104 protein-coding genes and 1 rRNA gene (1 of these 105 only partly in view) are annotated in these 114,447 nt (G+C 72.2%); 63 read left to right on the forward strand and 42 right to left on the reverse strand.

Annotation, left to right across the window (positions count from 1 at the left end):
- The 11 genes from rrf to OO60_RS27880 form a co-directional block, all read left to right on the forward strand.
- A 5S ribosomal RNA gene (gene rrf, locus OO60_RS45085) occupies positions 1-95 on the forward strand; the annotation flags it as partial.
- A gap of 95 nt (positions 96-190) precedes the next feature.
- Positions 191-2,191 (forward strand): hypothetical protein, encoded by a 2,001-nt coding sequence (locus OO60_RS46955; protein ID WP_003079768.1) that lies wholly within the window; start codon positions 191-193, stop codon positions 2,189-2,191.
- Positions 2,184-3,149 (forward strand): HAD-IIA family hydrolase, encoded by a 966-nt coding sequence (locus OO60_RS27840; RefSeq protein ID WP_003079771.1) that lies wholly within the window; start codon positions 2,184-2,186, stop codon positions 3,147-3,149. Before OO60_RS46955 ends, OO60_RS27840 begins: the two co-directional genes overlap by 8 nt.
- 17 nt (positions 3,150-3,166) lie before the next feature.
- Complete coding sequence (locus OO60_RS27845) at positions 3,167-3,364, forward strand: hypothetical protein (RefSeq protein ID WP_003079777.1); 198 nt, start codon at positions 3,167-3,169, stop codon at positions 3,362-3,364.
- A gap of 5 nt (positions 3,365-3,369) precedes the next feature.
- Positions 3,370-4,197, forward strand: a complete 828-nt coding sequence (locus tag OO60_RS27850; protein WP_003079780.1) for a TlyA family RNA methyltransferase — start codon at positions 3,370-3,372, stop codon at positions 4,195-4,197.
- Positions 4,194-5,120 carry an NAD kinase gene (locus OO60_RS27855; RefSeq protein WP_003079784.1) on the forward strand — a complete coding sequence of 309 codons (927 nt, stop codon included), beginning with the start codon at positions 4,194-4,196 and terminating at the stop codon, positions 5,118-5,120. The genes OO60_RS27850 and OO60_RS27855 overlap by 4 nt, the downstream gene beginning before the upstream one ends.
- 90 nt (positions 5,121-5,210) lie before the next feature.
- Entirely contained in the window at positions 5,211-6,992 is a 1,782-nt protein-coding gene (gene recN / locus OO60_RS27860; protein ID WP_003079787.1) for a DNA repair protein RecN, read from the forward strand.
- 68 nt (positions 6,993-7,060) lie between these two features.
- On the forward strand, positions 7,061-8,047 hold the full coding sequence (locus OO60_RS27865) for a zinc-binding alcohol dehydrogenase family protein (protein ID WP_003079788.1): 987 nt from the start codon (positions 7,061-7,063) through the stop codon (positions 8,045-8,047).
- Entirely contained in the window at positions 8,044-9,219 is a 1,176-nt protein-coding gene (locus OO60_RS27870) for a DUF1266 domain-containing protein (protein ID WP_003079792.1), read from the forward strand. The genes OO60_RS27865 and OO60_RS27870 overlap by 4 nt, the downstream gene beginning before the upstream one ends.
- Positions 9,220-9,317: 98 nt before the next feature.
- Complete coding sequence (gene steA / locus OO60_RS27875) at positions 9,318-10,502, forward strand: putative cytokinetic ring protein SteA (protein WP_003079794.1); 1,185 nt, start codon at positions 9,318-9,320, stop codon at positions 10,500-10,502.
- The gene (locus OO60_RS27880; protein ID WP_033262439.1) at positions 10,499-11,449 is read left to right on the forward strand and encodes a copper transporter; all 951 of its coding nucleotides are present in this window, start codon (positions 10,499-10,501) and stop codon (positions 11,447-11,449) included. Before steA ends, OO60_RS27880 begins: the two co-directional genes overlap by 4 nt.
- A gap of 52 nt (positions 11,450-11,501) precedes the next feature.
- Here OO60_RS27880 and OO60_RS27885 read toward each other — a convergent pair whose 3' ends face one another.
- From OO60_RS27885 to OO60_RS27900, 4 genes are all read right to left on the reverse strand, one after another.
- Positions 11,502-13,202, reverse strand: a complete 1,701-nt coding sequence (locus OO60_RS27885) for a glycosyl hydrolase family 18 protein (RefSeq protein ID WP_033262440.1) — start codon at positions 13,200-13,202, stop codon at positions 11,502-11,504.
- 192 nt (positions 13,203-13,394) lie between these two features.
- The gene (locus OO60_RS27890) at positions 13,395-14,660 is read right to left on the reverse strand and encodes an alginate lyase family protein (RefSeq protein ID WP_004561896.1); all 1,266 of its coding nucleotides are present in this window, start codon (positions 14,658-14,660) and stop codon (positions 13,395-13,397) included.
- A 90-nt stretch (positions 14,661-14,750) separates the two neighbouring features.
- Positions 14,751-15,458 (reverse strand): aspartate/glutamate racemase family protein, encoded by a 708-nt coding sequence (locus OO60_RS27895; RefSeq protein ID WP_004561897.1) that lies wholly within the window; start codon positions 15,456-15,458, stop codon positions 14,751-14,753.
- Positions 15,455-16,876, reverse strand: a complete 1,422-nt coding sequence (locus OO60_RS27900) for an NCS1 family nucleobase:cation symporter-1 (protein ID WP_004561898.1) — start codon at positions 16,874-16,876, stop codon at positions 15,455-15,457. Before OO60_RS27900 ends, OO60_RS27895 begins: the two co-directional genes overlap by 4 nt.
- A gap of 148 nt (positions 16,877-17,024) precedes the next feature.
- Between OO60_RS27900 and OO60_RS27905 the strand changes: the two genes are divergently transcribed.
- From OO60_RS27905 to OO60_RS27925, 5 genes are all read left to right on the forward strand, one after another.
- Entirely contained in the window at positions 17,025-17,693 is a 669-nt protein-coding gene (locus OO60_RS27905) for a GntR family transcriptional regulator (RefSeq protein WP_004561899.1), read from the forward strand.
- A gap of 162 nt (positions 17,694-17,855) precedes the next feature.
- Positions 17,856-19,046, forward strand: a complete 1,191-nt coding sequence (locus OO60_RS27910; protein ID WP_004561900.1) for a S53 family peptidase — start codon at positions 17,856-17,858, stop codon at positions 19,044-19,046.
- A 234-nt stretch (positions 19,047-19,280) separates the two neighbouring features.
- Positions 19,281-20,441, forward strand: coding sequence for an acyltransferase (locus OO60_RS27915; protein ID WP_004561901.1), 1,161 nt, complete (start codon positions 19,281-19,283; stop codon positions 20,439-20,441).
- 90 nt (positions 20,442-20,531) lie between these two features.
- A complete protein-coding gene (locus tag OO60_RS27920; protein ID WP_063749423.1) occupies positions 20,532-22,232 on the forward strand; it encodes a CTP synthase in 1,701 nt (566 codons plus the stop codon).
- Positions 22,229-22,858: an NUDIX domain-containing protein gene (locus tag OO60_RS27925; protein WP_004561903.1), complete on the forward strand. Its 630-nt coding sequence runs from the start codon at positions 22,229-22,231 to the stop codon at positions 22,856-22,858. Before OO60_RS27920 ends, OO60_RS27925 begins: the two co-directional genes overlap by 4 nt.
- Positions 22,859-22,915: 57 nt before the next feature.
- Here OO60_RS27925 and OO60_RS27930 read toward each other — a convergent pair whose 3' ends face one another.
- The gene (locus tag OO60_RS27930) at positions 22,916-23,419 is read right to left on the reverse strand and encodes a DUF1707 domain-containing protein (protein ID WP_004561904.1); all 504 of its coding nucleotides are present in this window, start codon (positions 23,417-23,419) and stop codon (positions 22,916-22,918) included.
- Between the two features lie 92 nt (positions 23,420-23,511).
- Between OO60_RS27930 and xerD the strand changes: the two genes are divergently transcribed.
- The 6 genes from xerD to OO60_RS27960 all read left to right on the forward strand — a co-directional run bounded on the left by xerD (position 23,512) and on the right by OO60_RS27960 (position 28,423).
- A complete protein-coding gene (gene xerD, locus OO60_RS27935) occupies positions 23,512-24,414 on the forward strand; it encodes a site-specific tyrosine recombinase XerD (protein WP_033262504.1) in 903 nt (300 codons plus the stop codon).
- 147 nt (positions 24,415-24,561) lie between these two features.
- Positions 24,562-25,533, forward strand: a complete 972-nt coding sequence (locus tag OO60_RS27940) for a ParA family protein (RefSeq protein ID WP_004558658.1) — start codon at positions 24,562-24,564, stop codon at positions 25,531-25,533.
- The gene (locus OO60_RS27945; protein WP_004558657.1) at positions 25,530-25,940 is read left to right on the forward strand and encodes a hypothetical protein; all 411 of its coding nucleotides are present in this window, start codon (positions 25,530-25,532) and stop codon (positions 25,938-25,940) included. Before OO60_RS27940 ends, OO60_RS27945 begins: the two co-directional genes overlap by 4 nt.
- A complete protein-coding gene (locus tag OO60_RS27950; protein ID WP_004558656.1) occupies positions 25,940-26,836 on the forward strand; it encodes a segregation and condensation protein A in 897 nt (298 codons plus the stop codon). Before OO60_RS27945 ends, OO60_RS27950 begins: the two co-directional genes overlap by 1 nt.
- Positions 26,833-27,684, forward strand: coding sequence for an SMC-Scp complex subunit ScpB (scpB, locus tag OO60_RS27955; protein ID WP_004558655.1), 852 nt, complete (start codon positions 26,833-26,835; stop codon positions 27,682-27,684). Before OO60_RS27950 ends, scpB begins: the two co-directional genes overlap by 4 nt.
- Positions 27,671-28,423 (forward strand): pseudouridine synthase, encoded by a 753-nt coding sequence (locus tag OO60_RS27960; RefSeq protein ID WP_004558654.1) that lies wholly within the window; start codon positions 27,671-27,673, stop codon positions 28,421-28,423. The genes scpB and OO60_RS27960 overlap by 14 nt, the downstream gene beginning before the upstream one ends.
- Here the strand turns inward: OO60_RS27960 and OO60_RS27965 are convergent.
- Complete coding sequence (locus tag OO60_RS27965; protein WP_004558653.1) at positions 28,402-29,217, reverse strand: SAM-dependent methyltransferase; 816 nt, start codon at positions 29,215-29,217, stop codon at positions 28,402-28,404. The two genes, OO60_RS27960 and OO60_RS27965, sit on opposite strands and share 22 nt — an antisense overlap.
- Before the next feature lie 67 nt (positions 29,218-29,284).
- On the opposite strand from OO60_RS27965, the gene OO60_RS27970 reads away from it, so the two are divergent.
- Positions 29,285-31,126 carry a Xaa-Pro dipeptidyl-peptidase gene (locus tag OO60_RS27970; RefSeq protein ID WP_240490817.1) on the forward strand — a complete coding sequence of 614 codons (1,842 nt, stop codon included), beginning with the start codon at positions 29,285-29,287 and terminating at the stop codon, positions 31,124-31,126.
- On the opposite strand, the gene OO60_RS27975 is transcribed toward OO60_RS27970, so the two are convergent.
- From OO60_RS27975 to OO60_RS27985, 3 genes are read right to left on the reverse strand one after another with little or no spacing between them, the layout of a single operon-like run.
- Positions 31,123-32,316 (reverse strand): cation:proton antiporter, encoded by a 1,194-nt coding sequence (locus tag OO60_RS27975; protein WP_004558651.1) that lies wholly within the window; start codon positions 32,314-32,316, stop codon positions 31,123-31,125. The genes OO60_RS27970 and OO60_RS27975 overlap by 4 nt on opposite strands.
- A gap of 7 nt (positions 32,317-32,323) precedes the next feature.
- On the reverse strand, positions 32,324-32,806 hold the full coding sequence (locus tag OO60_RS27980; protein WP_004558650.1) for a cation:proton antiporter regulatory subunit: 483 nt from the start codon (positions 32,804-32,806) through the stop codon (positions 32,324-32,326).
- Between the two features lie 36 nt (positions 32,807-32,842).
- Positions 32,843-33,211, reverse strand: coding sequence for a DUF4267 domain-containing protein (locus tag OO60_RS27985; RefSeq protein WP_004558649.1), 369 nt, complete (start codon positions 33,209-33,211; stop codon positions 32,843-32,845).
- A 91-nt stretch (positions 33,212-33,302) separates the two neighbouring features.
- On the opposite strand from OO60_RS27985, the gene OO60_RS27990 reads away from it, so the two are divergent.
- From OO60_RS27990 to OO60_RS28030, 9 genes are all read left to right on the forward strand, one after another.
- Positions 33,303-33,869, forward strand: a complete 567-nt coding sequence (locus OO60_RS27990; RefSeq protein WP_033262442.1) for a TetR/AcrR family transcriptional regulator — start codon at positions 33,303-33,305, stop codon at positions 33,867-33,869.
- Between the two features lie 90 nt (positions 33,870-33,959).
- Positions 33,960-34,664: a (d)CMP kinase gene (gene cmk / locus OO60_RS27995; protein WP_004558647.1), complete on the forward strand. Its 705-nt coding sequence runs from the start codon at positions 33,960-33,962 to the stop codon at positions 34,662-34,664.
- A complete protein-coding gene (locus OO60_RS28000; protein WP_004558646.1) occupies positions 34,661-35,320 on the forward strand; it encodes a lysophospholipid acyltransferase family protein in 660 nt (219 codons plus the stop codon). The genes cmk and OO60_RS28000 overlap by 4 nt, the downstream gene beginning before the upstream one ends.
- Positions 35,321-35,336: 16 nt before the next feature.
- Complete coding sequence (gene der / locus OO60_RS28005; RefSeq protein ID WP_004558645.1) at positions 35,337-36,797, forward strand: ribosome biogenesis GTPase Der; 1,461 nt, start codon at positions 35,337-35,339, stop codon at positions 36,795-36,797.
- A 255-nt stretch (positions 36,798-37,052) separates the two neighbouring features.
- Positions 37,053-40,937, forward strand: a complete 3,885-nt coding sequence (locus OO60_RS28010; RefSeq protein ID WP_004558644.1) for a Pls/PosA family non-ribosomal peptide synthetase — start codon at positions 37,053-37,055, stop codon at positions 40,935-40,937.
- 80 nt (positions 40,938-41,017) lie between these two features.
- Positions 41,018-42,433 carry a M1 family metallopeptidase gene (locus tag OO60_RS28015; protein ID WP_004558643.1) on the forward strand — a complete coding sequence of 472 codons (1,416 nt, stop codon included), beginning with the start codon at positions 41,018-41,020 and terminating at the stop codon, positions 42,431-42,433.
- A 212-nt stretch (positions 42,434-42,645) separates the two neighbouring features.
- Entirely contained in the window at positions 42,646-44,937 is a 2,292-nt protein-coding gene (locus OO60_RS28020) for a glycosyl hydrolase family 95 catalytic domain-containing protein (RefSeq protein ID WP_033262443.1), read from the forward strand.
- Positions 44,938-44,962: 25 nt separating this feature from the next.
- Positions 44,963-47,236 carry a glycosyl hydrolase family 95 catalytic domain-containing protein gene (locus tag OO60_RS28025; protein WP_033262444.1) on the forward strand — a complete coding sequence of 758 codons (2,274 nt, stop codon included), beginning with the start codon at positions 44,963-44,965 and terminating at the stop codon, positions 47,234-47,236.
- Positions 47,237-47,315: 79 nt separating this feature from the next.
- A complete protein-coding gene (locus OO60_RS28030; protein WP_004559983.1) occupies positions 47,316-48,200 on the forward strand; it encodes a peptidylprolyl isomerase in 885 nt (294 codons plus the stop codon).
- A gap of 106 nt (positions 48,201-48,306) precedes the next feature.
- On the opposite strand, the gene OO60_RS28035 is transcribed toward OO60_RS28030, so the two are convergent.
- From OO60_RS28035 to OO60_RS28055, 5 genes are all read right to left on the reverse strand, one after another.
- The gene (locus tag OO60_RS28035; protein ID WP_004559985.1) at positions 48,307-50,049 is read right to left on the reverse strand and encodes an FAD-dependent oxidoreductase; all 1,743 of its coding nucleotides are present in this window, start codon (positions 50,047-50,049) and stop codon (positions 48,307-48,309) included.
- On the reverse strand, positions 50,046-51,788 hold the full coding sequence (locus OO60_RS28040; RefSeq protein WP_033262445.1) for a maleylacetate reductase and hydroxyquinol 1,2-dioxygenase domain-containing protein: 1,743 nt from the start codon (positions 51,786-51,788) through the stop codon (positions 50,046-50,048). Before OO60_RS28040 ends, OO60_RS28035 begins: the two co-directional genes overlap by 4 nt.
- A 75-nt stretch (positions 51,789-51,863) precedes the next feature.
- Entirely contained in the window at positions 51,864-52,733 is an 870-nt protein-coding gene (locus OO60_RS28045) for a helix-turn-helix domain-containing protein (protein WP_003063558.1), read from the reverse strand.
- A gap of 146 nt (positions 52,734-52,879) precedes the next feature.
- Positions 52,880-53,746, reverse strand: coding sequence for a PDR/VanB family oxidoreductase (locus OO60_RS28050; RefSeq protein WP_003063556.1), 867 nt, complete (start codon positions 53,744-53,746; stop codon positions 52,880-52,882).
- A 1-nt stretch (position 53,747) separates the two neighbouring features.
- Positions 53,748-54,368 carry an MSMEG_1061 family FMN-dependent PPOX-type flavoprotein gene (locus OO60_RS28055; protein WP_003063554.1) on the reverse strand — a complete coding sequence of 207 codons (621 nt, stop codon included), beginning with the start codon at positions 54,366-54,368 and terminating at the stop codon, positions 53,748-53,750.
- A 56-nt stretch (positions 54,369-54,424) separates the two neighbouring features.
- Here OO60_RS28055 and OO60_RS28060 point away from each other — a divergent pair, with 56 nt between their 5' ends.
- On the forward strand, positions 54,425-55,042 hold the full coding sequence (locus OO60_RS28060; protein ID WP_003063551.1) for a TetR/AcrR family transcriptional regulator: 618 nt from the start codon (positions 54,425-54,427) through the stop codon (positions 55,040-55,042).
- Positions 55,043-55,051: 9 nt separating this feature from the next.
- Here OO60_RS28060 and OO60_RS28065 read toward each other — a convergent pair whose 3' ends face one another.
- Positions 55,052-55,795 (reverse strand): hypothetical protein, encoded by a 744-nt coding sequence (locus tag OO60_RS28065; protein ID WP_003063548.1) that lies wholly within the window; start codon positions 55,793-55,795, stop codon positions 55,052-55,054.
- Positions 55,796-55,806: 11 nt separating this feature from the next.
- On the reverse strand, positions 55,807-56,385 hold the full coding sequence (locus tag OO60_RS28070) for a LuxR C-terminal-related transcriptional regulator (protein ID WP_033262446.1): 579 nt from the start codon (positions 56,383-56,385) through the stop codon (positions 55,807-55,809).
- 22 nt (positions 56,386-56,407) lie between these two features.
- Here OO60_RS28070 and OO60_RS28075 point away from each other — a divergent pair, with 22 nt between their 5' ends.
- Entirely contained in the window at positions 56,408-57,397 is a 990-nt protein-coding gene (locus OO60_RS28075) for a histidine kinase (RefSeq protein ID WP_033262447.1), read from the forward strand.
- Here the strand turns inward: OO60_RS28075 and OO60_RS28080 are convergent.
- From OO60_RS28080 to OO60_RS28090, 3 genes are all read right to left on the reverse strand, one after another.
- Positions 57,339-58,070 carry a polysaccharide deacetylase family protein gene (locus OO60_RS28080; protein ID WP_033262448.1) on the reverse strand — a complete coding sequence of 244 codons (732 nt, stop codon included), beginning with the start codon at positions 58,068-58,070 and terminating at the stop codon, positions 57,339-57,341. The genes OO60_RS28075 and OO60_RS28080 overlap by 59 nt on opposite strands.
- Positions 58,071-58,147: 77 nt before the next feature.
- On the reverse strand, positions 58,148-58,954 hold the full coding sequence (locus OO60_RS28085; RefSeq protein ID WP_003063540.1) for an NAD-dependent epimerase/dehydratase family protein: 807 nt from the start codon (positions 58,952-58,954) through the stop codon (positions 58,148-58,150).
- Between the two features lie 40 nt (positions 58,955-58,994).
- Positions 58,995-59,807 (reverse strand): IclR family transcriptional regulator, encoded by an 813-nt coding sequence (locus OO60_RS28090; RefSeq protein ID WP_003063538.1) that lies wholly within the window; start codon positions 59,805-59,807, stop codon positions 58,995-58,997.
- Positions 59,808-59,960: 153 nt separating this feature from the next.
- On the opposite strand from OO60_RS28090, the gene OO60_RS28095 reads away from it, so the two are divergent.
- The 7 genes from OO60_RS28095 (at position 59,961) to OO60_RS28125 (ending at position 70,663) form a co-directional block, all read left to right on the forward strand.
- Entirely contained in the window at positions 59,961-61,466 is a 1,506-nt protein-coding gene (locus OO60_RS28095) for a sodium:solute symporter family protein (protein ID WP_033262449.1), read from the forward strand.
- A 50-nt stretch (positions 61,467-61,516) separates the two neighbouring features.
- A complete protein-coding gene (locus OO60_RS28100) occupies positions 61,517-62,452 on the forward strand; it encodes a 5-dehydro-4-deoxyglucarate dehydratase (RefSeq protein WP_033262450.1) in 936 nt (311 codons plus the stop codon).
- Entirely contained in the window at positions 62,452-63,708 is a 1,257-nt protein-coding gene (locus tag OO60_RS28105) for a glucarate dehydratase family protein (RefSeq protein ID WP_003102022.1), read from the forward strand. The genes OO60_RS28100 and OO60_RS28105 overlap by 1 nt, the downstream gene beginning before the upstream one ends.
- 4 nt (positions 63,709-63,712) lie before the next feature.
- On the forward strand, positions 63,713-64,840 hold the full coding sequence (locus OO60_RS28110) for an alpha-amylase family protein (protein ID WP_033262451.1): 1,128 nt from the start codon (positions 63,713-63,715) through the stop codon (positions 64,838-64,840).
- A gap of 15 nt (positions 64,841-64,855) precedes the next feature.
- On the forward strand, positions 64,856-66,310 hold the full coding sequence (locus OO60_RS28115) for an aldehyde dehydrogenase (NADP(+)) (protein ID WP_033262452.1): 1,455 nt from the start codon (positions 64,856-64,858) through the stop codon (positions 66,308-66,310).
- Between the two features lie 442 nt (positions 66,311-66,752).
- Complete coding sequence (locus OO60_RS28120) at positions 66,753-69,122, forward strand: polysaccharide lyase 8 family protein (protein ID WP_003073776.1); 2,370 nt, start codon at positions 66,753-66,755, stop codon at positions 69,120-69,122.
- Positions 69,123-69,193: 71 nt separating this feature from the next.
- Positions 69,194-70,663, forward strand: coding sequence for a flavin-containing monooxygenase (locus tag OO60_RS28125; RefSeq protein WP_003073773.1), 1,470 nt, complete (start codon positions 69,194-69,196; stop codon positions 70,661-70,663).
- A 15-nt stretch (positions 70,664-70,678) separates the two neighbouring features.
- On the opposite strand, the gene OO60_RS28130 is transcribed toward OO60_RS28125, so the two are convergent.
- The gene (locus tag OO60_RS28130; protein WP_003073766.1) at positions 70,679-71,308 is read right to left on the reverse strand and encodes a winged helix-turn-helix transcriptional regulator; all 630 of its coding nucleotides are present in this window, start codon (positions 71,306-71,308) and stop codon (positions 70,679-70,681) included.
- A gap of 87 nt (positions 71,309-71,395) precedes the next feature.
- Here OO60_RS28130 and OO60_RS28135 point away from each other — a divergent pair, with 87 nt between their 5' ends.
- Positions 71,396-71,764, forward strand: a complete 369-nt coding sequence (locus tag OO60_RS28135) for a VOC family protein (protein WP_003073763.1) — start codon at positions 71,396-71,398, stop codon at positions 71,762-71,764.
- Between the two features lie 334 nt (positions 71,765-72,098).
- Here the strand turns inward: OO60_RS28135 and OO60_RS28140 are convergent, their stop codons facing one another.
- From OO60_RS28140 to OO60_RS28165, 6 genes are all read right to left on the reverse strand, one after another.
- Complete coding sequence (locus tag OO60_RS28140) at positions 72,099-72,263, reverse strand: 50S ribosomal protein L36 (RefSeq protein ID WP_420835552.1); 165 nt, start codon at positions 72,261-72,263, stop codon at positions 72,099-72,101.
- Between the two features lie 31 nt (positions 72,264-72,294).
- Complete coding sequence (locus tag OO60_RS28145; RefSeq protein WP_003073758.1) at positions 72,295-73,464, reverse strand: VWA domain-containing protein; 1,170 nt, start codon at positions 73,462-73,464, stop codon at positions 72,295-72,297.
- A complete protein-coding gene (locus OO60_RS28150) occupies positions 73,461-75,641 on the reverse strand; it encodes a DUF5682 family protein (RefSeq protein ID WP_003073755.1) in 2,181 nt (726 codons plus the stop codon). The genes OO60_RS28145 and OO60_RS28150 overlap by 4 nt, the downstream gene beginning before the upstream one ends.
- Positions 75,638-76,723, reverse strand: a complete 1,086-nt coding sequence (locus OO60_RS28155) for an ATP-binding protein (protein ID WP_003073753.1) — start codon at positions 76,721-76,723, stop codon at positions 75,638-75,640. The genes OO60_RS28150 and OO60_RS28155 overlap by 4 nt, the downstream gene beginning before the upstream one ends.
- Positions 76,720-78,105, reverse strand: coding sequence for a DUF5691 domain-containing protein (locus OO60_RS28160; protein ID WP_003073750.1), 1,386 nt, complete (start codon positions 78,103-78,105; stop codon positions 76,720-76,722). Before OO60_RS28160 ends, OO60_RS28155 begins: the two co-directional genes overlap by 4 nt.
- 70 nt (positions 78,106-78,175) lie before the next feature.
- The gene (locus OO60_RS28165) at positions 78,176-79,495 is read right to left on the reverse strand and encodes an SWIM zinc finger family protein (RefSeq protein ID WP_244885589.1); all 1,320 of its coding nucleotides are present in this window, start codon (positions 79,493-79,495) and stop codon (positions 78,176-78,178) included.
- A 205-nt stretch (positions 79,496-79,700) separates the two neighbouring features.
- Here OO60_RS28165 and OO60_RS44675 point away from each other — a divergent pair, with 205 nt between their 5' ends.
- Together OO60_RS44675 and OO60_RS28175 are read left to right on the forward strand one after the other, a co-directional pair.
- Positions 79,701-80,117: a helix-turn-helix transcriptional regulator gene (locus tag OO60_RS44675; protein WP_244885590.1), complete on the forward strand. Its 417-nt coding sequence runs from the start codon at positions 79,701-79,703 to the stop codon at positions 80,115-80,117.
- Positions 80,117-80,716, forward strand: a complete 600-nt coding sequence (locus tag OO60_RS28175; RefSeq protein WP_003073744.1) for a GyrI-like domain-containing protein — start codon at positions 80,117-80,119, stop codon at positions 80,714-80,716. Before OO60_RS44675 ends, OO60_RS28175 begins: the two co-directional genes overlap by 1 nt.
- On the opposite strand, the gene OO60_RS28180 is transcribed toward OO60_RS28175, so the two are convergent.
- The 3 genes from OO60_RS28180 to OO60_RS28190 form a co-directional block, all read right to left on the reverse strand.
- Entirely contained in the window at positions 80,701-80,964 is a 264-nt protein-coding gene (locus OO60_RS28180; protein WP_003073740.1) for a ParB N-terminal domain-containing protein, read from the reverse strand. The two genes, OO60_RS28175 and OO60_RS28180, sit on opposite strands and share 16 nt — an antisense overlap.
- Positions 80,964-83,027: an AMP-binding protein gene (locus OO60_RS28185; protein ID WP_033262454.1), complete on the reverse strand. Its 2,064-nt coding sequence runs from the start codon at positions 83,025-83,027 to the stop codon at positions 80,964-80,966. Before OO60_RS28185 ends, OO60_RS28180 begins: the two co-directional genes overlap by 1 nt.
- 166 nt (positions 83,028-83,193) lie before the next feature.
- A complete protein-coding gene (locus OO60_RS28190) occupies positions 83,194-84,132 on the reverse strand; it encodes a helix-turn-helix transcriptional regulator (RefSeq protein ID WP_003073725.1) in 939 nt (312 codons plus the stop codon).
- Positions 84,133-84,219: 87 nt separating this feature from the next.
- Here OO60_RS28190 and OO60_RS28195 point away from each other — a divergent pair, with 87 nt between their 5' ends.
- The 7 genes from OO60_RS28195 to OO60_RS28225 all read left to right on the forward strand — a co-directional run bounded on the left by OO60_RS28195 (position 84,220) and on the right by OO60_RS28225 (position 91,566).
- Positions 84,220-84,612 carry a VOC family protein gene (locus OO60_RS28195; RefSeq protein WP_033262455.1) on the forward strand — a complete coding sequence of 131 codons (393 nt, stop codon included), beginning with the start codon at positions 84,220-84,222 and terminating at the stop codon, positions 84,610-84,612.
- 105 nt (positions 84,613-84,717) lie between these two features.
- A complete protein-coding gene (locus OO60_RS28200; protein ID WP_003073721.1) occupies positions 84,718-85,467 on the forward strand; it encodes a 3-hydroxybutyrate dehydrogenase in 750 nt (249 codons plus the stop codon).
- Positions 85,468-85,502: 35 nt separating this feature from the next.
- Positions 85,503-86,828 (forward strand): MFS transporter, encoded by a 1,326-nt coding sequence (locus OO60_RS28205; RefSeq protein WP_003073719.1) that lies wholly within the window; start codon positions 85,503-85,505, stop codon positions 86,826-86,828.
- Position 86,829: 1 nt separating this feature from the next.
- Positions 86,830-88,683 (forward strand): helix-turn-helix domain-containing protein, encoded by a 1,854-nt coding sequence (locus OO60_RS28210; RefSeq protein ID WP_033262456.1) that lies wholly within the window; start codon positions 86,830-86,832, stop codon positions 88,681-88,683.
- Between the two features lie 145 nt (positions 88,684-88,828).
- Complete coding sequence (locus tag OO60_RS28215) at positions 88,829-89,152, forward strand: hypothetical protein (RefSeq protein ID WP_003055267.1); 324 nt, start codon at positions 88,829-88,831, stop codon at positions 89,150-89,152.
- Between the two features lie 39 nt (positions 89,153-89,191).
- Complete coding sequence (locus OO60_RS28220) at positions 89,192-89,374, forward strand: hypothetical protein (protein ID WP_003055270.1); 183 nt, start codon at positions 89,192-89,194, stop codon at positions 89,372-89,374.
- Positions 89,371-91,566: a TOMM precursor leader peptide-binding protein gene (locus OO60_RS28225; RefSeq protein ID WP_003055273.1), complete on the forward strand. Its 2,196-nt coding sequence runs from the start codon at positions 89,371-89,373 to the stop codon at positions 91,564-91,566. The genes OO60_RS28220 and OO60_RS28225 overlap by 4 nt, the downstream gene beginning before the upstream one ends.
- 18 nt (positions 91,567-91,584) lie before the next feature.
- Here OO60_RS28225 and OO60_RS28230 read toward each other — a convergent pair whose 3' ends face one another.
- Entirely contained in the window at positions 91,585-91,878 is a 294-nt protein-coding gene (locus tag OO60_RS28230) for a hypothetical protein (protein ID WP_003055276.1), read from the reverse strand.
- A 130-nt stretch (positions 91,879-92,008) separates the two neighbouring features.
- On the reverse strand, positions 92,009-93,205 hold the full coding sequence (locus OO60_RS28235) for an extracellular catalytic domain type 1 short-chain-length polyhydroxyalkanoate depolymerase (protein ID WP_033262457.1): 1,197 nt from the start codon (positions 93,203-93,205) through the stop codon (positions 92,009-92,011).
- 191 nt (positions 93,206-93,396) lie between these two features.
- Here OO60_RS28235 and OO60_RS28240 point away from each other — a divergent pair, with 191 nt between their 5' ends.
- Together OO60_RS28240 and OO60_RS28245 are read left to right on the forward strand one after the other, a co-directional pair.
- A complete protein-coding gene (locus OO60_RS28240; RefSeq protein WP_003055284.1) occupies positions 93,397-94,725 on the forward strand; it encodes a 3-hydroxybutyrate oligomer hydrolase family protein in 1,329 nt (442 codons plus the stop codon).
- Positions 94,726-95,066: 341 nt separating this feature from the next.
- The gene (locus OO60_RS28245) at positions 95,067-95,474 is read left to right on the forward strand and encodes a hypothetical protein (RefSeq protein WP_003055286.1); all 408 of its coding nucleotides are present in this window, start codon (positions 95,067-95,069) and stop codon (positions 95,472-95,474) included.
- Positions 95,475-95,476: 2 nt separating this feature from the next.
- On the opposite strand, the gene OO60_RS28250 is transcribed toward OO60_RS28245, so the two are convergent.
- Genes OO60_RS28250 through OO60_RS28260 form a run of 3 tightly spaced genes read right to left on the reverse strand, consistent with a single transcriptional unit; the run spans position 95,477 to position 98,587 of the window.
- Positions 95,477-96,457, reverse strand: coding sequence for a TolB-like translocation protein (locus OO60_RS28250; protein WP_003055288.1), 981 nt, complete (start codon positions 96,455-96,457; stop codon positions 95,477-95,479).
- Positions 96,454-97,707 (reverse strand): MFS transporter, encoded by a 1,254-nt coding sequence (locus OO60_RS28255; protein WP_425304655.1) that lies wholly within the window; start codon positions 97,705-97,707, stop codon positions 96,454-96,456. Before OO60_RS28255 ends, OO60_RS28250 begins: the two co-directional genes overlap by 4 nt.
- A gap of 4 nt (positions 97,708-97,711) precedes the next feature.
- Positions 97,712-98,587 (reverse strand): alkaline phosphatase family protein, encoded by an 876-nt coding sequence (locus OO60_RS28260; RefSeq protein WP_003055294.1) that lies wholly within the window; start codon positions 98,585-98,587, stop codon positions 97,712-97,714.
- A gap of 235 nt (positions 98,588-98,822) precedes the next feature.
- Between OO60_RS28260 and OO60_RS28265 the strand changes: the two genes are divergently transcribed.
- From OO60_RS28265 to OO60_RS28295, 7 genes are all read left to right on the forward strand, one after another.
- Positions 98,823-99,074: a hypothetical protein gene (locus OO60_RS28265; RefSeq protein WP_003055297.1), complete on the forward strand. Its 252-nt coding sequence runs from the start codon at positions 98,823-98,825 to the stop codon at positions 99,072-99,074.
- Positions 99,071-100,027, forward strand: a complete 957-nt coding sequence (locus OO60_RS28270; protein WP_003055301.1) for an FAD:protein FMN transferase — start codon at positions 99,071-99,073, stop codon at positions 100,025-100,027. The genes OO60_RS28265 and OO60_RS28270 overlap by 4 nt, the downstream gene beginning before the upstream one ends.
- A complete protein-coding gene (locus OO60_RS28275) occupies positions 100,024-100,575 on the forward strand; it encodes a ferric reductase-like transmembrane domain-containing protein (RefSeq protein ID WP_033262459.1) in 552 nt (183 codons plus the stop codon). Before OO60_RS28270 ends, OO60_RS28275 begins: the two co-directional genes overlap by 4 nt.
- On the forward strand, positions 100,572-101,702 hold the full coding sequence (locus OO60_RS28280; protein ID WP_033262460.1) for an NADH-ubiquinone oxidoreductase-F iron-sulfur binding region domain-containing protein: 1,131 nt from the start codon (positions 100,572-100,574) through the stop codon (positions 101,700-101,702). Before OO60_RS28275 ends, OO60_RS28280 begins: the two co-directional genes overlap by 4 nt.
- Positions 101,699-101,893, forward strand: a complete 195-nt coding sequence (locus OO60_RS28285; protein ID WP_033262461.1) for a ferredoxin — start codon at positions 101,699-101,701, stop codon at positions 101,891-101,893. Before OO60_RS28280 ends, OO60_RS28285 begins: the two co-directional genes overlap by 4 nt.
- Positions 101,894-101,997: 104 nt before the next feature.
- On the forward strand, positions 101,998-102,753 hold the full coding sequence (locus OO60_RS28290) for an SIR2 family NAD-dependent protein deacylase (RefSeq protein WP_033262462.1): 756 nt from the start codon (positions 101,998-102,000) through the stop codon (positions 102,751-102,753).
- Positions 102,750-103,235, forward strand: a complete 486-nt coding sequence (locus OO60_RS28295) for a GNAT family N-acetyltransferase (protein ID WP_209441408.1) — start codon at positions 102,750-102,752, stop codon at positions 103,233-103,235. The genes OO60_RS28290 and OO60_RS28295 overlap by 4 nt, the downstream gene beginning before the upstream one ends.
- Positions 103,236-103,243: 8 nt before the next feature.
- Here OO60_RS28295 and OO60_RS28300 read toward each other — a convergent pair whose 3' ends face one another.
- The 3 genes from OO60_RS28300 to OO60_RS28310 form a co-directional block, all read right to left on the reverse strand.
- A complete protein-coding gene (locus tag OO60_RS28300) occupies positions 103,244-103,528 on the reverse strand; it encodes a hypothetical protein (protein ID WP_033262463.1) in 285 nt (94 codons plus the stop codon).
- 211 nt (positions 103,529-103,739) lie between these two features.
- Positions 103,740-105,473: a serine/threonine-protein kinase gene (locus OO60_RS28305; RefSeq protein ID WP_244885592.1), complete on the reverse strand. Its 1,734-nt coding sequence runs from the start codon at positions 105,471-105,473 to the stop codon at positions 103,740-103,742.
- Positions 105,474-105,510: 37 nt separating this feature from the next.
- Positions 105,511-106,476 (reverse strand): SDR family NAD(P)-dependent oxidoreductase, encoded by a 966-nt coding sequence (locus tag OO60_RS28310; RefSeq protein WP_004558987.1) that lies wholly within the window; start codon positions 106,474-106,476, stop codon positions 105,511-105,513.
- A 104-nt stretch (positions 106,477-106,580) separates the two neighbouring features.
- On the opposite strand from OO60_RS28310, the gene OO60_RS28315 reads away from it, so the two are divergent.
- The 3 genes from OO60_RS28315 to OO60_RS44680 are packed head-to-tail and all read left to right on the forward strand — an operon-like array spanning position 106,581 to position 109,127.
- Entirely contained in the window at positions 106,581-107,129 is a 549-nt protein-coding gene (locus OO60_RS28315; RefSeq protein WP_004558988.1) for a DUF6069 family protein, read from the forward strand.
- A gap of 2 nt (positions 107,130-107,131) precedes the next feature.
- Complete coding sequence (locus OO60_RS28320) at positions 107,132-107,548, forward strand: nitroreductase/quinone reductase family protein (RefSeq protein WP_004558989.1); 417 nt, start codon at positions 107,132-107,134, stop codon at positions 107,546-107,548.
- 40 nt (positions 107,549-107,588) lie between these two features.
- Positions 107,589-109,127: a hypothetical protein gene (locus OO60_RS44680; RefSeq protein WP_051767797.1), complete on the forward strand. Its 1,539-nt coding sequence runs from the start codon at positions 107,589-107,591 to the stop codon at positions 109,125-109,127.
- 22 nt (positions 109,128-109,149) lie between these two features.
- Here the strand turns inward: OO60_RS44680 and OO60_RS28330 are convergent, their stop codons facing one another.
- The 5 genes from OO60_RS28330 to msrA form a co-directional block, all read right to left on the reverse strand.
- On the reverse strand, positions 109,150-109,953 hold the full coding sequence (locus OO60_RS28330) for an ABC transporter permease (RefSeq protein ID WP_004558991.1): 804 nt from the start codon (positions 109,951-109,953) through the stop codon (positions 109,150-109,152).
- On the reverse strand, positions 109,950-110,918 hold the full coding sequence (locus tag OO60_RS28335) for a daunorubicin resistance protein DrrA family ABC transporter ATP-binding protein (protein WP_004558992.1): 969 nt from the start codon (positions 110,916-110,918) through the stop codon (positions 109,950-109,952). The genes OO60_RS28330 and OO60_RS28335 overlap by 4 nt, the downstream gene beginning before the upstream one ends.
- Positions 110,919-110,982: 64 nt before the next feature.
- Positions 110,983-111,498, reverse strand: coding sequence for an OsmC family protein (locus OO60_RS28340; protein WP_004558993.1), 516 nt, complete (start codon positions 111,496-111,498; stop codon positions 110,983-110,985).
- Positions 111,499-111,573: 75 nt separating this feature from the next.
- Positions 111,574-113,850, reverse strand: coding sequence for a M4 family metallopeptidase (locus OO60_RS28345; RefSeq protein ID WP_033262464.1), 2,277 nt, complete (start codon positions 113,848-113,850; stop codon positions 111,574-111,576).
- Positions 113,851-114,166: 316 nt separating this feature from the next.
- A protein-coding gene (gene msrA, locus OO60_RS28350; RefSeq protein WP_004558995.1) for a peptide-methionine (S)-S-oxide reductase MsrA crosses the window boundary here: on the reverse strand, positions 114,167-114,447 show its 3' portion. Its footprint extends 235 nt past the window's final position; only the last 281 of its 516 coding nucleotides appear in the window; its start codon lies beyond the right edge, outside the window; its stop codon occupies positions 114,167-114,169.

Raw genomic sequence — 114,447 nt, forward strand, 5'->3', positions numbered from 1 at the left:
AAACGCCCGGTCCCATTCCGAACCCGGAAGCTAAGCCTGACAGCGCCGATGGTACTGCAACCGAAGGGTTGTGGGAGAGTAGGACACCGCCGAACTTACCTTCCGTACGGCCCGTTAGGATAGCCAGTTGGCTGCCCTAGCGGGCCGTACGCGTATGTCCAGGACAAGATTTTTCACGGCAGGAGGCCAGGTGTCCGAGTTCGGTCGACGAGACTCAGCGGATGATGGGTCCGGCCGGTCGGCACGCCGGGACGAAGGCTCCCGGGGCCGGTCGGACGGACCTCGGCGGAACCAGGGCGGCGCGCGGCAGGACCGCGGCGACCGCGACGGCGGTTACCAGGGACGCCCGCGCCGTGACGACCGCGGCGTCCGCGGCGGCGGCAAGCCCTTCCGCGGCGGCGACGGTCCTCGCGACCGCGACCAGCGCGGAGGATCCGCAGGTCAGGGTCGTAACTTCGGCGACCGCGACGACCGGCGGGGTGGCTACGGCAGCCGCGACACGAGCGGCCGGCCGGGCGGTGGCCGCTACTCCGACGGCCCGAGCCGCTCCGGCGGTGGGCGGTACGAGGACCGGGGTGCCGGCCGTTCGGGCAGCCGCTACGAGGACCGGGGCAACAGCCGCGCCGGAACGCGCGACGACAAGCCGGGCCGCAGCTTCGACGACCGGGGCGGCCGTCCTCAGGGCAAGTCCTCCTACGGCGACCGCAAGCCCCGCTGGGACAATCGCCGCGACGACGACCGCAGCAGCCGCCCGGGCGGCTTCCGGTCCGACGACCGTGGCCGCGGCGGCAGCGACGACCGTGGTTCCCGCACCGGTGGCTTCCGGTCGGACGACCGGGGTCGCCGCGACGACTTGCGCGGCGAGCGCAGCGGCGGCTACCAGCGCCGCGACGACGACCGTGGCCCTCGCACCGGCGGGTTCCGCTCCGATGACCGTGGCCGCGGCGGCAGCGACTCCCGCGGCGGCTACCAGCGGCGCGATGACCGCGGTGGCCGGACCGGCGGGTTCCGTTCGGACGACCGGAGCCGGGGCGGCAGCGACTCCCGCGGCGGCTACCAGCGGCGCGATGACGACCGCGGTCCCCGGACAGGTGGTTTCCGCTCGGACGACCGGGACCGCCGCGACGACTCGCGTGGCGGCTACCAGCGGCGTGACGACGATCGAGGTACCCGGACGGGTGGTTTCCGTTCCGGCGACCGGGACCGCCGCGACGACTCCCGTGGCGAGCGCGGCGGTTACCAGCGCCGCGACGACGACCGTGGCCCCCGCCGCGACGACTCGCGTGGCGAGCGCAGCGGCAGCTACCAGCGGCGCGACGACGACCGTGGTCCCCGGACCGGCGGTTCCCGTCCCGACGACCGCGCTCGCCGCGACGACTCTCGCGGCGAGCGCACCGGTGCCGGCAAGCGCTACGACCGCGACAGCAGCCCCCGGCGTGACCCGCGGCCCAAGGTCGGCGGCCCGCTCGACGACGAGGCCCTCGCCAAGGAACTCCTCGAAGCCCCCGAGCTCCCCGAAGACATCGAGTTCTCCGACCTCGACGAGGACGCCCGCCGCGAGCTGCGGACCCTGCCCAAGGGGCTGGCCGAGACCGTCGGGAAGCACCTCGTCGCCGCCGGTGGCCTGATCGACAGCGATCCCGAAGCCGCGCTCGAGCACGCCAAGTACGCCAAGGCCAAGGCCTCGCGCGTCCCCATCGTGCGGGAAGCGCTCGGGCTCGTCGCCTACCACGCCGGCAACTGGTCCGAGGCCCTCTCCGAACTGCGGGCCGTCCGGCGGATGACGCGCAGTGACGAGCACATCGCCATCATCGCCGACGCCGAACGGGCGCTCGGGCGGCCCGAGCGGGCCCTCGACCTCGCGAAAGAGACCGACACCGCGAAGCTGAACAAGGCCACGCAGGTCGAGCTCGCCATCGTCGCGGCCGGGGCGCGCCGCGACCTCGGGCAGCTCGACGCCGCCGTCGTCTCGCTGCAGGGCGACGACCTCAAGCCCGAGAAGCGCGACCCGTGGAGCGCTCGCCTCTTCTACGCCTACGCCGACAACCTCGCCGCCGCCGGGCGCAAGGACGAGGCCGTCCGGTGGTTCCTCAACGCCGCCGAGGCCGACGCCGAGGACGAGACCGACGCCGCCGAGCGGGCCGCCGATCTCTCGAACGAAGACAAGGACACCGAAGCGACCGATGAGTGACGCCCTCCTCGCGGCCTACGACGCGGTCCTCTTCGACCTCGACGGGACCGTCTACCACGGCACCCGGGTCATCCCGGGTGCCCCGGAGACGGTCCGGGCCGCGCGGGAGCACGGCACCCCCGTCCGGTTCGTCACCAACAACGCCTCCAAGGCCCCGGACGAGGTCGTCGCCCACCTCACCGGCCTCGGCATGCCCGCCGCGGCCGGCGAGGTGCACACCAGCGCCCAGGCCGGCGTGCAACTGCTGAAGGAACGCCTGGACCCCGGCGCCGAGGTCCTCGTCGTCGGCACCGAGTCGCTCGCCGACGAGGTGACGCAGGCCGGGCTCAATCCGGTCCGGGAGAACGCGCCGAGCGTCCAGGCCGTCGTGCAGGGGCACTCGCCCGACAACAACTGGGCCGCGCTGGCCGAAGCCTGCCTCGCCATCCGGGCCGGCGCGCTGTGGGTGGCCTGCAACGTCGACGCGACCCTGCCGAGCGAGCGCGGCCTGCTGCCCGGCAACGGCTCGATGGTCGCCGCGCTGCGCACCGCCACCGACGTCGAACCCCTGGTCGCCGGGAAGCCGCAGCCGCTGCTGTTCGAGACCGCCGCTCGCTCGGCGGGCGCGGACCGGCCGCTGGTCGTCGGCGACCGGCTCGACACCGACATCGCCGGCGCGGTCGCCGCCGGCCTCGACTCGCTGGTCGTCCTCTCCGGTGTCGCGACGCCGGAACAGCTGATCGGGGCCGTCCCGGCCGAGCGCGCCACCTACCTCGCCGAGGACCTGACCGCGCTCACCCAGGCGGCCGAAGACCTCAAGATCGGCCCGCGGCCGGGCTGGACCGTCACCGCGGAAAACGGCGTCCTGACCGCGGAAGGCGACGGCGACGAGCTGGACCTCCTGCGCGCGCTCTGCCACACGGCCTGGGAGACCGGCGTCACCGAACTCGGCGAGCGCGCCAAGGCGAAACTGTCCTGACTGATACCGTTTGCACTGTGCAGGACCACCCCTTCCCCGTCCCGGGCCCGCCGCCCGGTTCGTTCTCGCAGCAGACCGACCCGCGCGCCGGCATCGACGAGGCCGTCGCCGGGCTGGACGACCTGGACGCGCTGCCGCTCGCGGAGCACGTCGAGCGCTTCGACGCCGTGCACACCGAGCTGACGGTCGCCCTGTCCAGCATCGACAAGGTCTGATCGGCGTGCCCAAGCGGGCCCGCCTCGACGCGGAACTGGTTCGGCGCGGCCTCGCCCGGTCGCGTGAACAGGCGTCGGCCCTGATCACCGGCGGCAAGGTCACCGTGCGCGGCATGGTCGCGTCCAAGCCCGCCACCGGCGTGGAATCCGACGCGCCCATCGTCGTCAAGGACGAAGACGACCCCGGGTGGGCCTCCCGCGGCGCGCACAAGCTGCTCGGCGCCCTCGAAGCGTTCACGGAGCTGACTGTCGAAGGCAAACGCTGCCTCGACGCCGGCGCGTCCACCGGCGGCTTCACCGACGTCCTCCTGCGCAACGGCGCCGCGACCGTGATCGCCGCCGACGTGGGCCGTGGCCTGCTCGACTGGCGGATCCGCACCGACGAACGCGTGGTGGTCATGGATCGCACCAACGTCCGCACCCTCACCCCCGAGGACCTCGGCGGCCAGGTCGACCTGGTCGTCGGGGACCTGAGCTTCATCTCGCTCAAGCTCGTGCTGCCCGCGCTCGCCGCGTGCGCGCGCGAAGGCGCCGATCTGGTGCCGATGGTGAAACCGCAGTTCGAGGTGGGCAAGGACCGCCTCGGCAGCGGCGGGGTCGTCCGCGACCCGGGCCTGCGTGCCGAGTCCGTCCTCACCGTCATCGACGAGGCCGCGAAGCTCGGGCTGGCGTTGCGCGGGGTGACCGCCAGCCCGCTGCCCGGGCCGTCCGGGAACGTCGAGTACTTCGTGTGGCTCACCAAAGATCACGTGGCCGAGTCCACTGTGGACGCGGTAGACAGGTCTGAGGCCGAGCGGCTCGTCCGGACCGCCGTCGAGGAAGGGCCCGCATGACCACCGAACGTGAAGTGCTCCTCATGGTGCACCCCGATCGCGAAGCGACGGGCGAAGCCGCGCGCGAGGTCTCCGCGCGCTTCGCCAAGGCCGGCATCCGGATCCGGGTGACCGACCACGACGTCTGCGCGCTGATCAACCCCGAAGAGCACGGGGTCGGCGCGACCTGCACCGTCGTGGACCCGGACGACAACCCCGCCGACGGCGTCGAGCTGGTGTTCGTCCTCGGCGGCGACGGCACGCTGCTGCGCGCGGCCGAGCTGGCCCGTCCCGCCAGTGTGCCGGTGCTCGGCGTCAACCTCGGGCGCGTCGGCTTCCTCGCCGAAGCCGATTCCGACGCGCTGGCCGACACCGTCCAGCGCGTGGTCGACGGCGACTACCAGGTCGAAGAGCGGATGACCATCGACGTCACGGTCACGCACGACGGCGAGGAGGTCGCCCGCACCTGGGCACTCAACGAGGCCAGCGTGGAGAAGAGCACCCGCGAGCGGGTCCTGGACGCGCTGATCGAGGTCGACGGCCGCCCGGTGTCCGCCTTCGGCTGCGACGGTGTGCTCTGCGCCACACCGACCGGCTCGACCGCGTACGCCTTCTCGGCGGGCGGCCCGATCATCTGGCCGGACGTCCAGGCGCTGCTGGTGGTGCCGAGCAACGCCCACGCGATGTTCGCGCGGCCCCTGGTCGTCTCCCGCGACTCGGTGATCACCGTCGGGATCGACCCGGACGGCTCGTCGGCCGTCCTGACCTGCGACGGGACCCGCCCGATCGACCTGCCGCCGGGTGCGCGGGTGCGCGTGACCTGCGGCAAGACGCCGGTGCGGCTGGTGCGCTTGTGGGACGGCCCGTTCACCGACCGCCTGGTCCAGAAGTTTTCGCTGCCGGTGAAGAGCTGGCGGGAGCGGCACGCGCGCCCCTGCGAGTAACCGCCGCTTAACGCTTTATTCGAACATATTGGCGACGCGCCGGGTGCCCGCGCGCGCAGAGTGTCGGTGGGGGCCGCTACCGTAGGCGGCGTGCTGGCCGAGATGCGCATCCAGGGCCTCGGAGTCATCGAGGACGCCCTGCTGGAACTGCACGCGGGCTTCACCGTCGTGACCGGTGAGACGGGTGCGGGCAAGACCATGGTCGTCACCGGGCTGCACCTGCTGTCCGGTGGCCGCGCCGAGGTGTCCAAGGTCCGGACCGGGATGCTGAAGGCGTTCGTCGAGGGGCGGTTCACCTACTCGGGCGTCGAAGGCGCCGAGCGGATCGTCGCCGATTCGGGCGCGGACGTGGACGAGGACGGCAGCGTGATCGCGCTGCGCGCGGTCGCCGTCGACGGGCGGTCCCGCGCCCACCTCGGCGGCCGGTCCGTGCCGGTCGGCGTGCTCGCGGAGCTGTCCGAGCAGCTGATCGCGGTGCACGGGCAGAACGACCAGCTGCGGCTGCTGCGCCCGGCCGAGCAGCGCGCGGTCATCGACCGGTTCGCCGGTGACGCGGTCGCGAAGCCGCTGCGGGCGTACCAGGAGGTCCGGACCGAGTGGCTGGCGGTGATCGCCGAGCTGACCGAGCGGTCGACGCGCTCGCGGGAGATGGCCCAGCAGGCCGACCTGCTCAAGCACGGGCTGACCGAGATCGACGCGGTCGCGCCGGAGCCGGGCGAGGACGTCGAGCTCACCGAGCAGATCAAACGGCTCGCGGCGGTCGACGAGCTGCGTGCGGCCGCGACGGAGGCGCACGTCGCCGTGTCGGGCTCGCCGGACGGCGACCCGGACGCGCCGGGGGCGATGGGCCTGGTGTCCGAGGCGCTGCGGCGGCTTTCGACGTCCGAGGACAACGTGCTGCGGGAGCTGGCGCCGCGGCTGGAGGAGGCGTCGGTGCTGCTCGCCGACGTCGGGGCCGAGCTGGGCACCTACGTCGAGACGCTGGACGCGGACCCGGCGCTGCTGGAGAAGGTGCTGGCGCGCCAGTCCGACCTCAAGCGGCTGACCCGCAAGTACGCCGCGGACGTCGACGGCGTGCTGGCCTGGGCCGACGACGCCCGGCGCCGGCTGGAAACCATGGACACGTCGGAAGAAGCGCTGGCCGAGCTCGCGCTGCGGCGCGACCAGCTGGCGATCCAGCTCTCGGCGCACGCGGCCGAGGTTTCGGCGGCACGCGAGAAGGCTGCGGCCGAGCTCGCCGCGGAGATCACCCGCGAGCTGTCCGGGCTGGCGATGGGCCAGGCGGCGATCGACGTGACGGTCGAACAGCGCCCCGCCGAGCACGGTGACACGCACGCGCTGACGATCGACGGCCGCGCGGTGCACGCGGGCGCGGACGGCGTCGACGACGTCGAGCTGCTGCTGCGCGCGCACGACGGCGCGCCGCCGCTGCCGGTGCACAAGGCCGCCTCGGGCGGTGAGCTGTCGCGGGTGATGCTGGCGATCGAGGTCGTCCTGGCGCACGCGGACACGGTCCAGACGCTGGTGTTCGACGAGGTCGACGCGGGCGTCGGCGGCCGCGCGGCGGTCGAGATCGGCCGCCGGCTGGCCCGGCTGGCCCGCACCCACCAGGTCCTCGTGGTGACGCACCTGCCGCAGGTCGCGGCGTTCGCGGACCAGCACCTGGTGGTGGACAAGGGGCACAGCGGCGGCGTCACGCGCAGCGGCGTGAAGAACCTGAGCTCGACCGAGCGCGTCAGCGAGCTGGCCCGGATGCTCGCGGGCATGGACAACGAGACGGGCCGCGCCCACGCCGAGGAACTGCTGGCGACGGCGGAGAAGGACAAGCTCGAGTTCGAGCCGAAGAAGAAGCGCGCGGCGAAGAAGAAGTAGCCGCCCGGGGAAATACTCTCCGCCTCCGGACAGTTGTCGTGACGACGGCAGGCGAAGAAAGGACCCCGATGCGCGCGGTGGTGCTCCGAGAACCCGGTCCCGTCGAGAACCTCGAGCTCACCGAGCTCCCGCGGCCGGAGGTGAAACCCGGCTGGGTCCGGATCGCCGTCAAGGCGTTCGGCCTCAACCGCTCGGAGCTGCACACCCGGCTCGGCCTGGCCGACGGCGTCACCTTCCCGCGGGTGCCGGGGATCGAGGCCGTCGGGATCGTCGACGCCGGCGGTGCCTTCGAGCCCGGGCAGCAGGTCGCCACGATGATGGGCGGGATGGGCCGCACCTTCGACGGCGGCTACGCCGAATACACGCTGGTCCCGGAGCGCCAGGTCATCCCGTTCCGCAGCGACCTGCCCTGGGAGGTGCTCGGCCAGGTCCCCGAGACGCTGCAGACCGCGTACGGCTCGCTCACCACCGGCCTCGACCTCCGGAAGGGCCAGACGCTGCTGATCCGCGGCGGCACGTCCGCGCTCGGGTTCGCCACCGCCACCCTGGCGAAGGACCTCGGCGCCACGGTCTTCGCGACCACGCGGCAGCCCGAGCGGCTCGAAATCCTGCGCGCACACGGTGTCGAGCACCCGATACTCGACGACGGGGATGTTGCCGGTCAGGTCCGGAAGATCGCGCCCGAGGGCGTCGACGCCGCGCTCGAACTCGTCGGGACGCCAACCCTGCCGGACACCCTGAACGCCACCCGCGTGCACGGCACCGTCTGCTTCGCCGGCATGTTGTCCAACCAGTGGACGATCTCGAACTTCTATCCGATCGGCTACCTTCCCGCCGGGGTGCGGTTGACCGCTTATGGTGGTGAGGCGGACGACCTGCCCGCCTCCGTCCTCCAGCGCCACCTCGACCGGATCGCCGACGGCACCGCGAGCCTCGGCCCCGCCAAGGTGTACGCGATGGACGAGATCCGGCAGGCGCACGACGACCTGGAGCACAACCGGACGGCGGGCAAGCTCGTCGTGCTGACCGGCCGAGCGGAGGGAGCCGCCCCGTGATCCTGCCGCCGCCCGCCGACGTCGAAGCCCAGCTCGCCGCCGCGCGGCGGGACGGTGACCTCGATCGCTACCTCGGCCTGCTCGCCGGCGAGGAGCTGTTCGTGCCGATCCGGCGGGTGGACGCCCGGAGCATCCTCGACGAGCGGGCGGAGACCTTCCCCAACGTCTACTTCGAGACCGGCGGCGACGAGTTCCTGCAGGTCTTCACCCGCGGTGCGCTGCCCGACCTCGGCCAGGACGTCGTGGCGATGAGCGGCTCGCTCGACTGGGCGGTCGACGGCGTCGGGCGGCACGAGCGGGTCGTGTTCAACCGCGGCACGCGCGGCGAGTGGCGGTTGCCGGGCGCGACCCTGCAGCCGTGGCTCGACGCGCACCTCGACGACGTCACACCGCTGGAGGAGCAGGTCGAGCGGCTGATCACCGCGCCGTACGGGCACCTCGAAGGGCCCATCGCGCACGCGCTCGCCTGCGGCGCGCACCTCGCGGTGCTCGAAGCGGCGCCGTGGAACGTCCTCGACGCGCGCTACTACGACTACGTGGCCGAGGTGCGGGGCCTGCGGGACTGGTGGGGCGTGCCCGACCCGCCGGGCTGGCGCACCACCATGACCGGCCTGATCGGCGACGGCTACGCGCTGACCCCCGGCAACCTGGTCCTCATGCTGCGGCTGCGGTTCGCCGCCGAGTACGGGCTGCCCGGCGCCGAGTTCGATCCGCTGACCTGGGCGCAGCTGGTGGACCGGTGGTGCACGGAGCACGACGCCGCCGACCAGGCCGACGAACTGCGCGACACCGTCCGCCGGGTGTCCCGGTACGAGCGCCGGCTGCGGGCCGACGGCCTGGTCGACGCGGACGGGTGCGTCACGACGGCGTTGTCCTGGGACGTCGGCCGCGCGGTCACCATCGCCCGCGGCGGGCTGGCGGCCGGCTACTGCGACGCGCTGACCGCCGAGCTGATGGTGCTGGAGGCCGGTTCCCTCGCCCGTCGCTACCACCAGTCATGGGCCGACCTCTCGGCGGGGTACGTCATGGGCCGGGTGCTGCACGCCGGCGAGGACGGCTTCGGCGAGTGGTACCCGGCCGCCGTGCGGGTCCACCACCAGCTCCTTCAGGATCCGGCGAGCCCCTGGCTGAACCTCGATTTCGGCTCGCTGTCGGAGGAGTCGGAGGCCTGACCCGCACGGGGGATGGCGACCGGGCTCACCACAACGAGTCACAGCGGCTACGGCGTGGCGTACAACGTCCCACGAGCAAATTTGTCACCATCGGCCACATGAAGCTCACCGGGTTGCTCACGCGGAACCAAGAACCGCTTCCGGGGATCACCGGGGTGGCCCGGGTCGACCGCCGCACCCGGGAGCTGCTGCGCCGGATCAGCCCCGGCGACATCGTCGTGCTCGACCAGCTGGACCTCGACCGCGCGACGGCCGACGCCCTCGTCGACGCCGAGGTCGCGGGCGTGGTCAACGCGTCGCCGTCGATCTCCGGCCGGTTCCCGAACATGGGCCCGGAGATCCTGGTCGCGGCCGGCATCCCGCTCGTCGACTCGGTCGGCGGCGAGCTGCTGCGCTCGATCAAGGACGGCACGAAGCTGCGGCTGCACGACGGCGTCGTGTACGTCGGCGAGCGGCAGATCGCCTCCGGCATCGAGCAGACCACCGAGAGCGTCGCCGACCAGATGATCGAGGCCAAGGCCGGGATGTCGACCCAGCTGGAAGCGTTCTCGGCGAACACCATCGAGTTCCTGCGCCGCGAGCGCACGCTGATCCTCGACGGCGTCGGCGTGCCGGAGCTGAAAGTCGCCATCCGCGACCGGCACGTGCTGGTCGTCGCGGGCGGCAACGGGCACGCCGAGGACCTCAAAAAGCTCAAGAAGTACGTCGCCGAGCACCGGCCGGTGCTCATCGGGGTCGACGCGGGCGCCGACACCCTGCGCGTGCAGGGCTACCGGCCGGACGTCGTCGTCGGCGACCCCACCGGCATCGGCACCGCGACGCTGCGCGGCGGCGGCGAGGTCGTGGTGCCCGCCCAGCCCGACGGGCACGCGCCCGGCGTCGAGCGGATCCAGGACCTCGGCATCGGCGCGGTGACGTTCCCCGCGTCGGGCAACGCCGAAGACCTCGCGCTGCTGCTGGCCGACGCGCACGGCGCGAGCCTGGTCGTCACCGTCGGCTTCCAGGCCACCTTGCGCGAGTTCCTCGACCACGGCCGGTCCGGCTCGAACCCGTCGACGTTCCTGACGCGGCTCAAGCTCGGCACGAAACTCGTCGACGGCAAGGCCGTGGCGACGCTGCACCGCAACCGGGTGTCGATCGCCGCGGTCGTCCTGCTCGTCCTCGCCGCGGTCGTGGTGGTCGCCGCGGCGCTGCTGGTGTCCGACGTGGGCTCGGTCTACCTCGACTGGCTCAAGCACACCTGGAATACCTTCTTCGCCTGGGCCAAGGGATTGTTCACGTGATTTCGCTGCGCTACCACGTCGTTTCCATCGCCGCCTGCTTCCTCGCGCTGGCCGTCGGGGTCGTGCTCGGCTCGACGGCGCTCAACGGGACGCTGCTGTCCGGGCTGGCGGGGGAGAAGAAGGACCTCGGCACGCAGGTCGCCGACCTCGAGGCGCAGCGCAACGGGCTCACCGCCCGGCTGGCCGACGCGGACGCCTTCGCCGGCTCGATGGGCCCGAAGGTCGTCGCCGGCGCGCTCGACAAGCGGTCGGTCGTGCTGGTCACCACCGAGGACGCGCGCCCGGCCGACCGGGACGTGCTCAAGCAGCTGATCGGCCAGGCCGGGGCCGCGGTGACCGGCGAGGTGCAGCTGACGGCGGCCTTCGCCGACCCGGAGAAGGCCGACCAGCTCCGCGACGTCGTCACGCGGCTGCAGCCGGCCGGCTCGAAGTTCCCGACGGCGGGGGACTCCGGCACGCTCGCCGGCGCGCTGCTCGGTTCGGTGCTGCTGCTGGACAAGACCACGGCGAAACCGCAGTCGTCGCCGGAGGAGCTGGCGGCCGCGCTCGGCGGGCTCGCCGACGGCGGCTTCGCCAAGGCGGGCCAGGACGTCAAGCCCGCGCAGCTGGCGATCGTGCTCACCGGCGCCCAGGCGACCGGCGACGGCGCGGGCGACCGCGCGGCGACGATCGCCCGGTTCGCCACCCAGCTCGACCGCAGCGGCGCCGGGGCGGTGCTCGCCGGTGACGCCGGCTCGGCCGACGGCACCGGCGCGCTGGGCGTGGTCCGCGCGGACACCTCGGCGACGTCCATCCTGTCCACTGTGGACAACGCGGACACGTCAGCGGGTCGGGTGAGCGCGATCCTCGCGCTGAAGGAACAGCTCGACGGGGGCGCCGGGCGCTACGGCATCGCCGGCAACGCCCAGGCCCCCGCCCCCGGTGTCGGAGCCCCCACCGGCAACTGACGTCGTGAGTGAGAAACCGTGTTAGAACACTGTTTCTCACTCACGACCTCTTTCAGCCGGCCAGCCAGAGTGCGGGGACGTTCGGCGGTTCCCAGCCCACCAGCGAGGTGTGGGCCTGGCGGCACGTGTACGTGACGCCGTTGTAGGTCACCTTCGCCCCCACCGCGTACGCCGTGTTCGGTGCCCACGCGGGGATCGACGGCGGGGTGGTGGTGGTCGTCGGCGGAGTGGTCGGGGTCGTCGGAGTTGTGGTCGGGGTGGTCGGCGTGGTGGGGGTCGTCGGGGTCGTCGGGGGTGTCGTGGTCGGCGGTGCCGAGCAGTTCGGCGTCGAGGCGGCCAGGCCGTCGACCACCGCGTGGAACAACGTCGAACCCGGGTCGAGGTCGTAGAGCGAGAACATCATCGCGCCGCCGAGGCCCGTGCAGTGGATGTAGTCGGTGCGGGCCTTGACGGACTGCTTCGACGAGCCGCCGTAGAAGTTCGTCCCGTCGTAGAACCAGGCCGACTGCGTGACCGGGTCCCAGTACGTGTCCGCCGGGTTGTCGACGACGCCGGACAGTTCCTTGTACATCGCGACGCCGGGGACGTTGCCGCTCAGGGCGTGGCCCGGCGACGGACCCGAAGCCGACTGGTACAGGCCGTGGTTCGAGCCGGCCGGCACGCCGGTCCAGCCGCGGTAGTAGAACGGGATGCCGAGCGTCAGCTTGCTCGCCGGGAAGCCGCCCGCGATGCCGTAGGCGCTGTTGCCGTGCAGGTAGTCCTTGATCACCGAGTCGGTCGTGTACTTCTCGGTGCCCGGCGGGATCGTGCCGGACGGGTCGTTCGGCGACGAGTACAGCGGGTCCTGGAAGTTCGTCGGCCCGGTGGCGTCCCACGCGCCGTGCATGTCGTAGGTCATCGCGTTGCCGAAGTCCAGGTACTGCCCGATCTTGTCGGTCTGGATCTTCGCGATCTTGTCCTGCCCGCCGGGCAACGCCGCCGAGAGCGCGTAGTGCTTGCCGCCCAGCGCGTCCAGCTCACTGCGGAACTCCGCCATCAGCGCGGTGTAGTTCGCGGTGTCGGCGGCGCTGTAGTGGTTGCCGACGTGCCCGGTCGGCGAACCCGGGTACTCCCAGTCGATGTCGATGCCGTCGAAGATGCCCGCCGCGGTGCCCGGACCGCCGTAACCGCCGGCGGCCGGGATGTTGCCCTTGATGAACATGTCGATGCAGGAGCTGACGAACTTCTTGCGGGAGGCGTCGGACGCGGCGGCGTCGGAGAAGTACTTCGAGTACGTCCAGCCGCCGATCGACAGCAGCACCTTGAGGTTCGGGTGCTTGGCCTTGAGTTCCTGCAGCTGGTGGAAGTTGCCGACGATCGGCTGGTTCCACGTGTCGGCGGTGCCGTCCACGCTGATGTCCGAGCCGAACGTCTTCTGGTAGTCGGCGAACTGGTCCTCGCCGCCGTCGCCGGCGTTCGGATCGCTTTCCCCGCCCGGGTCCGGCGTCGTCGCCTTCGTGGCTTCGAAGCAGGTGAGGTTCGCGGGATCGATGTTCTCGAAGTCGTAGAGCAGGTAGTCGAGGTTACCCGCGATGGCGTCCACGTTCTTCAGGTAGTAAGCGTTCTGGTAGATGCTCCACTGGTCGTAGTAGGCGATCCGGACCCCGCCGGAGGTCGCGGCGGCCGCACCCGGGGCCGCCGGGCCGGCGACCGTCAGTGCGCCGATCACGACGGCGGCGGCCGCGGCGGCGACCAGGGCCAATCTTCGCTGCATGGCGTCTCCTCGCGCAGGCGGACGGCCCTCTCCCGGCCGCGACGGCGCGGGAGAGGGCGTACGCGACGGTTCTTCACGAAGCGGGTCCGGCCCCGGTCATGAATGTGCGCGCGGAGACGACGGGGTGTCAATACTTTGGACTAGACCAATCTGGGACGGCGTGCGCTATGGGGTCCGATGTCGGGATTCTCCCTACTTCAGTGGCGGGTCGAGGGGGAAGCACGACACGCGCACCGGCCACGTGTCGCCGCCGGCCGGCAGCGGCATCTTCTTCAGCGCCGCCGCCGCGTCGGAGTCGTGCGCTTCTTCGGCCGCGGCGTGGAAGATGTCCGCCGCGATCGACTGGTCGAACACGCCGATCTGCTGGTGCGGCCAGCCCGCGGCGCCCTGCAGCGCGCCCGGGATCAGCTGGTCGACGACCTTCCGCAGCGTTACGCCGTTCGGTGCCTGGTACTTCCAGACGTCGACACCGAGGTTCTTGCCGACCTCCGCGAGCCGGCCCCACGCGGTGAGGTTGAAGTTGACGTAGTGCCACGACATCGTGCGCGACAGCTCGAGCGGCTGGCTGCCGTCGGCGGCGAACTGCACCGGGAACCGCTTCTGCTCGGTGTCCAGCACGATCTGCCTGGCTTCGGCCCGCTTGCCGAGGTACGCCGAGATCGTCGCGTTCTGCATGTCGAGGAACGTGCCGTGGTTGTTGGTGGCGGCCAGTTCCAGCTTGGCCTGCGGGCTGGTCTGCATCCAGGTCAGGTACTGCGTGAGCCACGCCTTGATGCCGGACCGGTCCTTGCCGGTCCAGCCCGGCGCGCCGCCGTCGAGCAGCGCGAACGCGTCCATCAGCTGGCTGAACGACTGGGTGGAGTCGATGATCCCGGTGCCGCTGATCGTGGTCTTGCACGGGATGAGCTGCGAGTACGTCATGTTCGGGTTCATCTTGGTGGCCGGGTCGAGGAACCAGGTCCGGATGTCCAGTGCCGCCCGCTTCGCGTACTTCGCGTCGCCGGTGTAGTACCAGGCCAGCGAGAGGTAGTACATCGCGTCCCACGCCCACATGCGGTAGGTGTGGTCGGTGATCGCGTCGGCTTCGGGGTTGCGCTGGCCGTCCTTGCTGACGTACGGGCAGCCCTGCGGGTTCTCCGGCGTCTTCGGCTGGCTGGCCCACCAGTACGGCGCCTGGCTCATGTAGTCGTGCTTGTCGCCGCTCGGCGGGGCGGACGGCTTGTCCATGACCGACCACGGCCCGGCCGTCAGTGCGGTGTTCGCCTTGTCCAGCACGGCTTTCAGCGCGTCCCGCTGGGCCTTGGTCGCGTGGCCGCTGCGGATCGCCTGCTTGATGCTCGCCAGCTTGGCGCCGTCGGTGACGACGGTGTGCGGTGGGGACGCGGCCACCGCCGTCCCGCTCACCGGGACCAGGAGCATGCTGACGGAAACCGCCAGCGCGCCGAGAGCTCTGCGCACGTCGACCGCCTTCCGGGGACGGCAAAATCCCCACGTCGTCACCGGGCGGCGGTACGGCTGCAGGGATTCTGACGTCCGCGGGAGGCAGTGTCAATGAGGCCAGGTCCGGCGCTTGTCCAGCGGCCGCGCGTACGAACCCGCACGGCTCGTCGTCAACCCCAGTGCCACCAGGGATTCCGCCAGCCGGACCGCGGCGGCGACGCCGTCGATGACGGGAATGTCCAGCATCGTCGCGATCTTCCGGTCCAGGCCCGTCATTCCGGCGCAGCCGAGCACGAGCACCTCGGCCCCGGCGTCCCGGGCGCGGCGGCCCGCGGTGAGCAACGCCGACTCCGTCCGGCGTTCGTCGGTCAGCTCCAGCACGCCGAGCCCGGCCCCGGTGACCGTGACGCAGTTCTGCGCGACCCCGGCGGCGTGCAGGCTGTCCTCGATCAGCCCGCACGTCCGGTCCAAAGTGGTCACCACGCCGTAGCGGCGGCCGAGCAGGCAGGCCAGGTGCGCGGCGGCTTCGGTGATGTCGACGACCGGGACGTCCAGCAGCTCGCGCGCGCCCTCGCGGCCGTGCTCGCCGAACCCGGCGAGCACGACGGCGTCGAACGGTTCGTCCAGACCCCGCAGCAGGTCCAGCACGGCCGCCGCGGACAGGAAGCTGTCCAGCCAGCCCTCGGCCGACTCCGGTCCCCAGCGCGGGGTCCTGGCGAGGATCACGGTGCCGGGGCTCGCGGCCGCGCGGGCCCCGGCTTCGATCTCCTTCGTCATCGCCTCGGTGGTGTTGCAGTTGGTGACGACGATCCTCATCGGTGCTTCCTGGAGACCGCGTAGTACAGCAAGGCCGACGACGCCGTGCCGATGAACCACGAGTACGGCGCGGCCGGCGCGAAGTACGGCACCAACGCGATCACCGCGGCGAGTGCGGCGGTCGGGAAGAACGTCACCAGCGCCCGCGGGTTCACGCGCGGGTAGCTCCCGCCGTCGACGAACAACTGGGCGACGTCGACCTTGCCGCGCCGGATCAGGTAGTAGTCGACGATCATGATCCCGAACAGCGGGCCGAGGAACGCGCCGAGCCCGCCGAGGAAGTAGTTGACCACCGCCGGCGAGGAGTACAGCTTCCACGGCAGCACGCACAGCGCGGCGACCGCGCTGATCATCCCGCCGATGGTGAAGGTGATCCGCTTCGGCCAGATGTTGGCCAGGTCGTAGGCGGGGGAGACGAAGTTGGCGACGATGTTGACGCCCATGGTCGCGATGGCGAACGTCAGCGCGCCGAGGATGAGCACCGGCGTGTTGTGCACCTTGGCCAGCAGTTCGGCCGGGTCGGTGATGGCCTCGCCGAAGACCTGCATGCTGCCCGCCGTGACGATCACCGACAGCAGCGCGAACGCCGTCGAGTTGATCGGCAGGCCCCAGAAGTTGCCGCGCTTTACCGTCTTCTGGTCCGGGGCGAACCGGGAGAAGTCGCAGAAGTTGAGCATGAGCGTGCCGTAGGTGGCCAGGATCAGCCCGGCCGCGCCGAACCACTGCCGGATCTGCTCCCCGGTGGACAGCTGCTTCGGGCTGCTGGTGAAGGAGATGTTCCAGTGCCCGGCGGCGAGGATCCAGACGGCGAGGGCGATCATCACGACCCAGATCGCCGGGCCGCACCAGTCCTGGAACTTGCGCACCGACTCCATGCCGCGGGTCAGGATCAGCGCCTGGACCGCCCACAGCGCGACGAAGCAGATCCAGCCGAGCGCGTGCAGCCCGAGGAAACCGTGTTCGGTCAACGGTTTCAGGCCCGGGTCGATGGCCAGCACGAGCAGCGTGATGGCCACGCTCGCGAGGTAGGTCTGGATGCCGTACCAGAAGATCGCGATGACCGCCCGGATCAGCGCGGGCAGGTTGGCGCCGAACGTGCCGAAGCTGATCCGCGCCACGACCGGGAACGGGACGCCGGTGCGCTGGCCGATCCGGCCCATCAGGTTCATGCCGGCGTAGATGACGATGAACCCGAACAGCAGCGCGGTGAACACCTGCCAGGCCGACAGGCCGAGCACGAAGAGCCCGGCCGCGAAGGTGTAGTTGCCGAGGTTGTGCACGTCGGACATCCACAGCGCGAAGATGTCGTAGACCTTCCACCGGCGGTCCTTCGCCGGGGCGAGGTCCTTGTTCCAGAGCCGGGGATCGGGGGGAGTGGTGGTCTCTTGCGACGGTTCGGTGAGCGGGGCTGCGGTCATGCGGGCCTCCGGTCGACGTGCAGGGACGGCGATTTGGGATACCAAACTTTGGAATCCCAAATATCACCCCGGTGTCCACGCGAGTCAACCCTCCGGCCGATAAACTCGTGTTACGGCCGGTTACGGCGATGTTGAGGGAGGGAGCGCGGTGAACGAGCGGCAACCCCTCGCGGCCACCCGGCAGCGGGTCCGCGAGGAGCTGCGCGAACGGATCCTGACCGGCCGGCTCCGCCCGGGCGACCGGCTGGTCGAACGCGAGCTGGCCGAAGCCCTCGGGGTGTCCCGGGTGCCGGTGCGCGAAGCCATCCGCAGCCTGGAAGCCGAGGGGTTCCTCGTCGTCCAGTCGCCGCGCCGGGTCGTCGTCCGGCAGCTGGCGCGGGTCGACGTCGAGGAGCTGTTCGACGTCCGGGAGGCCCTCGAGGGGCTGGCCGCCGGGCTGGCGGCGGCTCGCGCGGGCGCGGCGGAACTCAAGCGGCTCGAGCGCGCCCTCGCCGATGCCGCCCGGGCCACGGCCCGGGGTGACGCCGCCCGGATCACCGTGCTCAACTCGCGCTTCCACGACGAGATCGTCGCCATTGCGGGCAACGCGCTGCTCTCCACCATGCTCCAGCCCCTGGAGGGCCGCCTCCGCTGGCTCACGAGCCAGAACGAGCACTGGGCCGAGCTGCTCGACGAGCACCGGCGGCTCTACGACGCCATCGCGTCGGGGGACGCGGAGCGGGCGAAGGCGTCCGCGGTCGAACACGTGCGCGTGAACCGTGAGGTCACGCTGCGTTCGCTCTTCGGTGAAGAACCCGGTGAGCGGCCCGCGGGCTGAGCACCGCCCGATTTGACGAGCAATGCCCCAGGCCGCCCGGTTTTTCAGCCATTGGCACCAGCGGTGACGCGACTTTGGTCTGTGTCACAGGGCCGAACGGCGGCTTACGGTTTTCGCTCACCGGTCTCGCCGACCGTGTCCCCGCCGTCCGGGAGGTTCACCGTGCGTAGTGCGACTGTCTTAGCCGCCGCCTTCACCCTCGCGCTCACCGTCACCGGCGCCGCCGAGGCGGCGCCCGCCGGCCACGGCCACGTCCAGCGCGTCTGCTCAGCCGCGCCGGCCGGGTTCGCGGCCTGCAACGCCTGGATCGACACCGACACCACCGCCGCATTGGCGGCCGCCCCGTCCGGGCTCGGCCCGGCCGACCTGCTCTCGGCGTACAACCTCGGCTCGCTCGCGGGCAGCGCCGGCGCCGGCCGCACGATCGCCATCGTGGACGCCTACGACGCCCCGACCGCCTTCGCCGACGTCAACGTCTACCGCGCCCAGTACGGCATCCCGGCCCTGGCGTCCTGCACGCCGTCGTCGATCAACGCGAGCACCACGCCGTGCTTCGCCAAGGCCGACCAGAGCGGCGGGACGAGCTACCCGCGCAAGGACGGCGGCTGGGCCCAGGAGATCTCCCTCGACCTCGACATGGCATCGGCGATCTGCCCGAAGTGCAACGTCCTGCTGGTCGAGGGCACCTCGTCGAGTTTCGCCAACCTCGGCACGGCCGTGAACACCGCCGTGCGGCTGGGCGCCGAAGTGGTCAGCAACAGCTACGGCGGCAGCGAGTTCTCCGGCGAGGCGAGCTCCGAGGGGCAGTACTTCAACCACCCCGGCGTCGCGATCACGGTCAGCTCCGGCGACTCCGGGTACGGCGTCGAGTTCCCGGCCGCGTCCCGGTACGTCACCGCGGTCGGCGGCACCAGCCTGAAGAAGGCCTCGAACGCCCGCGGCTGGAGCGAGACGGCGTGGAGCGGCGCGGGCAGCGGCTGCTCGGCGTACATCACCAAGCCGTCGTGGCAGGCCGACAGCGGCTGCGGCAAGCGGACGGTGGCCGACGTGAGCGCCGTCGCCGACCCGGCCACTGGCGTCGCCGTCTACGACAGCACGGCCTACCAGGGCCGGTCCGGCTGGCTGGTCTTCGGCGGCACGAGCGTCGCGGCCCCGGTCGTCGGCGGCGTCTACGCGCTCGGCGGTGTCAGCGGCGTCACGGGGGCCAACACTGTGTACTCGCACACAGCTTCGCTCTACGACGTGAGCGGCGGCAGCAACGGCTCGTGCGGCGGCAGCTACCTGTGCACCGCGGTCACCGGCTACGACGGCCCGACCGGCTTGGGTACTCCGAACGGGGCCGCTGCCTTCTGATTTCCGTTACCAGGGGCCACCATCCGGGCGTCACGACGCCCGAGTGGTGGCCCCTCACGCTGAGCATTAACATGATCACCGTAGTCGTGCATCCCCAGCGAGAGTGGCATATCCGACAGGCCCCAGTAGCCCGGCCAACAGGCGCCTCCCAGTGGCTTCATGGGAAATTCACAGAATGGGTGGCAAGTCTGAGAACGTGAACCACGCCGACGACGGTGCCGGATCGGCGGCACGATGACGACTGCCCAGGCCACGCTCGAAGCCCCCGCCCGCAGCACGAGACCGGGCGGCAAAGCGCCGTACCTGCACCAGATCGACCTGTTCCGGTTGGTCACGTTCGCCTGCGTCATCCTCATCCACGTGGTGGGCGCGACGAACTTCGCGCAGGACGTCGGCGCCAACGCCGTGGAGACGCCGCTGCACTTCACCCGGGAGGCGTTCTTCGCGCTCACCGGGTTCGTGCTGGTGTTCCAGAACCGCCGCCGCGAGTTCACCGCGGGCGACTTCTGGCGCCGCCGGCTCCCGCTGGTCGCGACGCCCTACCTGGCCTGGACGATGTTCTTCTGGGCGTATTCGCTGGTGACCGGGGAACAGCAGCCGGGCTCGCTCGAGGCGTCGATGCGCTTGCTGCTGAAGGACCTCGTCACCGGCGGCGCCTGGTACCACCTGTACTTCCTGCTCGTGACCATGCAGGTCTACCTGCTCTTCCCGCTGCTGATGAAGCTGCTGCGGGCGACCGCGGGCAAGCACGGGTGGCTGCTGCTCGGCAGCGGGCTGATCCAAGTCGGCGTGACGCTGTTCATGACGTACCAGCCGCTGGGCGTCAGCTACGAAACCATCACCCACCTGTACGCCACGATCGTGCCGTACCAGTTCTACACACTGTTCGGTGCCGTGGTGGCCATGCACTTCGAGACCGTGCACGCCTGGGCGGGACGGCACCGGCTGCTGCTCGGCGGCGCCCTCGTCGCGGTGCTGGCCGGCACCGAGTGGTACTACCTCCGCACCGTCCACAGTGGAACGTTCCCGCAGGTGGCCAGCGACCCGTTCCAGCCGTACCTGATCCCGTGGTTCCTCACCGTGATCGCCGCGATCTACGCGTTCAGCACGTGGTGGGCGGCGCGCCGGCGCGAAGGCAGCCGCGGGGCCCGCCTGGTGTCGTGGGCGGCGAACCGGTCGTTCAGCGTCTTCCTCGTCCACCCGCTGGCGCTGGCGCTGCTCGGCCCGGCGATCCCGCACGTCGCGGACCGGTTCGGGGCGCCGTGGCTGAGCGTGATCATCTACGTGGCGACGATCGTCCTGACCGTCCTCATCGTGGAGGTCCTGCGGCGGCTGCCCGGCAGCCGGGCGCTCACCGGCCGGCCGCGGCTGGCACCGGCGAAGGCTGCGGCTTGACGTCACCCGGGTGGGTGGCTCAGGTCATATCCGGCGTCCCGGGCATGTCACAGCGCGCGGATCCGCAGCCGTGGGATATGCTGGCGGCCCGTGGGACTTCAGTCACGGGCAACCAAGTACGTCTTTGTCACCGGAGGCGTCGCCTCCTCTCTGGGTAAGGGACTCACGGCTTCCAGCCTGGGTCAGCTCCTTACCGCGCGCGGGCTTCGCGTCACGATGCAGAAGCTCGACCCCTACCTCAACGTCGACCCCGGGACGATGAACCCGTTCCAGCACGGTGAGGTGTTCGTCACCGACGACGGCGCCGAGACCGACCTCGACATCGGCCACTACGAGCGCTTCCTCGACCGCGACCTCGACGGCAAGGCCAACGTCACCACCGGCCAGGTCTACTCCGAGGTGATCGCCAAGGAGCGCCGCGGCGAGTACCTCGGCGACACCGTGCAGGTCATCCCGCACATCACCGACGAGATCAAGGCCCGGATCACCGCGGCCGCCGAACCCGACGAGCACGGCCAGTCGCCGGACGTCGTGATCACCGAGGTCGGCGGCACGGTCGGCGACATCGAGTCGCTGCCGTTCCTGGAGGCATGCCGCCAGGTCCGCCACGACGTCGGCCGCGACCACTGCTTCTTCCTGCACGTCTCGCTGGTGCCGTACCTGGCGCCGTCGGGCGAGCTGAAGACCAAGCCGACCCAGCACTCGGTCGCCGCGCTGCGCAACATCGGTATCCAGCCCGACGCGCTGGTCTGCCGGGCCGACCGGGAGATCCCGGAGGACCTCAAGCGCAAGATCGGCCTGATGTGCGACGTGGACACCGAGGCCGTCATCGCCTGCCCGGACGCGCGGTCCATCTACGACATCCCGAAGGTGCTGCACGGCGAGGCGCTCGACGCCTACGTCGTCCGCCGCCTCGGGCTGCCGTTCCGCGACGTCGACTGGACGGTGTGGGGCGACCTGCTCGACCGGGTGCACAACCCGAGCGAGGTCGTGCGGATCGCCGTCGTCGGCAAGTACATCGACCTGCCGGACGCCTACCTCTCGGTCACCGAAGCGCTGCGTGCGGGCGGGTTCGCCCACCGCGCCAAGGTCGAGATCGTCTGGGTCGCCTCCGACGACGCGCAGACCGCGTCCGGCGCGGCCTCCGTGCTGTCCGATGTGGACGGTGTGCTGATCCCGGGCGGGTTCGGCATCCGCGGCATCGAGGGCAAGGTCGGCGCGATCGAGTACGCCCGCACCCGCGGCGTCCCGCTGCTCGGCCTGTGCCTCGGCCTGCAGTGCATGGTCATCGAGGCCGCCCGGCACCTGGCCGGCATCGAGGACGCGGGCTCGTCGGAGTTCGACGAGAACACCAAGCACCCGGTGATCTCGACCATGGCCGACCAGCGTGACGTCGTCGCGGGGGAGCGGGACATGGGCGGCACCATGCGGCTCGGCGCGTACCCGGCGAAGCTCAAGCCGGGTTCGCAGGTCGCGAAGGCGTACGGCACCACCGAGGTGTCCGAGCGCCACCGCCACCGCTACGAGGTGAACAACGCCTACCGCAAGCAGCTCACCGACGCCGGCCTGGTCTTCTCCGGCACCTCGCCGGACGACCACCTGGTCGAGTTCGTCGAGCTGCCGGCCGACAAGCACCCGTTCTTCGTCGGCACCCAGGCGCACCCCGAGCTGAAGAGCCGCCCGACCCGGCCGCACCCGCTGTTCAGCGCGTTCGTCAAGGCCGTCGTGGACCGCAAGGTCGCCGAGCGGCTGCCGGTCGAGCTGCCCGAGGCGCCGGTGGCCGCCCGATGACGGCGCCGGGCGAGCACGAGTTCAGCGTCGCGTCCAGCCGGGACGTCCACATCGGACGCGTCGTCGGCCTGCGCATCGACGAGGTCGTGATGCCGGGCGGCGACACGGCGACCCGCGAGGTGATCGAGCACCTGGGCGCCGTGGCGATCGTCGCGCTGGACGAGGACCAGCAGGTCACGCTCATCCACCAGTACCGGCACCCGATCGGGCACCGGCTGTGGGAGCTGCCCGCCGGCCTGATCGACCACCTCGGCGAGGACCCGGTCGGGACGGCCGCGCGCGAGCTGGTCGAGGAGGTCGGCCTGGCCGCGTCGGACTGGGTGACCCTGGTCGACGTCGCGGCGTCGCCCGGGTTCACCGACGAGGTCGTGCGGGTCTTCCTGGCCCGTGGCCTGTCCGATGTGGACCGCGAGGTGCTCGGCGAGGAGGAGGCGGACCTGGTCATCCGCAAGTTCCCGCTCGCCGAGGCGGTCCGGATGGCCCTGGCGGGCGAGCTGGTCAACGGCGCCACGGTGTCCGGGGTGCTGGCCGCGCACGCGGTCCTCACCGGTGCCGCGCCGGCGCGGCCGGCGGACGCCCCGTGGGACGACCGCCCGACCGCGTTCGCCAAGCGCAAGCAGTCCTGACGTCGCGAATGACTCATTCGGGACCTCCCGCGTCCCGAATGAGTCATTCGCGGCACGTCAGGGGCGCAGCGGGCGGCCTTCGGCGTCGGTGCCGCCGTTGACCAGCAGCATGATGCCGTCGATGATCGGCCAGAACACGCCGACGCCGGTGCAGAAGGTGGCGAAGAGCTGGGCGATGCCCAGGCCGGTCTGGCCGGTGTAGAACCGGCCGACGCCGAAGGGCAGCACGATCTGCAGCACCCCGGCCACCGTCTTCGACCGGTGCGAGTACACCACGGGCGGCGGCCCGTATGGCATCGCCAGTGGCATCGAGGGCGGCGCGTACACCTGCTGCGGCGGCATCGGCATGGGGCCCGGCGGCGGCCCGAAGAAACCCGGGTGCGGGTGCGGCAGGTCGCGGAACAGCGGCCGCAGCTCGCCCAGCGTCGTCGCCGCGTAGGCGTCGGTCACCCGCGTTTCGTACTCGACCGGCGTGATGCGGCCCATGCCGAAGTGGTCGGCGAGCAGCCTCGCCGCCTCTTCGCGCTCGGCCGTGCCGATGCGGAGCTCCTCGGACCCCATGGATCCACGGTAACCGAACGGGGTTTCTGCCGGGTCACGAGCGCCGGGCGGCCTAAGGTGACGGCGTGGCAGCCCCGGGCAGCACGGACGGCGTGATCGCCGCGTACCTCGACCACCTGGTCGTCGAACGCGGGACCGCGCGCAACACCCTGGACAGCTACGCCCGTGACCTGCGCCGGTACGCCGCGCACCTGGACGGTCTCGGCGTCGCGAAGATCGCCGACGTCACCTCCGCGCACGTCACCGCCTTCGGTGCCGCCCTCCGCGAGGGCGACGCCGAGCACAAGCCGCTGGCCGCGTCTTCGGCCGCCCGTGCCCTGGTCGCCGTGCGGGGCCTGCACAAGTTCGCGCACGCCGAGGGCCTCACCGAGCACAACCCGGCCCGCGAGGTCCGGCCGCCGACACCGGCGAAGCGGCTGCCCAAGGCCCTGCCGGTCGACGACGTGCTGCGGCTGCTGGAGACCCCCTCCCCGGATGGCGAGCGCGCGCTGCGCGACCGGGCGCTGCTGGAGGTCCTCTACTCCACCGGGGCCCGGATCTCCGAGGCGGTCGGCCTGGACGTCGACGACGTCGACGACACCGAACGGACCGTGCTGCTGGACGGCAAGGGCGGCAAGCAGCGGCTGGTGCCGATCGGCCGTCCCGCGCTCGCCGCGCTGCACGCCTACACCGTCCGCGCCCGCCCGGCGCTCGCCGCGCACGGCCGCGGCACGGCGGCGCTGTTCCTCAACGCCCGCGGCAGCCGGCTGTCGCGGCAGAGCGCGTGGCAGGTCCTCAAGGACACCGCCGGCCGCGCGGGCATCACCGCCGCCGTGTCGCCGCACACGCTCCGCCACTCCTTCGCCACGCACCTGCTCGAAGGCGGCGCGGACGTCCGCGTCGTCCAGGAACTGCTCGGCCACGCGTCGGTGACGACGACCCAGGTGTACACGCTGGTCACGGTCAACACCCTGCGCGAGGTGTACGCCACGGCGCACCCGCGGGCACTGGGCTAGACGGCCCTATAAAGCGCCAAGGGCCTTCCCAGCCTGCACCGACGGTCGAGTGACATTGCCCCGTCGAGTCCGGCGCGTTGCTTTGCCGGGGCTCCGACTCCGCGCATAGGCTGCGGCGGACGCTGACGAACAAGGAGCTTTCGCGCCATGTCGACACCGAACCAGCCGGCCGTCCCGGCCGAGTCCGCCGGGTCGGCGGCGGCGAACCTCAGCCAGGTCACCATCGCGACGCCGATCGACCACGACGGCGACGACTCAGCCGAGCGCAACGGCAAGAAGGTCAAGCTCGAGGGCATCGGGCCGACCGGCCGCCCGATCCGCGAGCACCCCGATCCGGCGCCGCTGGACAAGCACGGCCCGGCCAAGATCATGGCGATGTGCAACCAGAAGGGCGGCGTCGGCAAGACGACGTCGACCATCAACCTGGGTGCCGCCCTCGCCGAGTACGGGCGGCGGGTGCTGCTCGTCGACTTCGACCCGCAGGGCGCGCTCGCCGTCGGCCTCGGCATCCAGCCGCACGAGCTGGACCAGACGGTCTACAACGCCATCATGGAGCGGTCGGTCAGCGCCACCGACGTGCTCATGAAAACCCGCGTCGACGGCGTTGACCTGCTGCCGAGCAACATCGACCTGTCCGCGGCGGAGGTCCAGCTCGTCGCTGAGGTAGGGCGCGAGCACACGTTGTTACGGGTCCTTCGTCCGGTCATGAACGACTACGACTATGTTCTTGTCGACTGCCAGCCCTCGCTCGGCCTGCTCACGGTGAACGCGCTGACCGCCGCGGACGGCGTGATCATCCCGCTGGAGTGCGAGTTCTTCAGTCTGCGAGGCGTCGCCCTCCTGATCGACACCATCGAGAAGGTGCAGGAACGCCTCAACCCCAAACTGGACATAGTCGGGATTCTCGCCACCATGTACGACCCGAGAACCCTGCATTCGAAGGAGGTCATGGCTCGCGTGGTGGAGGCATTCGGCGAGACCGTGTTCGACACGGTCATCAACCGCACCGTGCGGTTCCCCGAGACGACGGTCGCGGGTGAGCCGATCACGACCTGGGCGCCCAAGTCGGCCGGCGCGGCGGCGTACCGCCAGCTGGCCCGCGAGGTGATCGCTCGGTGAGCAGGCGCGCCTCCCTGCCCGGAGCGTCGGAACTCTTCAGGATCACCTCCAGTCCCGCCCTCGATCTCCCTCCCCAGGCACCCCCCGAGCCCGCCGAGGACCCGCAGCCGAAGCCTTCGGGCAACGGCCGGGCCGAGCAGCTCGCCCGCAGCGCGGCCCCGCACGGCTCGGGCCGGACCAAGCACGACGCGAAGATCACCGTGTACGTCTCCGGCGACGAGCTGGTGGCCATGGAGCAGGCCCGGCTGACGCTGCGCGCGAAGCACGACCTGGTCGTCGACCGCGGCCGGCTGGTCCGCGAGGCGGTGGCGGTGCTGCTGGCCGACTTCGACCAGAACGGCGACGAATCGGTGCTGGTCCAGCGGCTGCGGGTGGTCGGATCAGACGGCGGCGAAACCGAGGGCTGATGGACGAGCCGGAACCGGCTCCGGAGGTCCCCGAAGAGCACCAGACCGTGCACGGCGGGATGATCCCCGAAGGCGTCAACACCGAAGAACTGAGCACGTCGAAGTTCAAGGTGCGGCTGGCCAACTTCGAAGGCCCGTTCGACCTGCTGCTGCAGCTGATCTCGCAGCACCAGCTCGACGTCACCGAAGTGGCGTTGCACCGGGTCACCGACGACTTCATCGCCTACACCCGCGCACTGGGCACGGACTGGAACCTCGACGAGACGACGGAGTTCCTGGTCATCGCGGCCACGCTGCTGGACCTCAAGGCGGCGCGGCTGCTGCCGTCGGCCGAGGTGGAGAGCGAAGACGACCTCGCGCTGCTCGAAGCGCGCGACCTGCTGTTCGCGCGGATCCTGCAGTACCGGGCGTACAAGCAGGTGGCGGCGCTGTTCGGCGAGCTGGAACAGAACGCGCTGCGGCGCTACCCGCGGTCGGTGGCGCTGGAGGAGCGGTTCGTCGGGCTGCTGCCCGAGGTGATGCTGGGCGTGACACCGCAGAAGTTCGCCGACATCGCGGTGGCGGTGTTCCGGCCGAAGCCGCCGCCGACGGTGTCGATCGCCCACATCCACATGGGCCGCATCTCGGTCCGTGAGCACGCGGCGATCCTGCGGGTGATGCTGGCCGAGCGCGGCCAGGCGACGTTCGGCGAGCTCGTCGACGACTGCGACCACACGGTGGAGATCGTGGCGCGCTTCCTGGCGCTGCTGGAGCTCTACCGCGAGGCGACGGTCCAGTTCGAGCAGACCGAGGCACTGGCCGAGCTGCACGTCCGCTGGACGGGCGGCTCGAAGGAAGAAGCCTCCGCGGCGGCCGAGCTGGACCGCGCGTTCGGAGACGAAGAGGAGTACGGGTGAGCCCGGAGAACAACGAGCAGGCCGAGGTGGCAGCCCCGGAGCCACCGGCTCACGAAGAACCGGAACAGGCCGCGGCCGAGCTGGCGCTCGACGAAGCACTGTCGGGCGAGCCCGTGACCGAGGAGGGCGACCCGGTCGAACCGATCGCCGAGCCGGCTCCCGCCGAACCTGAGCCCGAGCCGGCTCCTGCCGAGCCCGAGCCCGAGCCCGAGCCGCCTGCCGCCGAACCCGGGCCGGAGCTCGACCCCGCCGATCCGGCCTCCGACCTCGTCGCCGCCGGGGACGCCGACTCCCTGCCGGACGTCACCTCCGACGAGGCCCTCGAAGCCGCCCTCGAGGCGCTCCTCCTCGTCGTCGACTCGCCCGCCAGTGAGGAACTCCTCGCCGACACCCTCGGCCAGCCCAAGTCCCGGATCGTCGTCGCGCTGCGCACCATGGCGCAGAAGTTCACCGACCGGACGTCCGGGATCGACCTGCGGCGCGTCGGCGAAGGGTGGCGGTTCTACACTAGGGACGTCCATGCCCCGTTCGTGGAGAAGCTCCTGCTGGACGGCCAGCGGTCGAAGCTGACCCGGGCCGCGCTGGAGAGCCTCGCCGTGATCGCGTACCGGCAGCCGGTGACCCGCGCGCGGGTTGCCGCGGTGCGGGGCGTGAACGTGGACGGCGTGATCCGGACGCTGCTCGCGCGCGGCCTCATCGAAGAGATGGGGACCGATCCCGAGACGACCGGCACGCTGTACGTGACGACCGAGCTGTTCCTGGAGCGACTGGGGCTGTCGTCACTGAACGACCTGCCCCCGATCGCTCCGCTGCTACCCGAAGTGGACACCATCGATGACATCCAGTGAACACCCCGACGGCGTCCGGCTGCAGAAGGTGCTGTCGCAGGCCGGGGTCGCCTCCCGGCGAGCGGCGGAGGACCTGATCGTCGCCGGCCGGGTCGAGGTGGACGGCGAGGTCGTCACCGAGCTCGGCCGCCGCGTCGACCCCGACGCGGCGATCATCCACGTCGACGGCACCCGCGTGAACCTGCGCGACGACCTCATCTACCTCGCCCTGAACAAGCCCAAGGGCGTGCACTCGACGATGTCGGACGACCGCGGCCGCCCCTGCGTCGGCGACTACCTGCGCGGCCGCTACGAGGAGACGCCCGGGGTCGTGCACGTCGGCCGGCTCGACGAGAACACCGAGGGCCTGCTGCTGCTCACCAACGACGGCGACCTCGGGCACCGGCTGATGCACCCGTCGTACCGGGTGCTCAAGACCTACCTCGCCGAGGTCGACGGCCTGGTGCCGCGCGGGCTCGGCAAGGAGCTGCGCAAGGGCTGGGAGCTGCCGGACGGGATCGTCAAGGTCGACCAGTTCCGGGTCAAGGACATGCACTCCGGCAAGTCGCTGGTCGAGCTGGTGATCCACGAGGGCAAAAAGCACATCGTGCGCCGCCTGCTCAAGGACACCGGCCACCCGGTGCTGAAGCTGGTCCGCACCGCGGTCGGCGACGTCCAGCTCGGCAACCAGCGCGTCGGCTCGATCCGGCGGCTGACGAAGAACGAGGTCGGGGCGCTCTACCGCAACGTCGAGCTCTGACACCGCGCGGTCACGAACCCGTCGACCGTCTCCTCGCCCGGGCGGCCGTATTCCGCGGCCAGTTCGGCGCGGGAGACGACGGTGGGTTCCCAGCCGTGGCCGCGCAGCCAGTCCGGCGCCGCGTCGCCGAGGCCGCCCAGCCACAGGCGGGTGACGCGCTCCGCGCCCGGCGTCGCGTTCGCCCTGGCGAACAGGCTGTCGCGGGTTTCGGTCTTCCGGTGCTCGAACGACACCCGGCTGCCGGGCGCGGAGAGCTCGCTCACGGCCGAAAGCAGCTTCTCGGCGTCTTCGCGGGACAGGTAGACCAGCAGGCCCTCGGCCAGCCAAGCGGTGGGCACGCCGGGGTCGAACCCGGCGGCTCGCAGGGCCGCGGCCCAGTCGTCGCGCAGGTCGGCCGGGACCACGACGCGCTCGCACGCCGGCGTGGCGTCCCGGCCGGCCAGCACCGCCTCCTTGAAGGCGAAAACCTCGGGCAGGTCCAGCTCGAACAACCGCGTCCCCAGTGGCCAGGCGAGCCGGAAGGCCCGCGCGTCGAGGCCCGCGGCGAGCACGACGACCTGGGGACACCCGGCGGCCAGCAGGTAGTCGTCGTAGAACCGGGTGCGGATCGCCACCTGCTGGGCGAAGAGCGCGCCGAGCCCTTCGCCGGCGGCCGGCAGCGCCGAGCGGCCCGCCTCGGCGAACGCGGCCGCGTACGGGTCGTCGAACAGGCGGTCCGGGCGGGAACTCTCGTAGGCGCGCAGGGCGGCGACACCGACGGCGGTGCGGCTCACCGCGGGCAGGGACTCGGTCATGATCCCCAACGTACGCCCGACTTTCCGCCGTAGTGGCGTGATCCCCCGGCTCGCTAGCGTGACGGGCATGCGACTCGGAGTGGTGAGCGGGATCCTCGCGGTGCTCCTGTCCGGCACGGTGGCTCCGGCCGCCGCGGCGCCCGCGGGGAGCGAACCGGTTTACGACTACGCGAAGGCGGTCCGCGAAACCGTCTGGGTCGACATCGGCCGCGACGGCGACGGTGACGGCCGCTCCGACCGCGTCGCCGCCGACATCGTGCGGCCGGGCGAGGTGACCTCGGGCGTCCCGGTGATCATGGACGCCAGCCCGTATTACTCGTGCTGCGGGCGCGGCAACGAGAGCGAGCTGAAAACCTACGACAGCGCCGGGAAACCGGTGAAGTTCCCGCTGTTCTACGACAACTACTTCGTGCCGCGCGGCTACGCCGTGGTGCAGGTCGACCTGGCCGGGACGAACCGCTCGGCCGGCTGCGCGGACGTCGGCGGCCCGTCGGACGTCGACTCGGCGCGCAAGGTCGTCGACTGGCTGAACGGCCGCGCGACCGGCTACAGCGCGAAGACCGGCGGCAGCGCGGTGACCGCGGGCTGGAGCAGCGGCAACGTCGGGATGATCGGCAAGTCCTACGACGGCACGATCGCCAACGGCGTCGCGGCGACCGGCGTCGCCGGGCTCAAGACCATCGTGCCGATCTCGGCGATCAGCTCCTGGTACGACTACTACCGCTCCGACGGCGCGACCTTCGGCTTCAACCCGGACGGGCTGGCGCGCACGGTCGAAGCGCGCAACGGCGGGCAGAACTGCTCGGCGCAGAACCAGGCGCTGGCTGCCGGCGCCACGGCGAACGGCGACTACGGGCCGCTGTGGGCGGCGCGGGACTACGCCGCGAACGCGCGGAACGTGCGCGCCAGCGTGCTGCTGTCCCACGGCGTCAACGACCTCAACGTCAAGACCATCCACTTCGGACAGTGGTGGGACGCGCTGACCGTCGAGAAGAAGATCTGGCTGTCGCAGACCGGGCACGTCGACCCGTTCGACTACCGGCGCGCGGACTGGGTGGACCTGCTGCACCGGTGGTTCGACCACTACCTGCTCGGCGTCGACAACGGCGTCCAGAACGGCCCGCAGGCGAGCGTCGAGCGGCAGCCGGACCAGTGGGCCGACCAGGCCCGCTACCCGGCGGTGAACGCGGTCGCGACGACGTTGCGGCCGGGGGCGGGCGGCACGCTGGGCACGGCGGCGTCGTCCGGGACGGCGTCGTTCACCGACAACCCGAACGTCGGCGAGGACACCTGGGTGACCAGCCCGGGCAGCGCCGCGCTGACGTACTCGACCGGGACGCTCACGTCCGACCTGCAGGTCTCGGGAACTTCGTCGGTCACCGTGACGGCGACGCCGGGCACGTCGTCGGCCCGGGTGTCGGCGCTGCTGGTGGACCTGGGCGCGGCGACGATCCGCAACTTCGGCGGCAGCGGCGAGGGGATCAAGACGGGAACGGCGGAGAACTGCTGGGGCTCGTCGACGTCCGGTGACGACGCCTGCTACCGGATCACGTCCGCGGACGTGAAGAAGGTCAGCTACACGATCCTCAGCCGCGGCTGGGCCGACCTGGCGAACTACGCTTCCCTGTCCCAGGAACGGCCGTTGACACCGGGCACGGCGTACACGATGACGTTCCGGCTGGCGTCGACGGACCACATCGTGCCCCGCGGCCACGCGCTGGCGCTGATCATCGGCGGCACGGACGGCAGCTTCATCCGCGGGCCCGCCCAGCCGGGCCGGGTGACGCTGGACCTGGCCCGGACGTCGGTTTCGGTCCCGCTGCTGGGCATCCCGCCCGCGGCGACGACCCACCCGGCCCGCGACACGGCCGCGTTCGTGCCGTCGGCGGGCCGGGCCGACCTGCGCTAGTTCGCCTCGGCCGGTGCGGTCTTCGTCGCCGACTTCCGTTGCAGGACGCGGACGATCGGCTCGACGACCCGGGCCGCCGTCGGGCCGAGGATCGCCATCAGCAGCACGTACGCCGTCGCCAGTGCCGCCAGCTCGCCGGTGACCGCGCCCGCCGTCACCGCCAGGCCCGCGATGACGATCGAGAACTCGCCTCTCGCGACCAGGGCCGCGCCGGCCCGGGCCCGGCCCAGCTTGCCGATGCCCTGGCGGCGGGCCGCCCACCAGCCGGTGGCGACCTTCGTCAGCGTCGTGACGACCGCCAGCACCACGGCCCAGCCGAGCACCGGCGGGATCGACGCCGGGTTCGTGTTGAGGCCGAAGACCACGAAGAACACCGCCGCGAACAGGTCGCGCAGCGGCTCGAGCAGGTGCGTCGCGTTCTCCGCCGTCGAGCCGGAGATCGCGATGCCGAGCAGGAACGCCCCGACCGCGGCCGAAACCTGCATCGCCGACGCCAGCCCGGCCACCAGCAGCGCCGCGCCGAGCACCTTGAGCAGGAACACCTCGCGGTCCGGGCTGTCGACCGCCGCGGAGACGTACCGGCCGAACTTCAGCGCGACCACCAGCACCACGGTGATCACCAGCAGCGAGATGCCGACCGCCTCCAGGCCGCCGAGCAGTGACACCCCGCCCAGCACCGCGGTGAGGATCGGCAGGTAGAGGGCCATCGCGAGGTCCTCGAACACGAGGATCGACAGCACCACCGGCGTCTCGCGGTTGCCGAGCCGGCCCAGGTCGCCGAGGACCTTGGCGACGATGCCGGACGACGAGATGTAGGTGACGCCCGCCATCACCATCGCGCCGATCGGGCCCCAGCCCAGCAGCAGCGCGACGGCGGCGCCCGGGGCGGCGTTGAGGACGATGTCGAGCAGGCCGGCCGTCCAGGACCGGCGCAGGCCCGTGAACAGCTCGGCCGCGGAGTACTCCAAGCCCAGCAGCAACAGCAGCAGCACGACGCCGATTTCGCCGGCCAGGTGGGTGAAGCCGCCGATGTCGCCCAGCGGGATCAGCCCGCCCTGGCCGAAGCAGAGGCCGCCGAGCAGGTAGAGCGGGATGGGGGAGAGGCCGATCTTGCCGGCCAGGCGCCCGAGCGCGCCCAGCCCGAAGAAGACCGCCCCCAGTTCGATCAGGGACAGCGCGGTGTGGTCCATCGTGGGATCAGCCGTACTTCAAGATCTTGAGGGCGGCATCCAGTCCCTCGCTCGTGCCGACGGTGACCAGCAGGTCGCCGCCCGTGAGCGCGAAGTCGGGTGTCGGCGACGGGTGCACCTGGCCGGCCCGCGCCACCGCGACCACCGAGACGCCGGTGCGCGTCCGCATCGCCGTGTCGCCGAGCGTCCGGCCGTCGAACGGGCTGGACGGCTTGATCGGCAGCTGCTTGGTGCTGATGCCGGGCAGGTCCTGGTGCTCCTCGGTGAGCTGCGCGACCAGCTGCGGCGCGCCGAGGAGGTTGGCCAGCGTGCCCGCCTCGTCCGCGGTCAGCGGGATCGAGGCGGCGCAGGCGTCCGGGTCGTCGGACTTGGACACGATGAGCTCGGTGTGGCCGTCCCGCTGCGACACGACGCCGATGCGGCGGCCGGTACGGGTGCTGAAGTCCTTGCGGACCCCGATGCCGGGAAGAGGAGTTACTTCGACGTTCACCCAACCACCGTAACCCAGGTGTCCGATTCGCGACGTTCAGCCGAGCAGGAGCAGCAGTGCGGCGACGACCATCACGAGCGCGGTCAGGCCGTGGACGCCGAAGGCGATGGCCTTCTTCCCGCGGTGGCGCAGGATGAGCAGCATGTCGAAGACGGGCCAGATCGCCGCGGTGAGCATGACCCAGCCCAGTGCGTGCGCGTCGCCGTAGACCATCAGGGCCAGCGGGATCAGGCCGGCGCCGACGTCGCGGCCGCCCTTGACGTTGAGGAAGGTCTCCGCGTGCTCGGGGACCTCGCCGAAGCCGAAGCCCGCGGCGATCTTGTTCGGTGCGAACAGGTAGTTGAGGCCGATGTAGATGATGCCGAGCGCGACGACGGCGGTCAGGACGTAGCCGGTGACGAGCATGGTGTTCCCTCCAGTTTTCTAGCATCGCTGGGATTGCTAGCAACGATAATCTAGCGGCGCTAGTTTGTCTAGCAGTGCTAGCATGTGACGTATGACCCAGCGACAACGGCGTGTGCGCGACCGGACCGAGCGAGCGCAGCGGATCGTCACCGCGGCGCGGGAGCTCGCCGAGGCGGAAGGCTGGGACGCGGTCACCACCAGGAAGCTCGCCGCGCTGATCGAATACAGCCAGCCGGTGCTCTACAGCCACTTCCCGGGCGGCAAGGAGGCGATCATGGCCGCGGCCGCGCTGGAGGGCTTCGCCGAGCTGGCCACCGCGCTCGCCGGAGCGCGCGGCGGCGGCCTCGCCGGGATCGCGGGGGCCTACGTCGAGTTCGCCGAGGCGAAGCCGGCGCTCTACGACGCGATGTTCACGCTCGCGTCCGAACTGCGGTTCGCCGAGGACGACACCCCGGAGGTGATGAAGGCGAACTTCGCGGAGCTGCTCGCGGTCATCGAGCCGGTCGCGGGGCGGCAGGACCCCGGCCCGCTGACCGAGGTGTTCTGGAGCACGCTGCACGGCCTGGTGACCCTCGATCGCGGCCGCCGGCTCTCGCCGGCCCACCGTGAGGAGCGGCTCGCGCTCGTGGTGGCGCGCTTCGGCGCGCGGGGCGACTGATCTCCTCCGCACCCCGACCGGCAGAATGGGGGAGAAGCCGAACGGGACGAGAACGCGAGGAGAGTGCCGGTGACGGGAGCCCTACGAGGTGTGGTCGCGCTGGACGGCCCGTCGGGGACCGGGAAGACCACCGTCGCCCGCAAGCTCGCTCAGCGCCTCGGCGCCGGCTACCTCGACACCGGTGCGATGTACCGGATGGTCACCCTCGCCGTGCTGCGCGCCGGCGTCGACCCGGCGGACCCGGCCGCGGTGGCCGAGGTCGCCGACCGCGCCGAGTTCGGCATCGGCACCAGCCCCGACCGGCCGGAGATCCGCCTGGCGGGCGAAGACGTCGCCGCCGACATCCGCGGGCCGGAGGTCACCAAGGCCGTTTCGCCGGTGTCGGCCGTGCCGCACGTGCGTGAGCTGCTGGTCGCCCGGCAGCGGCGGATCATCGAGGACGTCGTCGCGCACCGCGGCGGGATCGTCGTCGAGGGCCGGGACATCGGCACGGTCGTCGCGCCGGACTCGCCGCTCAAGGTCTTCCTGACCGCCTCCGCCGACGTCCGCGCGTCGCGCCGCAGCACCCAGGACACCGCGGCCGGGCGCCAGTCTTCGGTCGCCGACGCGCTGGCTTCGGTCGAGCGCCGCGACCACCTCGACTCGACCCGCGCCGCTTCGCCGCTGCGCGCGGCCGACGACGCCGTGCACGTCGACACCTCCGAGCTGTCGATCGACCAGGTGATCGTCGCGCTGAGCGAGCTGGCCAGCCACCGGGGCATCCTCGAAGGCTGCAACGCCGAGGTCGCTCGATGAGCGGTGACGGACTCCCCGAGGGATCCGTCGGCAGGCTCCACGACGCCGGGCGGATCTTCGCCCGGTACTATCTGCGCTCGGCCTTCCGCATCCGGGTGCACGGCCGCGAGCGCGTCCCCGCCACCGGGCCGCTGCTCGTGATCGCCAACCACAGCTCCATGATCGAGCCGCAGCTGATCTTCGGAATGCTTCCGCGGCGTTCGGCGTTCCTGGTCAAGGCCGAGATGTTCGGCGGGATCGCCGGCAGGTTCTTGCTGGCGATCGGGCAGATCCCGCTCAAGCGCGGCGAGATCGACCGCAAGCCGCTGCTGACCGCGGTCGGCGTCCTCAAGGACGGCGGGGTCGTCGGGATCTTCCCCGAGGGCACCCGCGGTGCCGGGGACGTCGGCGCGGCCGAACGCGGTGCGGCCTGGCTGGTCCGGGCCTCCGGCGCGACCGTGCTCCCGGTCGCGACGCGGGGCACGCTCAAGCCCGCCGACGGCAAGCGGCGGTTCCGGCCACGGGTGGACATCCTGGTGGGCGAGCCGTTCTCGCCGAAGGTCGGCCCCGGGAAGACCGGGCTCGACCAGGGCACCGAAGAGCTGCGCGGTGAGCTCGCGGCGCTCGTGAAGACTTTGGACGACTGGCGTGCCGAACACGGATTCGGCGCGGTATAAGGGAAATCGGGTTCCGATGGAAGAGTACGAAAGCGTCGGCGAAGTCGACGGCACCTGGTCCGACGAGACCGAATTCGCCGCGCTCGACGCGCAGATCGAGGCGGCGGAAGCGGCCGAGGAGGCCGCCCTCGCGCAGCCGGTGCTCGCCGTCGTCGGCCGGCCCAACGTGGGCAAGTCGACGCTGGTCAACCGCATCCTCGGCCGGCGCGAAGCCGTCGTGCAGGACGTCCCGGGCGTGACCCGCGACCGCGTCGCCTACGACGCCTACTGGGGCGGGCGCAAGTTCACCCTGGTCGACACGGGCGGCTGGGAGCCGGACGCGACCGGGCTGCAGGCCTCCGTCGCCGCCCAGGCCGAGCTGGCCATGCAGACCGCGGACGCGGTGCTGCTGGTCATCGACGCCACGGTCGGCGCGACGGCGACCGACGAAGCCGTCTCCAAGGTGCTGCGCCGCTCGAAGAAGCCGGTGCTGCTGGCCGCGAACAAGGTCGACGACGACCGGCTGCTCGCCGACACCGCGTCGCTCTGGTCGCTCGGCCTCGGCGAGCCGCACCCGGTGAGCGCGCTGCACGGCCGCAGCTCCGGCGACCTGCTCGACGCCATCCTCAAGGCCCTGCCCGAGTCGCCGCGCGAAGGCGGTGCCGTGACGTCGGGCCCGCGGCGCGTCGCGCTGGTCGGCAAGCCGAACGTCGGCAAGTCGAGCCTGCTCAACAAGCTGTCGGGCGAGCAGCGCTCGGTCGTCGACTCGGTCGCGGGCACCACCGTCGACCCGGTCGACTCGCTGGTCGAGCTGGACGGCGAGACCTGGCGGTTCGTGGACACCGCGGGCCTGCGCAAGCGCGTCAACTTCGCCGCCGGCGCCGAGTACTACGCCTCGCTGCGCACCAAGACCGCGATCGACGCGGCCGAGGTCGCGATCGTGCTGCTGGACGCGGCCGAGCCGCTGTCGGAGCAGGACCTGCGGGTGCTGACCATGGTCGTCGAGGCCGGCCGCGCGTGCGTGCTGGCGTTCAACAAGTGGGACCTGGTCGACGAGGACCGGCGGCACGCGATGGTCCGCGAGCTGGACCGCGGCCTGGTCCGCGTGCCCTGGGCGGAGAAGGTCAACATCTCGGCGCTGACCGGCCGTTCGGTGCGCAAGCTGGCGCCGGCGCTGCGGACCGCGCTGAAGTCGTGGGACCAGCGGGTGCCGACCGGCCAGCTCAACGCGTGGCTGTCCGACCTGATCGCGGCCACCCCGCCGCCGGTCCGCTCGGGCAAGCAGCCGAAGGTCCTGTTCGCGACCCAGGCCGGCATCCGCCCGCCGACGCTGGTGCTGTTCACCACGGGCTTCCTCGAGGCGGGCTACCGCCGGTTCATCGAACGCAAGTTCCGTGAGCAGTTCGGCTTCACCGGCAGCCCCGTCCGGGTGAATGTGCGCGTCCGGGAGAAGAAAGCGAAGCCGAAGGTCGGCGGAAAAGCCGCCCGCACCCGGTGATTTCCTGACGCCCTGATCAGCGTGACGCAAAAATTGCGACCGGGATCACGCTGGTCAGGGCGGTGATCGTGAGGTCCGACACTCCGCTGTGACCGTGGAGATACCTTTCGTTCATCTTGCGTTACAGTGGATGGTCGTTGCGGGCGCCTCAATCCGGAGAGCGAGCCCGATTGAGGCTCCCGAAAGGTGAGTGGTGGGCTTGCGCGCCCATGGTTTGTCCCTGCACGTCTTCGTTCCGGTCGAGGTGAACGCCCGATGACCGTCACGATCGAACCCACCGGCTCCGCCGCCGAGATGACTCTCGCCCCGGTCGCCGACCGCGCGCTCTTCTGGTCCGGCCTCGGCGCCGCCGAGCGCACCCTCCTCGACGTCCTCACCGCCACCGCCGAGCGGCACCCGAACGCCGCCGCGATCGACGACGGCACCACCACCCTGACCTACCGGCGGCTGCTCGACGAGATCGACGCCTACGGGCGCCGGCTCAAGAGCTACGGCGTCGGCCTCGGCGACCGCGTCGGCATCCGGATCTCCTCCGGCACCGCCGAGCTGTACATCGCCATCCTCGCCACCCTGTCCGTCGGCGCCGCCTACGTGCCGGTCGACGCGGACGACCCGGACGAGCGCGCCGAGCTGGTCTTCGAAGAGGCTCAGGTCGCCGCGGTCGCCACCGACGGCAAGATCGAGGTCCACAGCACCCCGGGCGGCCGTGACGGCGTCCCCGGCCCGGCCGACGACGCGTGGATCATCTTCACCTCCGGCTCCACCGGCAAGCCCAAGGGCGTCGCGGTCACCCACGCGAGTGCCGCCGCCTTCGTCGACGCCGAAGCCGAGCTCTTCCTCGCCGACGAGCCGATCGGCCCCGGCGACCGCGTCCTGGCCGGCCTGAGCGTCGCCTTCGACGCCTCCTGCGAAGAGATGTGGCTGGCCTGGCGCCACGGCGCCTGCCTGGTCCCGGCGCCCCGCGCGCTGGTCCGCACCGGCGTCGACCTCGGCCCGTGGCTGGTCGCGCAGCGCATCACCGTCGTTTCGACCGTGCCGACGCTGGCCGCGCTGTGGCCCGCCGACGCGCTCGAGGACGTCCGCCTGCTCATCTTCGGCGGCGAAGCCTGCCCGCCGGAGCTCGCCGAACGCGTCGCCGTCGAAGGCCGCGAAGTCTGGAACACCTACGGCCCGACCGAGGCCACCGTCGTGGCCTGCGCCGCGCAGCTGACCGGCGACGGGCCGGTCCGCATCGGCCTGCCGCTGGCCGGCTGGCAGCTCGCCGTGGTCAACGACGAAGGCGAGCCGGTCGCCATGGGCGAGACCGGCGAGCTCGTCATCGGCGGCGTCGGCCTGGCCCGCTACCTCGACGCGGCCAAGGACGCCGAGAAGTTCGCGCCGCTGCCGTCGCTGGGCTGGCAGCGCGCGTACCGCTCGGGCGACATGGTCCGCGCCGAGGAGGAAGGTCTGCTGTTCCTCGGCCGCCTCGACGAGCAGGTCAAGCTCGGCGGCCGCCGCATCGAGCTGGGCGAGGTCGACGCCGCGCTGCAGGCCCTCCCGGGTGTGCAGGGCGCGGCCGCCGCGATCCGCCGCACCAAGGCCGGCAACCAGGTCCTCGTCGGGTACGTCGTGCCCGCGGACGACAGCTTCGACCACGACCAGGCCGCGACGCGCCTGCGCGAGCACCTGCCCGCCGCGCTCGTCCCGCTGCTGGCCGTCGTCGACGACCTGCCGACCCGCACCTCCGGCAAGGTGGACCGCAACGCCCTCCCGTGGCCGCTGTCCACAGTGGAGGCGTCCGGGCTGACCCCGACCGAGACGTGGCTCGCCGAAGGCTGGGCCGAGATCCTCGGCGTGTCGGTCGACAGCCCGAAGGCCGACTTCTTCACCCACGGCGGCGGCAGCCTGACCGCCGCCCAGGTGGTGGCCCGCATCCGCACCCGGCACCCGCAGGTGTCGGTCGCCGACATCTACGCCCACCCCAAGCTGGGCGCGCTGGCCGCGATGCTGGACGCGCTGAGCGGCCAGGCCACCGAACGCCGGGACATCGCGCCGACGAAACGCCGCGCCGGTGTCGTCCAGACGCTGCTGATGGTCCCGCTGATGAGCCTGGTCGGCCTGCGCTGGGCCACGCTCGCCGCCGCCCTGTCGAACGTCCTGTCCCTGCTCGGGTTCGCCTGGGCCCCGACGCTGAGCTGGGCCTGGATCGGCCTGGCCTGGGTGGTGCTGTTCAGCCCGGCGGGCCGGATCGCCATCGCCGCCGGTGGCGCGCGCGTGCTGCTCTCCGGTGTCCGCCCCGGCACGTACCCGCGCGGCGGGAGTGTCCACTTGCGACTGTGGACGGCCGAGAAGCTGGCGGAGTTCAGCGGCGCGGACAGCGTCGCCGCGGCGTCCTGGATGACGACGTACGCGAAGGCGCTCGGCGCGCGCATCGGCAAGGGCGTCGACCTGCACTCGCCGCCGCCGGTCACCGGCTTCCTCAAGCTGGGCCGCGGCGCCGCGATCGAGCCCGAGGTCGACCTGACCGGCCACTGGGTCGACGGCGACGTAGTGCACATCGGCAAGGTCCGCGTGGGCGCGGAGGCCCGGGTCGGCGCACGCAGCACGCTGTTCCCCGGTGCCCGCATCGGCAAGGGCGCGGAGATCGCGGCCGGTTCGACCGTCCGCGGCGCCGTCCCGGCCGGGCAGCGCTGGGCCGGTTCGCCCGCCGCGCGCGTGGCCAAGGACGAGCGGGACGCGCTGAAGTGGCCGTCGAGCCGTCCGCCGCGGTCGCACTTCTGGGCCGCCGTTTACGGTGCGACCTCGGTGGCGCTGGGCTTCCTGCCCGGCGTGGCCGCATTGGCCGGTGTCGCGGTGCTCGGCTACGCGATCGCCGGTGCCCCGACGCTGTTCGACGCCTTCACCCGCGCGCTGGTCTTCGTGCCGGCCGCCACTGCCGCGTACTTCCTGGCGTACATGCTGCTGGTGCTGGTCGGCGTCCGGGCGCTGAGCATCGGCATGGTCGAGGGCTACCACCCGGTGCACGGCCGCGTCGCCTGGCAGGTCTGGGCCACCGAACGCCTGATGAACATGGCCCGCGAAGGCCTGTTCCCGCTGTACGCCAGCCTGTTCACGCCGGTGTGGCTGCGCATGCTGGGCGCGAAGGTGGGCCGCAACGTCGAGGCGTCGACGGTGCTGGCGCTGCCGAAGATGACCAAGGTCGACAGCGGCGCGTTCCTGGCCGACGACACGATGGTCGCCACCTACGAGCTCGGCCACGGCTGGCTGCACGTCGCCCCGGCGCGGATCGGCAAGCAGGCGTTCCTCGGCAACTCGGGGATGACCGCGCCCGGCCGTTCGGTGCCGAAGCGCGGCCTGGTCGGCGTCCTGTCGTCGACGCCGCTGAAGGCGAAGAAGGGCTCGTCGTACCTGGGCATGCCGCCGCTGCCGGTCCGCCGCGCGGTCGGCGAGGCCGACACGAGCCGCACCTACACCCCGGCGCTGCACCTCAAGGCGGCGCGGACGCTGGTCGAGCTGTGCCGGATCATCCCGGTCATGTGCGGGGTCGCGCTGACCGTCGTGGTCGCCTTCGGCCTGCTGTGGACGGCGACGGCGTTCGGCTTCGGCGTCGCGCTGCTGCTGGCCGGGCCCGCGCTGCTGGCCGCCGGCGTCGTCGCGGCGCTGACCGCGACGGTGATGAAGTGGCTGCTCGTCGGGAAGTTCCGCGAGGTCGACCACCCGCTGTGGAGCTCGTTCGTCTGGCGCAACGAGCTGGCCGACACCTTCGTCGAGGCCCTCGCGGTGCCGTGGCTGATCGGCTCGGTCGGCGGCACCCCGCTGCTGACCGCGTGGCTGCGCACGATGGGCGTCAAGATCGGCCGCGGCGTCTGGCTGGAGACGTACTGGCTGCCCGAGGCGGACCTGGTGTCGCTGGGCGACGGCGCGACGATCAACCGCGGCTGCGTCGTGCAGACGCACCTGTTCCACGACCGGATCATGAGCATGTCCCGGGTGACCCTCGGCGAGGGCGCGACGCTCGGCCCGCACGGCATCGTCCTGCCGGGCGCGGGCATCGGCGCCCGCACCACGGTCGGCCCGGGCTCGCTGGTGACCCGCGGCGACGAGGTGCCCGCCGACACCCGCTGGCTGGGCAACCCGATCTCCGCATGGCCGGGTAAGTAACGAAAGCAGGACCGGGCGCGCCGGACTCACCCGTCCGTGCGAGCCTGGTTCCAGCACGCACGAGGAAAGGTACGCGACGGGTGATTTCGAAGGCTCCGGCACCGGCTCCCGGCGCGGACACCTCGGGTGACCCCTACCTTCCCGCCCACGGCAACGGCGGCTACCGGACCCGGCACTACGACCTGACCCTCGATTACAAGGTCGCGCCCAACCGGCTGTCGGCGTCGGCGGTGATCACCGCGGAGGCGACGCAGGCGCTGTCCCGCGTCAGCTTCGACTTCGGCGAGTTCCGGATCAACCGCGTGCTGGTCGACGGGAAGGCCGCGAAGTACCTCAAGCGCGGCGCGAAGCTGCACGTCAAGCCGGCGAAGTCGATCCCGGCGGGTGCCGCGTTCACCGTCGAGGTGCACTACGTCGGCAACCCGCGCCCGGTGCGCAGCCGCTGGGGTGACGTCGGCTGGGACGAGCTGACCGACGGCGCACTGGTGGCGAGCCAGCCGGTCGGGGCGCCCTCGTGGTTCCCGTGCAACGACCACCCGGCGGACAAGGCGAGCTACCGGGTGAGCGTGACGACGGCGTCGCCGTACCTGGTCGCGGTCACCGGCACCCTGGTCGAGCGGGCGACGTCGGCGAGCACGACCCGCTGGGTCTTCGAGCGGCGCGAGCCGACGGCGACGTACCTGATGAGCGTGCAGATCGGCCGCTACGACGAGGTCGAGCTGACCGGCCGCGGCTGGTTCCCCCACACGGGGATCGGGCTGCGCCGGCTGAGCCTCGGCATCGGGCGCGCGACCGGCCAGGTGGAGTCGGTCTTCGAGACGGTGACGCAGCGGGCGGCCGTGCCCCCGCGGCTGCGGCGCGCGTTCGACCGCGACTTCGGGCGCCAGGGCCGGATGATGGAGTTCCTGCAGCGGCTGTTCGGCGCGTACCCGTTCGCCGAGTACGTCATCGTGGTGACCGACGACGACCTCGACGACCCCATCGAGGCCCAGGGCATGGCCATCTTCGGCGCCAACCACGTCGACGGCCGCCGCACCCACGAGCGGCTCGTGCTGCACGAGCTGGCCCACCAGTGGTTCGGCAACAGCCTGACGGTGGCGGACTGGCGCCACATCTGGCTGAACGAGGGCTTCGCGACGTACGCGGAGTGGCTGTGGTCGGAGGAGTCCGGCGGCCCGCCGGCCGCGGCGCTGGCGCGTGACTGGTACACGCGGATCAAGGTCAAGCCCGCGGACGTGCGGATCGCCGACCCGGGGGTGGCCCGGATGTTCGACGAGCGCGTCTACAAGCGTGGTGGGCTGACGCTGCACGCGCTGCGGGCGGAGCTCGGGGATCCGGCGTTCTTCGCGTTGCTGAAGTCTTGGGCTTCGGAGCACCGGCACGGCCTGGTCACGACGGAGGCGTTCGTGGCCGCGGCGGAGACGCACGCGGGCCGGTCGCTGAGCGCGTTCTTCACCCGCTGGCTGTTCACGCCGGCGCTGCCCCCACTTCCCTGAGCGCCCCCCGGCTGGTCGTGAGTGTTTAGGCGGGTTCTAACCCGCCTAAACACTCACGACCAGCTGCGGCAGCCTGCTTCAGGTGGATAGGTCGGATGTCTGTGCCGCTTTCCGGGTGAACTGCTCTGGTGTTTTGGGCACCTCTCTGCAAGTATGACCGGACGCCGCCGCATGATCTCGCCGAAACGTCGTATGAGTTCGGAGGATGCTTTATGGACTCTGTGTCCAGGCGGACGGTGCTCCGGTCGGCCTCGGTCCTCGCCGGGGCCGCTGCCTTCGGGGGCCTGTGGGCGCGCGCGGCGCCGCCCGCGCTCGCGAGCGCCGACCCGCACCGGGATGTCGCCGCCGATGCGCGGATGGTGTGGCGGCGGCTGCCGAAGAACTGGCAGGAAGGCCCGTTCCTCGCCAACGGCTACCTCGGCGCCCAGGTCTACGCCGGGAAAACGCCGGAAACCCTCAAGATCATGCTCAGCCACAGCCAGGTCCAGGACCAGCGCATCCAGTGGGAAGCCGGGATCGGGCTCTCGCGGCTGCCCATCGGCTACCTCACGCTCACCCTGGCCGGCGCCATCACCGCCGTCGACTGGACGCTCGACCTCTACAACGCCGAGCTCGGCGGCACCATCACCACCACACGAGGTTCGGTCGCCTTCTCCGCTGTCGTGCACAACGACCTGAGCGTGCTGCTCGTTTCGCTGACGCCGAGTGCGGGGGAGGCAAAGGCCGTGTGGGCGTTCCAGCCCCTCGAATCCGCGACCACCCGGACCGTCCGCAAGCCGCCCGAGTACGTCGCCAACCCCGCGCCCGAGCAGGCCGAGGGCTACTGCGCCCAGCCGATGCTCGCCGGCGGTGGGTACACCACGGCGTGGCAGGAACGCGCCATCGGCACGCGACGGCTGCTCGCCGCCACCGTCGCCTACAGCTTCCCGGGCACGACGCACACCGCGGACGCCCGGAACGCCGTCCGGAAAGCGCTTGCCGCGTGGCCGGACGCCTTGCTCGCCCGGCACCGCCGCTGGTGGAACGACTACCACCGGCGCAGCTTCGTTTCGGTGCCCGACAAGCAGGTGCAGCGGTTCTACTGGATCCAGCTCTACAAGATCGCCGCCGCCACCCGCGCGGACGGACCGGTCGTCTCCGAATGGGGACCGTGGTTCCCCGAGGTCGGCAACAGCTGGACCGCCGTCTGGTGGAACCTCAACGTCCAGGTCACCTACCCGATCGTCAACAGCACCAACCACCCCGAGCTCGACGCCGTCACCGAGACCTTCCGGCGCGACCACGCGAACCTGGAGGTGTCCGTCCCGCCTGCGTACCGCGACGGCGACACCTACGCCCTCTCACACCCCGGTGACTGGCGGTTGCGGCCCGGCGGCACGCGCTCGGTGGGCGTCCCGGGGACGACGTCCAAGACCGACCAGACCGGGAACCTGTTGTGGGGCCTGCACAACGTGTGGCTGGCCTACCGGCACCACATGGACCGGCGCGTGCTCCGCGATGTCCTGTACCCGACGCTGGCGAAGGCGCTGAACTTCTACCGCCACTTCCTGTTCACCGGCCCGGACGGGGCACTGCACCTGCCGCTGACCCGGTCGCCGGAGTACGCCGACGCACCCGACTGCACCTACGACCTGTCGCTGATCCGCTGGGCGGCCCGGACGCTCGCCGATTCGGCCCGGCTGCTGTGCCTGGACGAGCCGCGCGTGCCGATCTGGCGGGAGATCGCCGCGAAACTCGTGCCCTACCACGAAGATCCCGCCAACGGCGTGCTGATCGGCGACGGCGTTCCGCTGGCCGCGTCGCACCGGCACTTCTCGCACCTGCTGTGGCTGTACCCGCTGCGGGAGAGGGTCTGGGACACCCCGGGCGACCGCGACCTCATGACGCGCACCTTCGACCACTGGGCGGCCGACCAATCCGCCTGGCACGGCTACAGCTACGCGGCCGCGTCGTCGATGAAGTCGGTGATGGACGCGCCCGAGGAAGCGTTGCGGTACCTCAAGTTCTTCCTCGGCCGCAACGTCGTGGCCGACACCGAGTTGACCGCCAACACGATGTACCGCGAGGGCTCCAACTTCGCCATCGAGAGCCCGATCACCGCGGCCCAGTCCGTTGTGGACATGCTGATGCAGGGATCCGGTGGCGTGCTCAAGGTCTTCCCGTCGGTCTCCGCGACCTGGCGCGACGCCTCGATCGCCGGGTTGCGCGCGGAAGGCGCGTTCCTGGTGGACGCCTCCCGCCGCGACGGCAGGACCGAATTCGTCCGCGTGCACAGCGAAGCGGGGGAACCCCTGGTGCTCCAGCACGGCGTCGCCGGGGACGTCGACGTCCGCGACGAGCACGGCCGGCGCCTGCCGTGGCGCGCGGCCGGGCCGGGACGGATCGCGATCGGGCTGCGCCGCGGCGGCACCGCCGTCGTCACCCCGCGGGGCGGCCGGCCCGACTTCGCGCCGCGGGACGTCCCCGCGCTCGGGCCCGCGCCGGCGTGGGGCCTGCCGAGCTGAACCCGCTCCTCGACAAGGAGGTCGAATGGACATCACCCGCAGAACCGTGCTCGGCGGCGCGCTGGCCGGGCTGGCGGCCGGCGCGACCGGATTCACCCCGGCGCCGGCGGAACCGGGGAGCGACGACTTCGGCTGGGCCGGGTTCCTGGGCACCGCGGACCTGTACTGGCGGCGGCTGCCGAAGACCTGGTACGAGGGACCGTTCCTGGGCAACGGTTTCCTCGGCTCCGGCATCTACGCCGAGCCCGGGCGGAACGCGATCCGGTTCAACGTCCAGCACAGCCAGGTGCAGGACCACCGGCCGGAGTTCGGCTCGCTGTTCGGCCTGGCCCGGCTGCCGATCGGGTACTTCACGCTCGAGCCGGTCGGCGCGATCACCGCGATCGACTGGCGGATGGACCTGTGGAACGCCGAGCTGACCGGCACGATCACGACGGCCGCGGGCAGCCTGAGCCTGCGCGCGATCGTCCACACCGGACAGTCGTTGCTCGCCGTCGAAATCCGGCCGTCCGAAGGGGAGCGGGCGTTCAAGTGGGTGTTCCACCCGGCGGTGGCGGTCAGCCCGCGCGCCGATCCGGTGTGGAACAAGCCGCCACCGGCCGGGTACACCGCGAACCCGCCGGTGCAGCTGTCGGCGAGCGGTGACGCGCAGCTGGCCGTCCAGCCGCTGCTGGCCGGCGGTGAGCACGTGACGGCCTGGCGCGAGGTCACGCGCGGCGGCGCGCGCACGCTGTACACGTCGGTGGCCTGGTCCCACCCCGAAAAGACGTCGGTGGCACGGGCGCTGGGGACGGTCCGCCGCGCGCTCCCGTTCGCCGCGTCGGCCCAGGACCACCGGCGCTGGTGGCACGACTACTATCGGCAAAGCTTCCTGTCCATTCCGGACACCCGGCTGCAGAGCTTCTACTGGATCCAGCTGTACAAGGTCGCCTCGGCGGCCCGGCGCGAGGCGCCGGTGATGGCGACGTCCGGGCCGTGGCTGGAGAACACGCCGTGGCCGGCGACCTGGTGGAACCTCAACGTCCAGCTCGAGTACTGGCTGATCCACGGCTCGAACCACCTGGAGCTGGACGCGGTCAGCCACGCGCTGGACAAGTACCGCGCGAACCTGACCAGCCAGGTCGCCCAGCCCTACCAGGCCGATTCGGCCGGCATCCCGCGCACGACCGACATGACGCTGCTCAACGGCGTCTCGAACGCCACCAGCGGGTTCCCCGTCGGGATCCCGGGCCAGGACACGCCGACGCCGGAGGTCGGCAACCTGACCTGGGCGCTGCACAACGTGTGGCTGTCCTACCGGCACACGATGGACCGCGCGCTGCTGCGGGACACGCTGTTCCCGTTGCTGCGCAAGGCGATCAACTACTACCTGCACTTCCTCGCGCCGGGCGCGGACGGGAAGCTGCACCTGCCGCCGACGTTCTCGCCCGAGTACGGCGTCAACGCACCCGACTGCAACTACGACCTGTCCCTGATCCGGTGGGGCTGCAAGACGCTGCTGCAGACCGCGCCCGGCGATCCGCTGGTGCCGCGCTGGCGGGACGTGCTCGCGAACCTCGTCGACTACCCGGCCGACGTCAACGGCTACATGATCGGCGCCGGGGTGCCGTTCGCGAAGTCGCACCGGCACTATTCGCACCTGCTGCAGATCTACCCGCTCCACGACGTCACCTGGGAGCAGCCGGAGCACCGGGCGATCATCGAGACGTCGCTGAACCACTGGGTCGGCTTCGAAGGCGCCCTGCAGGGCTACACGTTCACCGGGGCGGCGTCGATCTCGGCGCAGATGCTGCGCGGCGACCAGGCCGCGTTCTACCTCGGCGAGCTGCAGCGGCGGTACATCCAGCCGAACACGATGTACAAGGAGTCCGGGCCGGTCATCGAGACGCCGTTGTCGGCGGCGAAGTCCCTGCAGGACATGCTCGTGCAGAGCTGGGGCGGGGTGGTCCGGCTGTTCCCGGCGGTGCCCGCGGCCTGGGGCGACGTCGCGCTGCGGGACTTCCGCACCGAAGGCGCGTTCCTGCTCAGCGCGTCCCGCGCCGGCGGGACGACGCGGTGGCTGAAGGTGCACAGCGAGGCCGGGTCGCCGTGCGTGCTGCGGCCGGGTATCGACGGCGACCTCGCGGTGACCGACGCGCGCGGCCGGGCGCGTCGCTGGCGGCGGCTGGCCAACGGGGACGTCCAGGTCGAACTCGGGTGCGGCGAGGACGCGTTCGTGTACCGGAAGGGGGACCGGCCGGACTTCGGCGTCCGGCCGGTGACGCCGGGCGGTCCGGGCGAGCCTTGGGGCCTGCCGTGAGCTGAGCCGGCTTCCCGGGTTCGCGCCCGGGAAGCCGGCTCGCACGGCAGTATGGTGCTCTCCGACGAGGGGAGCGTTGATGAGCGAGCCGGACGGCAGACCTGGCCAGTTCTCGCCGTGGCAGCCGCCCGTGCCGCCGAAGCCGTCGTCGACGACGACGATCGTGCTGGTCACCGGGTCGGTGGTGGTCGTCGTGGTGATGGCGCTGGCCTTCCTGGCCTGGGGCTACCCCGGGTTCCTGCGCGCGCCGCACACCGACGCCGGCGGCGCGTTCTGGGCACCGACGTCGTCGTCCTCGGCCTCGCCGTCGGTGGCGCCGGGCTCACCGGCCGCGATCCCGGGCGAGCGGGCCCCGATGCCGAAGCGGCCGAGACCGCTGGCCGACCCGGTGACGTGCGCGTTCACCCCCGACCCGGGCTCACCGGCCCCGAAGAAGGCCGCGCTGCCGCCGGACGGCCCGGCGCCGTCGACCGGGACGGCGCAAGTGCGGCTGGCGACGACCGCGGGCGACATCGGGCTGACGCTGGACCGCGCGCTGGCGCCGTGCACCGTGGTCAACTTCCTGAGCCTGGCCCGGCAAGGGTTCTACGACGGCACGTCGTGCCACCGGCTGTCGGTGATCACCGGGCTGCAGATGCTCCAGTGCGGCGACCCGGTCGGCGACGGCACCGGCGGCCCGGGCTACACGATCCGCGACGAGGTGTTCCCCCAGCTGACGTACGGCCGCGGCGTCCTCGCGATGGCGAAGACGACCGAGCCGGACTCCGGCGGCTCCCAGTTCTTCCTGGTCTTCGGCGACACGAACATCCCACCGGAGTACACGGTCTTCGGCAGCATCGACGACCCGGGCCTGGAAACCCTCGACACGATCGCCCGCGCCGGAATCGATCCGGCCAAACCGGGCATCGGCGACGGCAGCGGCCCCCCGAAAACCCCGGTGACCCTCACCCACGTCGTCACGTAACGGTCGGTTCGCGTACCCCGGGAGTCGGTTCGCGTATCTGGAGGGTCGGCTCGCGAACCGACCCTCCAGATACGCGAACCGACCGTCTGGGTACGCGAACCGACCCTTACGGGCGGGAGAGAAGGTGGTGGAGGGCCTTGAGGAGGGTTGCGGCGGGGGTGGGGGACGACGTGGGGTGGCGGAAGGCGATGTAGGCGTCGGGGCGGATGAGGAGGCAGCCGTCCTCGTCGATGGCGCTGAGGCGGGACCAGTCGCCGTAGGCGTCGCGGGCGCCGGGGTCGCCGATGCGGACCGTCCGCAGGTCCAGGCCCAGCTCGGCGCCGGCCTTGGCCGCCGCGTCGAGCCACGGCTTGCCGGTGAGGCCGGTCAGGAGCGTCCAGCGGCCGCCGGCCACGAGGTCCAAAGTGGACACGCGACGGCCGTGCGGGCCGACCAGCCAGGCGTGCGGCAGCTTCGCGCCCGGCTCGGTGCTCGGCCGGTGGAACAGTTCCGGATCGCGGCCGGGAGGAGCCGGGACGCCGTCGGGCAGCACCGCGCCGGACGCGTACCGCTGGTCCAGCTCGACGCCGTGCGCGTTGAACTCGTAGTGCTTGAGCTCGATCGCTTCCTCCAGCTCACGCCGTTTCCGCGCGCCCTCGGCCGTCGGCGCGAGGCACGTTTCGAGCCCGGCCGTGATGCCGTCGGCGTCGGTGTCGCCGGAGATGCCGAGCGCGGCGAAGATCGGCCCGAACTGGTCGCGGCTGAGGTTCGCCCGGTCGACGATCTGCTTGCCCACCGGCGCCCGTTCGGCCGTGTAGCTGTCCAGCAGGCCCTCGCCCGCTTCGCCGCGCAGCACCATCGCGAGCTTCCACGCCAGGTTGTAAGAGTCCTGAACGGACGTGTTCGACCCCAGCCCGTTCGACGGCGGGTGCCGGTGCACGGCGTCCCCGGCGCAGAACACCCGGCCGCTGCGGTACTCGGTCGCGTAGTTGTGGTTGACCGTCCACAGTGACGTCGAGGTGATCTCGACGTCCAGCGCGGGGTCGCCGACCAGGTCCCGCACCAGCCGCGTCGCTTCCTCGGCGTCCACCGGCGGTGGCGGCTGCGCGATGTCGTAACCCCAGGTCAGCAGCCATTCGTTCCACGGACGCACCATCCGCACCAGGCCCATCCCGATCCCGCCGAGGTGCGCGCCCGGCCGCATCACCCAGTACAGGACGCTCGGCCGGTGCGCCACGTACCGCGCGAGGTCGGCGGTGAACGTGATGTTCATGCTGCCCGCCTTACCGGTCTGCCCGGCGATCGGCAGCCCGGCCTGCTCGGCGACGCGGCTGCGCGCGCCATCGGCCCCGATGAGGTACTTGGCGCGCAGGGTGAACTCGTCGCCGCGCACCCGGTCGGAGAACCGGGCGGTGACCCCGGATTCGTCCTGGGTGAACGACAGGAATTCGGTGTCCAGCCGCAGTTTCGCGCCCCGCGCGGCGGCCTCGCTCACCAGGATCGGTTCGAGGTAGGTCTGCGGCAGGTCGATCATGTGGCACGGGCTCGCCGCGACGTACTCCGACGCCGACCGGTCGCCGGTGCCCCAGCTGGCGATCCGGCCGATCTCCGGCCCGGTCAGCGACGTGCACAGCACGGTGTCACCCATCAGCTCCGGCGGCGTCCCGACGGCGAGCGCCTTCTCCTCGACGCCGAGATCGCGCAGCACCTCCATGGTCCGCTGGTTGGTGATGTGGGCCCGGGGCGTGTTGGCCGTCCAGCCGTACTTGGTGGCCAGCACGGTGGGCACGCCGTAGGTGGCCAGCAGCAGCGCCGCGGACCCGCCGGCCGGGCCGCTGCCGACCACGATGACGTCGGTGTCGTAGGTCATGCGCTGCTCCCTGAGATCCGGAAGGTGAAGTCGAGTCCGCCGGTGAAGTCGACGATCAGGCCGTCCTTGACCCCGAAGACGGTGTCGGAGTCGAGGTATTCGCCGCCGGCCACGAACAGCTGCGTGATCAGCGTGCGGTAGCCGGGCTTGGCGATCATGAAGTGCACGTGCGGCGCGCGGTAGGGGTGCCGCCCGACGACGTCCAGCATTTGCCCGACCGGGCCGTCGGCGGGAATGGGGTACGCGCTCGGCACGATCGTCCGGAACCGCAGCCGCCCGTCGGCGTCGGTGCGGAAGCGGGCTCGCAGTACCGGACCGTCCACTTCGGGCAGCTGGACGTCGTAGAAGCCGTCCTCATTGGACTGCCAGACGTCGACGACCGCGGCCGCCACCGGCTCGTCGTCCGTGTCGACCACGCGGATGTCCACCGGCAGCGGGGTGCCGGGAAGCCCGGCGGCGAGGTCGGTGCCCTGCGGCGTTTCCGGCGGCCCGTCGACGTAGAACGGCCCGAGCACGGCCGACGGCGTCGTGTCCGGCGTCCGCGAGTTGGTCAGGACGTCGACGACGCTCGACAGTCCGAGGGTGTCCGACAGCAGGATGAACTCCTGCCGGGTCTCGGTGGTGATGTGCCCGGCGCGGGTCAGGAAGCCGATCGCGTACTCCCACTCGGCCTGGGTGAGGTCGGTGCGGATCGCGTAGCCGTGCAGCGTCTCGACCAGTTCAGATAGGAGGACGCGCACGCGGTCCGGCGCCCCGGCGAAGCTGTCGACGACCTGCTTCGTGAGCGCCTTCAGGCTCGGGCGCGTGGCCGGGCGGGTGCCGTGCAGTGCCTGACGCAGCAGGTCCGGCTCGCCCTCGATGTCGGCTTCGGTGAGGCCCAGCTCGGCCAGCGAATGCGGGATCGGCAGCGACGCGGCCAGGTCGAACACCTCGGCAGCGTCGTCGAGACCCTGGTGCGCCATGACGTACGGGAGGAGGACGGCGTGGGTTTCGGCGTGCGGCAGGCCGAACTTGCCGCCGAGGTGGTGGCACAGCTGGTGGTGCAGGCCCATCGTGGCGGCGTCGAGGCACGTCCCGGCCAGCCAGGCACCCCGCAGCAGGTCGGTGCGAGCGTCCACATCGGACGGATTCGCGGCGACGCGCGGGAGGGCGCTCATGATCACCCGCTTGGCCTCCGCGGCGAACAGGTCGGTCATCGGGGTGGCGTCCGGGGCGTAGGTCGCTTCCACCGCGTGCGCGAGGGCGTTGAGCCCACTGGCCGCCGACACGGACACCGGCAGGGTCAGCGTCAGCTCGACGTCGTACAGCACGGCCTCGGGCCGGACCTTCGCGGCCCGCTGGGTGGTCTTGCGGCCGTCGGCGGTCTGGCCGAGGACGGACGTCAGCTCGGAGCCCGCGTACGTCGTCGGGACGATCAGCTGCGGCAGGCCGGTGTGCAGGGCGATCGCCTTGGCCAGCCCGGTCGCCGAGCCGCCGCCGATCGCGACGACGCCGTCGACGTCGTGTTCGGCGGCCACCTTGAGCGCGCGTTCGGTGACGTCGACGGGTGTGTGCATCGCGGCGTCTTCGAACCGCGCGGCCAGCCGGGAGCCGAGCGCGGCCGCGGCCCGGTCGCCGTGCCGCGGGCTGCCGATCAGCAGCACCCGGCCGAGCCCGAGCCGGCCGGCCTCCGCACCGAGCGTGTCGAGCGAGCCGAAGACCACCCGGACGGGGTTCGCGGCGTAGCTGAACGAGGTCATGCGAGGCAGTATCCGGTGGGAAAAGGGCCCGGTCCTGCACGTTCGTGCTGCCCGGCGGCACGAAACGCGCGTGCTTCAGCCCGCTCGGCGCACTGCCGCGGGGGTGGTGCCGAGCTGGGCGCGCAGCACCCGCGTGAGGTGCTCCTGGTGGGAGAACCCGCAGCGGACGGCGATCTCGGCGATCGGGTCGTCGCCCGTGCGCAGCAGCAGCCCGGCCTGTTCGACGCGCAGCCGCAGCAGGTACCGGTGCGGCGGCAGGCCGGTGCGGGCCTTGAACCGGCGGGAGAACTGGCTGACGCTCAGCCCGGCGAGCGCGGCCAGGTCGGCCAGCGGCACCGGCTCGGCCAGCCGTTCGGCCATCAGGTCGCGGACCCGGGCGAACTGCCGGTCGGAGAGGCCGCGAGCCGGCTCGGCCTCGGGGACGTGCCCGGCGCGGTGGTGGCGCACGAGCTGGGCGGCGACGAGCGAGCCGAGCTGGTCGGCGTAGGTGCGGGCGGCGGGTTCCCAGTCGCGGACGACGCCGTCGAGGCCGAGGACGAGCTGTTCGAGCAGCGGATCGTGGCTGCCGAGCTCCTCGGCGAGCCGCACGGGTTCCCCGGCCGCCTCCTGGACGGCGTCGTCGTCGACGTAGACGTGCACTGTGTCGAGCTCGCCGCCGAGCTCCACCGACAGCTCCGCGTGCGACGGCTGCAGGAAGAGCCCGCCGGCGGGCATCCGCCGGCTCTGCTCCCGGGACGTTCCGACGCCGCGCCGGACGGTGACCGGGCCGTCGAGGTGCAGGATCAGCTGGTGGCTGCGAGCGGCGCCGAACTCGGCGCGGTAGGGGCGTTCCCGCTGGCGGGAGACGTAGACGCGGTCCCAGCCGAGGCCGGCGCTGGTCCGGTCCGGGCGGACCCAGGGCAGCGCGAGGATGCCGTTCGTGTCGGCCAGCCCGAGTTCGCCCACGCTGCCTCCTCGCCGTCGAGGCTGCTCGCGATGGTACCCGCCCTGCGCTGGGCGTCCGGCCGGTCGACGCGGGGGAGAGTCCGTTGCCGTGCACGCACCCGGCGGGCCGCCAAGGGTGATCATCCGCCGCGTCCGGGCCGGGATCGTCAGACGTCCAGCACGAGCCGCGGGGAGAGGGCCCGTGACACGCACGGGTACATCCGGCCCGCGGCGGCGCCGATGTCGTCGCGGTGCTCGGGCTCGCCCGCCAGCACGACCACCTCGCAGCTGCCGCACACGCCCTCGCGGCACGCCGACGGCACCGGGCGCCCGGCGTGGTTCAGCGCGTCCAGCAGCGTCTCGTCCGCCGGGACCTGGATCGTGCCGCCGGAGCGGGCGCACGCCACCTCGAACGGGGTGTCCGGCCCGAACGTGCGCCGGGTCGGCTCGAAGCGTTCGGTGTGCACCGCGGGGAACGCCGCCTCGGCCGCGTCCACCATCGACGCCGGTCCGCAGCAGTAGACCTCCGCGTTCGGGAACTCCCGCGCCAGCGCCGCGAGGTCCGGGCGGCCGAGCCGCACGCGTTCGCCGTACTCCGCAGCGAGTTCCGCGGCGAACGGACGGCCCGCGTAGGCCAGCGTCACCGCGGCACCGGCCGCGACGGCGGCCCGCAGCATCGGGATGATCGGCGTGATCCCGATCCCGCCCGCCACGAACAGGTACGCCGGCGCCGGCACCAGCGGGAAGTGGTTGCGGGGCAGCGAAACCGGCAGGGTCCGGCCCGGCTGCAGGAACAGGTGGACGTACTCGGAGCCGCCGCGGCTCAGCGGGTCGTGGCGGACCGCGATCCGGTAGGCCGAGAGGTCGCCGGGGTCGCCGCACAGCGAATACTGCCGCGTCAGCCAGTTCGGCAGCTCCAGGTCGATGTGCGCGCCCGGCTCCCACGGCGCCAGCGGGCCGTCGTCGCCGCGCAGGACCAGCGAGACGACGTCTTCGCTCACCCGCTCGATGCGCTCCAGGATCGTCTTCTGCACGTCAGTACAGCTTCCGGTAGCCGTCTTCGAGGAGCTGGTCGAGCAGCGCCGGGTCGAGGTGCATCTTCTCCGCGGCGATCTCGCCCGCCGACGGCAGTTCCGCCGCGAGCGCCTGGCTCGCCGGGTCCCACAGCCGCGACCGGATCAGCGCGCGGCCGCAGTGGAAGAAGACCTGCTCGACCTCGACGACGATGGCGAGCATCGGCGCCTTCGCCTCGGTGCGCATCCGGGCGAGCACGTCCGGGTCGTCGGTCACGTACGCGCTTCCGTTGACGCGCAGCGTTTCCCGCATGCCGGGGACGAAGAACAGCAGGCCGACGCCGTCGTTCTCGCCGATGTTGCGGAAGGAGTCGGCGAGCTTGTTGCCGGGCCGGTCGGGCAGGGCCAGGGTGCGCTCGTCGAGGACCTTGACGAAGCCGGGGTAGTCACCGCGGGGCGAGCAGTCGGCGCGGCCGGCCGCGTCCGCCGTCGCGAGGGTGAGGAAGGGCGAGTGCGCGATGAAGCGGCGGGTGTGGGGGTCGATGCGGTCGCCGACCTTGGCCGCGATCATCGCCTCGGGCTCGCCGACCCGCGCCCGCACCTCGGCCGCGGAGACGCGGCGCAGCGTGTTTGTGCTGGTCATGACACAATTATGAGCAAATACTCAGATCCTGACTACTCGCTTTCCCGGAGGGTTCCGTGTCTTCGGACCAGCGCCGCATCCAGCCACGTAAACAGCCGCGGCAGGTCCGCGCCGAGCTGACCCGGCAGCGGATCCTGACCGCGGCTGCTCACGTTTTCGCCGACCACGGCTACGCCGCGGGCACCACCAACCGCATCGCCGAGCGCGCCGGGATTTCGATCGGCTCGCTGTACCAGTACTTCCCGAACAAGGACGCGATCCTCGCCGAGCTGCTGACCCGGCACCTCGACGACGGCACGGCCGCGGCGGCGAAGGTCCTGACCGGCCCGCTGCCCGAGTCGATCGAAGAGATCTTCCGCGTCTTCGTCCGGCTCGCCGTCGAAGCCCACCTCGACGACCCCCACCTGCTGCGCATGCTGCTGGAGCAGGCCCCGCGGTCGAACGAGCTGCTGGAGCGGATCGGCCGGGTGAAGCGGGACATGGTCGGCCACACCCGCGACCTGCTGGAGGGCCACCCGGAGGTCCGCGTCGCCGACACCGCCACCGCGGCCCGCCTGGTCATCGCCACCGTCGAGCTCGGCGTGCACGACCTGCTGGCCGAGCCCGACCCGATCGACGCCCGGCGGCTGGAGGACGAGATGGTCGCGATGCTGACCCGGTACGTCAAGGGGTGAACCGGCGACTCAGCCGAGCCGCTTCATGATCGCTTCGGCCTCGGCCGGGCTGAGGGCGAGCTCGTCGTCGTAGCTGCGGCCGCGCCAGATCCTGTCCAGCTTGCCGGTCGGTTCCCACCGGCCCCGCCCGGCGTAGCGCTCCCCGAACCAGGGATCGCCCGCCCGGGTCATGACGAGGACGCTCGTGGCGCCGACGTCGAACGTCTCCTGCAGCGTTTCGTAGATCCCGAAGTACCAGCGTTCGCCGCCCCATTCGTGACGCTGCTTGAGCTGGCGGACCCGCCGCGCCAGGTGGTAGGCCTCGACGAGTTCCTGACCCGGGGTGATCTCCCGGACGGTCAGGTGCGGGTGGCCGGCCAGCTCTTCGCGGAGGACGGCCGTCCGCCACTCGAGGTCGCGCCCGAAGATCCGCTCGGTTCCGCCGTCGAGGTGGACCACCGCGCTCGGGGTGTCCTGCCCGTCGTCGACGAGGAAGCAGCGCGAACGGGGCAGCCGCGCGGTGACCCGCTCGGCCTCGTCCTCGCCGAGCGGCAGGTACCGGTCGAGGGATTCCGCACCCCGTTCGAGGTCGCGCAGCCGGTTCGACGGAGCCCACCACCCGTCGCGGACGTACACCTCTTCGACGTCGTGGTGGCGCCGGACCACGGTGAACACCTGCTCGACGCCGCCACCGGGAAGGGACCCGCTCAGGAAGCCGGCGTATTCGGGCTCCGCGGCCGGTACCGGCGAGCCGTCGCGGGCGGAACTGGTCATGTCGAATCCCCTCAGCGGTCCCTGGCCACGAGCGCCGCCTGGGTGCGGCTGGTGACCCCGAGTTTGGCCAGCACGTTGCCGACGTGCACCTTCACCGTCCGCTCGGCCAGCCTCAGCCGGGCCGCGATGTCGCGATTGGACAGTCCCTCGCCCAGCAGCTCGAGCACGTCCCGCTCGCGCGGGGTCAGCGTCCCGCCGCCGCTCAGCGCGGTCGCCGCCGCCGGGCTCAGTGCCGTCACGCCCTGGTGGGCGGCGCGGACGGCGGCCGCCAGCTCGTCGCCGGAGGCGTCCTTCAGGACGAACCCGGCCGCGCCGGCGGTGAGCGCCTCGCGGATCTCCCGTGGCCGGCCGACCGTGGTCAGGATCAGCACCCGCGGCGCCCCGGGCCCCAGCCGGCGCAGGACTTCGAGGCCGTCCATGCCGGGCAGGTAGAGGTCGAGCAGCACGACGTCGGCCGTGACCGCCGAAGCCAGCAGCTCCGGTCCGCTCGCGTACTGCGCGACGACGTAGAGGTCCGGCTGCGCGCCCAAGATCAGCGCGATGCCCTCGCGCACCAGCGCGTGGTCGTCGACAACCTGAACCCGGATCACGTTCGCACTCTACTGTCGGCCCATGCGTCAGTCTCTCGTCACGACGTCGGCGGTGGCCGCGGTGTTCTTCGCCAGTGGGGCGTGGACGCCGCACCAGGGCTGGTTCGCGGCCGGGCTCAGCGCGGTGCAGCTCGTCCCGCTGCTGTGGTCCCGCCGCTTCCCGGCCGCCGTGCTGGCCCTGGTGACCCTCGCGACGGCCGGGCACCTGCTGCTCGACCACCCGCGCAACGCGATGTACGTGCCGGTGCTGATCGCGCTGTACAGCACGCCGCAGCGGGGGCTCGCGGCGTCCGCGGCGCTGGCCGTCGGCGCGGCCGTGTTCCCGGCGAAGGGCCCGCTCGACGGCACGGTCCTCGCCGTCACGATCTGCGCGGTCGCGTGGCTGCTCGGCGCCGAACGCCGCCGCGCGCTGGCCGACCGGGCCGAGCGCGCGGCCCGGCGGCTGCACGACACGCTCGCCCAGACCACGGCCGTCATGCTCGTGCAGGCCGAGACGCTCCGCGCGGTCGGCGACCTGACCGAGGCCGACCGCGAACGCCTCGACACGCTGCTGGCGGCCGGGCGCGGTGCGCTGACGCTCGTCCGCCGCACGCTGGACGACCTGCACGAGGACGCCGAACGGGCGCCGGACCTCGCCGAGGTGCTGGCCCGGCTCCGCACCGCGGGCCTGGTCCTGGACCGCGACCCCGTGCTGCCCGAGTTGCCGCGCCCGGTCCGTGAGCTCGCGGAGCGGTTCGTCGCCGAGGTCGCGGTGAACGCGTTGCGGCACAACGGACCTGGCGTCCGCCTCCGGCTCGACGTCGACGCCGGTGCGCGGCTGACGATCACGGCGCGCAACACGCTCAAGGCACCGCCGTCTCCGGGATCCGGCTACGGGCTGGCGGGGCTCGCGGAGCAGGCCGCGGCGGCCGGGGGAACGGTGTCGTTCGGGCCGCGGGACGGCCAGTGGGTCGTCAGTGCCGGGCTGCCAGCAGCTGCGACACGGTCACGAACCGGAAGCCGCGCTGCTTGAGCCGGTCGAGGATCGGCCCGATCGCCCGGCGCGTCTGCTCGCGGCCGGCGTACATGGCGTGCAGCAGCACGATCGAGCCCGGCCGGACCTGGTCGACGACGGCCCGTTCGACGGTGGCCGCGTCCGGGGTGCCGTCGGAATCCGGCGCGACGTCCCAGGTGATCGTCGTGCGGTGGTGCTCGGCCAGGTAGTGCGGGAGGGCGAGCAGCTTCTTGCCGTACGGCGGCCGGAAGAGGATCTCGCCGGCGTAACCGGTCGTGCGGATCAGCGCGTCGGTGGCTTCGACCTCGTCGGCGACCCAGGCCGGCGTCACCCCGATCATGCGGTCGTGGCTGAAGCTGTGGTTGCCGATCTCGTGCCCGGCGGCGGCGATGTCCCCGGCGAGCCCGGGGTGCGCGGCGATGTCGCGGCCGATGAGGAAGAAGGTCGCGGGCACCTGACGGCTTTTCAGCGTGTCGAGGATCGTGTGGGTACCGGCGGGGTCGGGCCCGTCGTCGAAGGTGAGGGCGACGACCTGCTCGGTGGTGTCGACGCGGTTCACGAGCGTGCCGAAGAACTGGAAGGTGGGCGAGTCCGCCACCTGGAGGAGCGGGTAGGCGGCGGCGAGGACGACGACGAGCGCGCTCGCCACCCCGATCGTCCACTTCCGGGCGCGGCGGGATGTCAAGATCATGGCGGCCACCCTGGCGAGGACCCGGGACCGGCGGAAGCCGCGAAGGTACTAGTACCTCCGCGGCTTCCCCGAGCCCGTCAGAGCGGGTTGAACGCGCCCAGGGGAGCGGTGCAGAACGGGCCGCCGACGTACTCGGCCGCCGCCCCCGTGGGTGCGGGCTTCGAGGCCAGCTGGTCGGCGTACACCTCCGCGTCGTCCAGTGACTTGTAGCCCAGCGCCTCCGCCTCCTCCAGGGAGTAGATCCGGCGCGTGTTGTCCGAGACGCCCCAGATCAGCCGGTACCCCGGCGAAGGCGCCGAGAGGCACGCCTCGAACAGCCGGGCGCCGTCGTCGGGGGAGAGCCACGTCGTCAGGCCGCGGGGGCCCAGCGGCAACGGCGTCTCGAAGCACGAGCCGATGCGGATCACGATGACGTCCATGCCGAAGCGGGAGTGGTACAGGCTGCCCAGCGCCTCGATCGCCGCCTTGGAGACGCCGTAGTAGGTGTCCGGTCGCGGGGACGAGTCGGCCGGCAGGTCGGAATCGACCCGGCGGAAGCCCACCGCGTGGTTGCTCGACGCCAGGACCACCCGCCGGATCCCCGCCGCCTGCGCCGCCGCCAGTACCGTCTGCGTCCCGTTGATGTTGACGTCGAGGGTCGCCTCCCACGAGTTCTCGCGGCTGTGCCCGCCCAGGTGGATCAGCGCGTCGACGCCTTCGCACGCCGCCGCCATCGCCGCCGGATCGGTCACCGACGCCGTCACGATCTCTTCGGAGGCGTCCGATGCCGTCTGCGGGGCGACGTCGAACAGGCGCAGCACCCGGCCTTCGCGCTTCAGGCGGGGGCGCATCAGGGTGCCGACGACACCCGCCGACCCGGTGATGAGCACACGCTGGTCCGTCATGGAGTTCCTCTCCTAACAGGGAATGGCGGCGGACTGGGTGTTAGCGGATGCCGGCCCGGCGCAGCTGCTGCCCGAGCTCGGCGGTGGTTTCGGCGAGCAGTTCGCCGACGCGGCGGGCGTCGTCGTCGCTCACCTGGGCGATCGGCATCGAGCAGCTGATCGCGTCGGTGCCCGGGATGCGGTACGGGATCACCGCGGCGACGCACCGGACGCCGAGCGTGCCTTCCTCGATCTCCGCGGCGTACCCGCGCTCGCGCGTCGCGGCGCACTCGGCGTGCAGGCCATCGAGCGTGGTGATGGTGTTCGGCGTCAGGGCGGTCAGCGACGCCGGCATCAGCGCCTCGATCTCGTCGTGCGTCAGCTCGGCCAGCAGGGCCTTGCCCAGCGCCGTCGCGTGCGCGGGCAGCGTGCGCCCGACGCGGGAGACGAGGTGGGTCGAACGCTGCGACTCCCGCGTCTCCAGGTAGACGACCTCGGTGCCGTTGCGGCGCGCGAAGTGCGCGGTGAAGCCGGTCTTCTCCCGGATCCGCTCGAGGGCTTCGGTGGCGAACGGGACGACGGCGTCGCGGTCCAGGTACGCCGTGCCGCAGATCAGCGCGCGGACGCCGAGGCGGTAGCGGGCGGTGTTGGTGTCCGCCTCCAGCCAGCCCGCCTCCAGCAGTGTCCGCAGCAGGCCGTGCAGCGACGAGCGGGGGAAGCCGGTGCGCGCGTGCAGGTCGGACAGCGAGAGCCAGACGTCGTTCGCCGCGAAGGTCTCGATGAGGTCGACAGCGCGCCGCGCGGACTTGACGCCCGAGGACTCGGCGGGGGCCGCCCCGTCGGCCACTGCCGGGTTGTCCACCTTCTGCGGCATTTGTGTGCCTCCGTCCGGCCGTTGACTTGTGACTCCGGCCATATTAGCGTCCCGAACAACGTTCTTATGGATGAACATAATCACTATAACAGACTCCGTTCATAGATGTGAACAGTGGCACCACATCGACGTGGACGCGGAAAGGAGCCTGCGGTGCACGCACTCGACTGGACGATGGTCTGCGCGTACTTCGCGCTGATGATCGTGATCGGCTGGTGGTCGCACAAACGGGTCAGCGACGTGAAGGACTTCTTCACGGCCGGCGGCCGGATGCCGTGGTGGCTGGCCGGCATCTCGCACCACATGTCCGGGTACAGCGCCGTGCTCTTCGTCGCGTACGCGGGCGTCGCGTACACCAGCGGCGTCACCGTGTACTTCTGGGGCTTCGCCAGCATCGGCATCGGCGTGGGCATCGGCAGCTGGCTGTTCGCCGCGCGCTGGAACCGGTTGCGCTCCAAGCTCGGCGTCGCCTCCCCGCTGGAGTACCTGGCCAAGCGGTACAACGTGCCGACGCAGCAGGCGCTCGCCTGGAGCGGCAGCCTGCTGAAGATCTTCGACATCGCGGCCAAGTGGTTCGCCGTCGCGACCCTGCTGCACGTCTTCGCCGGGCTGGACTACAACCTCGGCATCCTCATCACCGGCGCGGTCACCCTGGTCTACTGCACCATCGGCGGCCTGTGGGCCGACGCGCTCACCGACTTCGGCCAGTTCGTCATCCAGGCCATCGCGGCGATCGTGATGATCGTCGTGGTGCTCGGCAAGCTGGGCGGGATCTCCGCGCTCTGGACGATGTGGGACAAGCTGCCCGAAGGGCACGTGAACCCGGTGACGTCCAAGTACACCACCATCTTCCTGCTCGTCTACGTGCTGGTGAAGACGCTGGAGTACAACGGAGGCATGTGGAACCTGGCGCAGCGGTACATGGCCGCGCCGAACACCCACGAGGCCCGGCGCGGCGCGCGGCTGTCCTCGGCGCTGTACCTGTTGTGGCCGCTGGTGCTGATGTTCCCGATGTTCGCGGCGCCGCTGCTCATCCCGGGCATCAAGGACCCGACGCAGTCCTACGCGATCATGACGACGACGTTCCTGCCGCCGGGCCTGATCGGCCTGGTGCTGGCCGGCATCTTCTCGCACACGATGGCGATGGTTTCCTCCGACGCCAACGCGATCTCCGCGGTGATCACCCGCGACATGATCCCGGCGATGGTCCGCCGCACCCGGCAGTGGACCGACGTCCAGGGCCTCAAGGCGGCGCGGATCACCACGGTGATCTTCGTCGCGCTGACCATGCTGGTGGCCACCCAGGCGCAGAACCTCGGCGGCGTGCTGCAGATCGTCGTCAACTGGGTCGCCGCGCTGATGGGCCCGATCTCGATCCCGCTGCTGCTGGGCATGCTGCCGTGGTTCCGCAAGTGCGGCCCGCGCGCGGCGCTCATCTCCTGGGCGGGCGGCCTGGTCGACTACGCCCTGGTGTACTACGTGTTCAAGGCGAACCAGACCGTGCTCGTCGCGACGCCGATCCTGGTGTCGCTCGCGCTCTACGTCGGCCTCGGGCTGCTCGCACCCGAGCGCAGCGCGGCCGCCGACGAGATCGTCGACACCGTGAACGCCGACGACGACGTCGACCGCACGCAGGAAGGCACGACCGTGCCCGCCTGACACCGGCCACACCCGGCCGCAACCGAAGAAGGACGAGAGAGCGGAAACTGATGGCACAGAACGAGATCGAGCTGGACGGCCTGCTGGCGTTCCCCCTCACCCCGTTCACCGAGGACCTCGAGGTCAACCTCGACGCGCTCGCGGAGAACGTGGAGAGCCACATCGCGGCGGGCGCCGGTGCGCTGTTCGTCGCGTGCGGCACCGGCGAGTTCAGCTCGCTCTCGCCCGCCGAGCACGCCTCGGTGCTCGCCAAGTCCCGGGAGGTGGCCGCCGGCCGCGTCCCGGTCTGGGTGGGCGCCGGTGGCGGCGCGGCGTCCGCGCGGGCCGGCGTCGCGGCGGCCCAGGCCGGCGGCGCCGACGGTGTCCTGCTGCTGCCGCCGTACCTCGTTTCCGGGCCGCAGGCGGGGTTGGTCGACTTCGTCCGCTACGCCGTCGGCGACTCGTCGGTGCCGGTGATCGTCTACCACCGCGGCACCGGCGTGTTCACCGCGCCCGCTGCGGCGTCGCTGCTGGAAATCCCGTCGGTCGTGGGCCTCAAGGACGGTTACGGCGACGTCGAGGTGATGACCCGGATCGTCACCACCATCCGCGCGCTGGACACCGAGCGGGCGCGGAACTTCCTGTTCTTCAACGGGTTGCCGACCGCGGAGGTCTCGGCCAAGGCGTACGCCGCGATCGGCGTCGCCCGGTACTCCTCGGCGGTGCACTGCTTCGCCCCGGAGATCGCGCACCGCTTCCACCGCGCGCTCGGCGAAGGCGACACGCGCGTGATGGACGCGCTGCTGACCGGCTTCTACCTGCCGCTGGTGGCGCTGCGGGACGAGACGCCCGGGTTCGCCGTCTCCCTGGTGAAGGCGGCCGCGCGGCTGCGCGGGGACAAGGTCGGCCCGGTCCGGCCGCCGCTGGTCGAGCCGACGCCGGAGCAGATCCGTCGGCTGGAGAAGGTCGTGGAGGACGGCTTCGTCACGCTGAAGGGGCTCGGCTGATGAAGATCCTGGACGTGGTGCTGACCCCGGTCGCGTTCGCGGACCCGCCGCTGCTCAACGTCATGGGCGTGCACGAGCCGTTCGCGCTGCGCAGCGTCGTGCAGGTCAAGTGCGAAGACGGCGTCGTCGGGCTCGGCGAGTCCTACGGTGACTCGGCGTTCCTCGGCGAGGTGCGCAAGGTGCTGCCGCAGCTGCGCGGTCACGACGTGTTCGACCTGCCCGGCCTGCAGCGGCTGGTCGCGCAGGCGCTGTCGGGCACGGTGCTGACCGACGCGCACGGGCTGATCGGCGGCTTCTCCATCCGCAAGACCGTGGCGAGCGTGTACTCGCTGTTCGAGGTCGCCTGCCTGGACGCGCAGGGGCACTACCTGGGCCGTCCGGTGACCGACCTGCTCGGCGGCCGGGCGCGGGACGCCGTCGAGTTCTCCGCCTACCTGTTCTACAAGTACGGCAAGCACGTCGACGGCCGCGAGGACTCCTGGGGCGAGATCACCACGCCGGAAACCCTGGTGGGCTCGGCGAAGCGGATGATCGACGAGTACGGGTTCCGCTCGATCAAGCTCAAGGGCGGGGTCTACGAGCCCGCCCAGGAGGTCGACGGCGTCCGCGCGCTGGCCGAGGCGTTCCCGGGGCACCCGCTGCGGATCGACCCGAACGGCGCCTGGACGGTCGAAACCGGCATCCGGGTCGCAGCCGAGCTCGACGGCGTCCTGGAGTACCTCGAAGACCCGACGCCGGGCATCGAAGGCATGGCGCAGGTGGCGGCCGAAGCGTCGATGCCGCTGGCCACCAACATGTGCGTGGTCAACTTCGGCGACATCGAGCCGGGTTTCCGGGCGCGCGCGATCGGTGTGCTGCTGTCGGACCACCACTTCTGGGGCGGCCTGCGGGCCACCCAGTCGTTGTCGGTGACGTGCGAGAGCTTCGGCGTCGGCCTGTCGATGCACTCCAACAGCCACCTCGGGATCAGCCTGGCCGCGATGGTGCAGGTCGCGGCGGCGACGCCGCACCTGACCTACGCCTGCGACACGCACTGGCCGTGGAAGGTCGAGGACGTGATCGAGCCCGGCGTGCTGGAGTTCCGCGAGGGCGCGGTCGCCGTGCCCACGACGCCGGGGCTCGGGATCACCCTCGACGAGGACGCGCTGGCCCGCCTGCACGAGAACTACGTCCGATGTGGACTGACCAAACGGGACGACGTGACCTACATGCGCCAGTACGTTTCCGGGTTCGAACCGAACACGGCGAGGTGGTGAGCCGGTGAAGGTGACGGGATACGCCTACCCCTGGGACGTCCTGGAGTCCAGTTTCGTTCCGCGGGCCCAGGCGCTCGGCGTCGACGAAGTGGCCGTGGCGCTGTCGTACCACAGCGCCCGCGCCGCGACGCCGTGGTCGCCGTCGCGGACGGCCGTCGTGGCGCGGCACGCGGCCTTCTACCGCCCGATGTCCGATGGCTGGGGCGCCCTGCGTCCGTCCACTCCGGACTGGGTGTCCTCCGAGGACTCCGGCGGGGACGCCGTCCGGCTGCTCAACGAGGCCGGGATCCCGGCCGCCGCCTGGATCGTCCTGACCCACAACTCCCAGCTCGGCTACGAGCACCCGGACGTCGTGGTGCGCAACTGCTTCGGGGAAAGCTACCCGTGGGCGCTGTGCCCGTCGCGGCCCGAAGTGCGCGAGTACGCCGCTGCCGTGGTGGCGAACGCGGTGGCCGGGCTGGAGCTGTCGTCGGTGATCCTGGAAGCCTGCGGCCCGCTCGGCGCGGTGCACCAGCACCAGCACGAGAAGACCGACGGTGTGTGGGCACCCGCGGTGGCCCGGCTGCTGTCGATCTGCTGCTGCGAAGCCTGCGCTGATTCGTGGGACGTCGATCCGGAGACGGTCCGGGCCCAGCTCGTCGAGGAGGTCCGGCGGCTGATCGCGACCGGCGACCTCGGCGTGGCGGCCGACCGGTTGCCGCCCTCGCTGACCGCGATGCTGCTGCGGGTCCGCCAGGAAGCCACCGATGCCTTGCGGGCCGCGGTTTTGGCGACGCTGCCGCAGGGCATCCGGATCGTGCTGCACGGCGCGCTCGACCCCTGGGTCACCGGCGCGCTGCCCGGGCTGACGCCGTCCGCGCCGGACGACGTCGACGCGGTCGTCCTGTTCGGGTGGGCCCCCGCCACGGGCGCCGAGGCCGTCGCGGCGGCCCGGGAGGCCCTGCCCGAACGCGTGGCGATCGCGAGCTACATCACCGCGGTGGCCGCCGCGCCGGTGCCGGACATCGCCGCGTACGTCGGCGAGCTGGCCAAGGCGGGGGCCGCCGAGCTGCACCTGTACCACCTCGGACTGGCCGGTCCGGGTCGCTGGGGCGACCTGGCCACGGCCACCGCCGCCGCCCATGAGAACTGAGGAGCTGTACCCCGCATGAGCCAGGCCACTGACGCCGCCACGCTCGAGAAGATCCTGACCGGGGCCGCCTCGGCCGCCCGTCCCGCCGCCGAGGCGACCCCGGCCGAACGCGCCCGCTGGCTGACCGCCGTCGCCGACGCGCTCGACGCCGCGGCGGGCGAACTGGTCCCGCTGGCGCACGCCGAGACGCACCTGCCGGAGACCCCGCGGCTGGCGGGCGAGCTGAAGCGCACGACGTTCCAGCTGCGCCTGTTCGGCGAAGTCCTCACCGACGGCGAGTACCTCGGCGCCACCGTCGACCACGCCGACCCGGACTGGCCGATGGGCCCGCGCCCGGACATCCGCCGGGTGAAGACCGCGATCGGCCCGGTGCTGGTGTTCGCGGCCAGCAACTTCCCGTTCGCGTTCAGCGTCGCCGGCGGCGACACGGCGTCGGCGCTCGCCGCGGGCTGCCCGGTGATCGTCAAGGCGCACTCCGGGCACCCGGAGCTGTCCGCGCTGACCGGCCGGATCGTGCGCGAAGCCCTGCTCGGCGCGGGCGCGCCCGAGGGCATCTTCGACGTGATCTTCGGCCAGGACCAGGGGGTCGTCGCCCTGAAGGACCCGCGGCTCGCGGCGGCGTCCTTCACCGGCTCGATCCCGGGCGGCCGGGCCCTGTTCGACATCGCGAACGCCCGGCCGCGGCCGATCCCGTTCTACGGCGAGCTCGGCAGCGTGAACCCGGTCGTGGTCACCGAGGCCGCGATCGCCGCGCGCGGCGAGGCGGTGGCCAAGGGCTACGCCGCGTCGTTCACCCTCGGCGCCGGTCAGTTCTGCACCAAGCCGGGCCTGCTGTTCCTGCCGGAGGACCACGGCCTGACGGAGGCGTTGCGCTCGGCCCTGGACGGGGCGGCGGCCCAGCCGATGCTCAACGACCGGATCGCTTCCGGGTTCGCGTCGCAGCTTTCCTCGCTCCGGGAGGTTCCGGGCGTCGAGGTGGTGTCGTCGGCGGATTCTTCGTCGCCGTCGTTCACCCCGACCCTGCTGGCGACCACGGGCAAGCAGTTCCTCGAGGGCGGCGACACCGTGCACGAGGAGTGCTTCGGGCCGGCGTCGCTGATCGTGACGTACGCCGACCAGGCGGAGCTGCTGAGCCTGCTCGACGTGCTCGAACCGGGGCTCACCGCCACGATCCACGGCGAGGAGTCCGATGTGGACTGGCTCCGGCCGGTGCTGCCCCCGCTGACCCGCATCGCCGGCCGGCTGCTGTGGAACGACTGGCCCACCGGAGTGACGGTGAGCTGGGCCCAGCAGCACGGCGGCCCGTACCCGGCCACAACGGCCCCGACGACGACATCGGTCGGCACGGCGGCGATCGAGCGGTTCCTGCGCCCGATCGCCTGGCAGGGCTTCCCGGACGCGTTGCTGCCGGAGCCGTTGCAGGAGGCCAACCCCTGGCAGCTGCCCCGCCGGACGGACGGCTCCCGCTGACCCGTCGTGAGTGGTGAGCGGGTTCCGGCCCGCTTCACCACTCGCGAGTTCCACGCCGCCGCGGCGGTTCCCGCGCCGCGACACCACCGACCCGCGGGGGCGCCCCCCGGTTTCCACTCTACCGTCCGGCACCGACAGTTTCGGTGCCACCGACTTGGTGCCGCGGCCCGGCACCACCGAGCCCGCGGGGGCGCCCCCCGTTTCCACTCTATCGCTCGGCACCGACAGTTTCCGGCGCCGAGCCCGCGTGACCCGGCGCTTCCGAGCGCCACCCGACCCGGCGCTTTCTCCCGAAGGTGCCACCGACCCACCGAAAAGCGGCGCTCCCCGGGGAGCGCCGCCCCGGCCCGGTGCCTTTCCCGCAGGGCGCCGGGCCGGGACCTCCGCCGCCGCACAACTGAATCCCCCGTAAGCCGAGGATGTCTTCCTGGGAGGCATTGCCATGCCCGTGAACCGGAGAAATGCCCTGCGCGGCGGTGCCCTGGCGGCCGCTTCCACCGTGCTCCTGACCCGGCCGGCCTTCGCCGCGCCTGCGACGAAAGCCACGGCGAAAGCGAGCGCGGTGCCCGCCGCGACCGCGTCGATCGTCGCCGCCTACCGGCAGCTGCAGACCGGTATCAACCGGCCGTCGCCCGAACGGACCGAAGCGCTCGCCAACCTGGGCCGCGTCGCCAAGGCGTACAACGCCAGCCTGTCCGTGGCCGGCGGCGGCGCTCCACTGTGGACAGACCTGCCGCTCGGCCCGGGCAGCGACTACACCACGTCGATGTACGCGCGGCTGCGCGCGATCGCCGTCGACTGGGGCACGCCGGGCGGCTCCCTGTCCGGCGATCCCGTCGTGCTCGACCGGATCAAGTCGGCGCTCGAACTGATCTACGCGAGCCAGTACAACGAGAACGTCGGCGAGATCGGCAACTGGTACACCTACGAAATCGGCATCCCGTACTACCTCCTGCACACGCTGTCCGTGGTCGCCGACCAGCTCACCGCCGACCAGCTCGCACGCTATCTCAAGCCGGTCAAGCGGTTCGTCGGCAACCCGAACCTGCGCGCCAACAACGCGTCGGTGGTCGAAACCGGGGCCAACCGCGCCGACAAGGGCCTCATCTCGATCGTGGCGGGCGCCATGCTCGGCGACAGCGCCTGGATCAAGACCGGCATCGACGCGCTCACCGACGTCGCGGGCGGTGGCGCGGCGAGCGTCGTCGCGAAGCTGGACCGCGCCGCCGGCGACGGCTTCCACGTCGACGGCTCCTTCATCCAGCACGACACCATCCCGTACCCCGGGCACTACGGCATCGTCCTGCTGACCGCGCTCGCCGGCGCCATCCACGTCACGCAAGGCACCGAGTACGCGCTGCCGCAGGCGTTGAAGGACAAGATCTACGCGCTGGTCGCGGACAGTTTCGCGCCCTTCGTCTACGCGGGCGCGCTGATGGAGCCGGTGCGCGGGCGGATGCTGTCGCGCCAGGGCGAGACCGGGCACGACATCGGCCACCAGCTCACCGTCGCGACGCTCGTGCTGGCGAGGACGGCGTCCGGCAAGACGAAGACCGATCTCAACGCACTGGCCGCCAAGTGGATCAAGGAAGGCACGTTCGCGCCGTTCCTGAAGATCCCGGACCCGGAGCGGTTCGCCCCCGGCCCGGACCTGGTGGCCACGCCGGGCATCGAGTTCGCGCAGGACATGCTGGCGTCCGGCGCCCGCCCGGCGCGGGTCGTGGCGGCGCACCGGACCTTCGGCCAGCAGGACCGGCTCGTGCACGTCACCGACGACTGGTCGGCGTCCCTGGGCGTCAGCTCGACGCGGATCTCGCGCTACGAGGCCATCAACGGCCAGAACCTCAAGGGCTACCACGTCGGCGACGGCGTGCTGTACACCTTCCTGCCGAACGCCAAGGGCCACTACACCGACGCCTACTGGCCGACGGTCGACCCGCTGCTGCTCCCGGGCACGACCGAGCACGACGGCCCGGCCGACCCGAAGTTCGGCGGCGTGCCGACGGGTCCGAACGCGCACACCGGCGGCGTCCGCTGGGACGCGCGGCACGGCGCCTACGCGCTCGACTTCAAGAACTGGGACGGGTCCCTGGTCGCGAAGAAATCGTGGTTCTTCACCCCCACCGGGATCGTCTGCCTCGGCGCCGGGATCACCAGCACCTCCGCCTACGGCGTCCGCACGACGATCGAGAACCGCAACCTCGGCGAAGGCGGCCGCGGTTCCTTGCTGGCCGACGGCCGGCGAGTGGCCACCGACCTCGGCAAGGCGGCGGCCCTGCGTCGTCCGCGCTGGCTGCACCTCGAGAACGTCGGCGGGTACGTGCTGCTCGACGACGCCTCGGTGACCGCGCTGCGCGAAGACCGGACGGGTGCGTGGCGCGACATCGACACCGGCGCCAACACGAAGGGCACCACGACGCCGAACACGCGCCGGTACCAGAAGCTGGTCCTGGAGCACGGGATCACGCCGACGGACGCGAAGTACGCGTACGCGGTACTGCCGGGCGCTTCGGTGGTCGGCGCGCTCACGGCATTGCTCGGGTGGCGGGTGCTGGCGAACACCCCGGCGGCGCAGGCGATCCGCACGGCCGACGGCACGCTGCTGGCGAACTTCTTCGCCGCCGGCTCGGCCGGGGACGTCAGCGTCTCGGGTCCGGCGTCCGTGGCGGTCGGGCGGTGCGGGTTCCGGACCCAGCTGGCGGTGTCGGACCCGACGCAACTGCAGGACAGTGTCACGGTGACGGTGCGCGGCAAGGCCGTGGTCGTGCCGCTGAAGGGCACGTTCGGCGCGACGCAGGTCGTCGCGTTGTAGCCAGGCTTCCCCGCCGGCCCGGTGCCCCGACCCGGACCGGCGGGGACCCCACCTCGGTTAGGCTGCCGGGCATGACCGAGCACGTGGACGTCCTGATCGTGGGCGCCGGCCTGTCCGGCGTCGGCGCGGCCTGCCGGCTGCAGGAGCGCCTGCCGGGCAAGACGTACGCCGTGCTGGAGGCGCGTGACACGATCGGCGGAACCTGGGACCTCTTCCGGTACCCGGGCATTCGCTCCGATTCGGACATGTTCACCCTCGGTTACCCGTTCCGGCCGTGGAAGGACCCGAAGGCGATCGCCGACGGGCCCTCGATCCTGAGCTACATCCGCTCGACGGCCGCGGCCTTCGGGGTGACCGCCCACATCCGCTTCGGGCACCGGGTCGTGCGAGCTTCGTGGTCGTCGTCCGAAGCGCGCTGGACGGTCTCGACCGCGCACGGCGCCACGTTCACCTGCCGCTTCCTTTACCTGTGCAGCGGTTACTACTCCTACGAATCCGGGCACGTGGCCGACTTCCCGGGGCGCGAGGAGTTCGCGGGGGAGATCGTGCACCCGCAGCACTGGCCCCCGTCGCTGGACTACGCCGGCAAGCGTGTCGTGGTGATCGGCAGCGGGGCGACGGCGGTGACGCTCGTCCCGGCGCTGGCCTCGACCGCGTCGCGGGTGACGATGCTGCAGCGGTCGCCGTCGTACATCGTGGCGCGGCCCGGGCACGACGCACTGGCCGACCGGATCCGCGCGCTCCTGCCGGAGAAACTCGCCCACCGGGTGGTCCGCGGCAAGAACGTCGTGGTGGGGACACTGTTCTTCCAGCTGATGCGGCGGTTGCCCCGCCGGGCGGCCGCGGCGCTGCGCAAGCGCGTGGCGGCGCAGCTGCCGGCGTCGATCCCGGTGGACCCGCACTTCGTGCCGTCGTACGACCCGTGGGACCAGCGGCTGTGCCTGGTACCGGACGCCGACCTGTTCCGGGCGCTGCGGTCGGGCCGGGCGGACATCGTGACCGACCGGATCGCGCGGTTCACGGCGTCCGGGGTGGCGCTGGAATCGGGCCGCTCGCTGCCCGCGGACATCATCGTCACGGCGACCGGTCTCCGGCTGGTGGCCTTCGGCGGGATCGCGCTGTCGGTCGACGGGCGCGCGATCGAGCCGGGGGAGCAGCGCGCGTACAAGGGCACGATGTTCGGCGGGGTGCCGAACCTGGCGTGGTGCGTCGGGTACACGAACAGCTCGTGGACGCTGCGGGCGGATCTGGCGTCGCAGTACGTGTGCCGGTTGCTGGGGTATCTGGACCGGAACGGGTACGCGTTCTGCGTACCGGACCCGGCCTCGGCGGCGGGGGCGGGCCGGCCGCGGCCGATCGTGGACCTGCAGTCGGGCTACATCAAGCGGGCCGCGCCCGGCCTGCCGAAGCAAGGCGGCCGGCGGCCCTGGATGATGCGGCAGAACTACCTGCTGGACTGGGCGGACATGCGGCTGGGCCGCGTCGACGACGGGGTGTTGCGGTTCGGCCGCGCGGAGGACCGGGTACCGGCGGAGCGCTGAGTTCGGTCTGCCGGCTCAGGTTTCGCGTTCGCTCAGCAGCCGGCGGACCGCGTCCCGGTCACCCTCGATCGTCACCCGGCCGCCGTCGACGGCCTTCTCGAGCCAGGAGGGCCGGTCGAGCAGGGCGTTCAGCGTCGGGGGATCGGTCCGGATCGTCGCGTCCGGCGCATCGGGTTCGCCCGGCTCGACCGTCAGGCGGCCCGGCTCGGTGCGGACCGTCCACACGCGAGCGTCCAGCTCGACGCGGAGGCACGCGGTGCCGCGCGGGCGGGCGGCGCCGCGCAGGAACAGCAGCACCGAGGTGACGCCGAGGGACGCGGGCCGGGGGAGCGGGATTCGCGTGCCCCACGCGCCCAGCGCCAGCACGACCGGCTCCAGCTCCCGGCCCCACCCGGTGAGTTCGTAGACCGTCGACGCGGCCGGGGGCGGCAGCTGACGGCGCGTCACGACGCCGTGGCGCTCGAGCTCGCGGAGCCGGTCGGTGACCAGGTTCGAGCTGGCGCCCGGCAGCGCGCGGCGGACGTCGGAGAACCGCTGCGGCCCGAGCAGCAGCTCGCGCACCACGAGCAGGGCCCAGCGTTCCCCGACGACGTCGAGCGCGCGGGCGATCGTGCAGGCGTCCCCGTAGCTGCGGCTCGTCGGCATGGTCTTAATGTACAACTTGGTGGTTGTTTTTAACAACTGGATGGGCGTACGGTCGGCCGGGTCCGGATGTCGGCGGAAGGAACGGGTATGGGCCGGTCAGTCGTGCACTTCGAGATCATCGGCACCGACCCGGCGCGGCTGCGCGGGTACTACGGCGAGCTGTTCGGCTGGGAGTTCGACACGTCCGGCCCGGTGTCGCGCGAGGTGTCGGAACCGGGCGGCTACGGGTTCGTGGAGACGGACGGCATCCCGGGCGGCGTCGGCGGCGGCGCGGCGTACGAGAGCCACGTGGTGTTCTACGTGGGTGTCCCCGACGTCGCGGCGGCACTGGCGGAGGCCGAACGCCTCGGCGGCACCCGCCGGATGGGCCCGGACCGAGCCCCGGGCCGCGACCTGGTGGTCGCCCACTTCACGGACCCGGAGGGCAACCTCGTCGGCCTCGCGGGCCCAGCCTGACGCAACGCCCGCAAGGGCCTCGTCCACCTCACTGACGGTGCGCCAAGAGGCATCACCCGTGATCAGAGGGGCATCACGTGTGATCAGGGAGGCATCTCGCGTGATCAGGAGGGCATCTCGCGTGATTGGGCGGGCATCAGCCTGATGCCCGCGCCATCACGAGTGATGCCCGGCCGATCACATGCGATGCCCCGCCAAGCACACGTGATGCCTGCTCAAGCACACGTGTGCCTGCTTGATCACCGGTGATGCCCGGCTGGGCAGGGTCCCTCTTGGGGTATGGGTGGGCCCCGGAATGGGGGTGGTTCCGGGGCCCGGGCGGTTTGGGGGGGTGTCAGCCTTGGCGGGCCTTTGAGCGCGGGTTGTTCTTGTTGATCACCAGCACCTTTGTGCCGCGGCGGATGACCTGGGCGCCCGGCTGGCGGGCGAGCGAGCGGATCGAGCTGCGGACCTTCATGGCGAGCCGTCCTTCCTGCGGGAGCTGTCCCACACTCCGCATAACCACTCCGGGGTCAGTTTGATTCCGCAACTCAGCTGCTCTCGCGGGCCACCCAGCTCTGCAGGTCGTCGCCGCGGATGGCCGCCGCCATCAGCTCCGGGAACTGGTCCGGCGTGCACGCGAACGCCGGGATGCCCAGCTCGGCCAGGGCCGCCGCGGTTTCGTGGTCATACGACGGTGCGCCCGAGTCCGACAGGGCCAGCAGCGTCACCACCTGGACCCCCGCACCCGTCAGCTCCGCCATCCGGTGCAGCAGTTCCTCCTCGTCCCCGCCCTCGTAGAGGTCGCTGATCAGCACCAGCAGCGTCCGCTCGGGGCGCTCGACCAGGCCCTGGCAGTACGCGATCGCGCGGTTGATGTCCGTGCCGCCGCCCAGCTGGGTGCCGAACAGGACGTCGACCGGGTCGGCGAGGTGCTCGGTGAGGTCCGCGACCTCCGTGTCGAACGCCACGAACGACGTCTTCAACGCCCGCATCGACGCCAGGACCGCGCCGAACAGCCCCGAGTACACCACCGACTCCGCCATCGAGCCCGACTGGTCGACGGCCAGGATCACGTCCCGCTGCACCGCCTGCTGCCGCCGGCCGTAGCCGATCAGCTTCTCCGGGACGATCGTGCGCAGGTCGGGGGAGTAGTGCTTGAGGTTCGCGTGGATCGTGCGCGCCCAGTCGACGTCGCCGGGCCGCGGCCGGTGCGTGCGCGACGCCTTGTCCAGCGCGCCCCGGATCGCCGCCCGCGTGCGCTCGGCCAGCCGCTCCTCCAGCTCGGTGACGACCTTGCGGACCACCTCGCGCGCTGTCTCCTTGGTCTCCTCCGGCAGCACGCCGTTCAGCGACAGCAGCGTGCCGACCAGGTGGACGTCCGGTTCGACCGCCGACAGCAGCTCCTTCTCCAGCAGCATCCGGGTCAGCCCGAGCCGGTCGACCGCGTCCCGCTGCATCACCTGCACGACGGTGCTGGGGAAGTAGCGCCGGATGTCGCCGAGCCAGCGCGCGACCCGCGGCGCCGACGCACCCAGGTTCGCGCTGCGCGGCCCGCCCGCGGCCTCCTCGTCCGGCCTGTCGTAGAGGGCCGCCAGCACCGCGTCCACCCCACTGTCCTCATCGGACAGCTGGGCGTCCGCCAGGCCCGATCCCGGCCCGGCACCATCGCCGCCCAGCACCAGCCGCCAGCGCCGCACCCGGTCGGTGTCGGTGTTCATGCCCCCACCCCCAAGAGCGTCGCCAGGACGGGCAGCACGCGCTCGGCCCGGTCCTCGTCCAGTTCGTCGGCCACCGGCACGGCCCGTGCGGTGCCGGTGAGCCCGGCCGCGCGCTGCCCGATCGCCCGTTTCTCGGGTCCGCTGAACGCCCCGAAAGTGCGGCGCAGCAACGGAAGCACCTCGGTGAAGACGTCGGCGGGGATCGCCGACAGCCACCCGTCGATCACCCGCAGCAGGCCCTCGTCGTGCACCAGCAGCAGTGCGCCGCCGTCGAAGAAGCCCTCGACGTACGCCGCGCCCGCCGACGGGACCACCCCCGGCGTGAGCGCCCGGCCCAGCCGCAGCTCGATGTCGAGCGCGTCGAACAGCCCGGCGTCGTGCAGGATCCGGGTGAGCCGCCCGGCCAGCAGCGGCGGCAGCGACGGCTTCTCCGCCAGCCGGGCCAGCGCTGCCAGCCAGCGCTCCTTCGGGTCTTCGCCCAGCAGCGACGTCGCATCGTGCACGCCGTCGACCAGCTTGGCCAGCCGGGCCGCGGCGTCGTCGTCGATCCCGTGCGCCGCCGGCGGCAGCCCGGCGCAGATCCGGTCCAGCATCCGGTCCGCGACCGCCCGCAGCGCGCCGGTGTCCGTGCCGCGGACGTTGCCGTACCGGGTCGCCCTGGCCAGCGCGGGCAGGGCGGACATCAGGCGGGCGACGTCGGCGTCCGCCGCCGCCCGGGCGTCCAGCGCCGCGAGCGCTTCGGGCAGCGCCTCCGGCAGGTCGGCGAGCAGGCAGTTCTCGACGGCCGTGGTGACCTCGTCCAGCGGCGGTGTGCCCTCGACCGTGCCACGAACCGCCGCGGTGGCCGCCGACGGCACAGTGGTGCCGTAGACGGCGGCCGCGACCAGGTCGACCTCGAACGACGGTTCCCAGGCCAGCGCCCAGGTTTCGCGGAACGTGCCCTTGTTCCGCCGCGCCGACGCCTCCCGGCTGCCCCACTCGATGCCGAGGATGCGCAGCCGGTGCAGCAGCTTCGAGCGGTCGAGACCGCCCGGTGTCCGCAGGTCGAGGTCGAGTTCCTTGACGACCGGATCTTTCTTCAGCCGCAGGCGTTTCGCGGTCGCGGTCAGGTCCGCGGCCAGCGGCGGCTGCGGGACGTGCTCCGGCACCTCACCGAGCCGTTCGCCGACCACCAGCCGCCGGGTGACGAGCTCGACCTGCACCTCGTCACCGCCGCACAGCACGGACCGGGTGGCTTCGGTGACCTCGGCGAGCCCGGCCGACGACCGGCCCCGCAGCGTCGCCAGGGTTTCGGCGAGGCGGACCGCCTCGATGACGTGCGCGGTCGAGACCGGCAGGTCCTCTTCCCGCAGGACGGCGGCCACCCCGGCCAGCCAGCGCGCGGTGACGTCGCCGGCCGTGGTGAACAGGTGGTGGTACCAGCCCGGCGACCGGACGCCCGCGCCGTACCCGCTCGCCGTGGCCAGGCGGCCGTGCGTCCACGGCACCCAGGTGCACGCCACCTTCCGCTTCGGGAGTCCTTTGAGGACGGCCTGGTCGTGCGACGCCGGCGGCAGCGGGTCCGCCAGCGCGGGTACGTGCCAGGCACCGCAGACGACGGCGATGTTCTCGAAGCCGTCCTTGCGGGTGCGGCGCAGCACCGAGCGCATGTACGCCTCTCGACGGGCTTCGTTGCCCTGCGGCGGTTTTTCGTCCTCGCGCACCGCGTTCATCGCTTCGGCGATCACGTCGAACGGGTTTTCGGCGTCCCGCCGCGACTCGACCACGTCGTCCCACCAGCGTTCCGGGTCGTCGTACCCGCCGGCCGTGGCCAGCAGGGCGAGGGGATCGACCGGCGGGCCGGTGTGCTCGTCCGGCGGCGCGGCGAACGTGTTGGCCGCTGGGAGGTCACAGAACCGCACCGGGATCCCGGCCTCGCGGGCGTAGGCGAGCGCCTGCCATTCCGGGCTGAAGACGGCGAACGGCCAGAACGCGGCGCGCGAGACGTCGTCGGTCGCGTACGCCAGGAGGGCGACCGGCGGCTGCATGGCCGGGTCCTCGGTGAGCTCGACCAGGGCGTCGGCCTCGGGCGGGCCTTCGATGAGGACGACGTCCGGTTCGAGTTCGGCGAGCCGCGTCGCCACGGCCCGGGCGGATCCCGGGCCGTGGTGGCGGATGCCGAGCAGGTGAGTGGTCAAGAGATCTCCTGACCGGCCCGGTAGAAGTCGGCCCAGCCGTCGCGCTCGCGGACGACCGTCTCCAGGTACTCGATCCAGATCGCGCGGTCGGCCACCGGGTCCTTGACCACCGCGCCGTGGATGCCCGCGGCGATGTCGTGCGGGCGCAGCACGCCGTCGCCGAAGTGGGCGGCCAGGGCGAGACCGCCGGTGAGCACGCTGATCGCCTCCGCGGTCGACAGCGTGCCGGACGGCGACTTCACCGCGGTGCGGCCGTCTTCGGTGCGGCCCGAGCGCAGCTCGCGGAACACCGTGACGACCCGGCGGATCTCGGCCAGCTCGGCGGCTTCCGCCGGCAGCTGCAGCGACGTGCCCAGCTCGGCGACCCGCCTGCTGACGATCTCCACCTCGGCCTCGGCGCTGTCCGGCAGCGGCAGCACGACCGTGTTGAACCGCCGCCGCAGGGCGCTGGACAGCTCGTTGACGCCCTTGTCGCGGTTGTTCGCCGTCGCGATCAGGTTGAAGCCCGGCCGCGCCTGCACCTCGGTGCCGAGTTCGGGGATCGGCAGGGTCTTCTCGGAGAGGATCGTGATCAGCGAGTCCTGGACGTCGGCCGGGATGCGCGTGAGCTCTTCGAGGCGGGCGAGCTTGCCGTCCCGCATCGCGCGCAGCACCGGGCTCTCCACCAGCGCGGCCGGGCTCGGGCCTTCGGCGATCAGCCGGGCGTAGTTCCAGCCGTAGCGGATCGACTCCTCGGACGTGCCCGCGGTGCCCTGCACCAGCAGCGTCGAATCGCCGCTGATGGCGGCCGAAAGGTGTTCGGACACCCACGTCTTCGCCGTGCCGGGCACGCCGAGCAGCAGCAGCGCGCGGTCGGTGGCCAGGGTGGCGACGGCGACCTCGATCAGCCGCCGCGGGCCGACGTACTTCGGGGTGATCACGGTGCCGTCCGGCAGGGTGCCGCCGAGCAGGTACTCGACGACGGCCCACGGCGACAGGTGCCAGTTCGGCGGCTTGGCCCGCTCGTCGGCGGCGGCCAGCGCGGCCAGCTCGGTGGCGTGGTCCTGTTCGGCGTGCGGCCGGAGGACGGTGGGGGCGGTCATGCGAGCTCCTCGTACATTTCGCGGCGGAAGTTCAGCGTTTCGGTGAGCGCCCGGCGCCACGGCCCGGCGTCCATGGTCAGGCGGGTGGTGGCCAGCGGGTGGCGCAGGCACTCCGGCGGGACCGCGCGGGCGATCACGACGGCGGCGTGCGAGACCAGGCGGTGATCGTCCTGGCGGGCGATCCAGTCGAGCAGGGCGGTGCCGAGCTCCTTCGTCCACGGCCGGGGCAGCTCGTGCACCAGCCGTGCGAACGATTCGACGGGCAGCCGGCCGATCAGGTGCCCGACGGTGGCGGCCTGGCCGGCCGGGCCCAGCACGCCGAGCAGGGGCGGGGTGGTGCGCCCGCCGGGGTCGGCGCCGATCAGGGCCTGCGCCCAGGTTTCGTCGCGCTGGCGCAGGGCGGCGGTGGCCCAGGAGTCGCGCAGGACGCCGGCCGGGCAGCCTTCGACGGTCATCCGCACAACCTCGGCGGGCGGGCCGAATTCGGCCCAGAAGGACAGCGGCGCGGCGGCGACGAGAGTGCGCAGCCGGACCGTGCCGTCGCCGCGTTCGCCCTGGGGCAGGGCGACGGTGAGCACCCGGTTCCGGCGGTGGACGAGGGGCCGCAGGCGTTCGGCCATGCCCTGGCCGTAGCGCGTGCCGGGAATCCGCCCGAGCAGGTCGGCGGCCTGTTCGCGGACGGCGGCCGCGCGATCGGTGAGCGCGGCTTCGAGGAAGGCCTCGTCCTGGGGGCGCACGTGCCCGGCGAGGACGCCGAGGAAGTCGGCCCGCACGTCGGCGGGCTCGCTCTTCCAGGAGGCGGTGAGGGCTTCCCGGGCGCCGTCGGGGTCTTCGCCGAGCTTGGCGGCGAGCCAGCGGCGGCGCTGGGCGAGGCTGCCGTACTGCCAGACGTCGGCCTGGTCGCCGTCGGGCGCGGAGAGGAAGGACCAGTCGGGGTTCCGCTGCCCGAGCCAGGCCCCGGCCGGCCCGGCCACGGCGACCAGCGGTGCCCGCAGCGCGGTCTTGGTCCGGGCGGCCTCGGCCAGCAGCGGCAGGGTTTCCGGCGGGACGCGGTAGGCGGTGCCGGCGACGATGCCGAGCCACTCGAGCAGCAGGTCGGGATGACTGGCGGCGAGCAGCCGGCCGAGCCGTTCCCGCGCGAGGGGCGGCACGAAGGGCCGATCGTCGACGGCGGCCACCGGAAGCGGCCGGACATCGTGCAGCGGCTGCCGCCCGGCCCGCCGGTAGGAGGTGAGCACGGCAGCGGCGGAGAGCAGCTGTTCGGCGGGATCGCCGTGGCCGGCGATCAGGTGCCGCACGGCGGGTGGCTGCGCGGCGGGGTCGAGGGTGCGCCGCCGGGTGCCGAGGAGGGCGGTGCCGACGAGGTCTTCCCAGGCTTTCACGGCTTCACCGCCTTCCGGGGTGAGTGGATTCGAACTAGGGGAACGGCGAGATGCTGGTGGTGGGTCCGGTTCACAGCCGCACCGCCCGGTTCTCGTGCCAGCACATCAAGGGCCGCAAGCCCGCCGGGCTCCACTCGGCCGCCACCGTCAGGGGGCTGCCCGCCGACAGGGCCAGCAACGACCACGGGAACGCGTACGGCACCAGGGGCAACGCCGTTCCGTCCTTTTCGGACAGACACCAGCCGCCGCCGTGCTCGGCCGGTGTCACGCCCGACAGCAGCACCGGCCAGCGCTCCAGCCACGGGTCCGCCGCCATCGCGCGCGCGTGTGCCGCCAGTGCGTCCGCGATCGAGCCGCCCTCGGCCGTGGGGGCCGCGAGCGGAATCCCGCGCTCCGCCACCAGCGCTCGCAGAGGTGCCGCGCCCGGGTAGAACGCCAGCTCCGCCGTCAGCCGGTGCCCGGGTGGCAGCGACGTGTCCAGCGGGCGGCCCGGCGGGGCGAACGACAGCACCAGCGCGTCCCGGCCCGTGCCGAGGCCGCGCAGCCACGTGCGGCGGGTGAGGAGCCGGTCGTTCTCCTCGTCGGCCGCGCCGGTGATCAGCCAGTCGTCCGCGACGCGCTCGCCCTCCTCCAGGACCCGGGCCGTCTCCACCGAGAACCCCAGCCGCGTGCGGACCGTCTCCGCCAACGCCGGCGGCAGCGATTCCAGGCGCGTGGCCGAGTCCGCCAACAGGTACAGCAGCGACAGCTCGGCCAGCAGCGCCTCCGGCCAGTCGCGGCGGCCGACGATCCCGGCCGCCCGGCGCAGGCCGCCCGCCAGGCCGCCGGCCTGGGCGTCGACCATCCGGGCCGCGACCGTGTGCAGCTCCTCGCCGCCGGTGCGTTCGAAGCCCGCGAACCCCGCGCCGATCCGGTCGGTGAGCCACACCTTCAGCTCCGCGACGCCGCCTTCGACGCGCGCCACCCGCTCGGCAGCGCGGCGCGCGGCCGCCTCCTCGTCCTTCGGGCCCGCCGCCTCGGTGCGTTTCTCCGCCCGCCGTGCGCGGTCGGCGCGCTCGGCGAGCCACGCGTGCACCCAGTCCGGCGCCTCGGCCGGTTCGACCCGCCCGGCCGCCCAGAGCAGCAGCAGGCCCAGTGCGTGCTTGCACGGGAACTTCCGGCTCGGGCAGGAACACCGGAACGCGGGCTCGGCCAGCTCGACGCACGTCTGGTACGGCTTCTTGCCACTGCCCTGGCAGAGGCCCCACACGGCGTCTTCGGACGCGCCCGCGCCCGTCCACTTCGCCGGCGTGGCCAGCGCCCGGCCCGCCTTCTCCGAAGCGGGATCCGGCGCCAGCCCGGCCACGCGTTCCGCGGTCCACGGCACCGCCGTCACCACCTGTCCCCCCACGTTTCTCCCTCGGTTTCGGGTACCGCTGAAGCATGCCAGCACCCACCGACATTTTCGTGGGGCGGCGGTGCGCCCGGGCTCCGGCGGATGTCGCATGTCGCAGACACTTCCGGTGGCCGAGTATTCTAGTGCTAGAGTAGTACCGTGCTGACCGATGCTGAACTGACCGTGCTCGGCCTGGTGGTCGAGCGTCTCGGAGCGCGGCATGCGCGACTGGACCGCGCTCGGCTTCAGCTCGATCTACTACGTCCTCGGCAAACTCCGCGACAAAGGCCTGGTCGCCGAAGTCGCGGAGGAACGTGCGCACCCCAAGGCCAAGAAGACGTTCACGGCCACCGAAGCGGGCCGCCAAGCGTGCGCGGCCGCCGCCGAAGCCGCCGTCGCGGAGCTGCGCCCGATGCACCAGCCGGTGCTGGTCGGCCTGGCCAACAGCCCGGTCGTCCCGCCCGGACGGCTCGCGGCCGCCCTGGCCCGGCGCGCGGAAGCAGTCGGGGAGCGGCTGGCCGAGGTGCGTCGGGCAGCCGACGCGCAGGAACACGCCCCGCCGTTCGTCCGGGCGATCTTCGGCTACTCCATCGCGCAGCTCGAGGCGGAAGCCCGCTGGCTGGAAGGGATGACCTGATGCCGTACGACATCAAGAAGGACCTGAAGCAGCTCTACGCGCCCAAGAACCGCGAGTGGGCGCTGCTCGACGTCCCCGAGCAGCGGTTCCTCGCCGTCGACGGCCGCGGCAACCCGAACACGGCGGAGAGCTACCAGGTGGCCGTCGAAGCGCTGTACGCCTTCGCGTACACGATCAAGATGGCGGCGAAGCACCGTGGCGAGGACTTCGTCGTCGGGCCACTGGAAGGGCTGTGGTGGGCCGAGGACTACGAAGCGTTCACTGTGCGCGCCAAGGACTCCTGGCAGTGGACGATGCTCATCGCGCAGCCGCCGTGGATCGGTGAGGAGGCCGTCGAGGAGGCACGGGAATCCGTGCGGCGCAAGAAGAAGATCGACGCGCCGGTCCGGTTCGAGAAGCTGCACGAGGGCCGGTGCGCACAGGTGCTCCACCTCGGCTCGTACGACGACGAGGGGCCGATCCTGGCCCGCCTGCACGGCGAATTCCTGGCGGCGCAAGGACTGAAGGAGGCCGGCCTGCACCACGAGGTCTACCTCGGCGACCCACGCCGGACCGAGCCCGCGAAACTCAAGACGGTGCTGCGTCAGCCGGTCGGCTGATCGAGCGCGGCGAGGCCGCTTTCCCACCGCGCCCGGCGCTGGGCGGGCGTCTGCTCCCACCACGGCTCACCACGCTCGCCCAGCGCCACCTTCGCCGTCTGGACGCGCGCGCGGTCCTGGACCCGCCGGGCCGCCATCAGGTGCTTCTGCAGGCGGTCGCGGACGTCGGCCGGGATCTCCGGGTCCGTCGCGCGCCAGCGGCGGCCGCCGACGACGATGTACCGGCCGTCCGGGGTGTGCTCGGGCATCAGTATTCGCTGGTCGCCGGCCAGGTGTCGTCGTGCAGCAGGCGCTTGAGGATCTTGCCCGTCGCGTTGCGGGGCAGGTCCGGCACGAAGTACACGTCCCGCGGCACCGCGAAGCGGGCCAGGCGGTGGTGGATGTACTGCCGGATGTCCTCCGCGTGCAGGGACGCGCCCCGCCGCGGGACGACGTACGCCGCCAGGCGCTGGCCCCACTCCGGGTCCGCCACGCCGACCACGGCCGCGTCGTGCACGCCCGGCAAGGCCACCAGCGCCTCTTCCACCGGGCGCGGGAACACGTTCTCGCCGCCGGAGACGATCATCTCGTCGGCGCGGCCGGTGACGAACAGGCGGCCCGCTGCGTCGAGGTAGCCGACGTCGCCGCTGGCCATCATGTCCGCCGCGCGGGCCGGGTCCGTGCCGCTGGTGTAGCCCTCGAACAGCATGTCGTTGCCGACGAAGATCTGGCCCTCGCCGCCCGGCGGGACCGGGTTGCGGTCCTCGTCCAGGATCGCCAGGCGGGTGCCCAGCGGGCAACGGCCGGCGGTCGTCGGGGCCGCGCGCAGGTCGGCCGGGTCGGCGATGCTCGCCCAGGACACCTCGGTCGAGCCGTAGAAGTTGTAGAGGACGTCGCCGAAGGTGTCCATGAACTGCGTGACGAACGACCCGGACATCGCCGAGCCGCTGCTGGCCACGATCCGCAGCGACGACAGGTCGTAGCGCGAGCGGACCCGCTCGGGCAGGTCCATGATCCGCTGCAGCATGATCGGCACGGCGAACAGCGCGTCGCACTTCTGCTCGGCGATCGTCCGCAGCGTCTCTTCGGCGTCGAACTTGCGGATCAGCGCCAGCGACGCCCGCAGCGCCATGCCGATCTGCATCGCGGCCAGGCCCCAGGTGTGGAACAGCGGCGCGGCCACCAGCAGCCGGTCGCCGGAGCGCAGCGGGATCCGGTCGAGGATCGCCGCCGCCGTGCCGAGCCCCTTCGGCGTGGGACGGCGGGCGCCCTTCGGCGTCCCGGTCGTGCCGGAGGTGAGCACGATCAGCCGGCCCGGCCGCTCGACCGGCTTCGGGCGGTCGGCGGGCGCGGCGTGGATCAGCTCGTCGACGGTCGGGTAGCCGGCGTCGGCGTCCGGCCAGGTGCTGATCCGGGCGAAGTCGCCGGGCACGTTCGCGATGGTCTGCGCGAACTCGTCGTCGGCCAGCACGGCGGCCGGCTGGTGCTCGGCGAGCACGTCCTTGACCGAGGCCGCGGACAGGCCGGTGTTCAGCAGGATGACGTCGGCGCCGAGCTTGCTGGCGGCGACGAACGACTCGATCATCGCCGCGTGGTTGCGGCACATCAGCGCGATCCGGTCGCGCTCGACGACGCCGAGCTCGCTCAGCGCGTTGGCCAGCCGGTCGCTGCGCTCCTGGACCTGGCGGAAGGTGCGCTGGCTGCGTTCGTCGTGCAGCGCGGGCTCGTCCGGCACGCGGGCCGCCGCGGCCTGGTAGCCGCCCGCGACGGTGGCGCCCCACTGCGCGAGGGAGTTCAGCTGCCGCGCCAGCTTGTCCGGGCGGCCGGCGCTGAGCACACCGGCGCGCAGCAGGATGCTCGTGGTGCGCAGCTTGGTGGCCTTGTTGCCGTCGTCGGCGTCCGGGTCGGGCGCCCCGGCCAGGTGCAGGTCGAGGCGACGGCCGAGGGCCCGGACGTCCTTCTTGATCGACGAAACGAGTTCCAGGTGCGACGGCGGCAGCATCATCCGCACGAACAGCTCGGTCTTCCCGCCGGCCAGCGGTCTGAGCTCCAGGGAGACCCAGGTGCCCTCGTCGGGGACCCCGCACCACACGACGTGCTCGCCCGGCCGGTAGACGACGGCCTGCATCTGCGTCTCCAGCATCGGCCCCCGCTCGGGGACGATCCGGATCACGCCCTTCGGCCCGCGGCCGCGCCCGGCCGGCTCCTGGATCTCGCACCAGCTGATCTCCGGCACGAACCGCGAGTACCACTCCGGCGATCCGACGATCTGCCACACCACATCGGGCGTGTGCCCGACCACGGCACTCGCCTCGACCACATCGTCACGCATTGTCTGCCCTCACCGAAGTGTGTCACCGAACGCACGTTCAGGTCACGGAGGCATCACATTAGCAGCAAACGGGTGATCGCGGATACTCCGAACGGCCAGATACCGGTGGGTAACGGACACTCGTAGTGGGTCCTCCGAATGTCCATTGTAGATGAATTAACGGCGTTCACCGAGCATAGCGGGCCACCAGCTCCGCGCCCAGGCGCGCCAGCTCCGCCCGCACGGACTCCGGGTCTTCGACGTCGACGAGCGCGCCCCAGCCCGCGAGCTCCTGCGCGATCATGATCGGCGCCGGGGCGGCGACCCGCGCCCGGACGCGGTTCCCCGGCAGCTCGGCGACCAGTTCGCAGTGCCGCCCGAACCGCCCCCGGAGCACGCCGAAGTAGCGGCGGTCGAGCACCACGTGCGCGCTGAGCAGGGACCGGCGCTGTTCGACCTCCTCGACGACCTCGCGCCACACCTGCGCCAGCTCCAGGTCGGAGGGGCGGTCGGCGGCGTCGCCGGTCGGCGTGGCCGCGACGATCCGGTCGACGCGGAACGTGCGGCGGCCCTTCGCGGTGCCGGCGACCAGGTACCAGACGTCGTCCTTGTCGACCAGGCCCCACGGGTCCACCAGCCGCTCCGACCGCTCGCGCCCGGCGTAGGTGAGAAGGACCTGCTGCCGGGCGATGACAGCGTCGCGCAGCAGCGAGACCATCGGCGGCCGGTCCTTCGGGTGCTCGCCCCAGCCCGCCTGGTCGACGACGACCGCGTCCGCGGCGGCCTCCGCGTCCGCGCGGAACGTGCCCGGCAGCGCGCCCATCAGCTTCCGCAGCGCGGACTTGACCTCCGGGGAACCGGCCGCCGCGGGCCCGGCGAGCAGGAAGAGGGCCTGTGCCTCGCGGGCGCTCAGGCCCGAGAGGTCGGTGCGCGCACCGCCGACGAGCTGCCAGCCGCCGCCGCGGCCCGGCTGCGGGTAGACCGGCACCCCGGCCGCCGAAAGCGCTTCGAGGTCACGGCGGGCCGTCGCGACCGAGATTTCGAGCTCGGCGGCCAGCTCGGCGGCCGTGACGCGGCCGCGGGCCTGCATCAGCAGGAGGGTGGCCACGAGGCGGTCGGCACGCATGGGCGAAGTGTCGCAGTGAAAGTGCTCACTCCGTGAGCACTTTGAGTCCGCATGATGGCGCCACCCTGAAGAGAGAGGAAGCGCGACATGCTGCGAGGAATGGCCACCGTCTCGTTCTACGCCGACGACCACGAGGCCGCGAAGACCTGGTACACCGAGTTCCTGGGGATCGAGCCATACTTCAACGTCCCCGGGTACTCGGAGTTCCGGATCGGCGACTACCGGCACGAACTCGGCATCATCGACCGCCGCTACGCCCCGGCGGCGCCGGACGGCCCGGGCGGCGAGATCGTCTTCTGGCACGTCGACGACCTCGAGGCGACCGTCGCCCGCCTCCTCGAGCTGGGCGCGAAGGAGTACGAGCCGATCACCGAGCGGGGCCCCGGGTTCGTCACGGCGTCGGTCGTCGACCCGTTCGGCAACGTCCTCGGGGTCATGACGAACGTCCACTACCTTGCGGTGCTGGCGGAACGTTCATGAGCCGGTGCGGCACCTCGCTGTGTCGCCCGGCCACACTGGATCTTCTCCAGCTGTAGCTTGCGCACACATAGCTAGCGACCGGCGTCACGCTTACCGTTCCCGTCCATGACCAGCGATCTGGACGGGCGCACCGCCCTCGTGACCGGCGGGGCCGGGGGCATCGGCCTCGCCTGCGTCCGCGCCCTGGCCGCGGCCGGGGCCAAGGTGCACGTCGTCGACTTGGACGCCGACCGGGCCGAAGCCGCCGCCACCGAGGTCGGCGGGTGGGCGCACGCCGCCGACCTCGCCGACCCCGCGTCGATCGACGCCCTGCCCGCCGAAGTCGACATCCTGGTCAACAACGCCGGCGTCCAGCACGTCGCGCCGATCCAGGACTTCCCGCCCGATCGGTTCACCCACATCCAGTCCCTGATGGTGACCGCTCCCTTCCTCCTCATCCGGCACACGCTCCCGGCGATGTACGCCCGGGGGTGGGGCCGGATCGTCAACATGTCGAGCGTCCACGGGCTGCGCGCCTCCGCCTTCAAATCCGCCTACGTCGCCGCCAAGCACGGCCTCGAAGGGCTCTCGAAGGTGGCCGCCCTGGAAGGCGCCGAACACGGCGTCACCAGCAACTGCGTCAACCCGGGTTACGTCCGCACGCCGCTCGTCGACGGCCAGATCGACGCCCAGGCCGCCGAGCACGACATCCCGCGCGAGGACGTCGTCGCCGAAGTCCTGCTGAAGCGGGCCGCGATCAAGAAGCTCATCGAACCCGAAGACGTCGCTTCCCTGGTGGTGTGGCTGTGCTCGCCGCACGCCGGGCACATCACCGGAGCTTCGATCCCCCTCGACGGCGGCTGGACTGCCGCGTGACCACCCGCCCAACCCACAAGGAAGTGGAGCCCGCAGTGAGCCAACCCCACCGGTCGGCGATCGCCAAGATCGTCGGCGCGAGCCTGATCGGCACCACCATCGAGTGGTACGACTTCTTCCTCTACACCTCGGCCGCCGCCCTCGTCTTCAACAAGCTGTTCTTCCCGACGGCGGACCCGCTCACCGGCACGCTGCTGGCGTTCCTGACCTACGCCGTCGGGTTCCTCGCCCGGCCGATCGGCGGCCTGGTCTTCGGCCACTTCGGCGACCGGCTCGGCCGCAAGAAACTGCTGATCGTCAGCCTCGTGCTGATGGGTGGCTCGACCTGCTTGATGGGTGTCCTGCCGACGTACGCGAGCGCTGGTGTCGCGGCACCGCTGCTGCTCACGCTGCTCCGGCTCGTCCAGGGCTTCGCGCTCGGCGGGGAGTGGGGCGGGGCCGTCCTGATCGTCTCCGAACACGGTGACGACCGCCGCCGCGGCTTCTGGGCGAGCTGGCCGCAGTGCGGCGCGCCCGGCGGCAACCTGCTGGCCACCGCCGTCCTGGCCATCCTGTCCGCGACGCAGTCCGATGCGACGTTCATGTCCTGGGGCTGGCGCGTTCCCTTCCTGCTCTCGGGCGTGCTGCTGCTGATCGGGCTGTGGATCCGGCTGGCCGTCGCCGAGTCGCCGGTGTTCCTCGCCGCCCAGCGGCAGGCCGAGGCCCGCGCCGAGAAGCACGTTCCCGTCGTCGACGTCTTCCGCAACAGCTGGCGGCAGGTGCTGATCACGATCGGCGCGCGGATGGCCGAGAACGTCTCGTACTACGTGATCACCGCGTTCATCCTGGTGTACGTCACGACCGGGCTGCACCTGCCGAAGGGCGTCGGCCTGACCGCGGTGCTGATCGGCTCGGCCGTGCACTTCGTGACGATCCCGCTGTGGGGTGCGCTGTCGGACCGCGTCGGACGGCGTCCGGTGTACCTGTTCGGCGCGATCGGGATGGCCGTGTGGGGCTTCGCGTTCTTCGCGCTGCTGGACACGAAGTCGTCGCCGGTGATCGTGCTGGCCGCGACCGTCGGGCTGGTGCTGCACGGCGCGATGTACGGCCCGCAGGCCGCGTTCTTCGCCGAGCAGTTCCCGACCCGGGTGCGCTACACCGGGCTGTCCGTCGGCGGGCAGCTGTCGTCGATCGCCGCCGGGGCCGTCGCGCCGCTGATCGCCGTCGCGCTGTTCTCCGCGTGGCACAGCACCGTGCCGGTGTCGCTGTACGTCGCGGCGATGTGCCTGATCACGGTGATCGCGCTGCTCGCCGCCCGCGAAACCCGCGGCGAATCGCTGCACGACGACGTCGAGGCGGAGACGGCGGCCGTTTCGCCCTAGCATGACCGCCGTGACCGCACCCTCGGACGCGTTGCGCCGGCTGCTCGACCTGCTCGCCTCCGGGGCGAGCACCGAGCAGCTGGCGCACGTCGTCGTGGCCGCCCGGGCCGAGGGCGCCCTCGGCCCGGCCGACCTGGCCGCGCTGGCCAGCGCGGGCGAGCTGGCGCTGCGGATCCGCGAGACGCTGGCCGAGCACCGCCGCCGCGAAGCCCAGCTCACCGCGCTGTTCGAGACCGCGAGCGAACTCGCCGCGCTGTCCGATCCGGACACCGTGCTGCGCTCGATCGTCCGGCGGGCGCGGGCGCTGCTCGGCGTCGACGTCTCCTACCTGAGCCTGAACGACGAGGCCGAGAACAAGACCTACGTCCGGGTCAGCGACGGGTCGGTGTCGGCGGAGTTCCAGCAGATCGTGCTCGGCATGGGGGAGGGGCTCGGCGGGCTGGTCGCGCAGACCGCGCGGCCGTACGCGACCTCGGACTACTTCCACGACGACCGGTTCAAGCACACCCGGCACATCGACTCCGGCGTCGCGGACGAGGGCCTGACCGCGATCCTCGGCGTCCCGCTGGCCATCGGCCCGAAGGTGCTCGGAGTGCTCTTCGCGTCCGACCGCTCGACCCGGGAGTTCTCCGCCGACGAGGTGGCGCTGCTGTCCTCGCTCGCCGACCACGCGGCGATCGCCTTGGACAGCGCCAATCTGCTCGACCAGACCCGCCGCGCGGTCGCGGAGCTCAACGAGGCCAACGCGACGATGGAACGCGCCGAGGACGCCCACGACCGGCTCACCGACCTCGTGCTGCGCGGCGGCGACCTGCCGGACGTGGCCGACGCCGTCGCCGGCGTGCTGCACGGCGATCTCACGGTGTACGACGCCGACGGCACGCTGCTGGCGAGCTCGTCGGCTCCGGTGGCGCTCGACGCCGACGCGCTCGCCGCGGCCCGCGCGTCCGGGCGCGCGGTGTCCACAATGGACAGCTGGGTGTGCGCGGTGCAGGCGGGCCCGGAACTGCTCGGCAGCCTGGTGCTGACCGGCCGCGCCGGGCTCACCGACCCCGACCGGCGGCTGTTCGAACGCGCCGGCGTCGTGACGGCGTTGCTGCTGATGCTGCGGCGGTCGGTGGTGCGCGCGGAAGACGAGGTCCGCGGCGAACTGCTGACCGACCTGCTCACCGCACCCGGCCGCAACCCCCGGGCGTTGCTCGCCCGCGGCCGCCGGCTCGGCATCGACCTCTCGGTGCCGCACGCGGTCCTGGTCGCGCACGCGGACGGCGGTTCGCGGCGGCGCGTGGCGAGCGCGGCCGCCCGGCACGCCACGCTGGTCGGGGTGCACGCGGAGGAGGTCGTGCTGCTCGCGGCGGGCGACCCGGACGAGCTGGCCCGCCGCGTCGCGGCCGACCTCGGCTCGGCCACCGGCCGCCCGGTCACGGTGGGCGCGGCGGGCCCGGCGAGCGGCCCGTCGGCGATCGCGGACGCCCACGCGGAAGCGGCCCGCTGCGTCCGCGCGCTGCTGGCGCTCGGCCGGACCGGCGAAGGCGCGGCGATGGCGGGCCTGGGTTTCCTGGGCCAGCTCCTGGGCGACCGCGCGGACCTGGACGCGTTCGTCCGCCAGACGCTCGGGCCGGTCCTGGACTACGACGAGCGCCGCGGCACCGAGCTGGTCGCGACGCTGCGGGCCTACTTCGCGAACGGTGCCCAGCTGGCGCGGACGAAGGACGTTTTGCACGTCCACGTGAACACGGTGGTGCAGCGGCTGGAACGGGTGGCGTCGCTGCTGGGGGAGGACTGGCAGGCGCCGGACCGGGCGCTGGAGATCCAGCTGGCGCTGCGGTTGCACCGGCTGGGGTCGGCGCGCTGACCTCGGTTTTTGTCGGTGGTCTCCGGTAGCGTGGAAAACGGGGGGCGCCCCCGCGGGCCCGGTAAATACCCCCGCCCGGCCCTAGCGCAACCCCGCCGGGTTCGGCACGGTGGGAGTTGACGGATACCGATATCGAGGGGGTCTCGTGAAGGAATTCGAAAACGCGCTCGCGGCTGCGTTCGGGGTGGGTCCGGCCGAAACGCCCGGGCTGGCGATCGACCAGCTCGACGGCACGCTGTCCGGCACGGCGGCGGTTCGCGCGTCGACCTGCGTCACCCGCGCCGACGCGGACCCGGTCCGCGGGTGCGGCGGCGTCTGTTACTGCCGGGTCGAGCCGGTCCTGGCGACCGTCACCCGCGCCGAGCCGGTCCGGGTGACCGGCCTCTGCGGCGGCCACCACACCGAACAGGTGCACGGGCCGATCGGCACCTGCTACTGCCGGGCCGAGCCGGTACCCGCCCACGCCTAGCGGCGCCACGGGGCACGGGAACGACCTGGAGGGGGTCACGTGCAGGACTTCGGAAACGCATTGGCGGCGGCCTTCGGCACCGGGCCGGGCGAGGTACCCGAGCTGGCGATCGACCGGCTCGACGGCCCGGCGATCGTGTCCGCGCAGGTGCAGCTGTGCGTGCACCCGGCCGGGCCCGTGCTCGGCTCGGTGAGCCCCTGCCTGGCCCCGGCCGCCGGGTGACCGAACCGGCCCCGCCGGTCGTCGGGTTCAAGCGGCACCTCAGCACTGCCGTGGTGCCCGGCGACGCGGTCTACGTCCTGTCCGAAGACGGTGCGACGGCGCTCAGCGGTCCGCACCTGGAGTCCCTGGTTCCGTTGCTGGACGGCACCAGGGACTTCGCCGCCCTGCGCCGTGACCTGCCCGACGGCGTCCCCGCCGGCGAGGCGTCCGGCGTGCTGACCCGGCTCGCCGAAGCCGGCCTGATCGGCCTGCGCCCGGTGGTGTCCACACCCGAACTGGCCTACTGGGACGCCGTGGGCGGCGAGCCGGCGCGCGGCCGGGTCGCGCTGCTCGGCGGGGATGCCGCGGCAGCGGACGTCCTGCGCTCCGCCGGGCTCACCGTGGCCGAAGACGCCGACCTCTCCATCGTGCTGTGCCACGACTACCTCGACGAGCGACTGTCCGAAGTGGACGCCGAGCACCGCGCGTCCGGACGGCCGTGGCTGCTCGCCAAACCGGTCGGGGCGCGGGTGTGGATCGGCCCGTTCTTCACCCCCGGCGACGGCCCGTGCCGGCACTGCCTGGCCGCGCGGCTGTGGGGCAACCGGCCCGCCGAAGCCCACGTCCGTGCCGCACTGGGCCTGACCGGTCCCTGGCCGCGCCCGGAAGTGGCGTTCACGCCGCTGACCGCCGTCGCGCTCAACCTGGTCGCCCTCGAAGCGGCCAAGTGGCTGGCCGGGCAGCGGTACCCGGGCCAGCGTGCCCTGTGGACGTTCGACAGCCGCGACCTCACCGGCGAACGGCACGAGGTGCGTGCCCGCCCGCAGTGCCCGTCCTGCGGGGACCCGGACCTCGTGCGGGAGCGGACGCGCCGGCCCGTGGTGTTCGAGCCGCGGCCCAAGTCCGCCACCGGCGGCGGTGGCCACCGCGCGCTGCCGCCGGAGCAGGTCCTGGACACCTACCGGCACCTGGTGAGCCCGCTGACCGGGGTCGTCAAGGAACTGCGCCGCGACACCCGCGGCCCCGCGCTGTTCAGTTCGTTCCGCTCCGGGCCGAACATCGCGCTGGGCCGCCGTGGCGCCGAAGGGCTGCGCACGGCGTTGCGCAGCGAGAACGGCGGCAAGGGCGTCACACCGCTGCACGCCGAGGTCGGCGCGTTGTGCGAAGCCCTCGAACGGCACAGCGGCCACCACGACGGCGACGAAGAACGGGTGCGGGCCAGTTTCCGTTCCCTGGGCGACAAAGCCGTGCACCCCGACACGTGCCAGCTGTTCCACGAACGCCAGTTCGCCGACCGGGCGCGCACCAACGCGAGCCACGGGCCGTTCCAGTTCGTCTGCGACCCGTTCGACGAAGACGCGGTGCGCGACTGGACACCGGTCTGGTCGCTCACCCGCGGCGAACACCGGCTGTTCCCGACCGCCATGCTCTACTTCGGTGTCCCCGCCGAGCCGGGCCCGGCGTCGCTGTTCCCCGACTCCAACGGCAACGCCGCGGGCAGCACCCTGGAAGACGCCGCGCTGCAGGGGATGCTCGAGGTCGTCGAACGCGACGCCGTGGCGCTGTGGTGGTACAACCGCACCCGGCACCCGGCCGTCGACCTGGACGCCTCCGGCGACCCCTGGATCGCCGACCTGCGGCAGGCCTACGCCGGCTTGGGCCGCGAGGTCTGGGTCCTCGACGTCACGTCCGACCTCGGCGTGCCGGTGATGGTGGCGCTGTCCCGGCGGACCGGCGGCCCCCGCGAGGCGATCATGCTGGGCTTCGGCGCCCACCTGGACCCGGCCGTCGCGCTGCGGCGCGCGCTGACCGAGCTGAACCAGATGATGCCCCCGCTGCTCGACGGCTGGGACGGCGGCGACGACCCGGACGCGGTGCGGTGGCTGCGGGACGCGACCGTGGCCTCCGAGCCGTACCTGCTGCCCGATCCGGCGCTCGGACCGGCCACCTTCACCGACACTTCTTCGCCCGACCTGCTGACGGACGTCAAACTGGTGCAGGCCAAGCTCGAAGCCGCCGGGCTGGAGGTGTTCGTGCTCGACCAGACCCGGCCCGACATCGGCCTGCCCGTGGTCAAGGTGATCGTGCCGGGCCTGCGCGGGTTCTGGGCGCGCTTCGCGCCGGGCCGGCTCTACGACGTGCCGGTGCGGCTCGGCCGCCTGGCCGAGCCGACCGCCTACGACGACCTCAACCCGATGCGGATCTTCCTCTAGGACGACCCCCGGTGCCGATCAGAACGGCGAGCAGTAATGCGTCGACCGCGAAGTGGTCGGCAAGGGGAGCCCGCCGTACGTGGTGTCGTCCCAGACGTAGACGCCGTAGAGGGTGGAGCCGACGTACTTGTTCGTCCGCGACACGAAGTCGTGGTAGACCGCCAGCCCCGGCGGGTTCTCGGACCAGTTGCGCGTGCCGCAGTAACGGCCGTCGTCGAGCGTCGTGGCCTGGCTGCCAGGCGCGAAACCCAGCAGCGCGGCCGCGGCGGCCGCGACCACCGTCGCGCCGGTCCGCCATCGGTATCCGATCATGTTGTTCCTCCCGTGTTCGGTGCCTCCGGGAGGAACGATTCCCGGTCGATGGCGCTGGTCACCACGGCAACGACCGGTTTCGGACCACACCCGGACCGAAGCCGGACCACGGAACCCCGGCGCCGGGGCTCTAGCACTGGCCGTCGGCGAGGACCCAGTAGCCCGGGGACGTCTCCCTCAGCGCGTGCACGGTGAAGGTGTTCCACAGCCCCATGGCCTGGTTCGAACCGTTCGCGTACGTCTGGCCGCCGCTCTGGTGCGCGCGGCCCGCCTGCGTGTGGGCGTAGTTGCTGGCGCTCACGCACGTGCCCGGCGAGGCCGTGGTCGACGTCGTCGGTGGCGGGGTGGCCGTCGTCGTGGTGCCGGTTCCCCTGTCCAGGCCGAAGAACACGCCCGTGTAGTAGCTGGAGCAGATGCCGGCCAGGAAGTACGCGCCGGTGCTGCCGCACTGCGTCGGGCCGGTGCCCGGGTCGACCGCGGTGCCGTGGCCCATGCCCGCGATCGAGTACAGCTGCACCTTGTCCGCGTAGTTCGTCAACGTCGTGCCGCCGGGCAGGGACTGCGTGCTCGTCGGCGTCTGGGACACGCCGTGCACCGCGGTCCACTGGTCGCGCAGCTCGGTGCCGTTGACCGGGTAGACGGTGTAGTCGCCCGTGCCCTGCCAGATCGCGACGCGCGGCCACGGCCCGCCGTAGCCGGGGTACTGCGCCTTGGCCTTCGACGCCCACTGCGCCGGCGTCAGGTGCTGGTCGTTCTGCTGGCAGTTCGTCGCTTCGGTGACGCTGGTGGCGCACTGGGCGGGCAGCCCCGCGTCGATCCCGCCGGCGGCGAAGACGTCCGGGTAGGCGGCGAGCAGGTCGGCGGTCATGCCGCCGCCGGCCGACAGACCGGTGACGAACACCCGGGCGCGGTCCGAACCGTGGTCGGCGACCGCCTTGTCCACCATGGACTTCACGGACGCGGCCTCGCCGTTGCCGCGGGTGTCGTCGGCGGTGGAGAACCAGTTGAAGCACTTCAGCGAGTTGTTGGCCGTCGACTGCTGCGGGAACACGACCTCGAACCGCCAGCGGTCGGCCAGCTCGGGCCAGCCCGAGTGGGCGTAGTAGTCCGCGGCGCTCTGCGTGCAGCCGTGCAGGGCGACGACCACCGGACGGCCGGTCTCCAGCCCGGTGGGGGTGTAGCTGTACATCGCCAGTGCCCCGGGATTGGCGCCGAAGGACGTGGTCTGCACCAGGGACGACGGCGGCGGATCGGCGGCGGCCACCCCGACGGTGGTCAGCACGGCGGCGGTGATCGCGGCGAGGCCGGCGAAAGCGAGTTTGCGCATGGTGAGTTCCTTCTCGTCGTTGAGAGGGTCCCCAGCGACGCTAAATCGGCGCCGCCGCCGGAACCATGTGGCTGCCCACCACATCGGCCCGGCGATTAGTGGTGGCCGCCGGGATGGCATCCGGCCGGTGCACGCGCTTGGGTTCGGTCCATCGGAAGAGGCGGAGGTGGACCGTGCGGGGTTGGCTGGCTTTGGTTCTCGCGGGAGCGCTCGCGGCGGCGCTGCCCGTGCCGGCGTCGGCGGCGGCCGGGCGCTGCTCGGCGGACGTGCCCGGCGCGCAGCGGCAGGTCGCCGCGTGCCTGGACGACTTGACGACGACCGGGACCGTCGCGTCCGGGCACACCGTCGAGGCCGACTGGGCGGGCCTGACGTCGGCCGGGCTGCCCACGTTCGGCGCGGTGCCCGGGGTGCAGGTCGACGGGTACTTCCCGGACACGTCGACGGCGAACACCAACCACGGCTGGAACCACGACGCGCAGTTCGTGCTGCGCCTGCCGGACCGGTGGAACGGCGGCCTGGTCGTCTCGGGCTCGCCCGGCGTCCGGCGCCAGTACGCGAACGACCGCGCGATCGGCGACCAGGCACTGGCCGAAGGCTACGCGTTCGCCGCGACCGACAAGGGCAACACCGGCGCGGCCTTCTACACCGACGGCGTCCGGCCGGGTGATGCGCTGGCGGAGTGGAACTCCCGCGTCACGCAGCTGACGCTCGCCGCCCGTGCGGCCGCCGCCCGGCACTACGGCCGTCCGGTCGCGAAGACCCTCGCGGCTGGGCTGTCCAACGGCGGCTACCTCGTGCGGTGGCAGCTGGAGAACCGGCCGTGGCTCTACGACGGCGGGGTCGACTGGGAAGGGACGCTGTGGCGGGCCGACGGGCCCAACCTGCTCACGTTCCTGCCGCCGGCGCTGGCCGCGTACCCGGCGTACGCGGCGGGCTCGCCGTCGGCCCACCAGTCCATTTTGGACGCCGGATTCGCGCCGGGGTCGGAGTTCCTGTGGGACTACCACTACCGCGTCTACTGGGACCTGACCCAGCGGATCTACCGCGAAGAGGTCGATCCCGGGTTCGACGGCTCGCTCGAGGCCGGAATCCCCTTCTGCGCTTCGGGAACGCCGTCCTGCGACGCGGACTACGCCTACTCGTCGCGACCTGCGCCGGTCGCGCGGGCGGTGGAGCGGATCTCCCTGACCGGGCGGATCGGCAAGCCCCTGCTGACGCTCCACGGCACGCTCGACACGCTGCTGCCGATCACCCGCGACTCCGACGTCTACGACCGGATGATCCGCGATTCGGGGCGCGGCGCGCTGCACCGGTACTACCGCGTCGAAGGCGGCAACCACGTGGACGGGCTGGTCGACGCCTACCCGGACCGGCTGCGCCCGCTGGGCCCGTGCTTCCGGACGGCGTTCGACGCACTCGGCGGGTGGCTGCGCGGCACCCGTCCGCCGGCCTCGGCGACGATCGCCCGCCCCGCCGGGGCGACCCCGGCGGACCTGGCGAAGACCTGCGACCTGGGCTGAGCGGACCAGGGCGTCGAATGCCGCACCGGGACCCCCCGGTGCGGCATTCGCCGTTTTCGGCGCGCACCGGAAATGCGGGTGAACCGGATCGAACCGCGGTCCGTACTACTCAGTGACGGGCCCGGTCCACCCTGCGGCCAAACCCGTGCTGACCTGCCGTTTTGCCGCCCGGACGGTCGACCCCTTTCGGCCGCTTGCGGGAGCGTCGCCCGTCATTCATGATGGGCGCCGGGGTCCGTGAAAATTCGTTAAACCCGAATAACCAGGTGTCGGCCATGCTGCGGAACAACCGTCCGTCCGGAAGTGAACGTCATGCTGCTACCCGCGCCCGGGGGCCCCTGATGGCCGCCGACCTGCCGGGCCTCGCCATCGTGGCCGGGCTGCTGCTGCCCGTCCTCGCCGCCGCCGCGTGGGCGATCGCCCTGGAACGGCGTCCGCGCCGCACCCGGCCCCCGGCCGAGCCCGATCCGGAGCCGGACTTCACGGTGGCCGGCATCCAGACGCGCCTGCGCCGGGAGAAGGCCGCGAGGCAGCTGGCCGAAGCGGGCACGGTCGCGTTGCCGACCCTGCCGATCCCCGCGCAGACCCGCCGCAAACCCGTCCTGGACAGCCTGCCGTTGCGCGTGGTCGGCTCCCTGCCGCCACCGCGCCCGGCGACGGCGGGGGCCCCGGCGCCGCGGTTCGCCTTCGCGCCCCCGGACACGGACCTGATGCGCCGGATCCTCGACGGCCTGCGCCGGCTGGACTGACGTCAGGAACCCAGCGCGGCGGGGGATTCCGCTTCCGGGATCAGCACCTTGGGCGCGCCCGAGCCGTCCGCCGGGACCGACCAGACGTCCGCGTGGCCCGGGCCGCGGGGGACGCCGTAGCCGATCGTGTGGTCGTCGAGCCAGGCCGGCTGGTCGTCGACGCTGCGGGTTTCCGCCAGCGGCGTCACCCTCGACGCCGCCAGGTCCAGCACGGCCAGCCGCCAGCCGCGCGCCGGGTCACCGTCCACAGCGGACTTGAACGCCACCCGCGTCCCGTCCGGGGACAGCGACGGGCACTCGACGTTCTCGCGCAGCGTGCGCACGGTGTGGGCGGCGAAGTCGCCCGCGACCAGGTACCGGTGGCCGGCGGTCGACATCGTCGCGTAGAAGTGGCGGTCGTCGCGGGTGAACGTCACGCCCCAGAAGTTGAGGTCGGCGGCCTGGTACGGCTTGCCGTCCACGGTCACCGCGTAGTCCTCCAGCGTGCCGGCCAGGTCGCCGGTGGCCGTGTCGAGAATGCCCGCGCGGGTGGAAAACAGGCCGCCGTTGTAGGAATCGCCGGTGACGAACACCGTCCACGCGAGCATCCGGCCGCTCGCCGACACCCGCGCCCGGTTCGGCAGCCCGACCAGCGGGATCTCCCGCTGCACGGCCAGCCCGCGGTCGAGCACCGCCAGCTGGTAGGTGGTCAGGTCGCCGTCCTGGCGCAGGCACAGCCCGGTGCCGCCGGCGGCGTACACCCGCGTGCACGACAGCGGTGACACCGTCCGCGGGCCGCCGGGGTCGGTGGCGGACACCGTGGCGACGTGCCCCCGGTCGGCGTCGGCGGTGCTGCGGAACAGCAGCCGCGGGCCGGGGGCGAGGCTGACCGCGCCGGTCGCGGCGACGTCGTGGCTGCGCGCGCTCGCGAACCCGACGTACGCGACCGCCGCCCCGGCCAGCACGAGCACCCCGGTGACGGCGATGAGGATCCGCGTCTTCACGCCGTCCCCTTCCGCGGGGAGAGCACCGCGAACGTCACCGCGATCGCGACCACGGCGCCGCCCGCCGCGACGACGATCGCGCGGTCCGGGCCCCAGAACTGCCAGGCGAGTCCGAAGAGGACGGACGAGGCGAAGTAGGAGAGCGCCTGCGCGGTCTGGACGAGCGAGATGCCCGTGGTGCGCAACGACTCCGGCAGCAGCGGGCCGGCCAGGGCCATCAGCACGCCGTCGGTCGCCGCGTAGAACGCGCCGTACAACGCCAGCGCGAGCGCGAACAGCGGCCAGCCGGACACCGGACCGGCCAGCAGCAGGTAGACCAGCGCCAGCGCGCCGTAGCCGCCGAGCACCACCGGCAGCCGCCCGACCCGGTCGGCGAGCGCGCCCAGCGGCGCGGCGAGCAGCAGGTAGCTGAGGTTCGTCCCGACCGCGAGCAGCGGGAACCAGCCGGTGGCGACGTCCTCCCGGTGCTGCAGCAGCAGGTAGACGAACCCGTCGCCGACCGTGGCCAGCCCGAGCACGCAGGCGGCCACCAGCAGCCGCCGGACGCCGCTCCCGCGCAGCAACGCCGCCGCCGCGCGGGGCGAAACCGGGTTCGCGGCCGCTTTCGGCGTCCGGCGGTCGCGGACGAACAGGACCAGCAGCAGCACGCCGATCGCGGCGATGCAGAAGCTGACGACGAACACGGCGTCGAACGCCTCGGGGTCGGCGGCTCCGACCGCGGCCAGCACGGCGAGCGCGACGAGCGGCCCGGCGAAGGCGCCCATGCTGTCCATCGCGCGGTGCACGCCGAACGCCCGGCCCAGCAGCGGTTCGGGCGCCGACAGCGTGATCAGCGCGTCCCGCGGCGCCGTCCGCAGGCCCTTGCCGGTGCGGTCGAGGGTGATCACCGCGCCGACCGCGGCCGCCGACGCCCCGGCCGCGAGCAGGCCGAGCTTGGCCACCGCGGACAGCGCGTAGCCGGCCCCGGCCACGACCTTGCGCCGCCGGACCCGGTCGGCGACGTACCCGCCGACGATCCGCAGCAACGCCGTCGCGCCGGTGTAGAGGCCGTCGACCAGCCCGTAGGCGGCCGGGCTCAGGTGCAGGCCGAGGACCAGGTACACCGGCAGGATCGCGGTGACCATCTCCGACGAGACGTCGGTGACCAGACTGACGGCACCCAGCGCGAAGACGTTCGCGCCGACCGCCGAGAGCTTGCGCCGGGACACCGTCCCAGCATGCTCTCGGCGGCCGATGGTGGACAGGTACACGCGGTTACTGCCAGACGTCGAGGATCGGCGACTTGCTCGCGGCGTTGCCGATGCCGGGCAGGCCGTAGGACGCCTCGATCGTGCGCAGCACGGTGTAGTGGTTGATCGACTCGCTGTAGCTGCCGACCTTGACGTTCGCGCCGGTGAACGTCGTGAAGATCTGGTTGACCGACGTGCCGCTGTCCTCGTCGAAGGTGGTGATCAGCAGGCTGTTGTGCGTCTTGGCCCACTGGGCGTAGGCGTCGAGGTGGTTCTTCAGCCAGGTGTCGCCGGTGCCGATGCTGCAGTCGTGCATGTCGTTGCACATGTCGGGAGTGACGAAGGCGACGGTGGGCAGCTGGGTGAAGTCGGACGGGAAGCTCGAGAACCGGACGTTGCTCGCGGCCGGGACGTTCGAGAAGTCGGCCCAGCTGTTGTGCTTGCGCCGGTAGGTGCCGCTGGAGCAGCCGGTGTAGCCGTCCGAGGGCATGGCCTCGGAGTAGCCCTTGAACGTCTTGCCCGCGCCGATGAGCTGCTGGCCGAGGTTGGCCTTCGTGCCGAGGTTGGCCGGGCAGGTGTCGTCGGTGACGCCCTGCGTCGCGCCGGAGAAGAGGGCGACGTAGTTGGGCTGGCTCGGGTGGGTGATCGCGAAGGAGTTCGTGAACTTCGCGCTCTGCGAGGCGAGGGTGTTGAAGTAGGGCGCGCTGGAACTGCCGTTGATCGAGGAGTACTTCTTGTTCTCGAACATCACCAGGACGATGTGGTCGAACGCGGGCACGGCCGACGCGGCCGGCTTGATCGCGCCGAGCTCGTCCGTTCCGGTGACGACGGCCGCGGTGACGACACCGGCTGTGACCAGGGTGGCGGCGGCGAACGCGGCGAAGATCCGCTTGCGGATCATGGGTCCTCCAACGGTGGCGGGTGAGGGCGCCTCATGATGTCCACGGCAGGGGACCGGGACGTGCCGTGTCGTGGTCCGGCTCGTGAACACCAGGAAACCTCCGGCGGACAACGGAAAGAGTGGGTTAATGCCTTTCCGGTGTCAACCTCCTTTGGTAGGTGTCCACAGTGGCCGGTCAGGGAGCTGACAGGTCGCTCCCAGCTCGTTCAAAGGAACGAAGCCGACACTCGGTCCCATGGAACCCTTCAGCACCGGCGGCCCGGCCCGCCGAGAGCACGGCCGCCACAAGGCCGCCCTGGCCACGGCGGCCGCGGCGGTGCTGGGCGCGGCCGCCGTCGGCGCGATCGGCTTCGGCCTTTCCTCGGCTTCGGCGGACACTTCCACGTCCACCTCGACATCCACCGGCTCGAGTGACGGGTTGCAGGCCCCGGACAGCGGTCTGAGCTCCGGGTCCGGCAGCGCGCACACCGGCTCGGGTGCGTCGTGACCACGGCGTTCCCGGCGCTGGGGACGACGGCGGAGCTCGTGGTGACCGACCCGGCCCGCCTGGACCAGGCGGCCGCCCTGCTGCGGGCGGAGCTGGCCGCGATCGACACGGCGTGCAGCCGGTTCCGCGTGGACTCGGAGATTTCCCGCCTGCACCAGGCGGCGGGGAAGCAGGTCCGGGTGGGGCCGTTGCTGGCGGAGGCGCTGGAGGTGGCGTTGCGCGCGGCGCGGCTGACGGGCGGGCTGGTGGATCCGACGGTCGGGGCGGCGGTGCGGGACCTGGGGTACGACCGGGATTTCGCGTTGGTCGCCGCTGAGCGGGATGCGGCTGCCGGCGCGCCGCCGCCTGCCGCTGCTGGTGTGCTGGGTGCGGCTGGGATGGCCGGTGGCGAACCCGCGCCCGGCTGGCACCGGATCCTCTTCGACCCCGGCCAGCGCCTGGTCGTCCTCCCGCGCGGTGTCCACCTCGACCTCGGCGCGACCGCGAAGGCCCTCGCCGCCGACCGGGCCGCCCGGCGCATCCACGCCGCCGCCGGGTGCGGGACCCTCGTCAACCTCGGTGGCGATCTGCGCGCCGCCGGGGCTCCGCCCGCCGGTGGCTGGCAGATCGCGCTGGCCGACGACCACGCCGAGGCCGTGGCCCGGCCCGACACCTCCGTCGCGCTGACCCGTGCCGGTGCCCTCGCCACCTCCGGCACCACCCGGCGACGCTGGCGCCGCGGCGGCCGGACCGTGCACCACATCGTCGATCCGCGCACCGGCGATGTGCCCGCGCCGCGCTGGCGGACCGTCACCGTCGCCGCCAAGTCCACTGTGGACGCCAACACCGCGAGCACCGCGGCGGTCGTGCTCGGCGCCGGTGCGCCGGACTGGCTGCGGGGAAGACACCTCCCCGCGCGGCTCGTCGGTATCGGCGGCGACGTCGTCACCACGCCCGGCTGGCCCGCGTCATGAGCTCCGCCGTGTGGTACTTCAGCCGCGCCACCGGGCTCGTTTCGCTGGTGCTGTTCACCGGCGTCGTCGTCCTCGGCGCCCTCGGTGCCGGCCGGTTCGCCACGCGCGCGTGGCCGCGGTTCGCCGTCGCCGCCGTGCACCGGAACCTCGCGCTGACCAGCATCGCCTTCCTCGCCGCGCACATCGCGTCGGCCGTCCTCGACGGCTACGTCTCGCTGAGCTGGCTCGACGTCGTCGTCCCGTTCGGTGCCGGCTACCAGCCGCTGCGGGTCGGCCTCGGCGCGGTCGCGATCGACCTGCTGCTCGCGATCGTCGTCACCAGCGTCCTGCGCACCCGCATCCCGCCGCGGGCGTGGCGCGCCGTGCACTGGCTGGCCTACCTGTGCTGGCCGGTCGCGCTGGTGCACGGCTTCGGCATGGCCGAGGACGACGCCGCGTACGGCTGGATCGCCGCCCTCGACGCGCTGTGCGTGCTGGCGGTGGCCGCCGTCGTCGCCTACCGCGCCACCTCCGCCCGCAAGTTCGCCGCCCTGGGAGGCCCCCGATGACCATCCTGCCCCCGCACCGGCTCGACCTGGCCGGTCACCGGCGCCGCAACGGCGTCGTGCCGTGGGTCGCCTATCACGGTGACGACGGCCGCGACCGGCTGATCGAGGCCGTCGAAGCGGCGGACCTGCGCGGCCGCGGCGGCGCTGGCTTCCCGACCGCCGTGAAGCTGCGCGCGGCCCGGGCGAAGCGCTCGATCGTCGTCGCGAACGGGTGCGAAGGCGACCCGCTCAGCCAGAAGGACGTTGCGCTCCTGACTCTTTCGCCGCACCTCGTGCTCGACGGCCTGCAGCTCGCGGCGCACGCCATCGGCGCCGCCGGAGCCGTCCTCTGCGTGCACGCGGGCAGCCCGGTGACCGCGGGTGTCGCCGCGGCGCTGGCCGAGCGCGACGACCGCGTGCCGGTGCGGGTGGCGGAAGTCCCGCGCCGGTACGTCGCCAGCGAGGAAACGGCGCTCGTCCGCTACCTGACGTCGGGGGACGCGCGGCCGCTGGGCAAGCTCCCGCGGCCCGCCGAACGCGGCGTGCGCGGCCGTCCGACCTTGGTGTCCAATGTGGACACGCTGGCCCAGCTGGCTTCGGTGGTCCTCCTCGGCCCGCACCACTACCGCGCGGCCCGCACCGACCTCGTCACGGTGACCGGCGCGGTCCGGCGGCCCGGCGTCGTCGAGGTGCCGGCGGGAACGTCACTGGCCGGGGTGCTGGCGGCGGCGGGCGGCGAAGCCGAAACGGTCCAGGCCGTGCTCGCCGGCGGGTGCGGCGGGTCGTGGACGACGAGCCTGGACGGTGGGGTGACCGGCCTTCCGGCGGTCTACGCGCTCCCGGTGCGGGCCTGCGGGCTGGCGTACACCGCGAAGGTGCTGGCGTTCCTGGCGGCGGAGTCGGCCCGGCAGTGCGGGCCGTGCACGTTCGGCCTGCCGTCGATCGCGGCGGACTTCGCGGAGCTGCTCCGCGGCGGCCCGGCGGCCGACCGGCTCGCCCGCCGCCTCCCGCTGCTCACCGGCCGCGGCGCGTGCGCCCACCCCGACGGCGCGGCCCGCCTCGCGGCGAGCGCGCTGCGGGTCTTCGACGCGGACGTCCACACGCACCGGGCAGGTGGCCGGTGCCGGGTTCCGGCGGGTGTGGCGTGAAGGTGACCGTCGACCCGATCGGCTGCCGCGCCCACGGCCTGTGCGCGGACCTGCTCCCGGAACTGGTGGGCCTCGACGAGTGGGGCTATCCGGTGGTGGCGCGCGGCCCGGTGCCGCCGGAACTGGTGGCGGAAGCCCGCCGCGCGGCAGCCGCGTGCCCGGCCCTGGCGTTGCGGCTGCGGAGGGAGTGAGCGCGGTGGAGGCGTCGCTCCGAGGTGGCAATCCCTTGCCGGTCACCGATCCCGCGCGATAAACCGGTCGTGCCGGGCGCGCGCCTGCCGTTACCCTCCGCAGCATGGACGGCAAGCTCATCGACCGGATCCGCGGTGCCCGGCGGATCGCCGCGCTGACCGGCGCGGGCGTCTCCACCGCGTCCGGGATTCCCGACTACCGCGGTCCCGAAGGCGTCTGGACGCGCAACCCGAGCGCCGTGGCCGCGTTCACCCACGAGAACTTCATGGCCGATGCCGCGGTGCGCCGGGAGTTCTGGCGCGCCTACGCGGGGCACGCCGCCTGGCGGGCCGAGCCGAACGCCGCCCACCGTGCGCTGGCCGGGCTCGACAGCGCGGGCGTCGCCGTGCGGGTGCTCACCCAGAACGTCGACGGCCTGCACCAGCGGGCCGGCCTCGCCGCGCGGAAGGTCCTCGAACTGCACGGCAGCATGCACACCACGCGCTGCACCTCCTGCCCGGCGCGGTTCCCGACCGCCGAAATCCTCGCGGCGGGCGACGACGATCCGCCGTGCCCGCGCTGCGGCGGCATCCTCCAGCTCGACATCGTCCTTTTCGGACAGTTGCTGGACGGCGAAGTCCTGGGGCAGGCACGGAACATCGCGGCGGCGAGCGGGCTCTTCCTCGCCATCGGCAGTTCGCTGCAGGTCGAACCGGCGGCGTCGCTGTGCACGGTGGCGGTCCAGGCCGGCGCGACGCTGGTGATCGTCAACCGCGACCCGACGCCGTACGACGACGATGCCGCGTTCGTGCTGCGGGACGACATCGAGGCCGTCGTGCCCGAGCTCTGCGGCGCCGTGACGGGGGCCGGGACCCGGTGATCCGCGAAGCCCGCGACGAGGACTGGCCGGGGATCTGGCCGATCGTCCACGACGTCGTCACCGAGCAGGAGACGTTCCCCTACGACCCGGCGATGAGCGAGCGCGACGCGCGGCGGGCGTGGCTGCTCGCGCCGCCGGCCAGGGTGGTCGTCGCGCTCGACGGCGACCGGGTGACGGGCACGGCGAACATGTACGCCAACCGCCCGGGGCCCGGCAGCCACGTCGCCTCCGGCAGCCTGATGGTGGCGAAGGAGGCGCGCGGCACGGGCGTCGGGCGCGCCCTCGCGACCGATCTGATCGCCTGGGCGCGGCGGAGCGGGTTCGCGGCGATCCAGTTCAACGCCGTCGTCGAGGTGAACGTGGCCGCGATCCGGCTTTACGAGAGCCTGGGATTCGTGACCCTCGGGACGGCGCCCGGCGCGTTCCGCCACCCGTCCGCGGGGGACGTCGGGCTGCGGATCATGTGGCTCGACCTGCGGTGAACTGCCCGTCAGTCGCCGGGCGGGGCCGACAGTTCTTCGGCGAAGATGGTGTCGATCTTCCGGCTCGCGGTGCGCAATTTCCGCATGCTCGCCACCAGCAGCAGGAACGCGGCGGCGGGCACCACCAGCAGGGCGGGCGGCCACCCGGAAGCGATGGTGACGACCGCGAAGACCAGGGCGGAGACCAGGAAGACTGCCCGGCCGGCGACCCGCGGCCACGCGGGACTCGGCTTGGCGTGCCGGCCGCTCGGCGTGCGGAAAACCGGCCGCTCGAGGGCAGCGAGGACACTCATCCAGACCTCCGGGAATGTTCGTCGAACCAGCCGGGAGGGGATTCCCGGTGGCGGCACCGTGGTGTGAGTCGGGCCGCGCCGGGCTCCGGTTACCTGTCGTTATTGGTTCGAGTCCCAATTCACGAAATCGAATTACCCGCCGTTTCCGCGTGTTTCCGGCACCAGGGCCATTGGACCCGGATCCGCGCGCCGGAGGGCCCCCGCCGCCGGCTCAGGAGTCGTGGCCGGGGCCCTTACCCCTGGTCTTGCCGGGCGGATCGGTCTTCGGGGGTTTGCCCCCTTTAGGTGACGGCGGTTCGGCCGTGGGCGGGAGTTCGTGCGTGTCGGCGGCGGGTTCCAGCGACGCGGCCTCACTGGTGCCCGGCTGCGTGCCGTTGCCGTTGCCGTTGCCGCTGGTGCCGGGACGCGGCGCCGGGGTCCCCGACTCCGCCAGCGGCGTGGACGACGAAGGCGCGGAGGTGGCGCCCGGCGAGTGAGCGGCGGGCGGCTGGACGGGGGAGCCGGTCCCGGCTTCCTGCTCGGTCAGCAGCACGGCGGCCACGGTGGCCACGGCGGCGGCGACCAGCCCGGCCGCGGCAACCAGCCGCCGGCGCCGCCGGTTTTCGGCCGGGAACGGGACGGCGGTGAGCTCGTGCTGCGCCGGATCACCGGCGGCGAGGCGCTCGCGGCGGGTGAGGTCGGAGGTGGACGGCCAACCGGGGGCGGAGTCATGGGCCGGGCTGATGGCCGCGGCAGCCGCGCCGGTGAGGGGTTCGTGGTGGGGGACGGCTGAGATCGCGCCCGGCTCTCCGCGCGCCGGGCCGGTGAGGGGCTCGTGGTCGGGGGCGCCTGTGATCGCGCCCAGCTCCCCGCGCGCCGAGCTGAAGGCGGCAGTCGTGTCGTGAGGTGCCGACCCCGCGCCGCCGATCTGGCCGGGTGCCGAAACCGCGTCGTGCTGCGCCACCACCGGGCGCCGGCGCCAGCGAGGGCTGCGCGTCCTGTTCCACGGCAGCGTCGGCGGCGGGCTGTGCAGCATGTCCAGCACCTTCGCCGCCGTCGGCCGGTCGGCCGGGTCGCGCTGCGTCATCCGGCGCAGCGTGTACGCCAGCGCCGGTGGCGCCTCCTCCGGGATCCGGGGCGGCCGGGTCAGCCGGGCCATCGCCGCCTCGACCATCGTGCCCGGGTACTCCCGTTGGCCCGTCAGGCATTCCAGCAGGATCAACCCCAGCGCGTAGACGTCTGCCGGCGGGCCCGCCGGCTCGCCCGACACCTGCTCCGGGGCCAGGTACGCCGCCGTGCCCGGGATCAGGCCCGTGCCCGTGATGTGGGTCGTGTCGAGCGCGTGGGCGATGCCGAAGTCGCCGATCAGGGGACCGTCCGCGGACAGGAACACGTTGGCCGGCTTCAGGTCGCGGTGCACGATCCGGCGCGCGTGGACGTGGGCCAGTGCCTCCGCCAGCCCGTCGGCCAGCGCCGTCACCTCCGCCGCCGGTAGCGGGCCGGAAAGCAGGCGCTCGGCCAGGTTTTCGCCCTCGACCAGCTGCATCACCAGGTACGTCCGGCGGCCCTCGGTGCCGCTGTCCAGCAGCGCCACCACCCCCGGGTGACTGATGCTGCCCTGGATCGTCATCTCGCGCAGCCGGCGGCGCTGGTCCAGCGCCACCGCGTCACGGTCGTAGATCTTGACGGCGACCTCGCGGCCCAGCCGCACGTCGTAGGCCCGGTAGACCCGGGCCGTGCCGCCGCTGCCGACCAGCCTGCCGACCTCGTACCGCTCGCCCAGCAGGCCCGGCGGCCGCTCGTCGTCCAGCGCGCTGCGCGGGGTGATGGTGAACTCACCGAGTGCGTAACGACCGCACGTGGGGTCATCGCCGTCACTCGTCGGCGGGCGCCCCTGTCTCCCGGCTTCGTCGGCCACGGGCCCGATGTACCCCGGGTCCGTGAACGGCAAACGTCGGAAGATCACGAAGAAAGTATCGTCCGGGAGCCCGCCGACGTGACAGTCAGGCCCGCGCGAACGCGTCCACGCCGGTGAGCTGCGCCGACAGCGTCCACAGGCGCGCGGCCTCCTCGCGGTCGACGGCGTACCGGCGCACGCCCGAGCTGGCGAGGCCCTCGGCGTCGGCGGGGGCGAGCTCCGCCACGTCGCAGTCCTCCAGGTACAGCCCGCCGAGCCCGGCCAGCTGCGGCGACGTCGCCGCCCACACCGTGGTCGCGGCGCCCTGCTCCGGCGTCTTGAACTCCACCAGGAAGTTCCCGGCCTCGTCGATCCAGCCGCGTTCGACCATCTCCTCGCGGGGCAGGTGCCGCTGCAGCGGCGTCATGATGCCGCCCGGGTGCAGCGCGAACGCGTGCACGCCCTGCTCGGCGCCCAGCCGGTCGAGCTGCACGGCGAAGAGCACGTTCGCGGTCTTGGCCTGGCCGTACGCCGCCCACTTCTCGTAGCCGGTCTCGAACTGGACGTCGTCCCAGCGGATCGGCGAGTAGTGGTGGCCGCGCGAGGACAGCGAGACCACGCGGGCGCCCTCGGCGACCGCCGGCCACAGCCGGTTGACCAGGGCGAAGTGGCCGAGGTGGTTGGTGGCGAACTGGGCCTCCCAGCCCGGGCCGACGCGGGTCTCGGGGCAGGCCATGATGCCCGCGTTGGCGATGAGCAGGTCGATCCGCCGCCCGGTCGCCAGGAAGCGCTCGGCGAACGCCCGGACGCTCTCGAGGTTGCCCAGGTCGAGCTCGTCGACCTCGACGTGCTCGATCCCGGCGAGCGCTTCCTCCGCGGTGGCGCGGCGGCGGGCCGGGACGACGACGTGCGCGCCGGCACCGGCCAGCGCACGGGTGGTTTCGAGGCCGATCCCGGAGTAGCCGCCGGTGACGACGGCGAGCTTCCCGGTGAGGTCGGCGCCTGCGACGGCTTCGGCGGCCGTGGTGGTGGCGCCGAAGCCCGAACCGATCTTGTGCTGTGCGGTGGTCATGTCCCCGACGTTAAGAGCTGGAGTGCACTCCAGCGCAAATCGCGTCCGGGGCCGAATCGGGGGACAATCGGGGGGAGAGGCGCAGCCGACCCAGGAAGGCTCTGATGTCCGACTACTACGGGAACCAGCCCCAGGACGTCCGCCCGGGGATCGACGCGCGCCGCCTGTGGGCGGGCGGCGTCGCGACAGCGGTGGTCGCAGCCCTGCTCGCCGTCGTCGGGCTGCTGATCGCGCGGGGGATCTTCGAGGTCGAAGTGCTCGCCCCAAAAGGCGAGGGCGTCTGGGGCAACGCGAGCACCACGACGTACGCGCTGGTCGCCGCCGCGGTGGCCCTGCTCGCCACCGGGCTGATGCACCTGCTGAGCGTGGCGACGCCGGCCCCGTCCCAGTTCTTCGGCTGGATCATGGTGCTCGTCACGCTGATCGCCGTCGTGCTGCCGCTGACGCTCACGGTGGCGCCGAGCGCGAAGATCGCCACGGCGGTGATCAACCTGGTGATCGGCTTGGTCATCGCGGCGGTGGTGAACAGCATGGCGGCCAGCGCCCGCACGCTGCACCGGCGCCGCCGCCAGCAGAGCGCGGCGCCCCCGCCGCCGCCGACCCGGCAGCAGTGGACGCAGCAGGACCCGCCGACCCGCTACTACGACCGCTGACCATGGACGTCCAGGAGACCAACCGCCGTGTGATCGACCAGTTCCGGGCGGGCGGCGAAGTCGACGGGATGCACCGCGAGCGCCTGGTCCTGCTCACGACGACGGGCCGCACGTCCGGCGAGCCCCGAACGGTCCCGATGATGTACCACCGCGACGGCGACCGGCTGCTGGTGGTCGCGTCGAACATCGGCGCGCCCCGCCACCCGGACTGGTACCTGAACCTCGACGCGGACCCACGGGTGCACGTCGAGGTGGACGGCCGCGAGTTCGACGCGGAGGCATTGCCGCTGCTCGGCGCGGACTACGTGCGGACGTGGGACGAGCTGGAGAAGGCGTACCCGTTCCTGGCGGACCACCAGGCGAAGGCGCGGCAGGCGAAGCGGGTGATCCCGATCGTGGAACTGTCCGAAGAGGACTGAGCGGCGTAGCACCTTCGGGTGGTCGAGCGACTGAGCCGGTGTGACGGAGGACATTCCACACCGGCTGGGTGCACTGAACGACCTCGAAGGCGCACTGGTGGAGGCAGCGCGGACCGGCGAAAAGCTGGTTTGTGACGGCGAGGCGATTCGTGCGCGGCTGATACGCGAGCTGCTGCTGGGCTGGTACGGTCCGGTCGATCCCGGCGGAATCCGGGTTTCCGGCGCCCGGATCACCGGTGTGCTCGATCTCGACAGCGTGACGGCGTGCGCAGGGGCGAAGCTGACCGGCTGTTTGTTCGCCGATCCGGTCACCGCGTGGAACGCTCATCTGCCGTGGCTCGACCTTTCCCGGTCGTGGATTCCGGGACTGAGCGGGGATTTGCTCAACGTCGAAGCGGGGCTGTGGCTGACCGGCGCCGTGATCGTCGGGTCGGGAAAGGGCGGCGCTGTCGCGCTTCACGGTGCACGGATCACCGGATCCCTCGATCTCCATGACGCGCAAGTCGGCAACACCAGCGGCGCTGCTGTCCGGGCTGTGGGGCTCGAAGTGAGCGGAAGCGTGCTGATGTCCGGCGCCGACCTGAGCGGATCGAGCTTTCGAGGCGCCGTGCAGCTTTCCGGCGCGCACATCGGGGGCAGTCTGGCGCTGCGATCCGCGAAGATCACCAACAACGGTGGCGGTGCCGTCCGGGCCGACCAACTGAGGGTCGAGGGAGTTCTCGACTGCAGAGGAGTCAAAGCGACCGGTGACCACTTCGGTGGCGCGATTTCCCTTCTCGGCGCTCATGTCGGCGGTGATGCGTCGTTCCTGGACATGGAAGTCGTCAACCGGTCCGGGTTGGCTCTGGACCTCGAGCACGCCCAGGTGGTGGGGAAGATCTTTCTCGTCCGCTCGACAGTGTGCGCGGAAGCGGACGCCGACTCGGTTTGCCGGGATCCGGTGCTGGTCGACCTGAACGGATTCAAGTTCGGCGCATTGGAGGCTTCACCCGGGCAACCGGTGTCTTGGCGCGATTGGCTCCACCTCATCCGGCATCACACGGAGATCTACCGTCCTGGGCCGTATCAGGCCCTCGCGAGTGCCGAACGGGATGCCGGGCACGAGGGGAACGTCAGAAGGATTCTCATCGCCCAGCAGAAGGACCTCCGCCGGCGCGCACCGGAAGCTCTGGGTAACTGGCTCACCAGGTCGTTCCACTGGCTTTGGGGCGTGCTGGCGGGGTACGGCTACCTCACCCGGCGGACCGCCCTGGCGCTGCTGCTCGCGTTGATGGCGGCAGGCGGGCTCGGTGCGTGGGCCGGACACGTCACCGACGGCGGACATCATGTCGGGGAGCGGGTGAGCTCGTTCGGTTCGGCCTCGGGCCGGCCGTGCACCACGGTGGAACTCGTGGGACTAGGTCTCGACCGCGGGCTTCCCCTGGCTCCGACGGGGGTTCGCGCCCGCTGCGATCTCAATCCCGACACCACGTGGGCGGCGGCCTTCACCATCGCGATCTGGATCCTGCAGGCCGCGATCTGGGGGCTCGCGACCCTCGCCCTCGCCGGGTACACGGGCTTGATCAGGAAGCCCACGTAGACCAAGCCCGTGAAAACCCCTCCTACTTGCTCGCCACCCGGCGGTACCGGGCCGTGGCGAGTGGTGCGAACACCGCGATGATCGCCACGCAGCACAGGATCGCGTACAGCGCCGCGTGCTCCGCCGGCCAGCCAGTCTGCGCCGGCCCGAAGCGGTTGCCGAACAGGTCGCGCGTCGCGTTGATCACCGCTGTGAACGGGTTCCAGTCCGCGATCGCCTTGAGGAACGGCGGCAAGGTGCCCGTCGGGACGAACGCCGACGAGATGAAGCTCAGCGGAAACATCCAGATCAGCCCGGCGCTCTGTGCCACCTCCACGCTGCGCGCCGCCAGGCCGATCAGCGCGCCGACCCAGGACAGCGCCCAGGCGAACATCAGCATCACCAGGTAGCCGAGCAGGGCGTCCCAGAAGCTGCCGCGGATGCGCCAGCCCACCAGCAGCCCGCACAGCGACATCACGACCAGCGCCACCACGCTCACGACCAGGTCCGACGTCGTGCGGCCCAGCACCACCGCGATGCGGGACATCGGCAGCGAGCGGAACCGGTCGATGATGCCCTTCTGCAGGTCGTTGGCGAAACCGATGACCGTGAACGCCGAATTGAACGCCACCGTCTGGGCGAAGATCCCCGCGATCAGGAACTCGCGGTACGCCGCGCCGCCCGCTTCGCCGCCGATCGCGTTGCCGAAGACGTAGGCGAACAGCAGCACGAACATGATCGGCTGCAGCGTCGCCGCCATCAGCCAGTCGGGGTTGCGGCGGACGTTCATCAGGTTGCGCCACGTGACGATGCCGCCGTCGGAAATGCCCTTCGCGAGCGCGTTCACTTCGCCGCCCCTTCTGCGCCGTGGCCGGTCAGGGACAGGAAGACGTCGTCCAGGGTCGGCCGGTGGAGGGCGACGTCCTGGACCGCGATGCCTTGGCCGTCGAGCCGGCGCAGGGCCTCGATGAGCGCCTTGGGCCCGGTGTCGACGAGGATCTCGGCTCGCCGCGTGTGGTCGTCGCCTGCCGGCTCGCCGGTGCCGACCTCGCGCAGCACGTCCAGGGTCTTCGGCAGGTCCGCGGCCGAGGCGACGACCAGTTCCAGGCGTTCGCCGCCGGTCTGGGCCTTCAGCTCGTCCGCGGTGCCGCGCGCGATCACCCGGCCGTGGTCGATCACCACGATCGAGTCGGCGAGCTGGTCGGCCTCTTCGAGGTACTGGGTGGTCAGCAGCACGGTCGTGCCGTCGGCGACGAGCTCCTTGATGACCGCCCACGTGTCGAGGCGCCCGCCCGGGTCGAGGCCCGTGGTGGGCTCGTCGAGCACGACGACGGTCGGCTCGGCGACCAGCGCGCCGGCCAGGTCGAGGCGGCGGCGCATCCCGCCGGAATACCCCTTCGCCGGCCGGTCGGCGGCCTCCTCGAGGCGGAACCGCGCGAGCAGCTCCCGGGCGCGCGAGCGGGCCGCGGCTTTCTTCCGGCCGTAGAGCCGCCCGACCATGTACAGGTTCTCGAACCCGGTGAGGTTCTCGTCGACCGCCGCGTACTGGCCGGACAGCCCGATCCGGCGCCGGACCTGGTCCGGCTCGGCCAGCACGTCGTACCCGGCCACGTGCGCCTCGCCCGCGTCGGGCCGCAGCAGCGTGGTCAGGATGCGGACGGTCGTGGTCTTCCCGGCGCCGTTCGGGCCGAGCAGGCCGAGCACGCGCCCGGCCGGGATGTCGAGGTCGACGCCGTCGAGCGCGCGGGTCGACCCGTAGGTCTTCACCAGCCCGCGCACCCGGACGGCGGTGTCCGGTTCCGGTGGTGGCATGTCGGCTCCCCCTTCAGGTGACCCCGACAAGCTAGGCCACGGGAGTCCGGTTTGTCCTCCGGGTTTATCCCTGGTTCGCCGAAAGCGTGACGGCGAACTCCGGCGGCGTCCGCAGGGACTGGAACACGACGCAATAGCGCTCGGTCAGCTTCTTCAACGTGGCGAGCTGCTCTTCGGAAGCGTCGGTGTCCAGGTCGAACGACAGCCGGATGGCGCGGAACCCGACCGGCGCGTCCTTGGCCACGGCGAGGGTGCCGCGGAAGTCGAGGTCGCCCTCGGCCCGGACGCGCCCGCCGCGCACCTCGAGACCCAGCGACGTCGCGACGGCCCGCAGCGTGACGCCCGCGCACGCGACGAGCGCTTCGAGCAGCATGTCCCCCGAACAGGCGAGGGTGCCGTCGCCGCCGGTGGCCGGGTGCAGGCCCGCCTCGACGACCGCGCGGCCGGTTTCGACCTTGCACGAGATGCCGAGGCCGTCCAGCTCGGCGTCGGCGTGCAGGGTGACGAGCGCGCTCTCCGGGTGCTCGCGGTACTTGTCCTTCAGCGGAGCCTGGGTCGCACGCAGCTCTTCGGTGTCCATGCGCCGATTCTGCTCCGAAAAACACCGAGGCGGGGAGACCGTGATCTCCCCGCCTCGGTGCTCAGTTGTTCAGTGTCAGCTCAGGGTGACGGCCACGTCGTCGATGACGAACGAGGTCTGCAGCGAGCTGTCTTCGGTGCCGCTGAACTTCAGCGCCAGGGTGCCGCCGGCGGCCGACGTGACGTCGATCGTCTTGAGCGTGTACCCGGTGCCCTTGTTCAGGTTGGAGTAGCTGCCCAGCGTCGTGCTGCCGTTGGTGACGGTCAGCTTGTCGTAGGCGACCGTGGTGGTGGTCTCCGCGGTGTCGATGTGCAGGTAGAACGTCAGGCTGGCGTGGCAGCCCGCCGGGATGCTCACCGACTGGGCGATCGACTCGGTGGTCGAAGAGCCGTACCCGTCGAGCCACGACGCGTAGGTGCCGCCGTGCGCCGCCTCACCCTGCGAACCCCACTGGCCGATGGAGCCGGTGGTGCCGGTCCAGCTGGAAGCGCCCGACTCGAAGCCGCCGTTGACGATCTTCTGGCCGGTGCAGTTGCCGGTGGTGCCGACGGTCCAGGTGAACGACGCCGTGCCGGTCTTGTTGGCCGCGTCCTTCGCCGTCACCGTGACGTTCGAGGTGCCCGCGGTGGTCGCGGTGCCCGAGATCGTGCCGGTGGAGGCGTTGATCGACAGGCCGGCCGGGAGGCCGGTGGCCGACCAGGTGTACGGCGCGGTGCCGCCGGAAGCCGACAGCGGGAGGTTGACCGAAGCGCCGGTCACGGTCGACTGGTTGCCCGGGTTCGACACGGTGACCGTGCCGGTCGCCGAGCAGGTCGGGTCGGCCGACTGGGCCGGCACGCTGATCGCGTCCCACGCCGCCTTGACGGTGTTGAACTCGGTGCAGCTGCCCGGGAAGAGGTTCTTCGCCGCGGTCAGCGTCCAGGTGCGGTACTTCAGGTACGAGCTGCCGGAGGTCTTGAGCAGCATCGCGTTGTAGAAGATCTTCACCGCGTTCTGCACGCCGAGACCGGTGATCGAGGTGCTGTTGCACGTGGAGCTGGTCGGCTGGCCGTTGGTCGGGTTGGTGCCTTCGGCCAGCAGGTAGAACCAGTGGTTGCCGGGGCCGGCGGCCGCGTGCACCTCACCGTTGGGGACGGAGCTGTCGTAGCAGTTCTTGTCGCCCAGCGCCGACGGGTTGTACATGTTGCGGATCGGGCCGGAGCCGACCAGGTTGATCTGCTCGCCGACGAGGAAGTCCGGCACGTCGTAGGGGGCGGGCTCGTTCGCGAACCACTCGGTCGAAGCGCCGAAGACGTCCGCGACGAACTCCTGCGTGCCGTTGCCGGAGATGCCACCCGGGGTGTGGTCGTCGATGCCGTGGCCGTGCTCGTGCGCGACGACGTCGATCGAGCCGATCCACTGGTTCTGCGAGTTGTGGCCGATCTGGACCTGGGTGCCGTCGTAGTAAGCGTTCTCGTCGGCCAGGCCGACGCGGATCGGCCAGCCGCCGCCGTTGCCGTCGAAGCTGTTGCGGCCCAGCCACTGCGAGAGCATCTTGTTCTCGGTCTGGGCGGCGAACAGCGCGTCGACGCAACCGGTTTCGCGGCTGGTGGCGTTGCCGTTGCCCCAGAGGTCGTCGGTGCCGCTGAAGGTGGTGTTGTTGGCCGCGTCCTGGCAGGACGTGTTGGTGATGGCCGGGTCCTTCAGCGAGTAGGTCGAGCCCGAGTGCGTGGTGTCGAGGTGCACCGGGTTCGGGCCGTTCCAGGCGCTGGTGCCGTCACCGTGCAGGACGTGCTCCTGCGTGTGGAGCACCTTGCCGGTGGCGGCGTCGACGATGACGTCCAGCCGGCTCGGGCCTTCGGCGTCCCGGCCGACGACCGTGCTCTTCCACGCCAGGGTGGGCGCGCCGAGGGCGTAGACGACCTGCTGCGCCGGGCTCACGCTGTCCACGGCGGACAGCTGCTGGCGCGCGGTCGCCTCGGCCGCGGCCTTGGTGACCTTCGCGGTGTTCGTGGCGAGGTTGATCGTCTGGTCCTGGGCGACGGAGGTGCCGAGCACCTGGCCCGTCGAGTTGGTCGCCACGACGAAGTCGCCGCCCACCACCGGCAGGCCCTTGTAGCTGCGCTCGTAGGGGATGTACTTGAGCCCGTTGGTCGCGGAAATCGCCTGCTGGGCCTGGAAAACGTCGTCCGCACTGGCGTGCAGGGCGGCGGGCCGGCTCGCGACGAGACCGGCGGCCGCCGAGACGGCCAGGGTCTGGGCGTCCGGGACGGCGTTCGGGGTGACGGGCTGGGCCTGGGCGGTGGTGGTCGTGCACACCGCGGCGATCAGCGCGCCGCTCGCGGCCAAGACGAATGGACGTCTCAGTTGCATCGAAGGATCTCCTCCGGGCAGGGCGAACCGGCCCGGGGTCGAGCCGGGCCGAGAACGGGGACGGTGGGGAAATGGTGCGGCTTAGCGAAAATCAGGATCCGTTGCCGAAGGCTCGTGAACAAGCGACGAACGTACGGTCTTATCGGGGAGTAGCAATACATCCCAAACAGGACAATTGACGCTATTAGGATCTGAACTGTCGACTGTCCACTGAGGACTCGGCGCGGATCACCGCCGTTCGGGTGATCTTGACTGCCGCCGAGACGACGAAGGCCCCCTCGCCTGCTCGGCGAAGGGGCCCTCGGTGGTGCTGGGGTCAGGCGGTCTTCTCACGCTTCGGGAGCTTCCAGCCCGGGCGCACGAAGTGGCACGTGTACCCGTTCGGAATGCGCTGCAGGTAGTCCTGGTGCTCCGGCTCGGCCTCCCAGAAGTCGCCCGCCGGGCTGACCTCGGTGACGACCTTGCCCGGCCACAGGCCCGATGCGTCGACGTCGGCGATCGTGTCCTCGGCGACCCGCTTCTGCTCGTCGTTCTCGAAGAAGATCGCCGAGCGGTAGCTCAGGCCGATGTCGTTGCCCTGGCGGTTCTTCGTCGTCG

It is taken from the genome of Amycolatopsis vancoresmycina, from assembly GCF_000716785.1.
Classification (GTDB): domain Bacteria; phylum Actinomycetota; class Actinomycetes; order Mycobacteriales; family Pseudonocardiaceae; genus Amycolatopsis; species Amycolatopsis vancoresmycina.

Bases quoted from the DNA above. Each gene is read 5' to 3' on its own strand.
- OO60_RS27840 (WP_003079771.1), top strand. From the start codon at position 2,184: ATGAGTGACGCCCTCCTCGCGGCCTACGACGCGGTCCTCTTCGACCTC.
- OO60_RS27855 (WP_003079784.1), top strand. From the start codon at position 4,194: ATGACCACCGAACGTGAAGTGCTCCTCATGGTGCACCCCGATCGCGAA.
- OO60_RS27865 (WP_003079788.1), top strand. From the start codon at position 7,061: ATGCGCGCGGTGGTGCTCCGAGAACCCGGTCCCGTCGAGAACCTCGAG.
- steA (WP_003079794.1), top strand. From the start codon at position 9,318: ATGAAGCTCACCGGGTTGCTCACGCGGAACCAAGAACCGCTTCCGGGG.
- OO60_RS27885 (WP_033262440.1), bottom strand. From the start codon at position 13,202: ATGCAGCGAAGATTGGCCCTGGTCGCCGCCGCGGCCGCCGCCGTCGTG.
- OO60_RS27895 (WP_004561897.1), bottom strand. From the start codon at position 15,458: ATGAGGATCGTCGTCACCAACTGCAACACCACCGAGGCGATGACGAAG.
- OO60_RS27900 (WP_004561898.1), bottom strand. From the start codon at position 16,876: ATGACCGCAGCCCCGCTCACCGAACCGTCGCAAGAGACCACCACTCCC.
- OO60_RS27915 (WP_004561901.1), top strand. From the start codon at position 19,281: ATGACGACTGCCCAGGCCACGCTCGAAGCCCCCGCCCGCAGCACGAGA.
- OO60_RS27925 (WP_004561903.1), top strand. From the start codon at position 22,229: ATGACGGCGCCGGGCGAGCACGAGTTCAGCGTCGCGTCCAGCCGGGAC.
- OO60_RS27930 (WP_004561904.1), bottom strand. From the start codon at position 23,419: ATGGGGTCCGAGGAGCTCCGCATCGGCACGGCCGAGCGCGAAGAGGCG.
- OO60_RS27940 (WP_004558658.1), top strand. From the start codon at position 24,562: ATGTCGACACCGAACCAGCCGGCCGTCCCGGCCGAGTCCGCCGGGTCG.
- OO60_RS27950 (WP_004558656.1), top strand. From the start codon at position 25,940: ATGGACGAGCCGGAACCGGCTCCGGAGGTCCCCGAAGAGCACCAGACC.
- OO60_RS27960 (WP_004558654.1), top strand. From the start codon at position 27,671: ATGACATCCAGTGAACACCCCGACGGCGTCCGGCTGCAGAAGGTGCTG.
- OO60_RS27965 (WP_004558653.1), bottom strand. From the start codon at position 29,217: ATGACCGAGTCCCTGCCCGCGGTGAGCCGCACCGCCGTCGGTGTCGCC.
- OO60_RS27970 (WP_240490817.1), top strand. From the start codon at position 29,285: ATGCGACTCGGAGTGGTGAGCGGGATCCTCGCGGTGCTCCTGTCCGGC.
- OO60_RS27975 (WP_004558651.1), bottom strand. From the start codon at position 32,316: ATGGACCACACCGCGCTGTCCCTGATCGAACTGGGGGCGGTCTTCTTC.
- OO60_RS27985 (WP_004558649.1), bottom strand. From the start codon at position 33,211: ATGCTCGTCACCGGCTACGTCCTGACCGCCGTCGTCGCGCTCGGCATC.
- OO60_RS27990 (WP_033262442.1), top strand. From the start codon at position 33,303: ATGACCCAGCGACAACGGCGTGTGCGCGACCGGACCGAGCGAGCGCAG.
- OO60_RS28000 (WP_004558646.1), top strand. From the start codon at position 34,661: ATGAGCGGTGACGGACTCCCCGAGGGATCCGTCGGCAGGCTCCACGAC.
- der (WP_004558645.1), top strand. From the start codon at position 35,337: ATGGAAGAGTACGAAAGCGTCGGCGAAGTCGACGGCACCTGGTCCGAC.
- OO60_RS28010 (WP_004558644.1), top strand. From the start codon at position 37,053: ATGACCGTCACGATCGAACCCACCGGCTCCGCCGCCGAGATGACTCTC.
- OO60_RS28020 (WP_033262443.1), top strand. From the start codon at position 42,646: ATGGACTCTGTGTCCAGGCGGACGGTGCTCCGGTCGGCCTCGGTCCTC.
- OO60_RS28025 (WP_033262444.1), top strand. From the start codon at position 44,963: ATGGACATCACCCGCAGAACCGTGCTCGGCGGCGCGCTGGCCGGGCTG.
- OO60_RS28030 (WP_004559983.1), top strand. From the start codon at position 47,316: ATGAGCGAGCCGGACGGCAGACCTGGCCAGTTCTCGCCGTGGCAGCCG.
- OO60_RS28035 (WP_004559985.1), bottom strand. From the start codon at position 50,049: ATGACCTACGACACCGACGTCATCGTGGTCGGCAGCGGCCCGGCCGGC.
- OO60_RS28040 (WP_033262445.1), bottom strand. From the start codon at position 51,788: ATGACCTCGTTCAGCTACGCCGCGAACCCCGTCCGGGTGGTCTTCGGC.
- OO60_RS28055 (WP_003063554.1), bottom strand. From the start codon at position 54,368: ATGACCAGCACAAACACGCTGCGCCGCGTCTCCGCGGCCGAGGTGCGG.
- OO60_RS28065 (WP_003063548.1), bottom strand. From the start codon at position 55,795: ATGACCAGTTCCGCCCGCGACGGCTCGCCGGTACCGGCCGCGGAGCCC.
- OO60_RS28075 (WP_033262447.1), top strand. From the start codon at position 56,408: ATGCGTCAGTCTCTCGTCACGACGTCGGCGGTGGCCGCGGTGTTCTTC.
- OO60_RS28080 (WP_033262448.1), bottom strand. From the start codon at position 58,070: ATGATCTTGACATCCCGCCGCGCCCGGAAGTGGACGATCGGGGTGGCG.
- OO60_RS28085 (WP_003063540.1), bottom strand. From the start codon at position 58,954: ATGACGGACCAGCGTGTGCTCATCACCGGGTCGGCGGGTGTCGTCGGC.
- OO60_RS28090 (WP_003063538.1), bottom strand. From the start codon at position 59,807: ATGCCGCAGAAGGTGGACAACCCGGCAGTGGCCGACGGGGCGGCCCCC.
- OO60_RS28100 (WP_033262450.1), top strand. From the start codon at position 61,517: ATGGCACAGAACGAGATCGAGCTGGACGGCCTGCTGGCGTTCCCCCTC.
- OO60_RS28105 (WP_003102022.1), top strand. From the start codon at position 62,452: ATGAAGATCCTGGACGTGGTGCTGACCCCGGTCGCGTTCGCGGACCCG.
- OO60_RS28115 (WP_033262452.1), top strand. From the start codon at position 64,856: ATGAGCCAGGCCACTGACGCCGCCACGCTCGAGAAGATCCTGACCGGG.
- OO60_RS28120 (WP_003073776.1), top strand. From the start codon at position 66,753: ATGCCCGTGAACCGGAGAAATGCCCTGCGCGGCGGTGCCCTGGCGGCC.
- OO60_RS28125 (WP_003073773.1), top strand. From the start codon at position 69,194: ATGACCGAGCACGTGGACGTCCTGATCGTGGGCGCCGGCCTGTCCGGC.
- OO60_RS28130 (WP_003073766.1), bottom strand. From the start codon at position 71,308: ATGCCGACGAGCCGCAGCTACGGGGACGCCTGCACGATCGCCCGCGCG.
- OO60_RS28135 (WP_003073763.1), top strand. From the start codon at position 71,396: ATGGGCCGGTCAGTCGTGCACTTCGAGATCATCGGCACCGACCCGGCG.
- OO60_RS28140 (WP_420835552.1), bottom strand. From the start codon at position 72,263: ATGCGGAGTGTGGGACAGCTCCCGCAGGAAGGACGGCTCGCCATGAAG.
- OO60_RS28145 (WP_003073758.1), bottom strand. From the start codon at position 73,464: ATGAACACCGACACCGACCGGGTGCGGCGCTGGCGGCTGGTGCTGGGC.
- OO60_RS28155 (WP_003073753.1), bottom strand. From the start codon at position 76,723: ATGACCGCCCCCACCGTCCTCCGGCCGCACGCCGAACAGGACCACGCC.
- OO60_RS44675 (WP_244885590.1), top strand. From the start codon at position 79,701: ATGCGCGACTGGACCGCGCTCGGCTTCAGCTCGATCTACTACGTCCTC.
- OO60_RS28175 (WP_003073744.1), top strand. From the start codon at position 80,117: ATGCCGTACGACATCAAGAAGGACCTGAAGCAGCTCTACGCGCCCAAG.
- OO60_RS28180 (WP_003073740.1), bottom strand. From the start codon at position 80,964: ATGCCCGAGCACACCCCGGACGGCCGGTACATCGTCGTCGGCGGCCGC.
- OO60_RS28185 (WP_033262454.1), bottom strand. From the start codon at position 83,027: ATGCGTGACGATGTGGTCGAGGCGAGTGCCGTGGTCGGGCACACGCCC.
- OO60_RS28190 (WP_003073725.1), bottom strand. From the start codon at position 84,132: ATGCGTGCCGACCGCCTCGTGGCCACCCTCCTGCTGATGCAGGCCCGC.
- OO60_RS28195 (WP_033262455.1), top strand. From the start codon at position 84,220: ATGCTGCGAGGAATGGCCACCGTCTCGTTCTACGCCGACGACCACGAG.
- OO60_RS28200 (WP_003073721.1), top strand. From the start codon at position 84,718: ATGACCAGCGATCTGGACGGGCGCACCGCCCTCGTGACCGGCGGGGCC.
- OO60_RS28210 (WP_033262456.1), top strand. From the start codon at position 86,830: ATGACCGCCGTGACCGCACCCTCGGACGCGTTGCGCCGGCTGCTCGAC.
- OO60_RS28230 (WP_003055276.1), bottom strand. From the start codon at position 91,878: ATGATCGGATACCGATGGCGGACCGGCGCGACGGTGGTCGCGGCCGCC.
- OO60_RS28235 (WP_033262457.1), bottom strand. From the start codon at position 93,205: ATGCGCAAACTCGCTTTCGCCGGCCTCGCCGCGATCACCGCCGCCGTG.
- OO60_RS28245 (WP_003055286.1), top strand. From the start codon at position 95,067: ATGGCCGCCGACCTGCCGGGCCTCGCCATCGTGGCCGGGCTGCTGCTG.
- OO60_RS28260 (WP_003055294.1), bottom strand. From the start codon at position 98,587: ATGATCCGCAAGCGGATCTTCGCCGCGTTCGCCGCCGCCACCCTGGTC.
- OO60_RS28265 (WP_003055297.1), top strand. From the start codon at position 98,823: ATGGAACCCTTCAGCACCGGCGGCCCGGCCCGCCGAGAGCACGGCCGC.
- OO60_RS28275 (WP_033262459.1), top strand. From the start codon at position 100,024: ATGAGCTCCGCCGTGTGGTACTTCAGCCGCGCCACCGGGCTCGTTTCG.
- OO60_RS28280 (WP_033262460.1), top strand. From the start codon at position 100,572: ATGACCATCCTGCCCCCGCACCGGCTCGACCTGGCCGGTCACCGGCGC.
- OO60_RS28290 (WP_033262462.1), top strand. From the start codon at position 101,998: ATGGACGGCAAGCTCATCGACCGGATCCGCGGTGCCCGGCGGATCGCC.
- OO60_RS28300 (WP_033262463.1), bottom strand. From the start codon at position 103,528: ATGAGTGTCCTCGCTGCCCTCGAGCGGCCGGTTTTCCGCACGCCGAGC.
- OO60_RS28310 (WP_004558987.1), bottom strand. From the start codon at position 106,476: ATGACCACCGCACAGCACAAGATCGGTTCGGGCTTCGGCGCCACCACC.
- OO60_RS28315 (WP_004558988.1), top strand. From the start codon at position 106,581: ATGTCCGACTACTACGGGAACCAGCCCCAGGACGTCCGCCCGGGGATC.
- OO60_RS28320 (WP_004558989.1), top strand. From the start codon at position 107,132: ATGGACGTCCAGGAGACCAACCGCCGTGTGATCGACCAGTTCCGGGCG.
- OO60_RS28335 (WP_004558992.1), bottom strand. From the start codon at position 110,918: ATGCCACCACCGGAACCGGACACCGCCGTCCGGGTGCGCGGGCTGGTG.
- OO60_RS28340 (WP_004558993.1), bottom strand. From the start codon at position 111,498: ATGGACACCGAAGAGCTGCGTGCGACCCAGGCTCCGCTGAAGGACAAG.
- OO60_RS28345 (WP_033262464.1), bottom strand. From the start codon at position 113,850: ATGCAACTGAGACGTCCATTCGTCTTGGCCGCGAGCGGCGCGCTGATC.